We start from the raw sequence: 103684 nt of genomic DNA on the forward strand, positions 1-103684 counted from the left end.
CGCGAGTACTCCGCGAGACGACCACTCACTGAAAACAGGGGGGCATGGCTCATACACCTGGTGAAGCGGCGTAAACTTCTTCACGAGTGGTCTTGTGAGGCCATACAACCGGACCCGCGACGGAAGTCGCATGAGGTCCGGGAGACCGGGGCCCAGCCGCTCACCCCCCTGGAGGACCATCGTGTCCACTCATCCGTCCGTGCTTGTCACGGATATCTCTTTCGCGCCCGAACTGCTTCTCGATCTCGCGCGCCCCGCCAGCACTGAACGTCTGCCACTGCTCGTATGGCTGCACGGCGGAGCCTGGCGGATGCAGGACCGGACAGCGCGACCGGATCTGCACCGCTTTGCTTCGGCCGGTTACGTGTGCGTCAGCATCGACTACCGACTGAGCTCAGCTGCTCCGCACCCGGCGCAGCTGCTCGACGTGCGGGCGGCGCTGCGCTTTCTCCGTGAGCGCGCCGACGAGTACGGCATCGACCCTGCTCGGATCGGTCTGTGGGGATCTTCGGCCGGCGGTCACCTCGCGGCCCTCGCCGGTCTGACCGGCGACATCGACCAGTACGCGGCGGGAGAACCATCGGGTGACACCTCGGTGCAAGCCGTAATCGACGGGTACGGCCCGGCCGATCTGGCAGGGCTCAGCGCGGACGCACCGGCAGACGCACCCGAGTTGCAGCTGCTGGGAGGTCCAGTGGGGGAGCACCTCGAGGCCGCGTTGGATGCGAGCCCGGCCCGTCGAGCCCATCAGGGGGCTCCTCCGATCCTGATCCTGCACGGCGACGCCGACCTGCTGGTCCCTGCCGAGCACAGCGAACGCCTCTACGACGCCCTGGCAGAAGCTGGCTCGGACGCCGCTCTCTATCTGATCGACGGCTTCGGTCACGGCTTCCTCAACCCCGGAGACGTCGCTGAACTCGGTCCCGACCATGTCCTCGACGTCGGACGCCTCGACTCGCAACCCGACGCGAAAACGGTGCGCCGTTCCACACCCGCTCTCGCAGACTTCACGACGGCCCACCCCCATGCATCATTCGACACAGCGATGACGTTCTTCGACCACGTCCTCACCAACAGCGAGGAGGCACTTCGATGACCGAGACCAATGTCGAGCGCAACTCGAGCCTCGCGGTACTGTTCGATGATCTCCCCGGCGAGGCAGTGCCCTACGCGATCGCAGCGGGCGAGGGACGGCGAACCCTCGTCGGCGGGATGCTCGTCACCGAGATCGCACGGCCCATCGACACCGGAGCCGCTTTCGCCGCCGCCTGGGTCAGCGGTCCTCTCGGCGCGCGCGTCCCCGCCGCTCGCGCCGAGGAGGAACTATTCCTCTTCGTCGTCGACGGAGTCGTGGAGCTCGATCTCGACGGTGCCCTTCATCGCCTGACCCCGGGAGATTCAGCGCATATCGCCGCCGGTGACCTCGTCGGATGGACGATGCGCGCACACACAAACCGGATTCTCCACTACTCCTCGGAAGGTCGGCGTCAAGAGCAGCTCGTCCGAATGGGCGCAGCGTTCTCCGGTCATTCGCATCAGTCCGAGGCGCAACTTCTCGACCCGGCCTCGTGGGCGGACCTCGGCGCAGAGTACGGAGTCACACTCGCCGGCACAGGTGAGGATCCTGCCGCATCGGGACGATCGCGGATCGTGCGAGCGGCGGACGGGGAGCGCTGGGCGAGTCACGCACAGCTCAACTCCTACCTCGCTCGCGCACGCGATACCGACGGAAGCTACTTCGCGATGCACACTCGCGGCGCGCGGTCGCCGTGGATTCCGCGGCACCGCCATCACTTGCACACAGAGAACTTTCTCTGCCTGGACGGACGAGCCCGGATCGAAGCGAACGGCACCGATATCCTGCTTACCCGCGGTGACTTCTTGCACGCGCCCGCCGGTACCATCCACTCATTCCGCTTCGAGCGCAGCGACACCCAAATGCTCGGCCTGCTCACGACCGGGATCTTTGAGCCGTTCTTCGAGTTCATGAACGAGCCAACGCGGGAGCGAACACCCGACGAGTCTGGCGAACCGTGGTTCCCGGTAGCGGCATTCGAACAAGCGCGTGCGGAGCTCGACGTTGAAGTAGTTGGGCCCCCACCGGAGAGCTGAGCCGGCCGCGGCGACGTCCCAACGCAGGGGGACGTGCAACCCGATGCTGATCGCAGATAGGCCGGCTCTCGCGCCTCGAGCTCCTCAAGCGACAGGCGCGAGAGCATGGCACTCCACCAGTCATAGGGGGTCTCGTGGCCTCGGTCCAGAGGGCCAGGGTCCGAAGGCGCGGAGAGCGCAGAGCCATCCCGAGCGCGAAGGGCGGCAACACTGGAACTGACATAACGAACATTATCGGAGAAGCGCGTAAGGCGGGGGAGGAGCTGTCGGAGCATCGGAAACGGGACGCAGTGAGCCATCGTCAATTCGCCAACAGGCTGCTGGCCAATTGCGTAGACCAGTGCGCCTGCGCACCCTCCAGCCGCCCCCTCTCTGCAACCGCAGGACTTCAGCGGCAGCAGTCAGTCGACTCGACGCGACTATGCGAGCTCTGACTTCGACTATCCACTCTGCGGCCGGCGAGCCTCGTCGTCCCTACCGTCAGCAGCGATGGCATCGATCAGGTGCTGAGCATCCGGGAGCGCACGCTGTTCCTCGGGTGGCAGGGACTCGTAGGTGTAGGTGGCTACGGCCATAGGAGAGTCGACTCGTCCCAGGGCGTAGCGGACGATTCGGTCGCTCTTGTCGCCGCAGATGAGGATCCCGACCGTCGGCCGGTGCAGCGCGGCGTCGCGAAGTTGGTCGTCGACGAGCGCGATGTAGAACCCGAGCTGCCCGGTGAAGGACGGCTCGAACGCGCCCTTTTTCAGCTCGATCACGACGTAGCGGAGCTGACGGACGTGGAAGAAGAGCAGATCGATGTAGAAGTCCGACCTGTCGACCTCGAAGTGCACCTGTCGACCGACGAAGGCGAAGCCGGCGCCGAGTTCTGCGAGGGTCTGCGTGATCCGGTCCGTAAGTGCCTGCTCGAAGTCCCGCTCAGCGGCACCTTCAGTCAGGTCGAGGAAGTCGAAGACGTACGGGTCTCTCGCGATCTGCTGCGCCAACTCGGAATCCCCGGCGGGGAGCCGGTCGAGGAAATTCGACGGAGCCGCCCCGGTGCGTTCCAGGGTTCGGTTCTTGATCTGGTTCAGCAGCACGTCTCGGGACCACCCGAACTCGACCGCGGATGCCGCGTACCAGTCCCGCCTCTCCTGCTCATCGAGCTTGTCGATGAGGACCCGGATGTGACCCCACGGCAAATGTGCCACGGGCTGTGGCACATTTCGGAGGTCAGCCCACCCGGCCGCGAAGGACCGCATGTACAGCAGGTTCCGGCGCGACAACCCCGTCATCGTCGGGAACTCAGCACGCAGGTCATCGGCGAGACGACCGACCACACCGCTCCCCCATGCGTGCGCGTCCTGCTGACGAAGGATCTCGTGCCCGATGCTCCAGTACAGCTCGATCAGTTGCGTGTTGACCGTTCGCTGCGCCGTGTACTGCGCCGTGCGGACTTGGTCCTTGAGCCGAATCAGCACGACCGCGTAGTCGGCGGGGAGGCTAACGGCGTCAGAAGGCATGAGATCGATTCTCCCGCAAGTCTCGAAGCGTGCTGACGAGCTACCTGCCCTGCTCAGGCCGTTCGCGCGGCTCCACGCGAGCGCGCTCAGAGCTGTCGTAGACGACCTCGCCCTCAGCCCGAGCAGCCATCACCCCTAGGCCGTGAAGTGACATATTCTCCATTATCGGAGGCTCACTGGAAAACGAGCGAAGAATGTCGACGCGCTTTGGCCCCAACGGTGTTCGCTTGAATACCTATGTAGGTATCTAGGTGCCGGCGGGGACGCGCGTCTATGTGTCGGTCGTGTCGGCGTGCATCCTCATGAGCACATTGGAGATGGGCGCAATCCCCACCTGGCAGGGATGCCGGTGGCTGATGGACTGAGGCATCTCCAGCCAATCCCCATTTCGTAGTTCCACACTGATGGCCCTGAACGCAAAGGAGCATTCTCATGGGACAGCAGCAGAATCCGCCGCCGAAGCCGCCGTCGACGCCCGGGCCGAACCAGCCCAACCCGTTGGGTAATCCGCACTGATCGACGTAAACGAGGAAGGGCCCGCGACACCTGATGGTGTCGCGGGCCCTTCCTGTTTCGGCGTCAGCGGCCGGGTTCGGATCGTTCGATCTGGCGGCCCTGCCCACGTCCGCCGCGCGTCGACGGGACTCGTGTGCGCGCGGCGGGGTCCGCTCCACGAGCGGGAGTCGCGAAGGAGGCGTCCATGGTCATTCGCGCGTTGATTTGCTCCTGCGGGACGTCCTGGGCCTGCATCGCGTTCGCGGTGTGCGCCCGGCGCTCGGCGCTGTCATATGCGAGTTCCCCTTCGGAACGGGCCGCGGCTGCACGTCCCTCGTCCGCCGCCGCAGGAACGCCGTCAGGGGCGCTTTGGATGCCGCGATCGTCGCGGTAGAGGGCGACCTGGGATCGAGCGTCCTCGGCCAGGGTGCGCAGCTCCTCGGGGCTCTGCGTGGGCGTACCGCCGACCTCCGCGTCGCGGTCGTACTGGGCGGCCTGCTGCTCGAGCTCGTCGGCGCGCCGCGCGGCGTCGATCGGGATCTCGGTCGGTGTGACCTGGGCGGATGCGTCGTTGGCGCGGTCGAGCCGGTCGGCTTCCGCGATCAGCAGTTGCGCCTCCGTGACCTCCGCTCCCGCTCGAACATGCTCGGGAGCTACCGTGTCCTTCCACTCCTCGACCAGCGCGGCTCGTGCAGCTGCGACGGCCGCGGGGTCCGCGGTGCGGAACTCTCCGTCGTTCCAGTCGATCGACGTCTGCACGCGGTAGCTCTGGAACCCGGCCGGGTCGGTGTCGCGCTTCCATTCCTCGGCCGCGGAGAGTTCGAGGGTGCCGGCGTCGCCTGCAAGCGCCGCGCGGTAGTCGGTGATCAGAGCGCGCTCCGCGTTCACGTCCGGCTCTGCGCGGCCGCGTATGTCCATGGTGAGGCGGTCGTCGTCGTGGCGGTGGTAGTGCTCCGGCGCGGAGTTGGTGGCCCATTCCTTCGCCCGGTCCAGCTCTGACTTCGCCTGACCGGCGGCGTCGCGCAGCACGGCGGTATCGATGCCGTAGCGCTCGAACACTTCGTGCTGCACGAGGACCGACGCGCGCTCCGCGATCGGGTCGTGGTTCTTCCACGCCTGCGCCGTCTCCGCGACCTTCGAGATGTCTTGGATGCTCGCCTTCTCCCACCAGTCGGGCCGGTCCGCAACCTGCAACGTCGCGCGTGCAGCGCCGCGCTCGGCGTCGAAACGGGCCGACAGCTCGCGCGCCTGCGCGGCGGAGCGTGCCTGCGCGTCGCGGGCCAGCTCCTCGCGCAGCCGGGCGAACTTCTCGCCCATCTGCATCGCGATCGTCAACGCGATCCGGACGTTCTGACCGACCTCCTGGCCTACCTCGTCGTCGTCACTCATGACTTCCTCCCCTTGCCTTGGTGAATCGTCTATCGGCCACGGTCGCCGCGGTCCTGGTCAGGTCCCTGCCGAGACTGTCGGGCGCGGTCCGCGAGCATCGCTTCCTCGCGCTCCCGGTCAGCCTTGGTGAGCTTCGTGGGCACGGGACTGCCCGACCCGAAGTTGGTCTGGGACAGCCGTCGAACGTCTTTGAGCCCCTCCGGGAGCGCCTGCCAGGCCCGCTCGTTCTCCGCGACCTTCTCGGCCTTCACGACGACCTGGTAGCCATCGCGTACAGCGGACAACTGACCCCGCAACGTCTGCGACAGCTCGCGCATCCGTCGCGCATCACCGGCTGCCTTGTGAGCCGACGCGACCGCGTGCGTCAAGCGCGCGAACTGGTTCAGCAGCAGCAGCTCCGCGGCTGCATTCTTCTTGTTCCCCGCCGCGGCCATGATCAGTGCGGAGTACGCCGCCGTCGAGGGCATCATCGCGGGCCGCGGGCGCGTCTCGTGCGCCCGAAGGTGCGCCGAGCGGGCGAGCGATCGCGCAGCATCAGCGAGCGGTCCCGGGGTGGGCTCCATTCGACGGGACCACGCCGCGTAGGCGCCGGCCGTCTCGCGAGCGACGTGCGCCCACGTGGCCTTGTCGGAGGGGTCCACGGACCTGATGTAGTCGTGCAGACGGTCCATGTCCGCGGCGTACGCCTCGAACAGCTCGGGGGCCGGCTCCGCCGTCTCCCGGCCAGGGTTGACCGGCGTGTACTGCCAGGGATTCTTTGCTGTCGCGCGCCATTCGGACGCCGCATCCGACGCCGACTCCGGCTGGTCCGGCCAGCCCTTCCGTAGCTCCGGCAACGTCAGGTCGCGCGCGAGCCGGCCGCCGCCGTGCCAGATCGCCTTCTCGCCGTTCGTCGGCCGCAGCGCGACCGAGTAGCCGGCGATCACATCATCACGGCCCGTCGCGAAACGAGGCCGCACCAGCACCCCGCCCTGGCGCAGACGGCGAACGAACTCGCTCTCATCTTGCGACGCGGACGAGGCCGCGCGCACCGCGCGCTCGAGGCGCTGCATGTCCGGCTCGACGTGCCCGCGACGCGCAGCGGACTCACGCGCTCCCGGCCGCACACCGCGTTCCGGGAACTCGCGCTCCGGCGCCTGGTAGACCTGCAACCCGTACTCGCGCTCCAGCTCACGGCTGATCGTCTGCGACCGCTCGTAGTCCTTGTGCACCGACGCTTTCGTGCCGTCCTCGCGCACCAGCGACACGGCGATGTGCACGTGATCGTTGCCGTTCTTCGACAGCCCGTGACGCACCGCGACCCACCGGCAATCGGCCTTGCCGATGTCCTCGCCGGCGAACCCCATCCGCTGCACGAAGTCGGTCGAGATTCGGCCCCACTGCTCGTCTGTGAGCTGACCTTCCTCCGCCGCCAGCGACAGCGAACAATGCCACACATCCGCCGCGACGCGATCCTTCACGATCGCACCGGCTGAATCCCGAACCGCCTCGCCGCTCTCGTCGGTGCGCACCTTGTTGCGCGTCACCTCGACGCCGAACAGCTCCCGCGGTCGGTCCAGATCCGCAGCGATCGCCGCAGCCGCAGCACCATCCAGAACCTCATGCCCGTACTCAGCCATGATCGCGGAATCCCCCGCGATCAGGTGCTGCTCCTCGTGCTCGTTCGTCTTGCCGGGACCGACGAGGTAGCCCATCAGTCCACGCATGCGCGTGCCGCGCGTGATGTTCGTTCTCAACGTCCACCGAGCCGGTCTGCCGTCGCCTCGATCAGGCGTCGCACCCGCCGGTACTCTTCCGCAGCCTCAACAGCCTCGGCCGGGAACTGGCCCGTGCTGTTCGCGAACCGCGCGAGCTGGTTCATGTTGTCCGACGTCTTCTGCAACAGCTTCGACGCCCGGAACAGCTCGGCAACCACCAACCGCCACTCCGTGTCCGTGCGCACCTGGGCGTTCATCGCGGACTCGAACAGCAGTCGCGGCACCGTCACTTCCAGCACCTCGGCACGGGCGCGCAGATGCGCGTCCTCCTCGGGCGTGACCGACACTTCGTACCGCTTCGACCGCGCAGCGACACCCGGCACGTTCGCGCGACGGCGCCGGCCGAACAACCGACCCTCTCGTGACGACTCCGACACGACCCTCACCGTCCTTCCGGCCCAGCGCAGCGAACCCGCCCCCCGGCGGGGACCATACGACCAGTATGCGCCGACCCGGCCGCGCAGCGGAAGGGGCGCAAGCGGTTTACCACGGGTAAACCTATAGCTTGCTCCTTAGACCGGGGTCGAAAGCACTTCGCCGCCGAAGGTGGCTGGTGTCCGATCCGCGCAGCAGGATCGAGCAGTGGTGGTCGCAGCGCGACTCGATTAACCTGGCGGCATGGCAGACAAGAGAATCGACCCCGACACCGCAGCCGCCTCCGCACGAGAACTGCTCGAGCGATCAGTCGAAGAACGGGTCGCAGCAGTGCGCTCCCTCGTGGCGGCGACCAACGACGTCGACACCGCGGACCAGGCAGCGAAGGACGCACGCGACGCCCACAGCAAAGCGTGGGACGCAGCGCTCGCCTCCGGGTGGAGCGACAAGGAATTGCGCGCCACCGGAGCCCGCGCTCCCGGCACCATCGGCGCAGCTCCTCGCGCTCGACGGTCCACTCGACGTGCGACGGAGGAGACGTCGGCTCCCGCACCAGAACATAACGGATGATGCACGACGAGACGCGCTTGCCTGTAGTGCATCCGTCGCGTCCGGCCGTCCATCCGACGCGGCACTCTGGCCTCCGGATCGAGACCGTCAAGAGCGCTCCGCGTCCCCTTCGGGGATGACCCTCCGGGTCACACTTGACGGCCTCGCCCCTCCGGCCGACGCTCTGCTTATCGGAGGGATGGCCTCAGAGAATGGGCACCGACAGCAGTGCACCTGAAACGATCGGACGTAGCATGACCAGCGCACACCCGGACGACGAGCTACGTGCGTGGGCAGCGGGTGATAACGGCCGCGAGGCAGCGACCGAACTGCTCATCCGTACCGGCCTCGCGAACGCCGACGAGCCGTGGATCCTGCACGACACCGCTTGGGACGTTTACGCCGTCGATTACGACCGCGCACTCCACGGACGCACCGACCTCAGCAGCGATCAGCTCGCGATCCTCGGACTCGCGAACTCCCTCGCGGAAGGCACCCACGTCTCCCTCCGCCACATCACCGAACACCTCGACTACGAACACGCGCTGCACGCACTCACCGCCATCGCGCATGCCGCCGGCTACCACCGCATCACCCGCACGATCGACAACAGAGGACCCATGCCCCGCATCGTTCAACGACCAGCGCTGATCACCTGGGACGACGAACCGGAGTGAACAGCGAACGTCGACGCGGAGGGGTGGACCGCGCGCCAGGTCGTCAGTAGGTTGACGGCGTGACGTCCCCCTCGTCGCGATGGAAGCCCCCGCTGAGCATCATGCTCGCGGGGGTCTTCTCGTTCAGGCGATCAGCTCGTCCCGCGTCTCGGTGAGCGACAGAGCGAGCGATCCGTCACCCTTCGCCTTCGCCCGGTCGAGGGCGCGGTAGACGGCCGCGCGGCCCACGTCGTACTGCTCCGCCAGCTCCGCGACCGTGTGCTCACCGGTGCGATACTCGGCCACCATGAGCTGTTCGAACTTGGTCGACAGCTTCGGCTTGCGGCCCTTTAACTGACCCTTGACCTTCGCGACCGCCATGCCCTCGCGGGTGCGCGATCGGATCATCTCGGCCTCGAACTCAGCGACCATCGCGAGCATGTTGAACAGCAGCCGGCCCACCGGATCGGTCGGGTCATGCACCGCTCCCCCGATGCTCAGACTCACGCCGCGCGTCGTGCTCCGCCACCAGGTCGCGCGCATCTGGCAGCGATCGCGCGAGCCGGTCGAGCTTGGTGACCAGCAGCGTCGACCCGCCCCACCAGGCTGACTGGAACTGATTCGGGGGCCACACATTCAGCCGCGAATGCTGTTGTGCGGTGTTCATCCGTCCTTCACCGCTCGGCATGTGACAGCCGTTCTACGCTGACACTGCGCAGCCGTTGAGGAAGCGCAGATCTTGGGGGGACACCATGCTGAAGAACCGAATGACGGCTCTGCTAGCCGCCGCAACGATGACGGTCGCGCTGGGCGCCGCCACGGCCCCAGCAGCCACAGCAGCAGAGAGCAGCACGAGCTACGTCGTCACAACGGCTGCGATGCCGCAGAACGTGATCGATTCGGCTGTCGCGGGCGGCGGGATGACCACCATGGCGAGCCCGGTCGGATCGACCTGGAACGATCACCGCGGCCGCAAGGTCGTGCTGCGGATCGACGCGCAGAACAAGCTGTGGACGAAGCACAACGTGAATCGCAACGTCCCGCGTGTCGCCACCCAATACCCGGACAGCTCGCGCGCCGAGGCCGGCACCTCTTGGGAGTACTTCACGACCTTCCAGCAGCGCAACGGCACGACCATCACCCGCACGCAGCAGGTGCGCACGGTCGTTGACTTCCGCAACGTCGACGGCAACCCGCAGGGAGTCATTACCTCCTACTGCGTCGGCATCACCCGCTGCCCCGACTGGATCAACCAGGTTGTCGGCTAACCCGCCTCTTCCGCGCGGCGCTACGTTCCGCGGCAATCTCCTCGCGGAACTTACTCGACTCGAGGACTCCCAGACGCCCAGTCACTTCATCGTTGACGGCATCGACTTCACCGACACTGCGACACGCCTCACCCTCACCACCGGCGACACCATCGAGGTGTCAGCATTCGTGACCGCTGAGCAGCTGCATGACACGCTTCGCCCGCACCTCGACGTGCAACCCGTGTCCGAGGCGAGTTGGGCGAGCTATCCGAGTGCCTCCGTCTGGGCGAACTGGCTGATCCTGCACTACGACCTGGCCCTCCTCGAACGGAACATGGCCGAGGAAGTCCCGAACCTCCACTACAGGAGCATCATCCGCGACGGCGAGAGCGCAACGATCACCGTCGAAGTGGGATCGCATCGTCACCAGCAGATGGTTCCTCTCACCACTCAACCGCTCGGCATCCCTATCGAGCTCGCACAACAGACACGCGACTCCATCGCCGACACGGACGTGCTTCCGTAGAGCTAGCCCAACTCATCACCCGCAAACGACAAGAGGTGGGCACTCGACTGAGCGCCCACCCCACCCCTCACGACGTCTCTACGGAGCGAGGATGTAGGACATGCCGACGACGTCCTGCACGGTGCGGGTGTTGTAGACGCCAGGGCCGGCGGCGCCGTTCATCTCGGTGATGTTGATGTAGAGGCCGTCAGCGCGCTGCTCGACGGAGTCGACCCAGGCGACGTGACCGTAGGTCGGGTCCGCGCCCTGCACGCCGGGCTCGAAGACGACGATGCTGCGAGCCTGAGCATCGAGGACGGTGGTCCAGCCGTTCGCGGCCGCGCTGGTGTCCCAGTCGAGGGCGTTGCCGTAGATCGCGGGACGCAGTCCGGTCGCCTCGAAGAACTTCTCTTTCGCGCCCCACGTGCACTGACCGGCAGCGCCACTGTTCGCGCCCTCGGTGACGCCAGTGGCACGGCCGGAGTCCGCGATGGCGGTAGTTGTCTGAGTGGTGGTGTCCGCGAATGCCGGCGCGGCGCCTACGACCGGGACCGCGATGGTGAGTGATGCTGCGAGCAGGCCCGCAGCGAGGTGGGAGCGGCGGAAGCCGTGTCCCGAGTGGTTCTGACGGTTGGCCGAGCTGGTGTCGAATTCGTTGCTCGTGCTGGTGCGCATGATGTACTCCTTCGTCTCTTCTTGCTTCCCTTGAACACCCTCCACGCTGCCACTCATACGACTCCCATCACCGAAATGGAGGAAGCGGCCACGAAGCGCCCACTTCCCACCCAGGCGCAAAGCAGCACCTACCCCCGCCGCTGGCGAGCGCTTCTGTCGTTTCTCACGCTCCCTACAAACTCTCTGCGGCGTGGCGGCGCTCGTGCAGACGACCGTGAACATTCAGCGGCTCTCGGTCGACTGCACTACGGTCCCGTCCCGAGCAGCAGGAGCGTCTGCATCTCAGGTGGTTCTAAACTCGAGGTCGCTCGGAGTTGTTCGTTCGCTCGAGCGCAGCGGATGCAAGTGGCAGGTGTGTGCTTGGCCGTCCCAATCGGGATCGGTGCTCGGACGCTGTTACGGAAGAATTGCGGCGTGGAGCGAAACGCGATCTGGCAGAGCATCGACGTCGAGCGCGAAGCTCTTGCAGACGAGTTGGCGCAGGTGATCGAGTTGCTGTGGTCGACTCCTTCGCTCTGTGCGGGTCTGACGGTGAGGGAGGTGCTCGCGCACCTGACGGTCAGCGGAGTCGTGTCCGGGCCGCGCTGGTTCGTGGGCGTCGTGCGTGCACGGTTCGACTTCGACAAGCAGGTGGATGACCGTCTCCGCGAGCAGCTCGGCGCATCACCTCGGGAGACGCTGAGCCGGTTCCGGGCAACGATTGGAAGCCGCACGTCACCGCCCCTTCCACGCCTCGCCCTGCTGGGCGAGATGGTCGTTCATGGAGAGGACATCCGCCGGCCACTCGGCCTTGTCAGGGACTACCCGGCCGCGACCCTCACCGCGCTGCTGCGCTACTACGCGGGCACCGATCAGGTGGTCATCGCCAAGAAGCGGGTGCGCGGCCTGCGCTTAGAAGCCGTCGACACCGGCATCACCCTCGGAGAGGGTGACGCTGTGCGCGGCAGCACGCTCGCCCTCATCATGGCCATGACCGGACGCGCCTCGTACTGCGCCGAGCTCTCCGGCGCCGGCGTCTCCACGCTGGCCGCCCGCTCCAGCTGACATCGGCAAAGCGGGAGCAGCCCACGTCATACTCCTGGCGTCTCACCTGGTCTCAAATCGACATCGTTCGTGAAGGTTGGCGGGCGTATCGTGAAGGGCGCCGGCCGCGTCGCGGAGGCGCACGAACCTTCTCGTCTGAGAACGGATGTCATTGCTGGGCTGAGAGGGCTTCCCCCCTTTACCGAGTCGAGCCGTCATGTCCTTCCGGGACGAGAGTCAGCAAGACACCATCCGAGTCCTCGAAGATTTGATCGCGGCGTTCTCAGGGCCGCACTGGGTGCACCCCGCTCACGCTGAACAGGTCCTCACGCACGCCACTGACCTCCTCGGCGTCGCGCAGAACTTCGGCAGTCCGCGCCGTCTGCGCATGCCGACGCTGATGTGGCCGCGCTCGGCTGTCTTCGAGATCCCCGACCCGCCGCCAGTACCGCCGAGCGCCCTCTGAATCACAGTCGCGAAAGGGGATGGGCCACGCACGCGTGAGTCTCGTGAGAACAACCGGCGATTGGCTGATGTGACCGCTGGTTCGAGGACTCCATGCCTCAGTCGCGCTTTCCCTCGGCCTGCCGACCTGGGGTACACCCGATTCACCACCCTGACACCATCGGACGCAGCACCTATTCACCACGACCGCCGCTTCCCGGACGTACCGCCGTTCCGCAGACGGAGATGTCGAGCGCCTAGCCGCGCGAAAAGGAGCGGTCAGGTCAGCGGGCGGCGGTACGGGACCGCGACGCGGAACATCAGCACTCCCCCGACCGCGAGAAAGCCCGCACCGATCAGACCGAACCCCGGCGGCTCATCCGCCGAGGAGTAGCCGCCATTGACCATCGGCGTGAAGACCAAGTCGATGAGAACACTCGACATCAGCACCGCAACGAGCGCAAGACCAGCCGTCCCCAGACGCCGCCCCGCCACAACACAGCCGGCGATCACGACAAGGGCGAGCAGCACCTCCACGAACCAGACCCAGAACGGCAGAACCCACGCAGGCGTCGGCGCCTGATACTGCAAGAAGTTACACGCCACGCTGTCGTAGCCCTCGGACCAGCACGGTCCCCAGAACATCGCCGCGCCGATCCCCTGCACGGCCGCATGCCCCAGCAGGAGAACCCCGACCGCTACCGCCAGCACGCTCAGGACGATCGACTTCCCGTCCGGTCGAACAGGGACAAGCTTCGCGATCGCCATGACGCCGACAGTAGAAGCGTCCGGTGAACGGTGCGAGACCCTCACCGCCGTTGCCGGGTCACCATCTGCGCCGCGACGATCAGAGCGGCTGCGACAGCGAACAAGACCAGCGCAGCGCACACGACGAGAGCCGCGAGGAGAACAGCGAACCCGCCGGGCCGCTCGACATAGACGTTGGTCGAGTGCACCGGATCCCACTCCAACCAGGACGAGCCGTACGCCATCCCCGCCCAGTACACGACCGGAGTGAGCACCACTGCGGCAGCGGCAGCGACCAGCACCGCCGGGGCGCTCCAACGGCGCTCCCCCGACGATCGAGCAGCGAGCCCTCGGCTCCCGAGAAGACGCAAGACGAGCCCCGCCAGGAGCAGACCGCCTGCTCCGACGAACACCAGTCCCAGCGGCGGTGTGCCAGCGGCAGTGGCCAAACCCGCGCCGATTGCGATCACGGCGGCGACCGCCATGGCCACGTTCCCCACAGGAACAGCCGATGACTCGATGCGTCCAGGAACAGCTATACGGTCAGTCTCCGCGCGCCCGGGCCGGCGCGCGAGGACCAGACAGTGAACTCTCTCGACCACCGCTTCTTCATCGCGTGATCGCTCCGATAGAGGCGACGCCCGTGAGCAGGCGAAGATGGAGGCATGTCCAAGAAGATCGAATCAGCTCACCGCAAGCTCGTCGACGCGCTCGAGAAGCACGCCGAACTCGCCTCCGGCAAGAAGAGCCACCGCGGCCGCATCGAGAGCGCCGCCGCCGACGTTAAGCGCGCCGCCACGAAGTACGCCGCCGTCGTCGCCGCACGCACCGACACGCAGAGCCCGTTCAGCGACATCGCCGACCCCCGCCTGGACCGACCCACCATCGCCTCCCTCACGGCGGAACGTGATGCGCTCACCCGCCGGCTGACCGAAACACCCCTCACGGCCACCGATCTGCAGGTGCCGCTACCTACTCCGGAGTCGGACCCGTCCTAGCCGGATCGAAGGGCCGCTCGGCCATCCACGCGAGTGTCGCTCCTTGACGTCACTTGTCCCAGGTGGAGGCGATGTCGAAGCTTTCGGGTGCCCGACGAGTCGTTCCGCACACAGACCCGCGCAACGAGTGCATTCTCGTCCAGCTTTGACCCTCCTCGATCGGCCGCGCGACCTGTCGGCTCGCATTCTTCGGTTGGGAGAGGTCACGTGGACGGCTTGGTAGGTCGCTCATCGTTGGACAAGCGACGCGGCGACGCCCCGGGCTGTCGGTGTTGCGGTCTCTCCGAAGGTCGTTTCGAATGCTCGTGAGTCGAAGAGGTAGGGGCGGGTGTATTGGTAGTCCATCTCGAGTGTTTCGCGGGCTGCAAGGTTGAACAGCGCCCCGAGACGCATCGTGGTTGGTCGCATCACGGCGGTGCGGGCGCCGGGTCCAGCAGCAACTTCTAGGTACTGGCGCCCCGTCATCGCGGGCGCAGTGGGCAGGTGCCACGTTCCGTTTCGGGCGGCGGGGTTGGTTCCGAGGGTCACGAGAGCCTTGCCGATGTCGGGTGTGTAGGTGAGGGAATGCGGCTGGTCTGCGTCGAAGAGCCAGGTTCCCGTCTTGTTGACGGCAATCTTGTCGAGGGCGAAGGTGTTGAAGACGCTGGTTGTCGCACCGGGGCCGTAGAAGTCGGCGCTTCGTCCGATCGTCACTGTCAGCCCCTGCGACTGGGCCGCTCGGAGAGAGCGCAGCGCAGCAGCACGCACTTCGCCCTTCTTACTTCGTGGCGCGAGGGGGGTCTGTTCGGTCATGACGCCGTCGACGGGGCCGTAGGCGTAGACGTTGTCGAGGTAGACGAGGTGGACGCCGTTCTCGAGCGCGGCGGCGATCGCGTTGTCGAGGATGACAGGCCAGTGATCCGCCCACACGCGGGCCGAGTACGGGAGGCCTGCCGTGAGGTAGGCGACTTCGGCGCCTCGTAGGGAGTGTGTGACGTCGCGGGCGCTGAGGAGGTCGGCGGTCAGGGACTGCGCTTCGGCGATGGTCGATGGACGCCTGCCAACAGAAGTCGGTCGTTCGCCGGCCGCGATCAGAGCGCGCAGCGTTTCACGGCCGATGACACCGTTGCCGCCAAGGACAACGTGGCGAGGGTTCGTGGTCATGAGTCGTTTCCGTTCGGGTCGGTGATGGGAAAGAAGGTCGACGTGGCGTGTTGTTGAGCGAGACGGCGCAGCCCGGCGAAGAGCGGATCACCGAGGGCTGTGCCAACGACCATCAGTTCGGCCACTTCGTCCGGTCCGGAGAGTGACGTGAGCGCGTTCACGTCCGCGTCCGCCGCGGATGTGGCGGCAGTCGCATAGGCACCCAGGTAGTCATCGGGCGCGTCGAACCCGATGGCGAGCAGCCCATCAAGGGCGCGAGCTACCGCATCGATCCCAGGGTTGTCCTCGGTGAAGCACCAGCCCTGCTGCTGCGCGACGGCGACGACACGAGCACGGCTGGCAGCAGTCGGCGTGGACTCGATGACCCGCGGAGTGCTCATCGCATGTTGCGCGACGCGGAACGTTTCAGCCATCGGCATATCCGGGGCATCGAGGACCCCGATGACCTCCCCTGCGGCAGAGATCGACAACCCTCCTGTCTCGATCAGAGCGCGAATCAGCCGCACTCGCTGCACGTGCTTGTCGCTGTAATCGACCTGATTCGCTGAGGACCGGACCCCCTCCGGGACGAGGCCTTCGCGCTGGTAGTACTTCACGGCAGACAGAGGAACGTCCGCCAACCGAGCCAAATCAGATATTTTCACTATCTGATAGTAACGGTATCCTCCTGCGGTAGGCCAGGCGCCTGGTTCAACTTCTCGGCTAGGACGTCCGTGTCGCAAACGAATACCACCGAGGCTCGGTCGCGGGTCAGCTCGCTGCACAAAGAGCCACGCTCCACAGCCCTGGTCGCACTACTCCTTGGCTCGCCAAGCTGGGGTACACCCCAACCGGACGTCAGGCACCCTGGCCGAAGCGCGTCCGAATAGGGCCGTGTCGGGCCTTGTCTGACACTTGCCCCTGCGGCTCTTAGACTTCAACTGGGCAAGTAGCGGTCGGAGGCGGCATGTCGGGTCAGAGGGTCGGGTACGTGCGGGTGAGCACGTTGGATCAGAGCACGGTGCGCCAGCTCGACGGCGTGACGCTGGATCGAATCTTCGAGGACAAGGCCTCCGGCAAGGACGTCAACCGTCCGCAGCTCGAACAGATGATCGGATTCGTCCGCGACGGAGACACGGTGCTCGTGCACTCGATGGATCGGCTCGCAAGAAACCTCGAGGATCTTCGCCGGCTCGTGCGCAGACTGACGGACAAGAAGGTGCGCGTCGAGTTCGTGAAGGAGCAGCTCACCTTCACCGGTGAGGACAGCGCGATGGCGAACCTGCTTCTGAACATGATGGGCGCGTTCGCAGAGTTCGAACGCGAACTCATCCGAGAACGCCAACGCGAAGGCATTGCCCTCGCCAAGCAGCGCGGCGTGTACCGCGGTCGCGCCCGGTCACTCTCCTCGACCCAGATCGCCGAGCTGCGCGAGCGGGCTGGTGCCGGCATGGCGAAGACCGCGCTGGCTAAGGAGTACGGCATCAGTCGAGAGACCGTGTACGCCTACCTCCGCATCCCGACGACCGCCACGGGCTAGCGCAGGGGCGCCGAGGACGCACCCTTTGAACAATCACGTTGATCGCTGGTCATAGCCTCATCCCATGCGGAAGGTCGAACGGCTCTTGCTCGCGGCACTCATCGCAGCGACTCTCGCCCTGGTGGTCGTCGTCGTCCTCGTCGGCCTCGCTGTGAACGACCTCACAAGAAATGCGGTTCCGCCCTTTGTTCAGCCTGGGCCCAGCGACCGGCCGACAGCTCGACCGATACCGCCATCGCTGATACCCCCGACGCTGCTGCCCGCTGAATGAGCGACCGAAAGTGAAGTCGATCGTTCATGTTGACCGGTGACGATCTCCTCGTGTCTGCTCGATGGTCCCCGAGGCTGCCCGCGCTGATCGTAGGCGCCGCGTTGATCGCAGTCGTGGTACTGGCGTTCGTTCTTGATGGGGTTGCGCTGGCGTGCAACGAGCCGATTCCTCCACAGTGCACCGGCTTTGCCGTCCCTTGGCCAAGCCTGTCCGTTGCGGTGCTGACGACACTCGCCCTGGCGGCTGTCACCTCCGCGATCCCCGAGCGCACCTACCAGAGGAGGAAGTACGCCCTCCTCATCAGCATGAGTGTGGGGATCGTCGTGTCTTGCGTCCTCGTGGGGCAGACCGGATCGGTTCCCGCTGACCGCTACTACGAGATGACCGACGGGGCTTGAGCTCCCTTTCGTCTCGTTCACCTTCGCGGTGCATGATGCGGTTATGACGACCGACTTTGATCCCGAGCAGGTTGTGCGCGACGTCACGGCGAACGTCCGCAAGAAGTTTCCCGACCGCACCGATGAGCAGCTTGAGCCCCTCGTGCGGGAAGAGCTCGCCGATCTGCAGGACCGGCCCGTGCAGGACTACCTCTCCGTCCTCACCGAACGCGCCGTGAAACGCCGCCTGAAGCGCGACACTCCGACCGCGTGACCCTGGCGAGTCGCGTCCGAATTCTACTGCGTCTGCTGGGGTTGATCACGCTCAGCGACCCCGGGGCAATGGCGCTCTCAGCGCGAACATCCGTTGTAGACAGTTGGAACGGTCGGCCGCGAATCGCGCACCATCGAGCTGCTGAGGGGCTGGCTACCCTGGCTAGGTGGACTTCATTGGCTTGGCGCCCCGCCACTTTGACACCGCGCTCGGCGCGGTACTGACCACAGCCATGCAGGCGCAGGGCTGGAGCGCACAGAAGGTAGCCGTATTCGCACGGCTCCGACCACGCACCGTCCGACGCATCCTGACCGGTAAACCCTCGGCCGGCACCGTACAACTGCACCGCCTCCTGCAAGTCCTGCAACTCGACCACGACGCCACGACGCGCACCGTCTACATCGAAGCGCGAGTCGCGCAGCTCGCCGCGGACACCGAAGCGGCCGAACACCGCGACCGCACCCGAGACGCGCTCGGATGATGACCGGCAACGACCTCACCGTTCTCCTCAACCCGTCCGTCATCCTCGGCGCCCTCGTCATCGTTGCGGCGATCCTTGGCGGGCCGTGGCTGCGCGACCGGTACATCTTCCGAGAACTCAACCGCGACACCGGCGTCAGCCGACAACAACCCACTGCCCTTTTCACATCAGGCCGGGCCGGCAACCCGCCGCTGGTGTACTTCCTGGAACTGCACTACGCCGAACGCCTCGACACAGTGCTGATGCTGCACCGCATCGGCGCCATCGCCAGCCTCCACGACGGCTCCATGACCATGCACGACCGCGCCGGACGCCTCCTCACCCACCTCAGCGCACTCGACGTCGCCTACTACCGCCGCCTCAACGACACAGCCCCGCAACCACCCAACCCGGAATAGACAACCCTGCCCAGCGCCCGGCCTCCCCTGCCCCGTTTCACGCCCCCTCAACGGAATCACCACCGGACAGGTTTAACGAGACAACCCCGCCCGCGCCACGCCGCGGCGGCGCACGCAACTCGTGGGCGACCGGTTGACGACCCCCTAACGGGACGGGATCAGAGGGCGCCTGGCGGTACTGGAGGCGGGTTGGGGTCCTCGAAAACGGCGGAGCGCGGCCACATCAGCGTCGGCATGCGCACGCGGCCTGCACTGCCGGTGTTCTGCGCGACGTCGAGGAGCTCGGTGGCGTGCGCGAGGACGTGCTCCGCATAGGCAGGGTGCACCCAGTGCGGGGCGGAGAACGCCGCGATCAGGTCCTGGAGGGCACGGATGGTGTCTTGCTGATTCTCATCCCGGAGGGACATGACGGCTCGACTCGATAAGGGGAAAGCCCTCTCGGCCGAGTGGCGCCGTCCGACTCGTGCGAGAGAGTTCGTGCGCCTCCGCGACGCGACCGGCACGCACCACCGTACGCCCCTGACTCACGGAAAGGGGCATACGGGAAATATCCCGGTGAGGTCGCAGAAACGGTTCTGAGACCTTGGGGTTAGGCAGGCGCGGAACCGAGTACCTCGAATCGGTCTGAACCGTGCTGAGCAGGGGTTAGTCTCAGAGCCCATCCGAGACCTCGCGTGGCGAATCGCGCCCTTCTCGGGCGCACGCACCGGCGGGACGCCCCATGGGCAAGCTGCACTACAACTCCAGCTCCGAGTCCGACTTCGATGACCGGCTCCTCGCCCACCTGCAGCTCGTGATCGGAACGAAGCTCGGGAAGGGCGAGAGCTTCTACCTGTCCTGGAAGAACAGCGTCGACGTCGGCAGCGGACGACGCTCGGTGTGGCTGCATCCTGCGATCCCGCTCGAATTCGCCTTCGCCGGCAACCGCTCCCCCAGCATCAACCCCGCGTGGATTCGTCAGCTCGTCCAGGACTCCTACACCGTCAACGGACTCCGCGTCAGCCCGGAACCTGACCCCGGCGGAGCCAACCCTCACGCCCCAGACGCCTCGACCACACCACGACGAACGACACCCCGCACAACCCTTCGATCGGAACAGTGACCCCATGAGGAAGCTCTACTACTCCAGCGGCTCGATGCTCGTCGGCGACGTCACCTGCAAGGCCGTGCTCCGCTACGCCCGGGCCCTCGCGGACGTCGGGAAATCGGACATCGTGACCGTTCCCGTCGTCACCGACGCGGGAAGCAACGCCTACGCCCACCTGCTTATCGGACCCGCCAGCCAACTGTTCTCCATCCCGGTGGAGAACAGCCACGGCGACGAACCCCTCGATGAGGCAGCCATCGCGCACATCGAGCTCGAGACACGGCGGATGCAGCCAGCCCGCCCCTCCTGGGATGAAGAGATGACCGACATCACCGACGTCGACTTCCTCGACCTCCCCGGACCCTCCTGACCCCTCACTCGAACCCGGAATCTAAGGACGGCCGCCCGCCTCGTTCCCCGCCGAAACGTCCGCTCAACGATCCCCTTACGGGACGGCCTCTAGCTTCCGGCGCCGCGGATCCCTCCCCACGTCTCTCCGAGCGTGGTCGAGTCCGGGCCGATGGTGTTGTCGTGCGCGTTGAGGAGCGCTGTTCGTTCTGCGTCCGTCGCGTTCACCTCATCTAGGAAGGCGAGAAGAGAGAACGGCAGCAGCTTCCACAGCTCCGCACGCAGCTTCAGTGCCGCCGGAGCGTGCTCGTGCAGTTGCGCGATCGGCTCGAGCTGCGGGTACCGATCACTGATCAACGCGACTTGCTCCCGGGTCAACATGTACCGGCTGAGGAGAGAGCCGGCGAGTACCTCGTCGCCGGAATCCACGAGAGCGTTGATGCTCTCGTTCATCAGCTCGAGCGAGTCGTCGCCAGCGACGTGCCACCGCTGGTTGTGAGTTCCGTTGACCGCGATCCAATCAGCCGAGCGCCCCTCCGGCAGAGGAGGAACGTCCCCCGACCAGGCATGTCCATCAGTCATGTGCTCATTGTGGTGGAGCAGCAGGTGCCGACAAGAGCAGGCGCGTGGCGCCGACCCGATGCGCCGCTGAACGATCCCCTTACGGGACGGCCGCGCTCCGCTTCCGGGGCTCAACTACCGGCGCCGAAACGCTCCATACAGCGCGACGACGCTGCCGTCCTCGAAGCGATCCGCAGGACTCAGCGGAGAACCGTCAGGCCACTGTGAGAGCCGCACGAAGTGCAGCCGAAGCGACGAGCGTTCGTCCTCGTGCAGCATCTCCTCGAACACGGGAACGAGCGCCAGTCGCAGCTCCTCGATCGTCGTCACCGCACACCAGGGCTGTCGACGTAGACGTTCTCACTGAGCGGAGTCCACGTCTCTTCGACTCCCCCGCCGTCCGGGATGACGTGGAACGTGTCGCGGCCGATCGTGGCATCGAACCCGCCGGCCCCGCAGCTCTGGTCCCACGTGTCCTCGTCAGCGAAGCTCGTCAAGCACGTCGTCTCCAGATCGCTCGTTCGCGCCAGGAACAGTGATCGGTCTCCGACTCGGCCGACGAGCCGGGAGCTGGTCTCGTCCATCTCCGACCACGAGGCCCGCGGGGGCAACGTCGGGAACGTATCGGCGTCGGTCGCTGCCCGGTCGAGGTCCGCGAAAGTGAGCAGAGGACGCTCAGCGGTGGTGAAGCACCCGCTGAGCGAGGCCACGACTGCGGCAAAGATGACCGTGACGGCGAGGGTTCGAGTGGTCACCCTTGCGATGCTGCGCGGTCGACTTGTCCAGGTCACGAGGTCAGCCTAGGAAGCGCAGGACCAGGACACGCCCTTTCCGGAAACTAGGGTGAGGGCATGTTCCCCGAGCTCGGCACCGCGTTCCTCGCGGGCGCGCTCGCTCTGCTCTCCCCCTGCGCTGCGCCAATCCTCCCTGGCATTGTCGGCGCCCTCACCTCGACAGGAGACGGACGGGCTCGACCGTCTCGGCAGGTGTGGTCGATCCTTGCTTTCGCGGTCGGCGCCGCGCTCGTGCTGATCGGATCAGTAGCGCTGCTTCTCGCGTTCGGCGCGAATGTGAACCTCGCCCGTCCGCCGTACACGCTAATCGCCGGCGGACTGCTCATCGCCGCCGGCCTCTACTCCCTCGGCGTCCTCCGGATCCCCTGGATCACGAAGACCTCCACCCCAGGCGGCTCGGCCGCGAAAGCACTGCTGCTCGGAGTCAGCTGCGCCGCAGTCTGGTACCCCTGCCTCGGCCCATCCCTCGCCATCGCCTACGGCCTCGCCTCCAACATCGACACCGCGGGACTCGGCGTCGCGCTGGGGTTCGTCTACTTCCTCGGCATGCTCACCCCGCTGTTCCTGCTCGGACTCGTCCTCGCCCGCGCAGCACGCTCACGCCGATGGCTGCGCCGCATCGGCGCCTACGCCAACAAGGCCGTCGCCGTCCTCCTCATCGCGATCGGCGTCCTCGTCATCACGGGACTCTGGAACTCCGTGTCGCTGTGGATCGTGGACAACTCGAGCTGGTTCCCCACCCTCTGATCCTCGAACAGGATCGCTGTGCAGCCAGTCGACCCGATCAGGGGACGAGGAGATGCCGTGTCTGTCCGAGTGTCAGAACTGCACCGGTAGACGACTCTCCGGTTAGCGTGGCCCCATGCGGCAAATCATCCATCGTCACCGGAGGGCCGCTCTCTGTGCTGTACCAGTTGGCGTGGTGCTGGGTGCGCTGCTCGGTCTGGGATTGGTCCTCACGGGTAACCCCGATTATCGCGATCAGGGTGGGTGGAGTTCCTTCGCGTACTTGATGATCGTGGGCGCCGTTATCGGTGGGGTCAGTGCCCTGACGGCCGTCGCCGGAGGGTTTGGGGCGATCCTGATCACCCATCGGTCGGGACGAGCGACGGAGACGTCCCCGATGATCAGCCCTGTGGGACCGGCCATAGGATCGGGCGCCCCGTGGGGTGGTGCGGCCTGCGTAGCTGCCGTCGCCGGTGACCCAATGACCGCGGCCATCGCTGCTGGGCTCGGTGTAGTTGCGGCTGTGGTCGGCGGGGTAAGCGCTGCGCTGCTCCTTCGACCGTCGAAGGGCTCGCGCGCCACTGCTGAGGCTGACGATTCGGGCACGCTCACGTCGATTGTGCAGACGACCTCGAAGATCTGAACGTTCACGGTCATCTGCACGAGTATTGAGAGGTCGCGACGAGCTGTGCAGGCAATCGTGAGAAACGACAGCGCTCGATGTCGCGTCTACGTGTATCGGTGAGCGACCCCTCATTGGACGCCCACGGTCGACCTCCTGAAGACATCTGAGGGAAATCCGAGAGCGACCGACCGGCCGGTCGGTTTGTCTATACGGTGTGCTCATGGATCGCAGAGCCCTCATCCTCGACGCCGCCCGACGACTGACGCTTGAACGCGGAGTCGTCCCGTCGTTGAACGAGACGGCGGCCACGGCCGGCGTCTCCAAGGGCGGCCTCGTGCATCACTTCCCGTCGCGCGCCGCGCTCGTGCGAGGCCTGGCTTTGGCAGCTCTCGAGGAGGTCGACGCGGCGATGGTCGCTGCGGCGGCCGAGCGGCGGGCAGCGGAGACGTGGCTGCGCATCTCGGTGCCCACCGGGGATGACATCGCGTTGTTCCGGGCGCTGGCGATCGCGCACCGCGCGGTCGAGACGCCCGGCGATGACGTGGCCGCAGCGTCGCGGGAGGCGACGTCCCGGTGGGAGGCGCTGATCCAGGACGAGACGGGCGACGCCACCCGTGCGAGGGTGATCCGTCTCGTCGGAGACGGGCTCGCTGCGAACGTCCTCGCCGGCATCGAGCCGGCCCCCACCCAGGCGGAGCTCGATCGCTTCATCGATGTCATCGTGCACTTCCCCCGGCGGACTCCCCGATGAGCGGGCCGCTTCTGCTCGCGATCGCCGGGCTCGCAGCGCTGGATGCGTTCAACCCCGCCACGATCGTCGCCGTGACGCTCATCCTCCTTGCTGCACCCCGGCGCCCCGTTCTGACGGCACTGGTGACCGTCCTCGGTGCAGCGCTCACCGTGTTCGGCGCCGGCGCCGCCTTGTTCCTCGGCGCGGGAGCTGCCGCGGGCGCCGTCGACGGCATCGTGCAAGGCATCCGCTACGCCGCCTTCGCCGCCGCCGGTCTCGTCCTGGTCATCTCCGGCATCCGCCGATTCCGGACCCGCGCACGCAAACCAATCACTCTCCCCTCCTGGTTCACACCCTGGACGGCGCTGCCGTTCGGCGCACTGCTCACGGGCGCCGACCTGCCCAACGCCTTCCCGTACTTCATCGCCATCGAACGACTCCTCGACGCCCGCCTCACCCCCGGCGAAGGGCTGCTCGTTCTCGCCGGCTACGCGGTGATCTACTGCCTGCCCTGCCTCGCACTCCTCGTCGTCGGGATCCTCGCCCGCAAACGCACCCACGCCGTGCTCTCACGCATCACCGCACGACTCGGAACGGGCGACGTGAAAGCATCACCCACAACGGCCATCGTCCTGATCCTGCTCGGCGGAGTCGTCGCGTCACTGCCCTTCTGGGCACTGCGCTGACCGGGTAGGGGATCGCCCGGTGAACGACCCGGCTACGCCGTCTACTGTTCGGGCATGACTTCCTCAAGTGCAAATGAGCCTCTCTCCGAACTTCCCACCGTCAGCACTGAGACCAAAGACGGCGTGGCCATCGTGACCATCGCGACCGAAGCATCGATGCGTCTTCGGGTGATCCTGAACAACCGCACCCTGTTCGAAGACACCGTCGCGGAAACATCGGGTGATGTGGCAAGGGACCTACGCGACTGACCCGGTGCCATTGCGCACTTCCACGTCCCCGCCGGATGCCAAGCATCCCTACCGGAAGCTTGATTGCAGGAGAAGGATGCCTGCATGACGCTGCGAACAGAGCTTGCGACTGATCGCGAGTGGGCCGATGTGCGAACCGCGTTCGGACCTCGCGCAGGCAAGCCCGACTCCTGCTGGTGCCAACGCTTTCGTCACCACGACCACGCGACGAACGAGGACGCGCTCCGTGCAGAGTTGCGCGATTCAGCCGTCCCGATCGGTGTGCTCGCTTACGTGGACGATCGGCCCGTCGGCTGGACCCGAGTCGTCCCGCGCCACACGCTCCCCGGAATCACCGGGAACACAGCACTGAAGCGCATCCTCGAAGACGACCCTGCCGCCTGGTGGGTGACCTGCATCAACCTCCGCCGAGAGGCCCGAGGCCAGGGCGTAGGCACCGCCCTCCTCTTCGCCGCCGTGGACCACGCACGCGCCAACGGCGCATCAGTCCTCGACGGGCACCCCGTCGACGTCACCATGTCCACCACACGGCCCTCGCCCTCCGCGCTCTTCACCGGAACGGTCTCCATCTTCACGGCCGCCGGCTTCCACGAGATCGGACGCACCTACCCCAGCCGACCAGTCATGCGAGCCGACCTCGGCTGACCAGCGCCGCTGACCCACCCCTCAACGGACGCCAAGCCGACCCGGTGAACGATCCCCATACGGGACGCCTTCAAATGCGCTGGGGTCAGCGGTCTGCAACTTCCGCGCGCCTCGCGATTCGGCTCTGACCAACGACGGCCACGGCGATGACGGCGGGGACGAGCAGATAGAACCCGGCGGGGACGAGCAGGACGGCGACGGCTGCGGTGGAGAACACGGACAGCCACCACAGACGCGAGTAGGCGGGGAAGATCTTGATGCCTGCGGCGAGCCCGAGGATGTAGACGGGAACCTGGGATCCGGCGCAGAGCGACACCAACTCGTCCGTGCTGATCGGCGTGAGTGCCGCGGCGGCGAGCCCGGCGATGATGATCGCGATGGGGACGGCGAGGGCGCGGAGTCGGGCTGATCGCTGCGCTCGCGCTCCTTCGGGAGCGCCGGCTGCGCGGGAGTCGAGCTCAGCGAGGCTTCCGACGTAGGCGAGGCTGTTGCCGGTCGCGATGATGACGGCGATGATCGCGGCGACGACGGCGCCGATGGGTCCGACGGCGATGCGCAGCAGCGCGGCGACCGGTGCGGCGCTGCCGCCGGCGGTGGGACCGAGGACGAGGATCTCGGGCGCGGCAACGGCGGCGTAGAGCAGGGCGACGATGACAAGCGTCGCGGCAGTCGCCTTCGGGAGGGTGCGGCGCGGGTCGCGCAGCACGCCGGTGAAGTTGGTGACCGCTTCCCAGCCGGTGAGGACCCAGGTGAGCACGAGCGCTGATGCGGCGACCGCGACGACGCCGTTGGGCGCGAACGGGGTGAGGTTCGCCGTGTCTCCGTGCGGGAGCGCGAGCACGGCGGTGGTCGCGATCAGCAGGATGAGGGCGATGGAGAGCAGGAGGGTGAGGATCCCGCTCCCGGCCCGATAGAGGATGCTCGCGATGACGGCCACGGCGCAGATCGCGGCGGCGACGGTGACGACGGTGGCCTTGTCGCCTCCGGTGGCTTCGGCCACGTACTCGCCTCCGATGAGGCCGAGGGCGGGGACTCCGATGGGGACGCCGTAGCGGAACCAGGCGGTGACGAGTCGGCCGGCGAGGGAGCCGAAGGCGGCGGAGGCGTAGCCGGCGATGCCGTGCGCGGTCGGAGTAGCCGCATGCAGCGCGGCGAAGGTGAACGCGATGGGCGCCGAGACGACCAGCAGCACCCCGAGCGTGATCAGGGACGCCGGCCCTGCCTGCGCCGCCGCGAGGGCGGGCAGGGTCAGGATGCCAGGTCCGACGATGGCGGCCACGAACAGGGCCGTGCCGCGCACGGCGCCGACGCGATGGTCTTTCTCGAGGATCGTCACGGGCGCCTCCTACGGCGGACAAGGTGCATGTCGGTTCATCGCGATTTAGCGATGAGCAAAGGTTTAGCACATAATCGCGATTTACCGATACGTTCGTTGTGTGGACGTTGCAGCCGAAAGCCTCGACCTGGTGCCGGTCTTCAAGGCGCTCGGGCACCCGACCCGTTTGGCGATCCTGGGCTGGCTGAAGGACCCGGAGTCCTTCGCGCCGGAGGACTCGGCAACGAAGGAGCACGGGGTGTGCCTGAAGTACATTCAGGCGCGGGCGGAGGTGTCGCAGTCCACGGCGTCGCAGTTCATGTCCAGCTTGCAGCGGGCGGATCTGGTGACGGTCACCCGGGCGGGTCAGTGGTCGTACTACCGGCGCAACGAAGACACGATCGCGAAGCTCGGACAGATCCTCAACGACGTCATCTGACGCCGCACCTGCGGCCGGTCTACAGGTGGACGCTGCCGATATCCCCGGCCCGCTCAGTGGTCGCTTCGAGTTCCGTGATCGCACGACGCCGCTGGCCGGTGAGCGTGAACAGCGCCATCGAGGCAAGGAGCCCCGGCCCGGGCGGGAACACCCCGAGCTGAGTGAGCATCGTGAGGTCGTCCCGGACGGCCTTGTGGCCGGTCACGCCGGCGTCGGTGATGGTGAGGACGTGCATCTGCTCGGCGTCGATGCGACGTCCGGTCGGCCGGCTTGCCGTCCTGGTACTGCACGAACGGCCGCGAGTGGAGTCCCTGCATCTTCAGGTGCAGCCAGGCTCCGGAGTCGGTGTAGCCCTCATCGAGGATCTCGAAGTGGAGATCATCGAACGCTGAGCGCATCCACGCGCTCGATGCGAGCAGCCCGGCGGGTCCCGGGCGCTGGCAGGCGGCCGGACCGGAGGTCGCCTCCCTGTTGCCGAAAGTCGGGGCCGCGATCGCGCGGGCGAGGTCCGCGTCGCCGGACTCGAGCACCTGGAAGATGCCGTGGGCGTACTCCTGGAAGGGGGTGGGGGGCATGTCGTTCACCTCTGCGCGAGCGAGTGTCGGCCGACCGCGAACCAGAGGATCGGTCCGAGGACGGGAAGGATGATCGCGGCCGCGATCCAGCCGCCGCGCGCGGCAGGAGTGAGGGGCGTCGCTGCGGAGGCGATGCTCCGGACGGCGGCGATCCACGCTCCGAGCCACGCGAGCACGAGCACGAGCAGGACGACGCTGTGCGTCGCGCTCACCAGCGAGTGCCCTTCGGGCGCGATGAGCGGAGCTGTGCGGCCGCGGGTGTCATTCGGACCAGGCGTTGCTCTGGATGACGTCGACGAAGTTCCCGCGGCGGAAGCTCGGATCGAAGTGCGCGAGCACGTCGTCGTTCATGGTCCCGAACGTCGAATCCGGGCGGTGCTTCATCCCGTCGTTGAACGCGGCGAGGATGTCGCGCTTGAAGTTCGGTCGTGGGTGGGCGTCCGTGACGGCCGCCCGGTCGGAGAGGCTGATTTCCTCGAGCTGGAGCCCGAGGACGTCAGTCTCGACGCCGGCCGTCACGAGGGCGATCTCCGGCGCCAGCCGGGTTGGGATCTCCGGGGTGGTGTGCAGCGCGATCGCGAGCCACGCGGTCTGCGCGACGTCGTGGGAGCGGTCGTGAGCGAGGAGGAAGTCGCGGGCCGCGTCCGCACCGTCGAGCTCGAAGCGTTGCATGCTGCTGCGGTACCGGGAGGTGAGGCCGAGGTCGTGGAACAGGGCAGCGACGTACAGCTGCTCGAGGTCCACGGTGAGGCCCCGCGCGCGTCCCTTCAGTGCACCGAAGAGGAACACTCGGGAGGAGTGGTCGAAGAGGGTGTCGCCGGCCTCGTCGCGGACGAGTTCGGCGGCTTCGCGGGTGAGGGCGGTGTCCGGGATGGTGATGCCGGCGATGGTCTGAGCCATGATTCTCCTTGTCGATGTCTGACCCCTTCAGCCTTGATCCACGGCCGGAGCGGCGCGTCGAGAATCCGGACCGGCAGGCGGAGAAACCAGACAGGAGCGGCCAGTGAGCGCTACGCGCAGCCCGCACCTCGTCGGGGTCGTCATCTTCGACGGCTTCAAGTCCCTCGACGCCACAGGTCCGATGGAAGTGTTCGCGGAGGCCAACAACGAGGGCGGCAACTACGAGCTGCTCGTCCTCTCCCCGGGCGGACGCCCGGTCCGCGCGTCGAACGGCCTCCACGTGCAGGCGGACGCCGCCGTGGAGGGCGAGCTGCCCCACCTGGACACCCTGATCGTCACCGGTGGCGATCTACTCCCCACCACCCCTGCTGCGCCGGGCCTCATCGACGCGCTACGCGCTTTGGCGCCACGCTCGGACCGCCTCACCGCTATCTGCACCGGCGCGTTCCTTCTCGGTGCCGCCGGCCTGCTCGATGGGCGACGGGCGACCACGCATTGGAAGTACATCGCGACGCTCGCCGCCGCGTTCCCCGCCGCTGCCGTCGAGACTGACGCGCTGTTCGTCCACGACGGCAACGTGCACACCTCCGCTGGCGTCACCGCAGGCATCGACCTCTCCCTCGCTCTCCTTGAACTCGACCACGGCGGCGACCTCGCCCGCCGAGTCGCCCAAGCGCTCGTCGTCTTCCTGCAACGACCAGGCGGGCAGTCCCAGTTCTCCCCCTCCCTGCTGATCCCCCGGCCGAACACACCGTCATTGCGCGCGGTCACCGATTCGATCGCCGCCGACCCGGCCGCGGATCACTCCGCCGACGCTCTCGCCCGCCGCGCAGCGATGAGCCCGCGCCACCTCACGCGCCTGTTCAACACCGAGATAGGAACTACGCCCCGCGCCTACGTCGACTCCGTGCGCCTGCACGCCGCCTGCACCGCGCTCGAACAAGGAGCGACCGTCACCGAAGCAGTCACCCGCGCCGGATTCGCCGGCGCAGACGCACTCCGCCGCGCCTTCCGAGCACAACTCGGCGTGACCCCGCACGAGTACCAACGCCGGTTCGCGACCACCGGCACGAGCACCCGGTCAACGGTTTGCTAGAGGATCCCGTACCGGACGTGACGGCGACGCGGCGGGCGCGTGCCTTGCGGTAGCGCTCCGCGGTGTGGGCGAACTGGCCGGGGTTGGTGGTGGCGACGGCGATCAGGTCGGCGCGCGCCTCCTCGTCATCCTCGAAGTCGAGGATGACCGCGGCCTGGTCTAGGGTCAGCTCGTGCTCGTGCAGCGCGGTCCGCGCGACCGCGGACTCCTCGACCGCGAGTTCGGCTTTCACGGTCGCGGCCTTGGTGCCGGTGCGCTTGGCGATGCTCGCGGCCGACAGGCCCTCGAACGACAGCTGCGCCCACGCGGCGGTGCGGTCGGCGGTGGTGAGTTCGGCGCGCTGGTCGTTCTCGATGATCTGCTGCACGATCCGCTCGGCGGTCTTGTCGTCGCCCTCCACGACGTAGACGGGAATCGTCGCGAGGCCGATTTCACGGCTCGCGAGGGTGCGGCGCTGTCCGGCGCGGACGATGACGTTGCCGTGCTCGTCGCGGCGTCCGAGGACGGGCGAGAGGATGCCGCTCTGTCGGATGGAGTCGAGGAAGTCCTTGGTCAGCGGGGCGCTGGTGCGGACGTTCTGCTCGATGACGAGGGCGGTCGGGTCGAGGTGCTCGATGGTCCCGGTGGTGGTGGTGTTCACGATGGTTTCTCCTTGATCAATGTGCGATCATTGAGGCGACAAGTCCCGTGGTTCTAGTCCAACTACGGGGCTTTCGTCTTGTCTGATCGTTTTTTTGTGCCTCTCCGGCGGGAAGAACCGTTTGAGTGGAGACGGCGGAGTGACGCCTATTCCGGGCGAAATAAGGGAGCTTGCGACCGCGTCCGGAATAGGCGGCACGTAGCCGACGGAGCGAGATAGATTGAAACCGCGGAGAGGTGAAGAATCTCAATCAGGTTGTCAACAGCGCCGCAGGCTCCTCCGGCCGGCTCCGTCCGGCCGCGCCAGCAGTAGCCTCAATGCATGCGCGAAGAGGTCTCCACGAGTCGATCTCTCGTCCGCCGAGGCCTCCTCGTCAGGGGACTGACACTCGCGCCGGTTGCGGCGATGCTGATTGCTCTCTCGGCCTGCTCGGGCGGGCTCACCACATCAGCCACGGATGCGTGTAGCAACCACTCCTCCTGGGTAAGCGAAGGCAGCGCAGGACAGCAAGAGGGTCGCCGTGAGCAGCTGCTGCGGACGATGTCTGAGTCGCTGAGCGCGGAGGACCCCGACGAGTTGACGGAAGCGGTGACCGCCATGGAGACGGCCCTTGAGGGTGGCGACGACGAGGCGTTCCAGACGGCCAGCGCGGCGTTCGCTAGCTCCTGTCGAGCGAATGGTTGGGAGCTGCCCGAAGGCTGACAGGCCAAGGGCCTTTGGCTCACCTCGTATCAGTCAGGCAGCAGCGAACTCGGTCCTAGCCGAGTCCACCGTTTGAGGTTCCTTTGGGGTCGCACGCGTAGTTGCAGTTCCCTCAAACTCACACCCAAAGGGTGCTGGAGGCGTGTAGCTGCGGTCGTCTCGAAACATGGCCCAGATGACGTCGAGACGACGGCGAGCGAGCGCGAGGATGGCTTGCTTGTGCGACTTCCCCTCAGCCCGCTTCCGGTCGTAGAACACTTTCGATTCGGTCTTCTGCTGGACGCTGACCATCGCTGCGAGATAGCAGGCGCGCAACAGGCGCCGGTCGTAGCGGCGAGGTCGATGATGATTGCTGCTGATCCGTCCCGAGTCGCGTGGTGCTGGCGCGAGGCCCGCGACACCGGCGAGCCGATCAGCGCTGACGTAGGCGCTGAGGTCGGGGCCGGTTGACGCGAGGAACTCGGCCGCGAGCAGGGGTCCGAAGCCGGGCATGGACTGCAGGAGCTCGGCGGCACGACTCGTCTCGACACGGGCGGCGATGAGCTGATCGATTTCCGCGATGCGCGCCTCGAGCGCGATGACGTCGTGCGCGAGGCGACGCGCGAGCTCGGATGCGATCGCCTGGCCCGGGAGAACGGTCTGCTGGCTCTTCGCCGCAGCGACCGCGGCGGAGGCTGTCGCAACCGCAGTTCGGCAGCCCTGCGAGCGAAGCCATCGGGCAAGGCGGGACTCCCCCATCCGCCGGATAGCATCCGGTGTCGCGTAGCCGGTGAGGAAAACGGGTGATCGGGCCGCATCGCGGCTTCCTTTTGGCGGTGCTCCGTCGCCGCTGCGCGGGCGGAGCTCGCGCCCCCGGAACGGGGATGCCGGGGACCCTTCTATGGATCAACGTCAAGCGGTGGGTCGCGCTCAGTCGGCAGCAGTAGGCGCTTCGGAGGAGTTTGGAGCGGAGTCTTGCCATCCCGGCGGGCGCCGGAAGTAGAGTGAACGACATGCATCTGACGCTGCGATTTCTCAGCCCTCGACCGGTCACCGGTCGTTCGGGGCTGGGCGTGCGCGCGTAGATCAGTCCGTGCGTCGGGTCGGTCGAGGGGTCTCCCCTTCACTCCGACTCGAAATGGACTGTCATGCCTTCCTATCTCTCCGCCGATGACCTCGGCACCTCGCTCGCTCTCCGAGACCTAAGCGATCCCGCACAAGGCGAGCACGCCCTGCAACTCCTCCTTGATGCCGTCACCGTTTCGCTCACGGAGACCTGGGGTGTGCCCGCCACGACGGTGCGCTCGAATCCCCTGGTCGCAGTCGAGGACAACTACGACCGCCTCGGCTTCGACGCCTCCGCGGTCACTCGCGACCAGCGGTACTCGCGGTACGTCAGCGACACCGTGATGCTCCGCACCCACACGTCCGCGATGATCCCGCCCCTCCTCCGGGCTCTCGCCGGCGGAGACTCCGGCGGTGATCACGATCGCCTCTACGTCCTCCCCGGCCTCGTCTACCGCCGGGACTCCATCGACCGCACACACGTCGGCGAGCCGCACCAGGTCGACCTGTGGCGCGTGTCGAACGGTGCACGGATGGGCAAGGACGACCTCGATGGCATGCTCAGCGCTCTGGTCGACGCGGTACTTCCGGGCGCACGATGGCGGGCAGTTCCTGCGGTGCACCCGTACACGACCGGCGGCTACCAACTCGACGTCCAGGTTGAAGGCGATTGGCTCGAACTGGCCGAGTGCGGACTGATCGAACCCGGGCTCCTCCTGCGATCGGGTCTCGACCCGTCCGTCTGGTCAGGGCTTGCTCTCGGGATGGGGCTGGATCGCGCGCTCATGCTGCGAAAGCGGATCGATGACATCCGTCTCCTGCGTTCAACCGATCCGCGCATCGAAGAGCAGATGGTCGATCTTCGGTCCTGGCGTCCGGTCTCGTCCATGCCCGCTGTGAGCCGAGACATCTCGGTCGTCGTGAACCGCGACGACGACAAGGAGACCATCGGTGACCGGATCCGCGCCGCTCTCGGGATCGATGCCACCTCGATCGAGAGCGTGCAAGTCCTCGCCACGACAGCCAGTGAGCTCCTACCCGAAGGCGCTCAGAAGCGACTCGGGATCCGGCCAGGGCAGCTCAATGCGCTCATCCGCATCACGCTCCGCCCGCTCGACCGGACGCTCACGGATGAAGAGGCCAACGCGCTCCGCAACCGCGCCTACCTCGCCGTCCACCGCGGGCCGCACCTCGAGCTGATCTGATTCAAGCCATGCGAGCGGGTGTCGTCCCTCCTGGCGGCACCCGCTCGACCTGCCGCCAAGTCACACCACGGCCAGCGCCGTGCCCATCCGCAGCTCCAGTGCCTTGAAGATCTCGCGGGCGATATAGCGCTTCACGCATCGTCGAATCTCACGACTGGTCCGTCCTTCAGATATGCGTCGGTCAACGTAGGCGCGGGTGCGCGCTTCCGACACCATGCGCACTCGGGCGATCACATCGAGCGCACGATTCAGTTGCCGGTCGCCACCTCGATTCAGCCGATGCCGAGTCGTGTTCCCGGACGACGCCGGGATGGGGTTCACTCCCGCAAGGGATGCGAAGGCGGCCTCACTCCGCACCCGACCAGGGTGCGAGTACGCCGCAACCGCGGCAGCAGCGGTGACTGGGCCGACACCATAGATCTGTTGCAATCCGGGTGCGAGCAGCTCGACGAGCTCGGCCAGCGCCTCGCGGTTCTCACGCATCTGTCGACCGAGTTCGATCACCGTCGACGCGAGCCGGACCGCTTCTGCTCGGATGATGCGCTCCGCAACGTCAGAACACTGAGCGTCGAGATCCACGAGTCGCTGCACACCACGATCAGCGAGCGCTCGCCTCGTGTCGAGCCCGAAGTCTGTGGTGCGGACCAGCGCGTTGAGCTGGTTTCGTGCACTCGTGCGGCGGATCTCCATGTCGCGGCGGACGTCGAGCGTCACCCGGAGAGCGTTGCGCAGCCCGTCGGCTTTCGGTCGAGTCAGCGAGTCGAGCTCGATTCCCATCGCCGAGGTCGCGGCAGCGATCGCGTCGATCTCATCAGTCTTGCCGCGGACGCGGCTCGACTTCTTAGGCGGACGGACCTCGCAGAACACGATCCCGTCGCGCTGAAGCGCCCGACCCAACGATGCACCGTAGGAGCCCGTGCCCTCCATCGCGAACAGAACCGACCCGCGAGCAACGCCTCGCACCCAGGCGATCGCTCGGTCGATCGCCGCCGTCGTAACTGGAAACGCCTTCGTTCCGAGGATCTCGCCGGTTTTGGTCGCGACTACTGCGTAGGTATGCGTGCGGGCGTGGGTGTCGACTCCGACGACGTGGTCGTAGTGGTGGGCGACGATCATGCGGCCTCTTCTCCTCAAGGGTCATCCAGGTGGGATGCGCCGCGGAGGCATCTCTCTAACGAGTCACGCGACCGAAGTCGCGGACAACCTTCTATCAAGCCATCGCAGCGTCACACCGGTTCAGGCTCGCTCGGACGGACAGGTCCCCAGCAAGACACTGCGGTCAAGAGTGTGATGAGTCACGCCCGAGCGAGCCAGAACCAGCCTGACAGCCGGCACCGGGCCGGCCGAGACCATTGAAGAGTGTGAGGGGGTCGCCCCTCACGGGCCGGCCCGCAGGCCGGCCCGCACCGCGCGGCTACCGATCGGCGGGCTCGTAGCAGTTGGCGCAGTCGCACGGCCCGCCGGGGTTCTCCACCCGCTCGACGGCCGCGATCTGCGCGGCCTGCTCCGCCGGGGAGAGCGCCTGCCACCCCTCATCCGCCCGCCGGTTCGACTCGATGCGCGCCGCACGCTCGTCCACCGTCTCCGAGGTCGGGGTGAGGAAAGCGGCCAAGGCAGCGCCGGTGTCCTGCTTCTCGGCGGGAGTGAGGAACGCGATCAGCGCGGCGGCGAAGGCGGTGCCGTCGTCGGTGACGGGGAATCCGCCCGGGGCCCCTTCGCCGGGAAGGGTGAGCGTATTACGGATGTGCGCGAGGATCTCGGCGTCCGTGGCGGTCGCGTCGTCGTCGGACTCCGCGCGGCGGGTGTCGAGGATGAGCGCGAGCTGTTCGGCCGTGGCGCGGCCGGTATCGGTGGCGGTCTGCATGGTGTGGGTGCTCCCTCTGGCTGATCGTTTTTCTTTGCCTCTCCGGCGGGAAGAACCGTTTGAGTGGAGGCGGCGTAGTGACGCCCATTCCGGGCGAAATAAGGGAGCGCAGCGACCGCGTCCGGAATGGGTGGCACGGAGCCGGTGGAGCGAAATAGGTTGAGACCGCGGAGAGGTGAAGAAAACCAGAAAACGAGCCGCGTAGCGGCTTCCTCCTGGCGGTGCTCCGTCGCCGCTGCGCGGGCGGAGCTCGCGCCCCCGGCACGGGGAAGACCGGGGACCCTTCTATGGGTCGGAGTCAACCCAGGCGCGGCAGCGCCTGTCCTCTGGCACGACCAGCTCAGGAAGTTTCGATGCACTGGCGCTACCCGTCGAGTGGCATCGGCCGGGGTGTGCATGAGTTGGCGATGGCCATGCTAAGCGCCGCGTCGGTGTGGACGTCTTGCCACGCCTGCACCGCTTCAGATGGCCCTCCCCTGCGCCCGGCAGGGCGAAATGCGAAGCCGGGCGACCACCACTGTGACGCGGGAGAGTGCTCTGACGTTCACGCAGAACATCACCGTTGTTACAACCGGTCTTAGTGGTTAGGGTGTCTCCATGGTCCGATCACGCCATCCGCTCCCCGACGACATCGCTGCGCTCCTCGACGAGCACGGAGTGAGGGCGGCGTACGACCAGAGACCCGCGTACCAGCGCAACGACTACCTGGGCTGGATTTCCCGAGCGAAAGCGGTCGCGACGCGGGAGCGGCGCATCGCGGTCATGCTCGATGAGCTCGCCGAGGGCGGCCGCTACATGGGAATGATCCATGCACCCTCGCGTAAGGACGCGGATGCGTAGTGCCGCTGCCCCTGTGGGGACGTGGATGACCGGATCGGACGGTCGCCGCTGGTTCTTCGACTCCGGATCCCTCGCGCTGGACTTCGCCTACACGGGCGACTTCGGCTACGGGAACCCGCAGTGGGAATCGCTGCGCTCGCCAGCCGACCTCGGGACCTGGTTGACGTCTCGATTCGAGGAGCCCGGCGCTCCCGTGAGCGATCCGGTGTACCAGCGTGCCCGGGAGCTCCGCGCCGCGGTCACCTTCGCGGCCCGCGCGATCGCCGGTGGTTCTCGGCCGGAGCCGGCGCAGGTCGACACGATCAACGCCCACGCGTCGGCGCATGCTGTCGGTCCGCTCCTCGACGGCGGCACCGAGCAGCCTCCCGCTCCGACCGCCGATCAGATGCTCGCCACCCTCGCCCAGGAAGCGGTCATCGCTTTCTCCGCCGACTCCGATCGCCTGCGGCACTGCCAGGCGGACGACTGCGGTCTGATCTTCCTGGACGTCTCCCGACCGGGATCCCGCCGCTGGTGCTCCATGCAGCGCTGCGGCGGTCGCGCCAAGGCCCGCGCCCACTACGACCGACACCGACACGAAGGAGAATGACATGACGGAACTCACCACCCTCGTCAACCCAGAGGGCCTGCCGGCGAACCCGGCGTTCGCCCACGGAGTCCTCGTCCCGTCCGGCGCCACCGTGTACGTCGGCGGCCAGAACGGCATCGACTCCACCGGGGCCCTAATGACGGGTCTCGCCGAGCAGACCGCTCAGGCGATGCGCAACGTGCTCGCGGTACTCGACGCCGCGGGGACCAGCCCCGAGAACGTGGCCCGCCTCACCATCCATCTCCTCGAGGGCAGCGACGTCCGGGCCGCCTTCGCGGCCACCGGCCCCGTCTGGGGTGCGCACCCCACGGCGATCACCGTCCTCATGGTCGCCGGTTTCGCCAGGCCAGGGGTCCTCGTCGAGATCGACGCGATCGCAGCGGTCCCCGCGGGCCGCATCCCCGCCGAGTGAGCACCGGACGCCACGCCCGGACGCGAGTGGCGAGTGCGCTCACCCCGGAGCGTCCATAGAGAAGACGTAGTACGCGTGTCCGGGACCTGCGATCTCGGCCACGCGACCTCCGGGTATCTCTGTGATCGCGCCCGCCGGTGATGCCGGGTGCGCAGCGAGCCAGGCGGAGAGGTTCTCGACGAGGTACATGGGGCCGGCGCCGCCCCAGTCCTCGGCGTCATCGAGCATGAGCTGGACCTCGACGTCGGGCATCTGGACGGCGACGGTGTGCTCGCCCTCGCGCCACGCCTCCGTCCACCCCAGACCCAGGTAGTGCTCGACGGCCGCGCCGAGGTCCTCGACGGGCTGGAAGTAGAAGGTCAGTCGCATCTCGTCCCCACAAAAAAGGTCTGTCCTGCTCGCCTCTCCTGAGCGGAGAGAGTGCTGCCACTCACGTTCGCCACCGATACGCGAACGCCGCGTAAAAGTACTTTGCCGGAGAACGTGATCCCTCGTCGAGACCTCATCAGACACTTCGCGTTCCGCCGATCGGACTCCGTACCTGATCGACGATGAAGAGCGCCGTCATCGTCACGAGTTGTGTTCATCTCGCAAGCCTCGCGATGCACAATGGCCATGCGGACGAGCGCTTACGCGCTGCCGGCGTCAAGCGGGAGTGTCGGCGCGCGCATTGGGTAAAGGCCTGCAACGAAGCCGTAGCCACGATCTCCTTCGCGCGGGACCTGACCGAACTACCTTGCTAGAGCTGAACTTTCTCCCACGAATGGAGCGCAACGTCATGGTCGACATCCTTCTGTTCCATCACATTCAGGGCCTGACTCCTGGAGTCACTGCTCTCGCGGACGCGCTCTCGGAGGACGGTCACGTCCTGCACACCCCGGACTTGTTCCATGGGAAGGTCTTCGAACGCATGGAGGACGGCTTCGCGTACATGAAGTCTCTCGACCCGCGCCGGGTCCGCGAGCAGGTTGACGCCGTGATGGAAGCTCTCCCGGAGCATCTCGTCCTGGCGGGCATGTCCTGGGGCGTCTCGCATGCACAGCGACTCGCTCAGAGCCGACCCGGGGCGCGGGGCGCTATCTTTTTCGACGCGTGCTTCCCGGTGACTGGCGAGGGCTCCTTCGGACCGTGGCCCGACGGCCTTCCCGTGCAGATCCACGGCATGGATCAGGACGAGTTCTTCGCCTTCGAGGGAGACCTCGACGCGGCTCGCGAGCTGGTGGCCACAGGAGGCACCGACCAGGCTGACGTCTTCACCTACAGCGGCGACAGTCACCTCTTCGCGGACAACTCGCTGCCCTCGTACGACCCTGCCGCGACGGAGCTCGCCCTCGACCGCATCCGCACGTTCCTCTCTCGGATCTAGAGATCCTCTGACAGCGACGGCTGATACTCCTCGTTCCCGGCCGGCGCGGCGGTGTAAAAGGTCCTACTGGCGGCGACCCTGCCACTTCCACTCTCGGCGGGAACCAAACTCGACGCCGTGCTGGCTACGAATCGAGAGTGGTCGCCTGGGGCTAGTCGGGGCTGGGCTTCACCCGAAGAGGCCCCGCCCCGCACGCCTACGGCTGATCAGCTCCGTCGATCCGCATGAGCAGGCCGCACTGCGCAAAGGTGACGATGTGCCCCACCGAAGGTGAGCTCATCATGAGGACTGCGATCTTCCGCCCCACCCGCGGAGACCATCTCCGTCGCTTGACACCATTGCCGATCGCTCATCATCATGCTGGGACGACCGGCGGCGGCGGGCCGCCGGCACCCCGGATGAGAGGGCGCACCGATGCCCACCACGATCTTCGTCAACCTGGCCGTCAGCGATCTCGCACGGTCCCGGGCCTTCTTCGAGTCGCTCGGCTACTCCATCAACGAGGGCTTCAGCGACGACAACGCTGTCAGCGTGGTGATCAGCGACACGATCACCGCGATGCTGCTCAGGCGGGAGTTCTTCGCCGAGTTCACCAGCAAGCCGATCATCGACGCCACCACCTCGACCGAGGTGCAGCTCGCCCTCAGCGCCGAGAGCAAGGACGAGGTCGACGCCGTTCACGAGAAGGCCCTCGCCGCGGGCGCGACGGACGCCGGCACCCAGGACCACGGCTTCATGTACTCGAAGAGCTTCGACGACCCGGACGGCCACCACTGGGACTACGTCTGGATGGACCCCGAGGCCGCCGCCGGCGGCGCGCCCGAGATCAGCCTCGAGGAGATCCGAGAGAACACGACGCACAGCTGAGCCCCCTCTGGCCGCCTTTCCGCCCGCGGATCCGGCGGGCGAACCTCAGGTGAGGTGACGTGCCAGCGAATGCGCCACTGCCGTCGCGGCACGCATGTTCTGCTGGTCGTTGCGAACGTCTTCGCACCGCTCGGCGAAGGCCTTGAAGTCCTCCATGTGCTGCTGAGACTGCTCGACTGCTCCGTGGGCGAGAGGATGACGGTCAGGCGCGGCCCGCGAGACCGACGACATTGCCCTGCGGATCCGCGAACTGCGCGATGACCACCGCCCCATCGGGACGAACGGACGGCTGGACCACGATCGTCGCGCCGAGCTCGACCGCGCGGGCCAGGCGTTCTGCGACGTCCTCCACGCCGACGTAGAACACCACGGCGGAGACGAATTCCTCTCCGCCGCCGAGGCCGACGGGTACGGCGCCAGCAGCCGAACCGGGCGAGTTGAAGGCGTACGCATCGGACTGTGACACGGCCGGAGAGACCGGGGCACCCGGCTCCGCGGACCAGCCGAACATCGCTGAGTAGAACGCGCGCAGCAGGTCGGGCCTGCGCCCCGTGATCTCGACGTGCACGACCGGGTCCGGCACCGCAACTCCTTCGTTCGAGCGTCACCTGACGATGTCGCCAGTCTCGTCGCTGTCGGCCCGGACCGGAAGGACGTCGGTCGGCTCGGATCTCTGCGCGGACGACGCAGCTGCGCGACCGCGAGCACGAGTGGTGACGGCCAAGGAGCGCCATAGATCACCTCTTGGCGCGTGCCTCGTCCGGTGCCACCCTGAAGAAGTGACTGAGAACACTGCGGCAGCGGAACTCCGGACTCTCATCGACGAGCGGGTGCAGGCGATCGCGTCGCGCGATGCGCAGTACCTTGCCGACGCGCAGGACCCCGAGATCCTCGCCTTCAACGTCCTGCCTCCCTTGCGGCTCCGCGGATCGGATCAGGTGGCGGAGCAGACGCGGGCCTGGTTCGATGGCTACGCCGACGGGCCCGGCTACGAGGTGCATGACCTCCGGATCGACGTGGACGGGAGCGTCGGCGCGACGGCGTTCCTCTACCACGTCACCGGAACCCTGCTATCGGGCGACGAAGTCTCCATGTGGGTGCGTGCCACGCTGGTCTGGAAGAAGATCGACGGTCGATGGCGGATCGTCCACGACCACGAGTCCATCCCCTGGGATCCGAGTACCGGGCAGGGCCTGGCCTCTCTCGAACCCTGACCGGCCGAGTCGGCTTCGCGGGACTCCGTCGATCCGCGCCGGAATCTCCCGCCCGGTTCAGCTCTCGGAGGAACCGGTGACGGCGGAGGGGGCGGATTCCGTGTACTCGTCGTGGCGGCGCATCCAGAACGCGCGCGGCGCCTGCGGCCACCCGTCGGGAACGTCCTCGCCCTCCATCTGGCTGCCGTACGGCGTGAGCGAGAGGAGGCTGTTGACGCTGCCGATGCCGCCGACGACGGTTCCGTTCTGGAGGAAGTACGTGCGGTACACCTTGTCGCCGTCGCGGAGGAAGACGTTGAGCGCGAACCACTCCGTCGCCCCGAAGTCGCTCGTGAAGGAGGGTGTCCTGATCGTGTACCAGGGCATGTCGTCCCAGCCCATGCGCGTCTTGTACGCCGCGAGCTGCGGCTGCTCGGCGGGGGACGCCATGGCGAAGGTGACGTCGTGCGCGTGGACGAGCCCGAGGTCGCCGACGCCGTCGGCCCAGGACGAGCAGCCCGCGCACCCCGCGTCGGGCCAGCCCGCGACTCCCTCCTCGAAGAAGAAGCGGTAGAGGATCAGCTGACTGCGCCCCTCGAACAGATCAATCAGCCGCACGACGCCCTCCGGGCCCTCGAACAGGTACTCGTCCTCGACGAGGACCATCGGCATCCGCTTGCGCGCCGCCGCGGTCTCCTCGAGCACGGCAGCCAGACGCTCCTCCTGCTCCCGGAGGACGGCCACGGAGGCGTCCCACTCGGACGCGGAGACGACGTCAGGCTTCGCGATGCTCATGCACGCATCGTAGGAACTCGTCACGTCCGCGATCCAGCAGACATCGACGTCAGGACTACGCGTTCGAGGCGGTCAGCGGCTTCCGCAGCTCGACCTCGACGTAGTGGCGGCCGTGGATCTCGCCTTTCCGCCGCGCTCCGGTCGGCGCGTACCTGGCGGCGGCGTACACGTGCTGAGCGCGGGTGTCGGCGTCGTGGGTCCACAGGAACACCTCGTCCCGGCCCCGAGCGCGCAGCTCGTCCTCCGCGGCCTCGAGCAGGAGCCGCCCGATTCCGCGCCTGCCGGCGGCAGGATGGACGAAGAGGACGTACAGCTCGCCGTCGTCACCGTGGGTGCCGGAGTATCCGACGACGAGGCCGTCGAGCTCGGCCACGAGCAGCACGTCCGACGAACCCGTCTCGGCCACGGCCTCGACCCAGAACTCCGGAGGGAACATCGGCACGATCTCCTCGATGCGCTCGAGGTGCGTCCACCCGTCGAGCACCGCCGCATCGAAGACCTCACCCAGCCGCGGCGCATCGCTCGCGACCGCGTTCCTCACCACGATCCCGCCGTCGATCGCCATGGACCGACGCTACGACGTACTCCGGATCGGGCGCCACCTGTCCGAGGGGCATCGCGGGGTCCATCGCCGACGTTGCCGACGACGATGACGCTGGGCATCCTGGGTCGATGAGCGAACTGCACAGGCTTCTGGACCGGTTCACCGGCACGTGGCGATCCGAGGGCCGGATCGTCGACGGCGGCGAGCACAACGGCGAGCGGTGGCACGGCTGGGACGTCTACGAGTGGTTCCCGGGCGAGCGGCACCTCGTCCACCGCGTCGACGTCGAGATCCTCGGCGCCCGCAGGGAAGCACTCGAGATCTTCACCCCTCGCCCCGGCGCGCCGCGCACCTTCGACCAGACCTCGTTCGACGCGGACGGGAGCATCGAACACGCGTCGGGTCGGTTCGAGGAGGACGGAACGTACCGCAGCGGGAACGAGAGCGCTCGAGCGACCCTGACCTTCGCCGCTCCGGACGCGATGACGGCGCGATGGGAGATCCGCCGCGAGGACGGCACCTGGGGCGAATGGATGACGGTCGCCTTCACCAGGATCGGCGAACCGCGCATCCAGGTACGCTCCGCACGCGAGTACGGAGGCTGATCCGGGCACTGGAACCGGACGGGGCGGACTCGGTAGCGTCGGGTCATGAGCAGACTCGTCGTCTCCGTCCTCACCTCCCTCGACGGCTACTACGAGGGTGCCGGGCACGACCTCTCGGCTCTCCCGTTCGAGGACGCGTTCAACGACCACAACCTCGAGCTGCTGAGACGGGCGGGCACCCTCGTCTACGGGAGCCGCTGGTTCCGGAACAACTGGGACAGCTGGAGCGCCGTCGCCGCCGACAACTCCGCGAACGACCGCGACCGCGAGGTCGCCCACCTCGTCATGACCCTCGACTCGCTCGTCATCAGCGACTCCCTCACGCCCGATCCCGACGCCCCCTGGGCCGCCACGACCCGGACCGTGCCGCGCGAGGACGCGGTCGCCGAGATCCGCGCGCTCAAGTCGGGCGGCGACCGCGACCTCCTGATGTTCGGAAGCGGAACGACCTGGAACCCGCTCCTCGAGGAGGGCCTCGTCGACGAACTGATCGTCCTCGTCGGAGCCGGACTCGCCGGCGGCGGATCCCCCCTCTACTCCGGAGAACCGCACCCCGGCCTCACCCTCCTCGACGCCGCCGTGCTCCCCGGATCCGAGCTCGTCCGGCTCCGCTACGACGCGAGCAGCCGATGACCGCCCTCTACACCTGGGACGTCTTCGCCACCCTCGACGGATACGGGTCCTACGACACGGGCCCGGAGGGCGTGGACTGGGGAGGCTACTGGTCGCGGCAGGGCCCCGAGCTGCTCGAGTGGCGGGTAGGCCTCTTCGCCCAGCCGCTGCGCATGGTCTACGGAGCGACGACCTTCCGCGAGGTCGCGGAGATCTTCGCCGCCGGCACCGACCCGAACGCCCTCGACGAATGGAACCGCCGGCTGCACGCGATGCCCGCCACCGTCGTGTCCTCGACGCTGCACGACACGCTGGGCTGGCCTGACGCGACCATCGAGTCGGGTGACGCGGTGGAGGTCATCGGACGCCTCAAGGAGACGTCGGACCTGCCGCTGCGCTCCCAAGCCAGCCTGACCCTGAACCGGTCGCTCCTCGCCGCCGGGCTCGTGGACCGCATCGCGGTGACCGTGTTCCCCGTCATCACCGGCCGCACAGGGGTCAGCTCGATCTACGCAGGACTGGCCGACTACGACCTCGAGCTGCTCGACACCCGCGCACTCGACGGGAGAACTGTCGAGCTGACTTACCGGCCGTCACCGCACCCTTAGCACACGAGATCCGGGTGGAGGCGTCGCATCGCCAGTGATACCGGAGGATCGAAGCCCAGGGCGCGGTAGATCCGTTCGGAGTCCGGCGTCGCATGAAGGTCGGTGACCTCGCAGCCGGCGACGTCGAGCCAGCGCAGGGCGGCGCGGACGAGTTCTCTGCCGTGCCCGACTCCGCGGTGAGGGACTTCGACATAGACGTTCGAGAGCTCACCCGAGAGGCCCGTCGGGAAGCCGGGTCCGGGTAAGCGCCTAGTCAGGTGGGCGATAGCGCAGCCGATCAGTCGAGGCGAACCAGAGTGGGGATCGTCGAGAACGAACGCGGCGAGGGAGCCGTCCTCCAGTCGGGCCGAGATCTCGTGCTCCGCGGCGGCGTACCACTCGGTGGCCTCGACCGTCCGCGGTCGTGCTGCGGAACCCGTGCTCGCCATGTCTTGAAACATCGCATGGCGCAACCGCACGAGCTCGCCGGCGTCGTGGGTTGTCGCAGCGCGAGGGGGAACGAGCGGAAACCGCGCAGCGCGCATGGCGCCTCCTTCACTGGTCGACGTGCTCCTGCGACTACTCCGGTGTCGCGATCTGAAGCGTCTGCGAGGAGAACGTGATGCGGTCGTGCGGCGCAACACCGAATCGCTGCCCGGGATATCGCAAGCCTGCGAACTGCGCATTCGCGTGAGCGATGATCTGCTGCGCGGTGATGGCGACACCGTCGTGCTCCGCGGCGACCGTCGTGTGCGCGTCACTGACGAGCACCACGTCGAACCCTCGCACCGCGGCGGAGAACGTGGTCGTCTGGACGCAGAAATCGGTCTGCGCCCCGCACACCACCAGCTGCTCCACTCCCAGGCGTCGGAGGATCCCCTCCAGGTCGGTCCCGACGAAGGAGTCGCGCCGGGTCTTCCGCACACGAACCTCCTTCGCAGCGGGCAGCAGCACGTCAACCAGCTCCCACGGCGAAGACTCGGGCGGGAAATCGTCGTGGTCCTGAATCCAGATCACCACAGCCCCACCGGATCGAGCACGATCAACCAGTGCCGCGCACCGCGCTGTCACCCCCTGCGCGTCATGGCAGTCGCCGAGCACACCGACCTGCATGTCGATGACGAGAACAGCAGCGATTCCACCCACTCGAACAGCCTCACGCCCTCCGTCGACAGGCGCAACCGACGAAATCCCTGATCGGTGTCGAGCGACCCGGTCTGTTCGGCACAAGCTTTGTCACAGCGTTCGGTGCGCTCAACGTCGCCGCCCGCCTCGGCGCCACGGGCAAGTTTGCTGGGCTGACGCTGCTGTACATCGGGACGGTCGGTTGACGAATCCGGATCGGAACCCTGGTGTCAGCGCAGGTCTCGGAAGAATTCGCGGACGTCCTGGAGCCAGACGTCGGGGGCTTCCAGCGCGAGGAAGTGCCCTCCGCGTTCGGTTTCCGTCCAGCGCACGATCCGGTTCTCCTGCTCGGCGTAGCGGCGGATTGCGACGTCCTGGGTGAGGGAGACGAGGACGGCGGTGGCACGCCCGAGACGGGTTTTGTCCAGGCTCCGGGGTCGTGCATTGTTTTCCAGTAAAGATTCGCCGAGGAGCCGGCGGTGCCGGTGAACCAGTAGATGCTCGCGTCGGCGAGCAGCGTGGGAAGGAAAGCCGGAACCTCGGTGAGGACGTGGGCCGGATCCGACCATTCCGTGAACTTTTCCGCGATCCAGGCCAGTTGACCGGCCGGCGAGTCGGTCAGCGCGAAGGCGAGGGTCTGCGGGCGGGTCTGCTGCTGCTCCCGGTAACCGCTCATCTCGGTGAGGAACTGCTGCTGCCGGCGCAGCCGCTCCTTCTCCGCGTCGGTCAGCTCGTCCGGGTCGTCGTCAGGACGGGGGAAGGTGACGAGGGCGTTCACGTGGATCCCGAGAACGGCATCGGGGTGGGCTCGCCCGCATTGTGGGCCGATGAACGCGCCCGCGTCACCGCCCTGGACCGCGAAGCGCTTGTAGCCGAGCTGCAGCATCAGCTCGCCCAGGGCCGCGCCCATCCTCAGGTCCGTCCAACCCCCTCCCGCCAGCGGAGTGGAGAAGCCGTGCCCGGGTAGGGACGGGATGACGATGTGGAAGGCGTCCTCCGCCTCGCCGCCGTGCGCGGTCGGATTGACGAGCGGACCGATGAGGTCGACGAACTCGAGGAAGGAGCCGGGCCAGCCGTGCAGAAGCAGCAGGGGCATTGCGTCTCCTGCGTCGACCGGATGTGAAACGCGTGGATCCGCTGACCGTCGATCGTCGTGACGATCTGCGGATGCGCGTTGAGTCGGTCCTGGACCGCGACCCAGTCCTGTTCCTGCCATGCCGCGACAGCTGATCGCAGCCACTCCACGGGGACGCCCTTCGCTCCCACCTCCCCCGGCAACTGATCAGGGAACCGCGTCCGCCGCAAGCGGTCGAGGAGGTCGTCGACCTCGGCCGGGGGAACATTGATCTGGAAGGGTTCCACCTCGGGCACTGCGCTCTCCTCACGGTCGGGGCCTGCACGATTACGATTGCTCGTGCGGACCAGGACCGCAAGAGGTTCTCACCGACTGGCCGGATCATGTCGGCTACGGCGCCGCCGTCACGGCCCTTCCCGCGACCTTCTACCACTGGTCGCTCGAATCGGAACTCTGCGTGACTACGCCTCTCCTGTCGAGCCGAATCGTGCTCCCGTTGACGTTGTCGCGGTCGAGCCCGAGCTGTCGCGTCGGGTAGCACTAGCTCGAAGCGCAATCCCCACAAGGAATGCTGTCGGACGCTGACCGCCTCATGATCCCCATACGGGACTCGTGTTCGGGCGGGCCGCTGGCGATCGGTTCTCTCGCGCCGCTAGAGCGGTGCCCAATTCCTCAGGCAGCGATGCGTCTGACGTGGTTGAGGGTGCGGTCGATCTCGTCCTCGGTGGTGAAGTAGTGCGGCGAGAAGCGAAGGAGCGGATGGATGCCGCGCAGGACGGTGTCGAACTGGTTGTGCTCGGGGACGGTCGTGCTCACCGCGATGCGCTCCTCGGCTAGGCGGTCCTTTGCCTCCTGCGCGGAGACTCCGGCGATGGATGCGGTGACGATCGCGCAGCGCTGCGCACCGAGGTCGTGCGTCGTAACGCCAGGGAGAGCGTCGAGTCCGTCGCGAAGTAGCGCTCCGAGGCCTGTCGCTCGTTCGGCTATGGCGTCGAGACCGAGCTCGAGGGCTTGATCGACGGCTGATCCGAGGCCGACGACGTTGACGTAGCTTTTCTCCCAGGTCTCGAAACGGCCGGCACCCGGTCGCCAGCGGAAGTCCGTCCCGCCGTCCCAGGCGGCGGAGCCGATCTCGACCACGTTCGGATCCAGTCGCTCCACGGCCCGCGGGCCGGCCCACAGGAACCCGGTCCCTCGGGGTCCGCGGAGGAACTTGCGGCCGGTCCCGGTCAGCAGGTCGCAGCCCAGTGCCTCGACATCGATGGGGAGCTGGCCGACGGCCTGCGTGGCGTCGAGGAGGAAGAGGACGTCGTGCGCGCGGGCGATAGCGCCGACCGCGGCCGCCGGGTTGACAAGACCGCCGCTGGTCGGGATCCAGGTGACGCCGATGAGCTTCGTTCGCTCATCAATCAGGTCAGCGAGAGCTTCGAGGTCTATCTGGCCGTTCTCGTCGTTCGGCACTACGACCAATTCCGCTCCGGTTCGCTGCGCAACCTGCCAGTAGGCCAGGACGGCGCTGCCGTACTCGTCGGCGGCCGTCAGTATCCGGTCGCCGGGACCGAGAGGTACCGAGTAGAAGGCGGCGTTCCAGGCATGGGTGGAGTTGTCGAACAGGGCGATCTCCTCGGCTGTCCCGCCCACGAGCTGCGCCAGGCTGTCGTAGGTGCCTGCGATCGCCTCGCGGGCCGCGTCCTCCGCCTCGTAGCCGCCCAGCTCTGACTCCAGCCGGAGCATGCCCTGCATGGCCTCCAGCGTCGTCTCGGACAGCAGCGCGGCGCCTGCATTGTTCAGGTGCGTTCGATTCGCGCATCCCGGCGTCTGTCTCCGGAGCGCCCCCACATCCATGCGCCCAGTGTCCCAGCACGCACCACGAGATGCCACCGCTAGCGTGCCGCGAACGACGCTCGTCAGTACCGCGGCCGGCGCTCCTCGCAGATCCGAATCGGCTGGAATTCGAGAGCCGGCACGGTGACGGATCGCCGGTGAGGGAGTCGTCTGAAGGGACGATTCTGAGGACGAGCGGGGAGCTTGATGTCTATTGTGATCAGCGGAAACGGACATGTCGGATCGGCCACCGCGGCCGCACTCCTCGATCGCGGCGAAGAGGTGACGGTCCTCGTCCGTGTCCATCGCAGAATAGTCCAGAAACGTCGCGTTGAACGTCTCCTCTAGGGACGGCTTCTGCGCCTCCTCGGCGTGCGTTCTGCCACGCTGAGAGTGTGATCACGCTGCTCTCCGCGCCGAGCAATCTCGGGCTCCGCCCTTCTACCCCAGGCAGTGTCCCGGGCGCGGGGAAGGCGCCGGAAGCGTTCCGCGACGCCGGTCTCCACGAGTATTTTCTCAGCAGAGGAGCGCGGGACGCGGGAGTTGTCCTCGCTGGACGCTACCTGGACGACGACGCAATCCGGCCGACCGGGATCGTCCATAACGAAGCGGTGATGACGGCGCACGCTCGCCTTCTTGCGGATCGGCTTGCGCTGATTCTCGACAGCGGCGGCACTCCGCTCGTCCTCGGCGGCGATTGCAGCATCCTCATCGGCCTCGGCCTTGCCCTCGCGAAACGTGGACGAGCGGGTCTCGTGCACGTCGACGGACACACCGACTTCCGCCGGCCCGGAACAAGCGAGGACTGCGCGAGTGTCGCCGGTGAGGATCTCGCGGCCGCCATCGGGCTTCATAATCCGTCGATCGCGGACATCGACGGCGCCGGACCCTACTTTCGCGCATCCCGCGCCGTCCACATCGGGCACCGGAACGACGACGAGCATGCGGCAGACGCGCGTCAGCACCTCGGCCTCGTGATCCCGGCGAGCCAGGCGATCAGCGAAGGAGCGGCAGCGACAGCGGAGCGGGCGCGCTCGGTCGCGGAAGCCGGATACTGGCTCCAGCTCGACGTCGACGTCCTCGACCCGACGGTCATGCCCGCGGTCGACAGCCCGGACCCGGGCGGCCTGGACGCAAGCCAGCTCATCGACCTACTCCGCCGCCTCGCTCCCGCAGCGCTCGGCGCCTCCGTGACCGTCTTCGACCCCGACCTCGACCCCACCGGTGACCACGCACGCCTTCTCACCGGCATCCTCTCGACCGGCCTCGCTGACCTCGGCGCCGGCGTCTGACGCGATCACGGAACGGCTCAGCCTGGACCGGTGAACCGTAGTCGGCCGACCACCTCACAAGCTGCTGCAGCCTCGAGGGTTCCGCGGATACAAGTGGTGTTCCGCCAGGCTCTTGCCTACCCTTCTCTGAACGCGATTCCCGGGTACTCGATGATGAGCCCCGCGCTGTCGAAACGCAGATCACATGCGAACTCGAAAGTCGACGACTCGTAGTGGAACAGGCTTTGCTCCGGGCCCGTCTCGAGCAGGGTGTAGCGCTGTTCAAGACGTTCTACGCGAAGGTCTTCAGCTCGAACGAACGCCGCCGGTACGTCGACACCGACTCCCCTCACGAAGTGAAGACGGTGGAGAGGAAGTGTGTTGGTCACCGCGGACGACTCGAAATCCACGTCGACGCACCCGTCAAGATCGGGTCGCGGCTCGCCGTTCGCCGTCCATCCTCCGCTGGAGCCGCGGGTCAGAGTCAGATCGCTCTTTCCACTGTGAGTCACAGTGGTTGCGTACACCGTGGCCGTCCTCCATGAGCTGTCCACCGCTACGTCGTAGCCGACGGACCACAACGCGGAGGACTCTTGTGCAGTGGTGTGGCCGGTCAATCGATGGCCGCCGGCGCTCACGTCCTTGAAGAAGGTCACCTCGAAAGCAGCTCTCGCTCCCGTGTGGTGCCAGCTCGCCTGAGCCGGTGGTATCGACAGTCGCATGCGCGGAACCTACCGTTTCCTGTCACCCGCAGGTTCTCTCCAGGTTCACTTCGGTCGGGCGTCTGGTCAGCATTGCCGCAATACCCGGCCCCACGTCGGCGGTGCCAGGCATGGCTCACCGGGATGCCCGTCCGTCCCTCGCCGAATGGATCGCCGAGGAGCGCGGCCGACTCTCGTCGGCGCCGCTCACTCAGACGGGGCGGCGCGGCGCAGTCGCTCAGGAGCGCGTGCCTCCCACGCGTCGCGCAGAAGCTCGCCGAGGCGAGCGGGAGAGACACGCTCGAGGCGCACGAGCACACTCGGATGCCCGTCGTAATGGACGGTGGTGAAGTAGGTGTCAGGGTCCTCCTGCAGCAGCGCCTCCCGCTCGCCGAGATCTACTCGCCAGCAGACGAGCACACTGGTCTGCTCGTGCAGTCGGGCGAACATCTTCGGCCCGGCGTAGAACGCGGGAGTGCCGTAGGCGGAACGCTCCTCAACTCCGGGCAGATCGAGCGCCAGCCGGCGCACGTCGTTTTCGCTGCTCATGCCGCCAGTGTGCAAGCGAATGCCGAACAAGTACAAACCTCCGCCGAGTGGGCCGCTCGAGCACGTCTTGCCGCGCCCTTGCACGTCAGGGAGGATGTCGGGCATGGCGAACGAGCATGAGGCATTAGCGGTCTTTCTCGGCGACTGGAGCGCTTCCGGAACGGCGTACGGGGCGGACCGGCAGGGCACCGAATGGCGCAGCGTCCATTCGTCGAGGTGGCACACCGGAGACTTCTTCGTCGTCCAGGACGAGCGGGCCAACGGTCCGTTCGACACGATGAGCTTCCTGGGCTGGGACCCCGAGCGGGAGACCTATTTCTCCTGGAGCATCGAGAATCACGGCTTCGCCCGCGAGTACCTCGTCCGTCGCGACGGACAGGTCTGGACGTTCTCAGGCGAGACGGAACGAGCGACGATCACCTTCAGTGCCGACGGCCGAACACAGACCCACCACTGGGAATTCAGGCCCGACGATGCGTGGGTCACCCTCTGCGACCGTGTCGCCACCCGGGTCGACTGAACGGTGACGGCGACCCTGATGCGGCCTCGTCAGTTGTAGTCGACGTCGCGCGGGGTCCCCGCGCGCGCATTGCTCGGGCGGTAGGACAAAGCGACTGTGCTCGAGTCCTTCCACGTGCGCACTCCGAGCAGCGTCAGATCGATCTGCGGGAGGCCGGTGAACGCGCGGGCGTCGCCTCCGACGATCTTCGGGCCGACGAGCAGATGCAGCTCGTCCACCAGGCCGTGAGCGAGCAGATCGGTCCAGAGGGTGCGGCTGCCGAACACGAGGATGTCACCAGTCTCGGTCTCCCGCAGCCTCCTCAGATGATCGTGCGCGACCGAGCGCGCGACGATCTCGGTGCGGTCGCCCCAGACGGCGATATCAGCGCGCGAGAGGCTGTCGGACACCACGGTGATACCGAGATCTGTCGCGTAACGGGACGCGACGTAGCGGTCCTCCGGGATCACCTCCGGATCGTCCACCTGCTTCGGCCAGTACTGCATCATCCCGGTGTAGCTCACCGCTCCGAAGAGCAGACGGCCGGCCGCGCGGACCCGATCCGCGTTGTGCTCAGCGAAAGCGAGATCCATCGGCATCTGCGACACATCACCGCCGGCGCCTTCCGTATAGCCATCGACGCTCACCATGCTGCTGACGACGATCTTCCCCATCCGACCCTCCTCGCGCGTCAGGAACGACGAGTTCACCGATCGCCGCCCCAGCGTCCCGCCTTCGGGCGGCTGGATCAAGATCCGACCACTGCATCCCCGCGAGGCCCTCTGGACGTCGCCGCGATCCTCGTTCAAGCTGACGTCATGACCACTGACCTCGACGCCGACCAGGTCGTCCGCGACGCGACCGCCGCAGTGCGCGCAAAGTTCCCCGATCACTCCGGCGCCGAAGTCGAGGCGCTCGTGCGCGAGGAGCTGACCAAGCTCGTCGACCGACCGGTGCAGGACTACCTCTCCGTGCTCACCGAGCGCGCGGTCAAGCAGCGCCTCCGAGGCGACACCACGGACTAACCGCGCCCGCGCCCGGTCGGGCGGCGCGGTTAACATCCTCGAGAGGAGCATCCGATGAAGGTCACCGTCCTGGGAGTGCCGAACAGCGCCGGCGCGTACTGCGTGGGCGTCGAGCGGGCGCCCGCCGCGCTGCGGGAGGCAGGACTCATCGCGGCACTGCGGGCTGCGGGCGCCGAGGTCGTCGACACGGGCGATCTGACGATGCGCCGATGGTCGCCCGATCGCGAGAGTCCGTTCGCGCAGAACGTGGGCGAGGAGGCGAAGGCGATGCTCGAGCTCTCCGCGGCCGCTGCGGGGCTGTTAGCGGAGGGTGAGCGGATCCTGGTGCTCGGTGGCAGTTGCATGGTCGCCGTCGGCCTGTGCGCCGCGATGGCGGAACGCGGGGAGCGCCCACGCCTCGTCTACATCGACCGGCATCTGGACCTGAACACGCCGCACTCGACCACGGAGGGCTCCCTCAGCTGGATGGGCATGGCGCACGCTCTGGCCCTCGACGGCGCCGCCGCCGAGCTGGTCGTGGCGGCCGGCCGGCGGCCGTTGCTGCAGCCTCCGGATCTCGTGTATCTCGGAGCAGACCCCACGCGGGAGACGACCCAGTGGGAACGCGAGCAGGCCGGCGCCCTCGGTCTCGCGATCGTCGATCAAGCGGCACTCTGCGACGACCCTCGAGGCGCGGCGCGACAAGCGCTCGGGATCCTCTCCCCCGGCCCGTTCGTCGTGCATCTGGACGTCGACGTCCTCGACTTCCTCGACGCGCCGATCGCTGAGAACGTGAACGGGCGCAACAGCGGACCCACCATCGCCCTCCTCGAGCCCGCACTCGTCGAACTCCTCAGCCGTCCCGATTGCCGCGGGTTGTCGATCGGGCAGCTCGACCCCGCCCACGCGTCCGCCGAACCCAACGCGCTACCGCGGCTCGTCTCAGCCCTGGTCTCTGCGCTGACCTCCACACCGCGAGACGACTGACAGCCAGGCAGTCACCGACGGCGCAAGGAACGTATCGGTGGAGTGCAGGCCGATTCGCCAGCGCGATCCCATCGCACCTCGGCGGCGCGGCCAGCAACTGCGGACAAACGATCACGCAGTGGCCGAGGATGCTCCCATCCGGGCCTCCAGCGCCTTGAAGATCTCGCGAGCGATGTACCGCTTCACGCACCGCCGGATCTCGCGAGCCGTGCGGCCCTCAGAGGTGCGGCGATCGACATAGGCACGGGTGCGCTCCTCTGACACCATGCGCACACGGGCGACGACGTCGAGCGCGCGATTCAGTTGCCGGTCACCGCCTCGATTGAGGCGGTGTCGAGTCGTGTTACCTGACGACGCCGGGATTGGGCTCACTCCTGCGAGGGCAGCGAAAGCCGCCTCGTTTCGCACCCGACCCGGGTGGGAGTAGGCCGCGATCGCAACAGCCGCGGTCACCGGACCGACGCCGTAGATCTGCTGCACGCCAGGTGCGAGCAGCTCGACGAGCTCGGCCAGAGCTTCGCGGTTCTCGCGCATCTGTCGCCCCAATTCGATCACCGTCGACGCCAGTCGAACGGCCTCGCCTCGGATGATGCGCTGCGCAACATCGTCATGGTGTACGTCCAAGTCGGCGAGCTTCTGCACCCCGCGATCAGTGAGCGCTCGCCTGGTGTCGAGGCCGAAGTCTGCGGTGCGGACCAGCGCATTTAGCTGCTTGCGTGCGCTTGTGCGACGGATCTCCATGTCGCGGCGAGCGTCGAGCCTCACGCGAAGTGCGTTGCGTAGCCCGTCGGCTTTCGGGCGGATCAGTGCGTCGAGCTCGATGCCCATCGCCGAGGTCGCGGCAGCGATCGCGTCGATCTCATCAGTCTTGCCGCGGACGCGGCTCGACTTTTTCGGCGGACGTACCTCGCAAAATGCGACCTCGGCACGCTTCAATGCCCGGCCCAACGATGCACCGTAGGAGCCTGTGCCCTCCATCGCGAACAGCACCAACCCACCCGCAAGATCTCGTGCCCAAGCGATCGCTCTATCGATCGCCGCCGTCGTGACCGGAAACGCTTTCGTTCCGAGGATCTCGCCGGTTTTGGTGGCGACTATCGCGTAGGTGTGCGTTCGGGCGTGGGTGTCGACTCCGACGACGTGGTCGTAGTGGTGGGCGACGATCATGCGGCCTCTTCTCCTCAGGGGTCATCCGGGTGGGATGCGCCGCGGAGGCATCTCTCTAACGAGTCACGCGACCGAAGTCGCGGACAACCTTCTATCAAGCCATCGCAGCGTCACGCCGGTATTGGCTGCTCGAACGGACGGGTCCCCGCCAAGACACTGCGGTCACGAGTGTGATGAGTCACGCCCGAGCGAGCCAGAACCAGCCTGACAGCCAGCACCAGGCCAGCCGAAACCATTAGAGAGTGTGAGGGGGTCGCCCCTCACGGGCCGGCCCGAAGGCCGGCCCGCCGCCTCTCAGCTCTCGCCGTCCTCGCTCTCGTGGTCGTCGGCGTCGAGGATCGCGGCGATGCGGTGCGCGGTGGTGAGCACGCGCGCGGCGGTGCCGCGGATCACGTCGGCGTCGCAGTTGCTCCACGACGCGACGTAGCCGACGCTGTACGCGCTCGCGTCGAACCCGGCCAGCCCGGCGGTGACGAACGCGACGGACTCGGCCTCGACCTCCATCACTCCGCGGTGCTGCGCGTACTCCTCCAGGTCGTCAACGTGACCCATCAGCACGTGCGCCGTCTCGTGGATCAGGGTCTTCGCGGCCTGCTCCGGCGCGAGGGTGTCGCAGACGACGACCGTCCTCGGGGCGGGCGTAGCCGTGCGTTCCCTCGGGGAGGGTGCGACTCTCGACCGTCCATCCTTCGGCCTCGAGAGCGGCCGTCAGGGCCTCGATGACGCCGTGATCCTCGGCGCCGGTGAGCTTCTGCGCGATGTCGCGAGGATCCTCGGCGCCCTCGATGAGGTCGGTCTGCTCGATCACGAACACGGACACGAGCGGGTAGTAGGTCTGGACCTTCTGCCCCTTCTCGTCCGTGCTGGTCGTGGTGCCCTCCTCGGCCTCCTCGTCGGCGGCGACCTTCCGCTGAGCGAAGCCGAAAATCTTGATCGCCTTCTCGCCCTTGCGCACCTGGCGGCCCTTCGCCTGCCACGCCCGGAATCCGGCGACGGCGGAGGCGTCGGGGCGCTGAGCGAGGATCAGCAGGAGGTTGCCCAGGCTGTAGCGGTGGAACGAGGACGCGAACGAGAGGAACCGGCGCCACTGGTCGGAGTCGCGCAGCGCCTCGACCTGCTCGGTGATGCTCTCGTGCAGCGCGGCGGCCTGCTCGCGGCGCTCCTCCGGCGTGGTCCGGAGTGCGCGCTTCTTGGCGGTGGTCTTGCGGGCGGTGGTCGTGCTGGTCATGGCGATTCTCCCTGTGCGAGGATCGACGCGACGGGTCCCGTGGTTCTAGTCCAACTACGGGGCTTTCGTCTTGTCTGATCGTTTTTTTGTGCCTCTCCGGCGGGAAGAACCGTTTGAGTGGAGGCGGCGGAGTGACGCCTATTCCGAACGAAATAAGGGAGCTTGCAACCGCGTTCGGAATAGGTGGCACGTAGCCGCTGGAGCGAAATAGGTTTGCACCGCGGAGAGGAACAAAAAACCTCGGAGCAGCGCCGCGCAGCGGCTCCCCGTCGCCGCAGGCGACGTGCGCGAAGCGCACCCCGCCCCGGGCGGAACACCGGGGAGGGTGAGGGGCCGGCCCCTCACGGGACGGCACCGCCGGCCCTCCCCCACCGAGAGCTGAGAGCCGCTGTCGGCGCCGGATGGGACGATGGCGGCATGTGGGAGCTGGCACACCGGACGCGCGCGGAATCGGCATCGACGGTGGTGCACAGCAGCGCGGCGACGAGCGCCGATGCGATCGCGGAAGTGCGCGCGGAGATCCCAGAGGATCACGTCATCGTGTACGTGCTCCGGGTCGACGGCGGCTCGGCGTAGGGGCTATTCGACGTTCGCGCGCGCTTCGGCGTCGTTCTCGTCCGCGATGCGGACGAGCCGCTTCATCCTCGGGATGACGAAGAACAACAGGCCGATGTAGAGGGCGGTCGCGAACGCTTTGCCCAGGGCGGCGTCGGTTCCGTCGACCCATCCGGCGGCAATCCAGACACCCATCCCGGCCTCCATCAGGACGTAGGCGCGGAAGAGCTTGCGAGCGGTGCGTCCGCTCTGCCTCGGAAGGTTCCGGCCGGGCGTGCGGTACAGCGTCACGACACCGGCGAACAGGAGGACGAGGGCGATCCCGGTGAGGACGTTGGCGAGGAGGGAGTCGTACATGAGTGCTCTCGATCTACTCGGCGGCCGGGGCGGCGCTGCGGCGCTGGGTGCGGCGCTCGGCCGTCGTGACGACGGCGGTCGCGCGGGTGAGGTTGGGGCCGATCGCGTCGGCCTCGACCACTCGGCCGGTGCGGCGGTTCTCTCCCTCACCCCAGGCGACAGTGTGCTCGTAACCCACGACAATCACGCCGTCGCCCTTGTGAAGGGAGGCGAGCACGTGCTCGCCCAGCTCGAACTTCGCTTCCACGAAGTGCGTCGTCGGAGCCTCGTGCGCGGTCCACTCCCCTCCGCGGAACTCTCCCGTGTTCTCGATCACGCGCAGCTTCACGATCTGCACGCGGCCCGCCTGCACGGCCTCGGGGTCGGTGGCGAGGTTCCCGGTGATCGTCCTGGTGCTCATCTGTCGTCTCCGTAAGTTTGGTGGTGGCCCGAGGGGGCCGGATGTGGCTTATCTGTCGTCGCCGTTCGTGTGGCTCAGCAGGAGTGGCCGTCCGGTCCCCTGGGGTGCCCCTGGCCGCTAATTGAGATGTGCGTTTCGGTCGCTGTTTACGGAGATGACGGTTGGGTGCTCCTCGGGCCTACATGAGGCAGGTCACGACTGAGGAGGACGGGTTGAGTGATCAACGAGCTCACGTCTGGGTGGGCATCGATGCAGGCAAGGCGCATCACTGGGTGACAGCGATCGACGACCAGGGCGCGATGCTCTGGACGAAGAAGGTGAGCAACGACGAGGGCGCGATCCTCGATTCGCTCGCCGAAGTGCTCGCCCTCGGCGAGAACTTCACCTGGGCAGTCGACATCGTCGGCACGACATCTGCGCTGCTCCTCGCCCTACTCGCAAGCCACGGCCAGTCCGCGCTGTACGTCCCTGGACGGATCGTGAACCGGATGGCCGGCGCGTACCGAGGCGAAGCGAAGACGGACGCTCGTGACGCCTACGTGATCGCCGAAACGGCGCGGCATCGTCACGACCTGACTCCGATCAGGCTGCCGGTCGAGATCATCGCCGACCTCAAGCTCCTGATCGCACACCGCAGCGATCTCGTCGCCGATCGCGTCCGCATGCTCAACCGGCTTCGTGACGTGCTGACCGGCATCTTTCCCCGCCTCGATCGAGCGTTCGACTATGCCAAACACAAGGGTGCGCTCACCCTCCTCACCGGCTATCAGACTCCGACCGCGCTTCGCCGGATGGGGCAGGCGCGCCTGACGAAGTGGCTGAGCCGCCGAGGAGTACAAGGCGCTCCGGCGGTTGCGGAAGCCGCTCTCGAGGCCGCGAGCGGCCAGCAGACGCAGATCGGGAACGAGACGATCGCGGCGCAGATCATCGCCGACCTCGCAACGCAGATACTCGCCCTCGACACCCGTCTGCGAACGCTGGAAAGCCAGATCACCACGATCTTCCGCGCTCATCCGCAGGCGGAGATCATCGAATCCATGCCAGGGATGGGCCCGATCCTCGGAGCCGAATTCCTCGCCGCAGCCGGACAGCTCGACAACTACGCCGATGACGGTCACCTCGCCGCAGCGGCTGGGTTGATCCCGGTGCCTCGCGACTCCGGACGTCGGACTGGGAACATGCATCGGCCAAAGCGATACAACCGACATCTGCGCCGCTCGCTCTACCTCTCAGCACAGACCTCAATCATCCGCGAAGGACCGAACCGCGACTTCTACCTCAAAAAACGTGGCGAAGGGTACAAGCACACGCAGGCACTACTCGCTCTCTCCCGACGGCGCGTGAGTGTGCTCTGGGCCCTACTGCGCGACAACCGCACGTTCACCCAAGCACCTCCGATTCGCGCTGCGTAGATCATCTGTGCGGCCGCCCGGAGACCGGCTCGTAACCCCCCGCGTAGTCCGATCGACGGGCGCGAGACAGGACTAGGTGCACTGCCGGCCAGCCCCTTCACGTAGCGAATGCAGGTCAGCTGGCCTGCGAAGCCGCCGACCGAATGACCTCGGCGAGGTCGCGGTGTCGGCTCCACATCGGCCAGTGCCCGGTGGGGAGATCGATGATCTCGACGTGTTCGAGATTCGCGACCTCCGCGAACATGGGGTGGCCTGCCTGGACCAGCTCCATGACCTGCTCGCCCGAGATGGAGCAGCACACCAAGGTCGTCGGGACGCCGTGGCGAGCATCGTTCACGAGCTCGACGGGCTGGCGGAGCACTGAGGCGGGCTCCGGGACGGCCCTCGCCCGGAATCGCTCAAGGACCTCAACGCTCAGGCCTTCAAGGCTCGCCTGCTGCCCGAGGGCATCGAACGAGGGCAGAGGCAGCTCTACGAGCTCATCGGGAAAGTCCGGGGCGAACACGCTGCCGTTCGCCACAGGGCCGGAGTCGACCCACACCACCCGGGAGACGAGCTCGGGGTGCCGGTCGAGGATGAGGCTCACGGGGGCGTTGGCCCCGCTGTGCGCGACGAGAATCACGGGCTGATCGCCGTGCTGAGCGATCAAGTCTCGGATGGCTGCTGCTTGGTCGTCGAGAGTCTTCGACGCGCGATTAGTGTCGTCGACGTCGAGCCCAGGCAGAGTCATCGCGATTGCGTGAGTGTGGTCAATTTCGAGGTGTTCGAGGACTTCGTCCCATGCCCAAGCTCCCAGCCAGTGGCCTGCGATGAGAAGGATGGACGGACTGCTCGTAGTAGTTGTCATGCCACAACCCTCTCGGCCCTGGGAGACAAGAGTGTGTCACTATTTCTGTCATGAATGCGCCTGGGCCTGATCAGTGAGGCGAGCCGAACGCCTCCATGCCCTGTCCGAGATGTTGCGTCGCAGCGGCTCGCGGGGCGTCTCCGCTGAACGCCTGGCACGGGAATTCGAGGTGTCGGTGCGCACCATCAAGCGAGACCTCGATGCGCTGGTGAACAGCGGCGCGCCGATCTGGTCCCGCCCGGGTCCGGGCGGTGGATATGGACTGGCGAAGGGCGCGTCTCTGCCTCCCGTCACCCTGTCCCCTGCCCAGGCCGTGGCGCTCATGGCGGCCGTATCCGCCACACGTGATGCTCCCTACGCGGATCTCGCTGCCGCAGGCATCAGGAAGATCATGGACGTCCTCGATCCCAGAACCCGAGCACAAGCTGACGAACTGGCCCAACGCGTCTGGGTGAATGCGCCTGCTTTCCCCTCTCGCGCAGTCAGGTCAGCACTCGAGGAGGCAATGGTCGAGCAGCGGGTGACACGCATCCGCTACACGTCACGAGACGGCACCACGACCACCCGTGACGTCGAACCGGTGCTGTTCGCTTCCACGAGCGGCCGGTGGTATCTGGTCGGGTGGTGCCGTTTGCGCGACGCGATGCGATGGTTCGCGGTGCCACGCATCGAGCGAGCCAGCGTTACCAAGGCCGCCTGCAGCGGCCACACCATCCACGAGGTCGGGGAGCCCCCTGAGAACGCCAGACCGGTCCACGGCTGAGTGATTGCCTCGATCAGCCTCACCGGTCAGTGCAACTAGGCCGCCTTGACGTACTCATTGAGACTCCTGCTCGTTCGGTTCGTGGGTCGTCCCGTCGACGTCGGCGGGATCTCGTTCGCAGCATCGGCCGCGGGGGTGTCGGTGGGGGGCGTCTCGATGCCCCAGGACGCGAGAGCGTCGCGCCGGGTGACCTCGACGGGCGGCTCGGACAGCGCCCTGCGCTGCTCGAGCTCGGCGCGCGTCACGGCGACGCTCGGGAGACGCCGCTCGTCGCCGTAGGCGAGGCGGTAGTACCGATCCGCCTCGTTCTCCAACCAGTCGACCTCGCCCTGACGGTCCGCGCGACCGGCGAGGTACCCGGCCCGGTACTCGTCGCTCGAGGCGTCCGGGCCGGTCACGCTGCGTGCTTCTCGATGAGGTCGGGGCGGAAGCCCGACCAGTGGTCCTCGTCGCTCGCAACGACCACCGGGGCCGCGGAGTAGCCCAACTCCTCCGTGACGTAGGCGAGCGCGGCGGGGTTGGTCGTGATGTCGACGGTGGTGTACTCGATGCCCTTCTTCTCGAGCACCCGGTAGGTCATGGTGCACTGCACGCACGACGGCTTCGAGTAGACGGTCAGAGCCACGGGTCCGCCTCCTTCCAGTAGTCGGCGTGGTCGTCGAACTCGTCGATGTTGCCCTGTGTGGAGTGCATGAAGAGCCACCAGTCGGCCGCCTCGTGGTGACCGGCCTTCTCGAGCATCTGCGCGATTACGGTCACCTTCGCGCAGGAGAGTGTCGGCGCGATCGCCCTCGCAACGTCCACGCTCGCGAGAGCTGCGGCGTAAGCGTCAGCGGCGGCGAGGAACGTGGCGACCGCTTCGCTGTAGTCAGCATCGGCGGCAAGGTACGTCGTGACGGCTTCGGTGTTTTCCGGCTTGGTCATCGCTGGGTTCCTTCCGGGGTGTGGTAGGCGTCGCCCTCGTCGTCGTCGGTGGCGTGCTCCGCGATCCACAAGTTTGCGGCCTCTCCCCTGCCTGCGGCTCGCAGGAGTCCGGCGAGGGCGTCGACCTCACTACAGTTCAGCCGCGCAGCGACGTCCCCGGCAAGGTCCCAACTCGCGAACATGTCTAGGAACGCCGCCAGGGCTTCCTCCACGCTCGGCGCCGGTGCGTCGGGTGTCACTCCCCTGGAGTCGATAGCAGGCGCGAGAAAGGCGATCAAAGCCTCCGCGAACGGGGATCCGTCCTGCTCGATCGCCAGCGCTCCGGGGGCGGCCGTCCCGGGCGGGCAGAGCGTGTTGCGGGCGTCCTCGAGGATCTCCGCGTCGGTGGCGGTGTCGTAGTCCGCGCTGGCCGCGCGCTGCGTGGTGCAGATGAGCGCGAGCTGCTCGGGGGTGGCCTGGCCCGTGTTGATGGTCATGTTGTTCTCTCTCTCCCCCCGTTTCTTTGCCGGGATTCTCAATCAGGTTTGTCAAGCCAGCGAGGGCTGTCTGTCTCGGTCGTTCTTCCTTCTCTCCCAGCGTTTTTTGCCTGGAAGGCACGTCGTGCCGAGCAGGGTCGGAGGCGGGAGCGCAACCCGGAGGGCGGAGGGGGAGAGGTTGTCGGCGCGATGGGAGGGAGCGCAGCGACCGCGTGCCGAGAACCTCGGAGGAGCCGGCCGCGCAGCGGCTTGCACGGACACCGGAGGCCCGTACGCTGCCGAAGGCTTCCAGGCAAAAAGGCGCGAAGCGCACAGCACCGCGCCGACCAGAGGTCGGCGTCCGCCTTGCAGCTAGGGTCGCGATATGGATCAGTTGCCACGTTTGGATGACGTCTGGACTACCCGGGACTACCCCGTTCTGGTCGCTGTCGCCCGGCTACTCGAGGAGCACGATCTCCTGCAGTCCAGCGACATCGCTACCTTCTGTGGCCGATCGCGACGGGATGTGGTTCTCGCGTTGACGAATCTCGGCCATCGACACCTCGTCGTCAAGGACGCGAGCACGTACGACGGTCGCGACAACTACGTCGCCGGGATCCGCCCGGAAGGACTGGAGGCGGTCGGCCAGTGGCCGAGTCCGGACGTCGCCGCAGAACGACTCATCACTGCTCTTGATGCCCTGGTGGACAACGCACCGATGGACTCGCCCAAACGGAACCGATTGATCGCGATCCGAGACGGGCTCCTCACTGCCGGTCGCGACGTGATGGTCGACGTCGCGGCAGCGGTCATCTCCGGTCGCATCCCGACCTAGGGCTTGTCTCCCATATGGCGTAGCCAGGTGAGGATGGCGCTGAGTGTGAAGGCGGCCCGGTAGGTGATCGCGAGCTTGTCGTATCGGGTGGCGAGGCCACGCCATTGCTTGGCAAGTGCGAAGGAGCGCTCCACGACGTTCCGACCGCAGTAGGCGGTGGCGTCGAAACCGGGTGGTCGGCCACCGCGCTGTCCGCGACGTTTGCGGGCGCCGATCTGGTCGCTCTTTTCTGGGATGACCGCACGGATCCCGCGGCGGCGCAACTCAGTTCGGATTACGCCGGAAGTGTAGGCGCGATCGGCGATGACCGCGTCGGGCCGCGTCCGTGGACGCCCGGGCCCGAGCCGGGGGACGTAGATCTCGGCGAGCACGTGAGCGAGCATGGCTCCGTCGTTACGCTGCCCGCCGGTGATGACCAACGCCAGCGGTCGGCCGCGCCCGTCGACGGCCTGGTGAATCTTCGTGGTCAATCCGCCGCGGGAACGGCCGATGCCATGCCCGGCCGGTTCAACCTCGTGCCAAGGAAGATTCTTGTGATTCGATCCTGCCCCCTGTGTCCTGCTCCGGGCGGGTCGTGTTCGTCGCGTGCTGATGCGCCCGCGCGATCGTCGCATCCACCGACACGGCCCAGTCGATCTTGCCGGCTGCATCAGCGTCGGCGAGGACCCGTGCGAGTACCCGGTCCCAGGTGCCGTCGCCGGCGTAGCGGCGGTGACGCTTCCATACCGTTTGCCACGGCCCGAACGCGTCACGCGGGAGATCACGCCACGGGATTCCTGTTCGATACCGGTACGCGATGCCCTCGACCACGCCGCGATTGTCAGCGAACGGGTGCCCACGCCCCCCCACGTTCGACAGCAGGAGCGGCTCGATCCGCTCCCACTGCTGATCAGTGAACACCCTCAACCGCGAAACAGAACTCACCCGACCAGACTGCCGCGAGCCGCACGATCCAGATGGGAAACACGCCCTAATCAAGCAGTGCGGAGGGTTCCATGTGTCGGATCTGGTAATTCCGCGGCTTGCGAGCGGTCGCCCATACGCTGAGTAGCATGAGCGAGTTCGAGGTCGAGATCCGTCCCGCACGCCCTGGGGACGCCCAGCCGATCGGTGGCGTCTTCGACGCGGCCGTGCTCGATGGGTGGACGTACTTTCCCGACATCGAGCGGATGGTGCCGATGTTCGAGCCCGCGTTCTGGGACTCGTTCGTCGAGGAATCCAAGGCGCCTGATGTCCTCTTGGTCGCCGTCGACGCAAAGGACGATCGGGTGGTCGGGTACGTCGGGACGAAAGCCGAGTCGGGTGAGCTATGGGTGCTGTTCGTGCACCCGGAGGTCGGCGGTCACGGGATCGGACGGCTCCTCCTCGAGCGGGCCGAGAACGCGATTCGCGCCTCCGGATGCTTCCGAGTGATCCTCTGGACGCATGAGCAGAACGAGCACGCGCAGCGGGTGTATGGCGCGGCCGGCTATGTCGTGGACGGCGCGACCCGCACCGACGAGATCCAGGGACACGAGTTCACCGAGATCCGTATGACGAAGCGGCTTGCGGCCTGATCCATGGCGGCGCTGCTTGCTCTGCTCTCCGGCGCGGGTCTCGGAGCCACCGACTATTTCGGTGGTCGCCAGACCGCCCGATGGGGCGCGTACCCAGTGCTCGCCCTGTCCCAGGCGGCGGGCTTGCTCATCCTGGCCACGTTGGCGCTCATTCTCCGTGAGCCGGTGCCGCACGGGCCGACGCTTCTGTTCGGGGCACTGGCGGGAATGTCGGAGATCATCGGGACCGCAGCGCTCTACTTCGGGCTCGCGCGGGGGCGTGCCTCGACGGTCGCGCCGGCGGCAGCGCTCGCGCCGCTCGTGCCCGCGACGGTCGCCGTCGTGACCGGCGGCAGCGTGTCCGTGCTTCTTCTGATCGGCGCAGCTGGCGCCGTGGCGGGTGTGGTCGTGGTGGGCATCCTCACGCCACAGGAGGAGGGGGATGCCCGTAGCGGGGGGCTGGGATGGGGATTGCTCGCGGCCGCGGGATTCGGCGGGTACCTCCTGTTCATCGCCCTAGCCACAGAAAGCGGCACCCCAGTCGGAGCGCTGACCGTCGATCGCACGATCGCCTTCACGCTCGTCGTGATCCTGCTCGCCGTGCCGCGGGTCAGGGGTGGGCAAAAGGTCGGAATGCGAGTCCGCGACGCCGCGTGGGTCGGGGCGATCGGGGTCGGCATCGCCGCATCCGATCTGGCCTATGCGACCGCCACCCTGCTGGGGAATCTCACGCTCGCTGCCGTCCTGAGCAGCACACACCCCGTTTTCACCGTAATTTACGCACGGATCTTCGGGCGGGAGCGGATCGGTGTCGGCCGATGGATCGGCATCGGCCTCACCGCTGCCGGAGCGGCCGCGGTCGCGATCTCCTCATAACTCACCTCTGTCAACACACTGGTGCGCAAGCCGATCGGCCAGCGAGTATTGGTGTACTCGAATCGGAAGGAATTGCTGTGTCATCGTCGAATCGTCCACGTGTCGTGGTGCAGGAGTGGATTTCGCTGGACGGGTACGCGTCGGGACCAACCGACGAGATGGACATCATGAGCGCCATCAGCGAGGACACCGACCAACGCAGTCAGACCTACAACGCCGAGTTCCTCTCCACCGCCGCTGCGGTCTTACTGGGGAGTCGGACGTACCGCAAGTTCGTCGAGTACTGGCCCAGTGCGGAAGAGCCGATCGCGGACCAGGTGAACCAGCTCCCCAAGCTGGTGGCCTCGACGACACTGCAGTCCGCTCCCTGGGGTGAGCACACCCCGGCCACCGTGATCACAGACGTATACGCTCACGTGCGTCAGTTCCGACGCGAGGGCGAGGGAACACTGGTTGTGTGGGGATCACTCGCCCTGACTCACTCGCTGATGAACACAGGGCTCGTCGACGAACTCGACCTTTTCGTCGCGCCGATCTGGTTGGGCGAGGGCACGCCGCTCCTGCCAGCCGGACGAGTGCGCGTTGAGCAGCTGAGCAGCGACAACTGGGATGAGCTCACCCACCTCACGTACCGCGTCGAGAACCACGACGCATTCGATGCATGATGGCTGTACCTGAAGTTCGTTCTGGGACGCCTGAAGCAGGGCAGGACCGCGATACGCCGATCCTCCCGGAGCGGAAGCCACGCCAGCCGCGTTGGAAGGCAGCAGCCGCTCCAAACGAGCTGACTACTCATCGGTTCAGGACACGAGAACGAGAACTCGACTTCGACGACATCAGCCCGCTTGCCCTCAGAGCCCACCACATATAGGAGACACGCCCTAGTCACCCGATGCGGTGTCGGGGGTCTGAGGCACGATCAGCTCGTGCGGCTCCCGCCGCAGGAGTGGAGTGGTCATGAACGCCAGCGAGGACCGCTACGACGGCAAGCGTGTTGTCGACGTGCGTACAGGGCAGCTTCGGTTTCGAGTCCGCGACGCCCGGATCGTGGACGTGCAGACCGGGCAGCTGGCTTTCCGGATTCGTAACGATGATCGGGTGGTCTCGACCAACGGACAGCTGGCCTTCCGGATCCGCGATGGGGAGCGACTTGTCGACACGTCCGGGGTGCTGCACTTTCGACTCCGGTGACCTGCAGGCTCAGCGTCGACGTTCGATGAGGATCGTGTCGCGCCAGGTACCGGCGGCTGGTCCGTAAGTCATCCGCGCGATCCGTTCGCGGGTACCGACGCGGCGAAAGCCGGCACTGTCGTGGAGGGCGAGGCTGGCAGTGTTCTCGGGGAAGATGCTCGACTGAATCGTCCAGAGTCCAGCAGCGTCTGCGGCGTCGATGAGAGCCTGCAGGAGTGCCGCGCCGGTGCCGCGGCCGCGGGCGGGAGAGGCGACGTAGACGGAGTGCTCGACCACTCCGCGGTAGACGGGCCTGCTGGAGATGGGTGAGAGAGCGGCCCACCCGAGGATCTGGTCGCCGTCGACGGCGACCAGGCGCCCGACGTCGAGCTTCCCCGCATTGAACGCCTCCCACGTCGGCGGTTCGGCCTCGAAGGTGGCGTGCCCGGTCGCGATGCCCTCGCGGTAGATCGCCTCGACCGCCGTCCAGTCCTCGGGGAGCATCGCCCGGAGACCGCGATCATGAGCAGCAGCTCCCTCCGGCGGATCCGATGTCGGTCGAGCAGACGCCGGTCTTGGGGAGCACGAGCTGCACCCGCCGGGCCGCGGCGTGATCACCTACGAGCTCATCCGCGATCGAGCGGACCTGCTCGTAACCGGTGACGAGCAGGAACGTCGCCGCCCTGCCGTACGACTTCATCCCGCCAATGAAGAACTTCGGCTCGGGATGGGCGAGTTCCGCGACCCCGTGCGGGTCGACGGTGCCGCAGGAGTGCAGGTTTGGATCGAACGGCCTCTCTTCGAGCGGCGATCGCGCCACGTCGCGCTTCCCGTGTCCGGTCAAAAGGGCTCCTCCTGGAGGGCGCGCACGTGAGGCGGAGGCATCGGCCATCGCCTGATCGGACGGTCGCGAACTCGTTCTGTGTGACCCGGCTGCACGCCTCGCGGGCGCCAGCCAGGCACTACACGCGGAGAGTCAGCGTCGTGCCAGCGCTCACGTTTCACCGGTCGATTAGCCGAGGGCGGTCTGCTGGTAGAGCGAGAGGCGAACAGTATCGCCGGTCCGGCAGTACACACTCGTCATCAGTGCCTCGAACGCCGGCTGGCCTCGCCTGATGGCGCGCGCTCGATACACTAGGGCTGCCGCGTCGGATCCGGCGGGAACCACTCGTTCATCCGAAAGGTTCACGTCGTCCCATGCGGGCGCGTCGTTGAGGTTGGCGATGATCGCGTCCCGGTCGAGGATCGATCCGTCGGCGAGGATCATGACCGCTTCGGGAGTCATCAGGGCACCGTAGAAATCGCCTCCGCGCGATTCCATGAGGGATGCCCATCCCGCCTTCTCTGCCGCCAGAAGCGCGTCCATCGTCAGCTCAGTCATGGATCGAATCTAACAATACTGCTTGTGCTTCAAGACCCCCCCCAGGAGCCGGCGCCGAAAGACCTCCTCGACGTCCAAGCGCTCGCGGAGTGCTTCGGATTCGAGATTCCGCTCTCGCACCAGGGTAGGGAGCGCGATCCGAGAACGATCGGGTAATCGTGCGGTCCAGTCGCTCTGCGTGGAGGGTCAGCTGCACCTCTCCCGGAATCCTCCGGCCCGACTTCGACGGGTGCTCACGGCTGCTGGGAGATGGTTCGGGCGGTCGACGGTGGCGTGCCGATCGTCTCGACAGGGATCGACTCGGCGGCTTCGCTGAGAACGCCCGCCGAGACGATTCGTGAGACGGGCCACCAGCGGATGGTCTGCTCGGCCCGGTCGCGTCCGACGAGGTACCACTCGCCGCGGGTGCGGGCGAGGACGATCGGGTCGAGACGCGTCTCGCGCGCTCCTGCGCTGTGGACGCTGCTGATGCGCAGTACCCGCCCTTCGGCGAGCGATCGCTCGACGGCGCGCCATACTCCGGGGGAGATCTCGAGGCCCTCAGCGCGATCGACCCACACCCGCTGCGCCAACGCCGTCGCTCGGCTTCGCGCGCCGGGCTCCATCACGGAGAGGACCTTGACGAGCGCTGCCTCGGCAGCCGCATGGAACGGTCCGCGCTCGGAGGCGGCGAGGGCTGCGGCGAGGCCGGACACCTCCGTCGCGGTGAGGTTGATCGGCGGCAGGGTGGCGGCCTCGTCGACGACGTATCCGCCGAGGCGACCCGGTCGTGCCCAGACCGGGAACCCTCCGGCCTGCAGCGTGGAGACGTCGCGTTTGATGGTCCGAGCGCTCACCTCGAAGAGGGCGGCGAGCTGGTCGGCGGTGCGCCCGCGCGCGCCGGCCCGACGGAGCTCCTCACGGAGCGCGTAGAGACGATCGGTTCGATTCATTGCCGAATAGTGACATAGGGGTGACATCTCGAGCCATCAGGCTGAGGTCATGACCGACGACGACACCACCTACCTCTTCCTCAGCGGCGCGGGCCTTCCCGGCTGGATCTGGGACGACGTGCGCGCGATGCTCCCTGATCGGAGCTGTTCCCTCGTGGGTCCTCGCCCGGTGCAGTCCCGAGCCCGGATCCGTGACCACGCCGACGCCGCGGTGGGAGGACTCGCCGGCACCGGTCCGGTCGTCGTGATAGCGCACTCGATCGGTGGCGGCGTGGCCGGACACGTCGCCGCTCGCCTCGGGGATCGCGTGCGCGGAATCGTGGCCGTGAGCGCGGTGATGCCGAAACCCGGGCGCTCCTTCCTCTCGGCACTCCCTCTGCCTCAGCGGGTCATCACCGACCTGGTGATGCGTCTCGCCGGCACGCGTCCGCCCGCATCGGCGGTGCGTGCAGGTGTGGCGGCCGGGCTCCATCCCGATCTCACCGAGCGGCTGATCGCCGACATGGTCGCAGAGTCGCCCCGTCTCTTCCGAGACCCGGCCGCCGCCCTCGGTGCACGGTCCGCGCGTTACGTGATCACGGCTCGCGACAGGGAGCTCCCGGTCGCACTGCAGCGCAGGTCCGCACGCGAGCTCGGAGCTCCCTCCCTCTCGCTGCCCACCGGGCACCTCCCGATGCTCGAAGCGCCCGAGGCGATAGCGGCAGTGATCTCCGAGGTCGAAGCGGAGTGGCGCGACCACTCCCCTCGATGTCCGACATGAGTGGTTCATGCGGTTGCGAGTCGGCACCTCGCCGTCGAAGACTGACGAGATGACGATCTCGAACCACGACGACTACATCGCCGCCGCGCCGGAGCGGTTCCGTCCGCTGCTCACCTCTCTGCGTGCACAGCTGGCGCGGACTCTGCCGGACGCGCAGGAGGTCATCCAGCACGACATGCCGGGGTTCCGGATAGGCGACTCGATCGTCGCCGGCTACGCCGCCTTCACGAGGCAGTGCGGTCTCTATCTCTCCCCGGGCGCCATCACCGCCCACGCTGACGACATCGACGCACTCGGGCTGAAGGCCACCAAGACCGGCATCACGTTCCCGGAGACCAAGCCCCTCCCCGAGGATCTCGTCGAACGCCTCGCTCTCGCCTCACGCCGGGACGTCGGGCAGTAGCGGACTGATCCAGCCGACGGCGCCGCGGCGGCGACCGAGGCGACCGCCTCGACCCACCCTGCGCACGCGAACGCGCTCGGGCGATGGAAAGGAAGACATCTCGTGAAGTACACGAACTCGATCGAGATCGCACTGCCCGTGGCGAGAGTCGCGCAGTTGCTCGCTGATCCCGCCCACATCCCGAAGTGGCTGCGAGGCGTCGTGCTGCACGAACCGATACGCGGATCGCACGGCCGGCTCGGCACGACGTCGAGGGTCCTGATGCGGTCGGGAAAACGGACCATCGAGGTGACCGAGACGATCACACGGCAGGAGCCGGCAGACCTGCACACTCTCCCCGAGGGGACCGTCGTGCACTTCGACCGAGAGCTCGTCGGCGCGGGCACGTGGAACGCAGTCCGAGACCGTCTCACCGGAGCGACCCCGGAGACCACGCTCTGGGAGTCCGAGAGCGAGTTCCGGTTCGACGGCCTCCTGATGCGCGTGACGGGGCTCCTGCTCCCCGGCGTCTTTCGCAAGCAGTCGCAGCAGCACATGGAGGACTTCAAAGCCTTCGCCGAGCGGGGCGAAGACGTCCGCGATGTGTGAGCCCGCGGGATGAGGACACGCAGTCGCAGCTCGACGCGATCGCCGGCGGCCGGCGTCCAGAAGCGGGACATCGTCACAGATGTCCCCTCGGGGAGTGGGACCGCGATTCAGTGAGCCGGGATGAGGAAGCTCTCCGATTACGCCGACGAGGGCGACACGGTCGTCGTGTGCGCGTCGACTGCCTCTGCCGGTCCGTGACAACGTGCTCAACACGGTGAAGCTCCCGCGCGAGCGTAGCGCGCAGGGTCCGGTCACAGACCCAGCCGCGACTCTCTTCGACTGCGAGCGCGTGCCCATCGTTGAACGAGTCAGCGCCGACACCTCAGCCTGCTGTGAGCTACCGACGCGCTCGAGTTGACTCGAACCCATAGAAGGGTCCCCGCGACACCGATCGGCCGGTTTCTGGATTGGAAGTTCCCCGACCCGACTGACTGGAGCGCTGAGAACGTCCGCCCGCTCCGAGAGGCGGTCGCCGCCCGGATCCAGGCCGAGCTCCTTACCTAGGCGCGTCAGGCGGCCCCGAGGGCGATGGCGGGTCTGCTCCTTGATGGCGACTCTGGGCCGTGCTGCAGAAGCGGGGTGACGGGATCGTCCGGGCGGGGCGGGGTGGGGTTGTAGGTCGTCTGGTCGCGGAAGATCGCCCAGATGACGTTGATGCGGCGGCGGGCGAGAGCGATCAGCGCCTGCTTGTGCGACTTTCCTTCTCCACGTTTCCGCTCGTAGAACGAGCGCGAGACCGGGCAGTTCCTCGACGCGATGAACGCTGCCTGGAAGCAGGCGTTCAAGAGCCGCCGGTCGTAGCGCCGTGGCCGGTGGTGGTTGCCGGAGATTTTCCCTGAGTCGCGCGGCACGGGGGCGAGGCCCGCGAAGCTTGCGAGCCGGTCGGGCGTCTCGAACGCGGCGAGGTCAGTGCCGGTTGCGGCGAGGAAGTCCGCTGCGAGCCTGCGCCCGAACCCCGGAATCGACACCAGCAGATCCGCGGAGCTGCTGTCCTGCAGAACGGCTTCGATCTCAGCGTCGAGCTCGGCGACCTCGTCACGGATGCGGAGCAGATCACGCGCGGATCGGCTGACCAGCCGAGCCGCTGCCTCTTCCCCCACAACGACCGAGGTCTGCTCGCGCGCGGCCTCCACCGCCGTCTTCGCGACCGCAGCGGACTTCCAGCAGCCCTGCCCCTTCAACCATGACGCCAGCCGCGCTTCACCCATCCGCCCGATCGCTCCGGGGGTCGCGTACCGGGTGAGCAGCACCAACGGTCCCCTGGTCGTCGCGTAGTTGAACGCCCTCTCGAGCGACGGGAAGTAGTGGACCAGGATTGCGCGCAGCCGGTTCACGGCGCGAGTGCGATCGTGCACCAGGTCCTCCCGCCTCGCCGACAGCAGGCGCAGCTCCACGGTGACCTCATCGGCCTGCCGCATCAGCGTCACGTCTCGCCGGGTCCGCGCCTGGTCGGCGATGATGACCGCGTCCTTCGCGTCGGTCTTCGCCTCACCCCGGTAGGCGCCCGAGGCGTGGTGCACGACGCGGCCCGAGATGTAGAACAGCGGCTGCGCGTGCGAGCTGAGCAGCGTCTGCAGCAGTCCTGTCCCGCCATAGTTGAGGTCCGTCGCCCAGGCGACGTCGGTGCCGCCCGGCAGGGATGCGACGTCGCCCATCAAGGTCAGGATCGCCGCCTCTCGGTTCCTGAAGCGTCGCGAGAGCAGCTTGGTTCCGTTGCCGTCGATGACGACGCAGTGGTGTTCGGTCTTGCCGGCGTCGATACCGGCCCAGAGTTGGGGCACGCAGGGTCCTTCCGTTGAGGGGTGCGGTGCGCCGTGAACGACTGTGCCGGCATGTCCTTACGGGGCGATCTGGTCGCGTTTCTCAATGAGCGGTCCTGCCGTTACGGGGTCCCGGGCGGCTAATCACGGCGTGCCATCAGTCGGCTGAAGGCGGTCAGCCATACCCGGGACCCCTGGCGCGTTCCGGAGCCTACAACTGCCCCGGATCCACGGAAATAACGGTAAGGAAGGCGGTTTTCCGCCTTAGCGACCGGAGTGCGTAGTGCAACCGGAGGGCGGTGGGGGAGAGAGTTTCGGCGCGAAATAAGGGAGCGCAGCGACCGCGTGCCGGAAGTCTCGGAGGAGCCGGTGGCGCAGCCACTTGAACGGAGCCCGGAGGTAGCTACGAGGGAGCGAAGCGGACGAGCCGCCGAAGGCTTCCCGGCAAAAAAGCGTGAGCCCAACGGGCGAACATCAGCGGCCGGCACCGCCGGCCGGACCTCTGGGCGGCGCTCCGTCGCCGCTGCGCGAGTGCAGCTCGCGCTCCAGGAACGGGATCGCGGGGATCGTGAGGGGGTCGCCCCTCACCGACCAGCCAGAGGGACGGCCCTCCCCCGGCTCAGCTCGCCACCGCCTCCACGCTGGCAGCGACGTCGGTGGCGGTGCGGTGGCCCTGCACCTCAGCGTCGGCGACGGCGTAGAGGCGGGTCCCGACGTTCCAGTCGATGGCGACGGTCACGGTCTTGGGATTCACGCGGGTGACGATGCTCCATCTGACGTCGTGCTTGCTTATCAGGGGGCGGCCGCCGCCTGAGGTCGACACCAAAGATTCGGAACGGGGCCAGGCCGCGGACGCGAGGCCATCAATCTGGGTCGCGCCGGTTTTCCAGCAGGCTGCTGGGAAACCGGTGCTCCTCAGGCTTGCTCGTCTGTGTGCGGTTCGGCGTCGGGCCAGTCGAGAGCAGCTGAGATCTGCTCCGCGCTGGGCAGACCTTCCTGTTCCGCTGGCGGCAGCGTGTCATAGGAGTACGTCGACACCGCCATCGGCGACGCGCTTTGGCTCAGCGCGTACCGGACGGTGCGATCGTTATGGCTTCCGCAGATCAGGATCCCCACAGTCGGCCTGTGGAACTCGCGTCGCATCGTGTCATCGACTACGGCGATGTAGAAACCGAGCTGGCCGGCGTAGGCCGGCTCGAACTTGCCCGTCTTCAACTCGACCACGACATACCGCAGCTGCTCGGTGTGGAAGAAGAGGAGATCGAGGAAGAAGTCGTCTCCCGCGACGTCGAAGTGCACCTGTCGGCCGACGAACGCGAAGCCCGCACCGAGCTCGCGCAACGTGTTCACGATCCTGTCCATCAGCGCCTGCTCGAGGTCCCGCTCCGCCGCCTCCTTCGACAGGTCCAAAAAGTCGAACACGTACGGGTCCTTGGAGATCTGCCGCGCGAGATCCGATTCCGCCTTCGGCAGCGACGCTTCGAAGTTCGTCGACGCTGCGCCGATGCGCTCCCGGGTCCGGTTCTTGATCTGATTCAGGAGCATGTTCCGCGACCAGCCGCGTTCCACCGCGGCCGCGGCGTACCAGTTCCGGTCCTCCTCGGTCGAGAACCGATCGAGGAGGAGCATGACGTGACCCCACGGCAATTTCCCAACAGGCTGCTGGTGAATTGAGTCGCCCTCAGGCCAGGCGGCGGCGAACGCTCGCATGTACTGCAGATTGCTCGGCGAGAAGCCCTTCATCGTCGGGAACGACGCGCGCAGGTCCTCCGCGAGACGCGCGATGACTCGGCTCCCCCAGCCCTGCTCACGCTGCAGCGCGCGGATGCGCGAACCGATCCGCCAGTACAGCTCCAGCAGATGCGTGTTCACGACCCGCTGTGCGCGATACTGCGCGCCTCGAACATCCGCGCGAAGTGCTGCGAGGAGCGCCTCGTAGCCGTCGGGAAGATCGAGCTCAGAACCGGTCATGCCTCATTCTCTCGGCCACACCACGACCCCGAGATCATTCTCATCGATGCGCGGCCGCTAGACACCGGGATCGGGTGTTGCCCCGCCATGGCATGGCGACGACTGTGGTGTGAGGTGCGGCTGCACCCAGCATCGTGACCCGAACACAACGCTGTGATGCAGCCGCACCCCGGCGGGAGCTCCACAAGCACGACCGAGCGTCACCGCCATATCACTACGGAGGTCTTACCTGCGGGGTCTGGGCCGGCGTCTCAGCCTTGCGCTACTCCGAGCGCCCTGTCTACCGGTCGGCTCGACGTGGACAGCGGCGGACTCAACCCCATCGTGTCGTCATCGATGCGGGTTCGTGGGGAGGGACAGTGCACGGCGGAGCTCGGGAGGTTCCTCCTGCGGCCGCGGTTCAGTCACGAGGCGCAGCCCACCGGGTGCGTAGGAGGCCGCGATCCATTTCCTCATCCAGTCCTGGTTGAGAACCATGCGGTCGGCGCTGACGTACCGGAAGAGCAGTGGACTTGTGGGGTGCAGCCAGATCGAGGTGCGACCGTTGCCCACGGCTGGTGCGTCTTTCCAGGAGAAGTAAAAGGACTCGCCCCGACCGAGCTTGGTGCCGATGACGACCTGAAGATGGGCGAGGAGGCGGTCCTCGAAAGCCACTTCGAGCCGCGAGTCGTAGACGAGCCGTCCCATGGAGCTCCTGACTCGAGTGCATCCGAAAGTGGATGCCCTGGCCACGTAATAGGAGTCCGAACGGGGTCGAGACGGAGGCTACGCCAGGACAGGCCACAACCGTCATGCTTCGGTGATATCGACGCGGATCCACAACTGGCGGGCTCGACGGGAGGATCGTCCGAATCGCGGCAATCATGTGATCTGCGGACTTCGAGTCGTCGAGCGGAAGCAGTATCGGCTGTTCTCGTTCGCGCTCCTCGGGGAGGCGTATGGTCCGAGCATGACCGTCCTCATCAGCACCGCGACGGGTGTCCACACCCCGCCCATCAGCCCCTCCGCATCGCTGACCGCCTCCGACTCCAAGGCGCACCACCCCATCACGGACGACGCGAATGATCTCCTCGAGGAAGCCGCTCGTCATGCACGCTTCTGGGCCTCCTATGACGCCGATCCCCGCTCGGCCACGGCCTGGGCCGATGCCGGGACCTCGACCTGGCGGCGCCCCGCCCGGGTCGCGCTGGTCCCCGTTCGTGAGGGTCTGGACCAGTGGGACGAGGAGGGCGGCTACGACCCCGCATGAGCCCAAACCCGTCTCCATGACTCACGCGGCGTCTCCGTTGCGCAGTGATCGGTGGCCGCAACGACCGTCGGTGCTGAGGCACGATCCCCCGGCAAGCTCCGGCGCGTTCGCTGGCGGGACATCCGAGTTGCCTGCGACTAGCCGATGCGATCGTCGTCGTTCGACCGGCGGGGGCGTCCGGGTTCGTCGATGACGACCATGTCCCGGCCGAGCGCCGGGCTGAGAAGCTCCCGCAGCCACAGCCGGTTGAGGACGACGAGTTGCGGGTCGTCGAACCGGTACTCGAGCGGAGTGTTGGGGTGGACGAGGATCGCGTAGGAGCGGTACTCCGCCTCCTGACGAGTCCTCCACGCCAATCGGAACGGCGCGCCTAGCGTCATCCGGGTGCGGATCGCGGTCTGCACGTGCGACAGCGTCCGGTCATCGAACTCGATCCGACGCCGCCAGGCACCGAAGATCAGTACGCCCATGAGCCTTGTCCCTTTTCTCTCTCGAGCGGTGCGCGAACGCATCTGGCGCGGAAAGCTCCGCGGGACCAGGTCCGCCCTGAAGGCAGACCGATCATGAGATCCGAAGTCGGGATGCCACTGACGCTAGACCTTCACCGGGTAGAAAGGCCCGCCAACCCACAGCGGCAGATCCGCGCGGTGACTCGCCGCTTCATAGATCAAGCCGATGTGCCGATCGGGCTCCTTCGCGCTCTTCCCTCCGCGTATCGGAAGGTCTAGTTTGCAGACACGTGGAGTTCTGAACCCGAATCGGAACTCACGAGAGGCCGCCGCACCGTCCTGGTGCGCTGGCATCGGTGCGGGTTCCCGTCGGCGACGTGCATGCCGGCGTGACCGACGGGCGCCGCAGTGCTGACCAGGCGACACCGGAGTGGACGGACGCCCTCCCTGACGAGCGCCCGACCGCGCTCACAGGTACCTTCTGTTCGCGCAGCGTCGCAAGCCCCGTGCGGGCACCCGCCCGCCGTGGTGACACTGAAGAAGTGCAGCAGCTGACCTACGCCTCGAAGAGCATCCTGACCACCGACGCCGTAGGCGACGCGCTCCTCGATCTCGTCACCGCAATCGACCGCCAGCAGCACTCCGAGGTCGTGACGGTGCCCGCCTTCACCGACGAAGGGCACCTGGTCGAGGCGAAGATGACGCTCGACGCGAGCAGCGAGCTCGTCGCCGTGCCGGTTCAGCTCGACGTCGAGGACGAGCACGCGACGACGGAGGCCGTCATCCGTGCCGTCGACGACATCCGCTCCCGGATCCGCAGCAACCGCCGCACCGTCTCGCAGCCCGTCCTCGACGACGAGCAGCACGCGTTCCACTACGACGAGTTCTGATGACCGCACAAGACCACGACGACGACCGTCCTGTCCCCACGGCGGAACCCGCGATCACCTCCGCGCGCTTGACAGAGCACAACGCCCTGCTGCATCAGGCCGCCGGGTTCGTCGGCGCGGGGCTGCACATCTCTCCCGACGACGCCCTGGTTGTCCTTGACCGTGAAGCGCGGGAGCAGGGCCTCGATGTCGCTCAGCTCGCGCGTGACATTCTCGATCGCCGACGCAGCTTGCCTTCCCTGGACTGACGAGCAGGAAAGTGTGACAACCCAACGCGGCTATTCGTAGCCCCACGTCATCGAGTCGTCGTTCCAGTCAAGAAGTTCAACAGGAGCAAAATCGATGAGCGGGTCCTCGTTCTCCTCGAGGACGACCGGCGTCGAGGGAGCGATCAGCACTGATACCTCCGCTCCCCCCGCGGTGCGGAAAGCCACGAAGGCCGGAGCGTCCCGCAGCGCTGCAAGGAAGACCCGCTTGAGCCAGTCCAGATCCGTGCCCGCCGCCAGCTCAAAGAGGTCCTCGTTCACCTTCACTCTCGCATTCACCAGGTCTCTCCCTCACGCGAGCACGAGACTAGAAGCGGCAGGCCAGCGGGGCCATGTGGTTGACCCTTACCACCAGCATGAGCCACGAAGCTGATGTGAGGGTAAACCCTGCGCTCAACGGATAGAGGTGCGGTCTGCGGAAGCTCGACGTCGATGCCGGGCTGGATCACCTCTCTACTGGGAGGTGGCTTGCTCCTCCGAAGCTGCACGCCGAGCCGCGTCCGCCTGGTGGCGATAGAGCGACGCACGACTCCACCCGACGAGACGGGCGGCATCTTCCGCAGTACGGCCGCGCGCTCGCGCGTCCGCGGCGATCGCGAGCTTGTCCGCGACCACCGCTGGGTCCGACAGCGGTCGGCCGAAGCGGGTACCGCTTGCACGAGCGGCCGCGATTCCGGCGTTGACGCGTTCGATGATGAGCTCCCGCTCGTACTCCGCGAGCGTGGCGAGCATGTTCAACATCAACCGGCCCGTCGACGTCGACGGGTCGATGCCGTCCGAGATCGACCGGACCTGCACCCCTCTCTCACGCAACAGGTTCACCGTGTTGAGAACGTCGATCAGTGATCGGCCGAGACGGTCGACTCGCCAGACGACGACGGTGTCCCCGTCCTCGGCGTACTCGAGGAGCTTCTTCATCCCGCGCCGCTCTATCGCGGTCTTGCTCCCGGACGTGACGTCCGCGAACACGTCGCGCTTCTGCACGCCGGCCGCGACGAGCGCGTCGACCTGCAACTGCGCATCCTGACTCGACGTACTCACACGCGTATAACCGAGAACCCTCACGAGCACATTCTGCCTCGGAAACCCCCTCCGGGCACCCTGATGCGACAAAGTACTGCGAGACAAGTTCTTGAGACGGCGAGACCTCCGCAGTTCCAGCCGACGCCGACCTCGGAACGGGCGCTTAGGGACTGTCTCAGAAAGCTAATGGATATCGAGACAGTCGAAGACAGAGCTCTCCCCTCCGCGAAGGAGGTGCGCTTTTTCGAGTCCGCTACGCCTGGGGCGGGCGGCGGAGGGCCTTGGCGATCTTCCTAATGCGCTCTGCGGGCTTGCCGTTCTTGCCGAGCACGACGATGTAGACGAGCGGGGCGAAGACGGCGATCGCGAACAGCTCGGGGAGCTGCTCCGCGAGAGCGGACAGGAAGGTCACCTCCTCCGGGAACTCTGGAAGCAGGATCGCCATAACGAACCTCTCCGCGGGGGACGCGCGAGCGCGTCAATTTGACGCCGAGCCGGTCGGCTCGGTCCACTGACTACTAGCAACCAAGCGCGTAGTCAGATGAGGAGGGGGCCAGGAGAGCTGGTGCTGCTCAGATCCGGGCCGGGCATGAAAAAAGCCGGCTCGAGGCCGGCGGGTTTCGGTGAAGCGTCGGAGCCGCTCCGTGCGTTGTCCGTTAACACAGAAGACCAGCCGTTCGGCTGGTCGTGGCGCACGTGTAGCAGGCGGTTCTAGTTTGCAGGGTCGATCGGCCGGAGCACAAGAACCGATGCCTTCGGGGGTCTTGAGCCAGTTCGCGGCCTAGCGCGAGCTTACAAAATTTGCGTCTGAGCAAAGTCAAGGATCCGGTGCGGCGAACGAAAAGAGGACGAGTTGCCGGAGCGCATGCCGCAATCCCCACTTTAGATTTTGGGGTGGACGGTATGGAGTTGGTCAAATCCAGGGCGTGAATCGGCCGTCGTCGTCGCGCGGTCGACTCCGGAGCGCGGTGAGGCGATTCCGGTAGACGGCCTGGAGTTCGCCGAGCTTCACGTACTTCGTGTGGTCGCCCTCGCGCTGGTAGTAGTCGAGGAGACCCTGCTGAATCCATGAGCGGATGGTTGCGCGGCGCTTCCGAATCCGTTTTGCTGCGGCACTCAGAGTGTAGAGATCGTGCGCGTCACGGTCCGGCGAACGAGGGACCATCGTCCAATCGTCGGCGGTTGTCCAGATGCGGGGTTCCGAGTCTTGGGCCACTAGCGGCAAGCGTAGCTCGGCGATGTGGCGGGTTTGGCCGTGTTCGGAAGAAGACACCCAGCACTCCCCGGTACCGATCGATGGCGAGCGGGAGGGACACGAGGCGCGGTGGGCGATTGCGCTTAAATCCGGGCCACGAAGCGACCGGCGTCATCGCGCGGGCGCAGACGTCGTGCTGTCAACGTCTGGCGATAGACGGCGAGGAGGTCGGCCTCCTTGACATACTTCGCGTGGTCGCCTTCGATCACCTCGAACGGCAGGAGGCCCTGTTGAATCCAGGCCCGGACGGTGGCGCGGCGGCGCTGAACGCGGCGGGCTGCGGCGCTGATCGTGTAGAGCGTCTCGACGCGGTTGCGTGTGTCCAACTGGTCCAGCCTGATAGTCATGACCTCTACCGACTAATCATGCTCCACTGGCAGCAAGCCTACAGAAGTCATTTCCAATGGGTCGGAAGCACGCCGAGCTGAAGAGACTGGTTGAACGGGTCGAAGGGCACCTGGACGACGCTGGCGACCTTGGCGTCCCGCGAACGATTGTTCGCGAGATGTCGTCGGGGTGGACGCTAGGCACCCCGAGCATCGGTCGGCCGTGTGGCTCGCTCTCGGCGTCGGAGCGAGACGGGGACCATCGGAGAGGGCCGGGGGTGTCCGACCGCGGATGGTGGCGGAGGTCGCTGACATGATGACCGGATGCTGATCGCTTACGTGGACGAGTCCTACACCCAGGACTTCTACTTATCGGCGCTGCCGTGACGACGCAGGAGAAGTGGGAGCAGCTCGAGCACGGCTATGCCGCTCTCCGGGAGCAGATCGCCGCGGAGCACGGGCTGCCGGCGAATGTCGAGTTCCACGGGCACGAGCTGATGGGCGGCGCCGGCGAGTGGGCTCCCCTACGCGGGAAGCATCGTGAGGCGGCGGGCATCTACGCGGCCGCTCTGCGGGTCGCACAGGAGGCCGAGGTCCGCTACCTGTTTCGCGGGGTGGATGTGAAGCGTCTGAACGCTCGGTACCGCTACCCGGAGCAGCCGCACAAGATCGTGCTGCAGCACCTGCTCGAGCGGGTGAACGAGTACCGCCGTGACGTCTTCTCCTCCGATACCGAGGAGGTGATCGTCGTCGCCGACGAGATCGCGACGCAGGAGGAACACCGACGGCAGTTCGAGAGCTACCGGTCCTTGGGCACGCCGGGCTACCTGACGAGCCGCCTTGACCTGATTTCATCCCCGATCCAGTTTGCATCCTCGAGGAACGCCGCCGGGGTGCAGGCGGCCGACCTCGCGGTCTACCTGCATCGGCGCCGACAAACGGTGACGGAGACGCACCCAAAGTCCGCGGCGACGATGGCGCGGTTGAGCCGACTGGTCACCGCGTCAACATGGCACGACTGGATCTGGACGCCTTAAAAAACTAAGACCCCACCGAGGCGGGGTCTTAGGCTGGCAACGTTCCGGGAACCGGCCCGTTGTGACGACCACAATACACGCGGATCCTGGACGAGTCACGGCATCAGGGGCGCCGCCGTTCGATGAGGATTGTGTCGCGCCAGCGGCCAGCCGCAGGCCCGTATGTCATCTGCGCAATGCGCTCGTGAGTGTCCAGGCAGCGGAATCCCGCGCGGTTGTGGAGGGTGAGGCTGGCGGTGTTCTCGGGGAAGATGCTCGCCTGGATCGTCGACAGGTCCACGTCGTCCGCCGCGGCGATGAGCTCGGCGAGCAGCGTCGAATCGATACCGCGGCCGCGGGCGGCCGTGGCAATGACATCGTCGTCGCCATGAAGCCGGGCCTCGCCCTCCCCGCGACTCCGACGGGCCGGTTCTTCAAGTGGAAGTTCCCCGACCCGATCGACTGGAGCGCCGAGAACGTCCGCCCCCTCCGCGAGGCCGTCGCCGCTCGGATCCGAACCGAACTCCTCGACTAGGCGCGACACGTAGTGGCATCAAAACGCGGCCAGAGAGAAGCCAAAAACTACAACGCCGCCGCCGCCGCCTGCGCGCACGCTCCATGACTGCCTGGATTCCCTGAACGGATCGATGCTGTCGCGAGCGCGCAGGTGCTGAAGGTCGTCAGCTTGCTTCGGCCCCGCGGTCCCACTCGGTCTTGTAGGCGTCAGCTTCGGAGCGAAGGTAGTCGCGCCGATCTGCGACGGTGGCAGTGCCAGTGTCGATCCTGCGCAGTTCACCGGTACGAGCAAGCAGAAGTGCTGGGATCGCCCCGCTGTCCACCTGCCGCGTGGCGAGGGCGATCGAGGTCTCCATGACTGCGATCTCCGAAGGGGTGAGTGCCTGCTCCGAGAAGTAGACGTGGGTGGCCAGACGATCCCCGTTGTTGAGCTCGAGAATGAGGTGGAGGCGCAGGCTCACCATCTGAGTGCCGTCCACATCGATGACAATGACGTTGCGCTGTTGACGGCGGGCGGAGCGCACGCTCACGCCGCCAAGGAAGGTGAGCAGGCCGCGGCCATTCGCTTCGTAGCTGGCGCGCTTGTTCGTAGGAGCAGCCTCGATGACGTCGTGAAGTGCAGAGCCGCGGCAGCCGTCGTTGATGTAGTTGATCGCGCCGGTGAGGAAACGCTCGTAGAAGAAGGCGAAGAAGTTGCCATCTCGAGCTGCGAGGACCTGCTCGCGGTCGTGCGCGACGTGAGTGCGTCGGCCCTTCGCTCGCGCGCGGACAAAGTCACGCAGGTGCACAAGGGAAGGCGTGTGCTCGGTGGTGGGTTCAGGGGTCGTCGATGCGTTCACGGTGAACTGGTCCTGTCTCGCACGGCCCCCAGGGAGTGCCGGTGGAGAGGTGGTCCCCACCGGCGTCCTGAGTTAAGATCGACACGAATCCTTTGCCGGGAAATTCCGTATCGACCCCTGTGGCCGCTGACCTTGATCTGTCAGCAGGTGCCAACAGGGGTCTTTGCGTGTACGGCTCAAATTATCCCACGTCAGTACGACATCCGCGGCTCTCTGCGGCGATCTAAAGCCCTCAATCGACGGGGTCGACCGAAAATGTGTCCTCAGCCGTAGGTATCGCGTGGGCTGCGCCCTGGAATCGACCTGGAGCCATTTGCGCGGAAGAGCGACACCCTTCCGAACCTCGTCCTCTATGGGACGCGTCGGTCAGCCTCGCGTCGGTCGCGTAGGCCGCGTAGCCCGCCTGGATATTCACGCTCGTCTGCACGAACCCCGCGCCGTCCTGACCGATTGAGCGGGAGCCAGTCGCTCTCACCGACGACGACAACCGGCGCGGTTTCCGCCCCGTTAGGATCCCCGAGCCGCAGACCCGCGGTGCTCGCTGAGCAGCACCTGAGTCGCAGGCCCTCTCCTCTTCTGCTGGCGGGACGCTCTCCGCGCCTCGTCGCTCTCGAAGCAGTTTCGCGCGAGCACTAATCGGCGGAGTGACGCGGATCCGGCCGCCTGGTCAGAGTTTCGCGCCCGGATCAGAATCGCGTCACACCGTCACTCTGAGAAGACACGCGTCCAAGTCAGGTGGTGGACCCATGACGTCGAGGGTGCCAGCAGCACCGTTCGGCGCGGACAGGAACGAACACAATGAGCACCTCAACTCCTCGCGGGAAGCATCGCGGACATAGCAGGCGGCTACGCCGACCACGAGTACCGATTCCGTGGGGATTTCTCCACGGGATTATTCGAGGTTACGTTTGGCCCTACGTCCAGGAGCACGTCGCGCCATTCATCGAGGAGCGGATCGTACCGCCCTTCTTGTGGCTGATCGACGTCCTGTCCGGAGGGTGACGCGACTACGAATACGGGGAGATCAGGGCATGCGGGGCCCCGTGAATGGTTTTACGCGGTGACCGGTTCGAGCTGGAGCGACCAGCCGGCCGGTTTGTCGACGGCGTGGCCGTCGTGGTCGGTGAAGACGTAGAAGTAGAACGTGGAGAGCCGCTTGTCGTTGCTGCCCGACAGGGCGCCGGCTGCGTAAAGGCGAATTGCCCACTGCTCCCCCACAACGGCCTGCGCCCAGGCGGCGTACTCGTCGGGTTCGAGGATCTCCGAGTTGCCGACGAGGAGGTTGAGCCCCTTCACGGACACGCTCACCAGGGAGAGCGTCGGGTCGGCGCCGGAGTCCGGTTCGAGTTCTGCGGCGGCCCCGCGGTCCATGAGGACGGACACCTCGGCGTGGTCAGGGATCGTCCCCTTAGGCGTGGGAGTTGCCGTGCGCGAGCGTGTGCGAGCTCGTGCAGCTGGGCATCGGTGAGGCCGGGCTGTGAGGTGATCCGCTCTCCGGCGTCGGTGAAGAGGGTGCGTTGCATCAGGCGGATCTCGCGCTCGTGCTTGTTGACGATCTTGCGGACGAGTGGCGAGACCATGCCCGGAGTTTAGAGGGAGGGAAGACAGCCCTCCGTCGGTCGTGGGACGCTGACGGTATGACCGCTCCCCGCACTCCTCTGGCGCGAACCGCTCTGGTCGCGAACGGCATGGTGTGGTTCGGGGCGTCGGTGATGTTCTTCGCGATCGCCGGCGAGCAGACGTACGCGGCGTTCATCGGTGAGTGGTTCAACGTCCTCGGCTGGGTCCTGATCGTGGCCGTGGCCGTAGGCCTGGCGGTCGTGGGTGTGATCGAGAACCGGAACATTCGCGCGGGGAAGAAGTACCGGCCGCGACCGCGGCGTCGATGACTCGTACGGCCCATGCGGCCCTGGTGGTCTGGCTTCTTCTGCTGACTGGCCTGTTCGCCGTGCCCGTCGCCGGTGCGCTCTATCAGGCGCGGGATCCGGAGTACACGTGCTTGGTCGACTGGCAGGCGCCGCCGTCGAACGGCGTCGATTATGAGTGGAGCGTGCGGGCACGGATCACGCCGTTCCCTCTGGGCCTGGAGTGCACGTTCATCCGGCAATCCGGGGAAGAAGTCGTCGTCGGTCCGGGCTGGCTGTTGACGCTGTTCGCCGGCACCGCCGGCGCTTTCGGTGTGGCATCAATCGCTGCGCTGGTGTGGCGGGCACCTCGACCGGCCTCCTCGCATGGGACCGCCACGTAGACCGAGCACACCGACCGCAGCTCGGCGCGGGTGACGGGGGGGTCGAGGGGGGTCTCCCCCTCGTGCGAGCCGGCCCGTTTCGGGTCGGCCCGCACGCGCGCTCAGAGCGCGAGCGTATGGAGCATCAGGAGGGTGGAGCCGATGGGGGTACCGAAGTCGGTGTACTCCTGGGTCGCTCGGCGGTTGCTGATGAGGTCGAGGGCAACCAACTCCTCCTCGGACTCGTCGGTCATCGGGTCGGGGTCGCCGTCCCACGCTCGGAGCACGGTCCGGTCGGCGTCGAGGAGTCGCCAGAGTCCCCAGACTCCGGCGACGGGGCCAGTCGTCTCGTACTTGAACACGAGGGCGGTCGCGGTGGGCCAGCCGTGCGCGGCCGCAGCAACGATCAGCGCACGCGCGGCCGCAGCGACCGCGGCCTGGTCGCCGGTGGCGGTCGCTGCGTCGACGGCCGCTTGCGCGTCACGCAGCGCCGGGGTGTGCCCCCACACGTCGACGTCGACGGTGGGAGTCGTGGTGGTCGTCATGGTGAGCCTTTCTCCAGCGTCGTACCGGAAGGCGGGGACAGGCATGCCGCCGGTCCCCGCGGAGTGGACTAGCCGAGGCCGTCCGCGGCGGCCTGCACCTGCGGCTTCCGCAGGAGGGCCGCGGATTCGCGCAGCTGCCGCAGAACCGGGTTGAGGTCCGTGGCGCTCATCGCGCGAACATCGCGGTCGGGGCGCTGAGGAACGCGATCAGCGCGGCCGCGTAGTCGGTCCCGTCGTCGGCGACGGGGAACCCGCCCGGGGTGCCCTCCCCCGGCAGGGTGAGCGTGTTGCGGACGTGCGCGAGGATCTCGGCGTCGGTGGCGGCGGCGTCCTCGTCGGACTCGGCGCGGCGGGTGGTGAGGATGAGGGCGAGCTGGGCGGCGGTGGCGCGGCCTGTGTCGGTGGGGGTCATCGTCTGGTCCTTTCAGCGGGTGACGGTCTGGGCGTGACGGCGGATCGCGACTCGGCGGGCGTACATGACGCACAGGCGGAACGAGCCGCTGGTGAAGCCGTGCAGCTCGTCGGAGTGCCACGCCTCCCACGTCCCCGAAGGGCGGCGGGTGACGAGCACGGACGGCGTGGTCTTCGGGTCGGTGCCCTCGACGCGGACGCTGACCGCGCGGGTGTTCGCGAGGGTGAGGTAGGTCTTCGCTGTGGTCTGCGGAACGGTGGTGGTCTGCATGGTGTGGGTGCTCCCTCTGGCTGATCGTTTTTCTTTGCCTCTCCGGCGGGGAAAACCGTTTGAGTGGAGGCGGCGCAGTGACGCCGATCACGGGCGAAATAAGCCCGCAGGGCGCGTCCGGGATCGGTGGCACGTAGCCGCTGGAGCGAAATAGGTTGAGACCGCGGAGAGGTGAAGAAAACGCGGGGAATGGGCCGCATCGCGGCCTCCTATTCGCGGCGCTCTGTCGCCGCTGCGCGAGTGCAGCTCGCGCCCCCGGAACGGGATGTCGGGGACCCTTCTATGGGTCCACGTCAAGCGGGAGGTTCGCGTCCCCTCGGGCATCGAGTCGCCCGTCGAAGCCGCCGACAGCACGACCAGCGGAGCGGTTCTCCTTGGAACCATCAAGCCTGGGGGCCGCTATGACGCTGGTGCGATCCTCTGCCACGTCGCTGTTATCGGCTAGCGCCTTGGCCGTACCGGTCGGCTAGCTCAAGGGCCAGTCGATGGAGCGTTGCGCGGAGCGGGGTGGGGGTCAGTGCCTCCGCGTCAGTGCCGAGCTGCCAGAGGGCCCACTCCGCGTGTCGGAGGTCCTGGAAGGTCACTTCCATGCGCAGGCGCCCGTCCGGTTCGACCGTCTCGCGGGTGATGGTCACTGCCGTGGTGGCGAGGTCCTCTCGTCGGCGCGGATCGATGAGGACGAGCGAGGTGAGCTGCGAGTCGCCGGCACGGAACTTCGCGCCGCGTTGTCGCCAGAGTTCTTCGAGATCGACGGCGCCAGACCGTTGGGCGGGCTCATCCAGTTCTTCGGCGGTGACGATCCGGGAGAGCCGGTAGGTGCGGTCGTTGCCGTCGACGGTGGCGAGGAGGTAGCCCTTGTCTCGTACGGTGACCAGTCCGATCGGGTCGGTCGTGCGCCATGCCGCCGCGCGATTCTCTGCGGCGTACTCGATGCGCAGTCGATGGCCGTTCAGCACAGCGCGTCTCACCTCGGTCATCACGGCCTCAGGAATCCTCTCCACGCTGCGGGGTCGCGCCAGGAGGTCGGCTTCGGGCTCGAGGAGGACTCGCTGAGCGGAGCCGACGGCGGCGAGCTGCTGCCCGTCAGGGAGGGCGTCGATCACTTTCCGCAGGGCGGACGACAGGGCGGGACCGAGCCCGAGCACGTCCTTCCCGGTACCTCCTCCCGCCGCGAGGAGAGCAAGGGTCTCGTCCGGGTTCAATCCAGTCAGCTCTGTCCTGAACCCAGGAAGCAACGAGAATCCGCCGTGACGGCCGCGGTCAGCGTAGACAGGAACGCCTGCCGTGGACAGGGCCTCGATGTCGCGGAGGACCGTTCGCGTAGAGACTTCGAGTTCGCCAGCGAGTTCATTCGCCGTGAGCCGGCCTCGCTGGCGCAGGAGCAGCACGAGAGATACCAGCCGATCTGCACGCATACGAAATTCTCCCAGAGATACATGACGGAGGGTGTCGTGATTTGTCGAGAAGCTCGTAGGACACCGTGATGAGCGGTGCACGAGGCGGCCGAGACCCGGTCGCCTCGATATGCGAATGGAGAAAAGATGACGCTCGAACGAACGGCTGTGAACCCGGTCACCTGGTCGCTGGAGATGGGATTCAATCAGGGCGAGGTCGTCTCAGGACAGACCCGCACGCTCTACGTGTCGGGCCAGACGGCGATGAGCGCGGACGGCCGACCGGAGCATCACGGCGACGTCGCCGCGCAGCTCGCCCGGAGCGTCGACAACCTCGAAGCAGTGCTCGCCGGCGCCGGAATGACACTCTCGAACCTCGTCCGGCTCAACGTCTACACGACCGACATCGACGCACTGTTCGCCCACTACGGCGAACTGGCAGGGCGCCTGAAAGCGGCAGGCGTCGCGCCGACCACAACCATGCTCGAGGTCACGCGCCTAGCGATTCCGGGCCAAGTGGTGGAGCTCGAAGGCACCGCTGTCGCCTGACCGCATCGGCTGCCGCTCGCGTCGCCCGATGGCGCGAGCGGCGCCGCACCGGCAGCGGACGCATCACGCCGGGAGTACGACGGTCCTCATCCGCGCTTCGAGCGCCTTGAACAGCTCACGGGCGATGTACCGCTTCACACTTCGCCGGATTTCTCGCCCCGTCCGGCCCTCCGCCGTGCGGCGATCGACGTAAGCACGAGTTCGCACCTCGGACACCATACGCACGCGAGCGATCACATCAAGCGCACGGTTCAGCTGACGGTCACCGCCCCGATTCAGCCGGTGGCGAGTGGTGTTGCCAGACGACGCCGGTATCGGATTCACCCCCGCGAGGGCCGCGAAGGCTGCCTCGCTACGCACTCTCCCTGGATGCGAATACGCCGCGACAGCAACAGCGGCGGTGACCGGGCCGACGCCATAGATCTGCTGCACGCCAGGTGCGAGAAGCTCGACGAGCTCGGCCAACGCGTCGCGGTTCTCGCGCATCTGTCGCCCCAGCTCGATCACCGTCGAGGCCAGCCGGATGGCCTCGCCTCGAATGACGCGCTGCGCAACATCGTCATGATGAGCATCCAGTTCGGCGAGCTTCTGCACCCCACGATCAGTGAGCGCGCGCCTGGTGTCGAGGCCGAAGTCCGCGGTGCGGACAAGCGCGTTGAGCTGATTTCGGGCGCTCGTGCGACGGATCTCCATGTCGCGGCGCGCGTCGAGCGTCACGCGGAGCGCGTTGCGCAGCCCGTCGACTTTCGGCCGAATCAGCGCGTCGAGCTCGATACCCATCGCCGAGGTCGCGGCAGCGATCGCGTCGATCTCATCGGACTTGCCGCGGACGCGGCTCGACTTCCTCGGCGGCCGAACCTCGCAGAACACGATCCCGCCGCGCTGCAACACCCGGCCCAACGACGCCCCATACGAGCCGGTGCCCTCCATTGCGAACAACACCGATCCGCTCGTGACGCTTTCGACCCAGGCGATCGCTCTGTCGATCGCCGCCGCCGTCACCGGAAACGCTCTTGTCCCGAGGATCTCGCCCGTCTTGGTGGCGACGATCGCGTAGGTGTGGGTGCGGGCGTGGGTGTCGACTCCGACGACGTGGTCGTAGTGGTGGGCGACGATCATGCGGCCTCTTCTCCTCAGGGGGTCGTCCGGGTGGGATGCGCCGCGGAGGCATCTCTCTAACGAGTCACGCGACCCAAGTCGCGGACAACCTTCTATCAAGCCATCGCAGCGTCACGCCGGTCTTGGCCGCTCGGACGGACAGGTCCCCAGCAAGACACAGCGGTCAAGAGTGTGATGAGTCACGTCCGAGCGAGCCAGAACCAGCCTGACAGCCGGCACCTGGCCAGCCGAGATCATTAGAGAGTGTGAGGGGGACGCCCCCTCAAGGGCTACCTACCTATCTAGGTAGGTAGCCCGCTCCCGTTCAGCTCGCCGCGGCCGTGTCCTGGGCTGCCTTCTCGGCCGCGGCCTGGCGGGCGACGTCGACTTCGGCGGCGGTGCGGTGTCCCTGGATGTCGGAGTAGGCGACTTTGTAGGGGCGGGTTCCGTCGTTCCAGTCGAGCGCGACGGTCACGCTCTTGGGGTTCACGCGGGTCACGACGTGCCAGCCGAACCGGTGCTTGATCATGTCGCCCTTGGCGATCGTGTCGCGGCTGTGGATCGTCACCTGTCCCGCGGCGGCCTGCGCCTCGCGGACGTCCGACCAGTAGTCGCGCTGGTCCTCGAGCTGCGCGCGCTGGGTGAGCAGTCGCTCCCGGTAAGCGCCGGTCGCGGGGGCGGTCGTCCCGATGTAGCCGCCGCCGAAGTTGTGCGAGCTGCCCTCGATCTTCCGCGTGCAGGCGCGAATGTCGGTGTCGAGGCGGTCGATGCGGCGGGCGACCATTCCGGGGGCGTAGCGGTGTTCGGTGGTGTGGGCGGCGACGTCCGCGCGGACGCGGGCGCGGGTAGCCTCGCGGTCGGCCTCGACGCTGCGGCCCATCGCGTTGTGCGCCTTCTCAATCGCGTTACGGTGCCGCGTCTCGGAGTGGTGGCCGATCTTGATCGGCTCGCCACCCTCCGGGAGCCGATCGAACGCGCGGCGCGCGGCCGCGTCGGCGGTGTCGGCGTCCGCGCTGCGGCGGTCGGCCTTCGCGTCGAGCGCGTCGACCCGGGCAGCCTGGCGCTCGAGGGTCGCCGCCTCCGCCTCGATGGCCGGGCGGAACGTCTCTTCGGCCTCGATGATGACCTCGTGTCCCGCGTCGCGCAGGGCGGTCGCGGCACGGTTGATGGTCCACCACTTCGGCAGGCGGTCCCGGGACTGCGGGACGTACCAGGCGCCAATGGAGAGGCCCCAGCGCCAGCCGGACGCCTTCAGGATCTCGGCGTTGCCGTCGCCGCGGCTGGTGCCCTCGATGAGGGTTCCGGCTTCGGGGGTGTGGGTGATGGTGAGCATGTCGGTTCTCCTTCTCGTCTCGGGGGTCAGTCGTTGTCGCGGTAGTCGGCGGGCGTCTCGCTGCGGTCGTGCAGCGCGTACGCGGCCGGGTACAGGTCGAGCGCTCGCGCGACGTCGACCGGAACGACGACGTAGGCGCCGGAGGCCATGTAGCCGACGCGATCCGCGGGCACCGGGTCGACGGGCTCGAAGTGCTGCAACGTCACCCCGGGAAGTCCCGCGCGGCCCTCGCGGGTGACCAGGTGCACGGCCGGGGTCTGCTCGGTCACCGGGTCACGGCCACCGGCGCCGACGATGACCACCTGACGGGCGGTCCGGCTGATCCCGTCCGCTCCGGGTCCGTGGTACTCGCTCGTGATGACCTCGGTACGGGTGCCGCGCTGCTGACTCATGGTGTGTCTCCCTCTGGCTGATCGTTTTTCTTTGCCTCTCCGGCGGGGAAAACCGTTTGAGTGGAGGCGGCGCAGTGACGCCGATCCCGGGCGATGTGAGGGAGCGCAGCGACCGCGTTCGGGATCGGTGGCACGTAGCTGATGGAGCGAAATAGGTTGAGACCGCGGAGAGGTGAAGAAAATTGCAGGAACGGGCCGCGAAGCGGCCTCCGATCGGCGGCGCTCTGTCGCCGCTGCGCGAGTGCAGCTCGCGCCCCGTAGAAGAACTCCCAGATGGCGCGGCTGAAATTGTGCGCGTCCGTCAACACATGACGGCACTCGCTCACCGCCCCGTGATCCAGCCCGACGCCGACCTGACGCCGTGCGTCGACTTCAAGCACAGCATCATCGGCTGACCCGCACCTCGAGCACGTTCACGCGATGAGTTCCGCAAACAGCGACAGCCATTTCGACGCCAACGCGGGAGGCGCCGCCGATGTCCGCGCGTGGGTGGCAGCGCGTGAGGGGCTGATCGTCGAGACGATCGCCGTCGGAGCCGTGGGGTTGATCGGGGCAACTCGTCGGATCAGGGCCGAGGTCGCCCTCGCACTCGTGACTGAAGAAGCGCACACGACGGAAGCGACCTGACCGAGCTCGCACGCGACATCCTCACCCGACGTCCCCACGCCCCGACAGGAGTACTCGCGGAATTGCTCGGTGCACGGGACTCCGCAGTCCTCGCCGGCCTCCTCGAGGAACTCGCAGAGCCATCGAACACCACAAGCTCGGTCAGCTCTGCACCGAGCGCCTCACAAACGCCGTGGACGTAGAAGGGACCCCGGTCACCTAGGAGGCTTCGGAAGCCCTCGCTCTCCGGCTTCGACGACGAGGATGAGCGCGCACGGCCCCGCCGCTAGAGAAAGGCGGTCGTCGCTGACAATCCCCTCGTCTCGTCGCCGCCGCTTCAGCAGTGTGAAGGTATGAGGAAGCTGTACTACTCCAGCGGTCACGTGCTGGTCGCTGACGTCACCTGCAAGGCCGTTCTCCGCCGCAGCATCTGATTCACGCCTTCGGTCATGACGCCGTCGGTCGCCGCACACCCTCGAGCATGGCGGTCAGGGCAGTCATCGCGGCTGCGAGGTCCCGCTTGCGATCCGCAGAATGCGCGATCCACAGCGCCGCTTCGTTCAACGCGCCGGAGAGCAAAAGCGTGACAGCCCGTGGATCAACATCCGTCAGGGCTCCGGCCATGTGAAGAGCGACCACCGCTTCCTCGAGATGCCGCGCGGAGTTGACCTCGTCCAGATCGCGCCACCGTGACCAGCCGACCACCGCCGGACCGTCAACGAGCAGGATCTGGCGCGTGCCCTCTTCAGTGGCCACGTCGAGGAACGCCTCGCACCCCGCGAGTAGCTCGAGCCACCCGCGCTCAGACAACCCCTCCGCGGGGACCACGACCGCCTCTGCGGCGGCCGCCACTCGCTCTCCCACCTCCCACTGCACCTGCTCGAGCACTGCCTCGAACAGCTCGCTCTTACTCGCAAAGTGGTGGTAGAGCGCACCTTTGGTCACCCCGGCGTCGGCCACGATCTGCGACAACGACACCGCAGCGAAACCTTGCCGCGCGAAACGAGTGCGCGCGTGCGCGATGAGGGACTGCCGTGTCGCGTCTCCACGCTCGCTGCGCTGCATTCACACATCTTGACATACCGGCGGTATGCCTCGTACCGTCAGAACATACCGATGGTATGTGCATGGAGGAGCGTTATGGAACTGCAGAGCCTGTACCCCGTCGTCGCGACCGACCGTGTGGCTGACGCCGCAGCCTTCTACGTTGAGCACCTCGGCTTCGTGCGGACGTTCTCGACCGATTGGTATGTGAGCCTTCGCCGGCCTGGCCCCCCGGACGTCGAACTCGCCTTCGTCGATGCCACCCATCTCACGATCCCGGACGGCTTCCGCCACCCGGTGCGCGGGCTGCTCATCAACATGGAGGTCGACGACGTCGACGCCGAGTGGCAACGCCTCGTCATCGAGGGCGGACTCGAGCCCCGGCTCGCGATTCGGTCCGAGCCTTTCGGTCAGCGGCACTTCATCCTCGCCGACCCTGCAGGCGTTCTCATCGACCTCATTACTGAGATCCCGCCTGCCGACGACTACGCCGAAGCCTTCGCAATTGAAGCAGGCACCATCCAGAGACCCTCAGCTCTGTTAGGGCCTCAGAGACGAGCGCATTGAGCTACAGCAAATGCGTAAGGTTCACGCTGGGGGATGAACGACCTCGCCATCGGGCAGCAAGGCGAGACCGTTGCCCCCGATCGTGTGGTGCAGCCGCGTCGGTCGGGATTCCTCGCGGAGTACGCAGCTCGTCCGCCAGTATCACCTACCCGTCGACGCCGCTGGATCACCGACCGCGAAGTCGAGGTGCAACCGCTCGCGGACGGGCCTTTGGGAGCGAGTCACTCGAGGATGGTCGCCGACTCGTTCAAGAGTGATCTTCACACCTGCGGGTCCCTGGATTGCGACTCACGCCGGTTGTCGCCCACAGGTTTGACGCGTCCGCAGGCCTACGACTGCAGTTAGATCACCCGGGCCTGACCGACGAAGGCTCCGTCACCGGGACCCCGCGAGCTCCTCCTTGGAGGCGTTCTCCTGAATGATCACGGGCGAGGCGTGGATGCAGACGATACGGAGGGTGCCGGGGCCGGTGTTCGTGAAGGCATGCCAGACGTCGGCGCGGACGACTGCGCTGTCGCCGGCGAGTGCGATGAACGTCTCGGCGCCGACGCGAATGGTCGCCTCGCCTTCGAGGACGGTCCAAGTCTCGGTGTACGGGTGACGGTGCAGTCCTGGTCCCTGTCCGGGGTCATTGGTGACGAGAAAGAAGGAGACGGCGGATCCGAACGCGATTCCCTCGAAGCGCAGCGTCCGGGAATCGCTGACGCGAATGTCCTCGGCGTTGATGATGACGGTCATGACGTCTCCCTTCGATTCGTTCGAGCATGGAGCGGGCGTCGGCTACGCCGTTAGCCTTTCGGTGTGCGTCGAAAGCGGGTGGAGTTCCGGTTGGCGTCGGACGACGTCTCGGCAATCCGGTTCGGGGTCTCCCCGGGGTACGAGTTGTGCCATGCGGTTCGCGTCCTCGCCTCCCCGCAGGCGCACCCTCTTCAGTGGGGGTGGTTGCGCGGCGCACGCAGACGCGTGCCGAGTGCTGCGTTCGATTTTCTGCGGCTCGTGATCGGTGACGACGGGTACCTGCCGGATTTCCTCACGTCGACGCCGAGATGGGATCTCACCCCGGAGCAGGAGCATCAGCGATTGACCGAAGCGGATCTTCGCCCGATGGTTGTGGATCTCGGCAAGCGGGCCGATCGGGCTACGGGGTCCCAGCGTGACGCGCTCCTCACGCTTCGAGACGACCCGGAGCGCACCCGCGTCCTCGTGAGCGACGCGTGGCGGGAGCTGTGGGAGGCGGTGCTGGCACCGCACTGGCCCGTGATCCAGCAGATCCTGAGCGCTGACATCGCTGCCCGATCACGCCGGACGAGCAGCGACGGCATCGGTGCGATGGTGAACGCCATCGATGACGCGATCAACTGGAAGCCGGACGCGGTCGTCGTCGAACTCGCCCGGCACGACGAGGTGCTCGACTGCCGAGGAAGCGGTCTGGTGCTCGTACCCTCGGTCATGTCCCGCCGCTGCGCGGCGCTGACCGAGCTCCCAGCCCACCCGACCCTGTTCTACCCGGCTCTCGGTGTGACGGAGTCGTGGACGAGCTCCGCCGCGGACACCGCGAGCTCGGTGATCGCCCTTCTCGGCGAGGGACGCGCGCGCATCCTTCTCAGCCTTCACACGCCGCTGTCCACCTCGGAAGCCGCGGCGGCCGCGGGCCTCGCGATCTCCACCGCGTCGCACCACCTGAGCGTCCTCCGCGCGGCACACCTCATCAGCTCTCGCCGAGAGGGCTCCTCCGTCGTCCACGACCGGACTCCGCTCGGAGAAGCGCTCGTGAACGGCGCCTCCTGAACGCGCTGCCCCGGCACCCATGCAGTAGCCGGGTTCCGCGGGATCCGCGTTTCGAGCGAGATCGAAAGGCTGTGCTCTTTGGTGCCGTGCCGGAAGTCTGGGCGCGTCGCTCGCCGCGACTCTCCTGAACACTCCGCACCATCAAACAAAGGGAATCGACATGACCGAGTACTTCCTGACCGTGCCGCACGACACCGCCGACGAGCCCACCATGGAGTCGATGCAGGACCTCGACCCTGCGTTCCTCGAGCAGATGATGACGGCCGTCGACGCCTTCAACTCCGCCCTCAAGGAGTCCGGTGCCTTCCGCTACGCCGGCGGCCTGCAGCCGCCGAGCACCGCGAAGACCGTCCACATCGAGGAGAAGACGACCCGAGTGCTCGAGGAGCCCTTCGTCGCAGCACCGTCGTACGTGGGCGGTTTCTGGATCATCGAAGCCGACGACGAGGCCACAGCGACCGCCTGGGCGGAGCAGGCCGCGCGAGCCCTCGGCAGCCGCATCGAAGTGCGCGCCCTCCAGGAGGAGCTGTCCGAGGACTGACCGGGCATGCGCCGGAAGCGCGACGTGGCGCGTCCTGCCCTCGACAGCCACTCGAGGGGAGGCCGCGTCACGCCGCGTTCACCCCGCACTCGTAGCCTCCACGCATGTCCGAGAGCATAGGCGGCAGAACGCATGCACACCGGCGAGCACGTCGAAGGGCTGCGCTCCTGGTCGGCCTGCTCATCGCGCTGATCGTCGCTGGCGCGGCGCTCTGGCAACGCGCCAACCCCTTCGTCATCGAGACCGCAATCGAGATCGAGGCCCCACCGGAAGTGGTTTGGGACGTCTTGACCGACTTCGAGGCGTACCCGGAGTGGAACCCCTCGCTTGTCGGCATGACCGGCGCCCTCGAGCCGGGCAGCACGCTCCGATTCGCCACCGATGCGACCGACGAGGCCCTCGTCTTCGAACCCGTGGTGCGCGAAGTCAGAAGGTATGAGCACCTGCGGTGGGAGGGCACCCTCCTGATCACCGGGCTCTTCGACGGTGAGCACAGTTTCACCCTTGAACCGACAGCGGCAGGTCACACCCTCCTCACCCAGGCAGAGTTTTTCCGAGGAGTTACCGTACCCTTCCTCACCCGGTGGCTCACCGACAACACAAAGCCCGACTTCATCGCGATGAACGAAGCACTCAAGACACGCAGTGAAGACTCGGCAGGCCACTAGCGTCCGTCGCTTCACATATGTCAGTCGTCCCGAATCGAGGAACTGCTCAAGAGCGCCCATCGCTCGATGAGCGCCGACATGCCTCCAGGATTCCGGAGGCGATTCCACAAGGCAACGGATACGGGCGTGCCGCGACTCTCGCCCGAGGCGTCCTTCTGGTGAGCGGTCGGCCATGCCTCACGAAACGCCGAGTGGACATCAGAACGCGCGGTCAAGTTGCGCCCGGTAGTCGCGTTCGTACTGAGATGCCGAGGAGGCGTCGGCAGCTGCCGCCGCGACCTTCGTCCAACTCGCACCGCTGCCTTCAGTCTCTTGACACTGTCGTCGACCCATCATCATCATCTCAATGACGCTCGGTGGCGGCGTGCCACCGACATCCGCAGAGAAAGGGCGCACCGATGCCCACCACGATCTTCGTCAACCTGGCCGTCACCGATCTCGCCCGGTCCCGGGCGTTCTTCGAATCGCTCGGGTACTCCATCAACGAGGGCTTCAGCGACGAGAACGCCGTCAGCGTGGTGATCAGCGACACGATCACCGCGATGCTGCTCACGCGGGAGTTCTTCGCCGAGTTCACCAGCAAGCCGATCATCGACGCCACCACCTCGACCGAGGTGCAGCTCGCCCTCAGCGCCGAGAGCAAGGACGAGGTCGACGCCGTTCACGAGAAGGCCCTCGCCGCGGGCGCGACGCCCGCCGGCGAGCAGGACCACGGCTTCATGTACTCGAAGAGCTTCGACGACCCGGACGGCCACCACTGGGACTTCGTCTGGATGGACCCGGCCGCCGCAGCCGGCGGTGCGCCGGAGCTCAGCATCGACGAGATCCGGGGGAACACGACGCACAGCTGAGTCGCTTCCCATGGCTGACTCGTCGTCGAGACCACCCCGAAAAGAACCGTGGGCCGTCGGCTAGGAGTCAATTCGGCCGTGGCTATTTGTCCCGATATTCAGCACAGCGTCCGCAGGAATGGAGGCGACGATGGCAGCCGATGAAAGTACTTCCCGGCTTGTGATTCTCGGACCGCGCGATTTCCATGCGGCGTCAGGAGTAGCGGATTGGCGGGTGCTGTTCTGGGGAGCTCACTGCTTCTACCGCACCACCTCTTTCGCGGAGGCCGCCGCCTTCGTCGTTGGCATCGCGGAGGTAGCGGAGCGCCTTGATCATGCTCCCGACATCGATATGCGCGCGGAAGGCGTCACTGTGCGTACCTGCAGCCGACCGGACGGAGCGTTGAGCGTCGCTGACGTCGATCTGGCCGCCGCGGTCAGTGTCGTCGCGCATCGACTCGGCCTCACGTCCGACCCGAGCATGCTGCAGGTCGTGGGGATCGCCGTGGCCCAAGACGCCGGCATCGATACGCGACCGTTCTGGGAGGCAGCCTTCGGCTATGAGCGCGTCGGGGAAGAAGACCTTCTCGACCCGTTGCGACGCGGACCACATCTCTGGTTCCACGAGCTGCGCACCCCGCGCCCGGGCCGAGGACGCACCCACATCGACGTCTCGGTGCCCGCCGACGAGGCCGAAAAGCGCGTGCAGGCTGCTGTTACCGCCGGCGGCCGCATCGTGGACGCCAGCGAAGCCCCCAAGTGGTGGACCCTCGCCTCACCCGACAACCACGGCATCGACATCGCCGGATGGGCCGATTGGGACGGCTAAAGCCCAGCTGAGTTCCGTCTGTTCGGGGCAAAAACGGTCAGGTCAGACCTGATCCGACTGCCAAGTCGGTCAGCGCAAGCTTCGGAAAAAGGCGCGCACGTCCTCCAGCCACACCTCGGGCGCTTCCAGAGCCATGAAGTGTCCGCCGCGCTCGGTCTCCGTCCAGCGCACGATCCGGTTCTCCCGCTCCGCGTACCGGCGAATGGCCACGTCCTGCGTCAGGGAGACGAGGACGGCCGTCGGCACACCCGAGACCGATTTCGTCCATGCTTCCGGATTGTGCATCGTCTCCCAGTACAGATTCGCGGAGGATCCGGCGGTTCCCGTGAACCAGTAGATGCTTGCGTCAGCGAGCAGCGTCGGCAGAAATGCCGGGTCCTTGGTGAGGACGTGGTGCGGGTCGGACCACTCTGCGAACTTCTCGGCGATCCACGCGAGTTGACCGGCTGGCGAATCGGTCAGCGCGTACGCGAGGGTCTGCGGGCGGGTCTGCTGTTGTTCCCGGTAGCCGCTCATCTCGGCGAGGAAGTGCTGCTGCCGCTGCACCCGCTCCTTCTCCGCCTCGGTCAGTTCGTCGGGGTTGTCGTCGGGGCCGGGGAAGTTGACGAGGGCGTTCACGTGCACGCCGATCACGGCGTCCGGGTGAGCTCGAGCGCATTGCGGCCCGATGAACGCGCCGGCGTCGCCTCCCTGCACTGCAAACCGTTCGTAGCCGAGCGTGAACATGAGGTCGCCGAGCGCGTCACCCATGCGCAGATCGGTCCAGCCCTCGCCCGCGAGAGGACTCGAGAATCCGTGTCCGGGGAGGGACGGGATGACGACGTGGAAGGCGTCCGCCGCGTCACCTCCGTGCGCGGTCGGGTTCACGAGGGGCCCGATCAGGTCCACGAACTCGAGGAAGGAGCCCGGCCAGCCGTGCAGCAGCAGCAACGGCGTCGCCTCGTCGTGCTTCGATGTCACGTGGATCGCGTGGACGCGCTGCCCATCGATCTCCGTGACGATCTGCGGGAACGCGTTGAGACGATCCTGCGTCATCGACCAGTCCTGCTCCTGCCATGCCTGGACAGCAGTCCTCAACCACGACGCAGGCACTCCCTTGGCCCACTCCTCGCCGGGGAGCTGCTCGGCGAAACGCCTTCGTCGAAGACGGTCGATCAGATCCTCGACCTCGACCGGCGTCACATCGATGCGGAACGGCTGCACTTCGGACATTGCGCTCTCCTCACGATCAAGCCTGCCCACCTACGATCTCCCCGCCCGGACTCGAACCGCAATCCATTCACCAAGACGTCATCGACTGGATTCGAGAATCGCGAACGTTCGGGCGGCGCTGCGTTTCCCGCGACTGATCAGAGAAGCACGTCAACGCCAGCGCCTCTTCTCTGCGCGGTGCTGATGGTGGGGAGATCGTCGGCTGCTGCTCACACCGCCGAAACGTGCACGCCGCACACTCGATTCAGACGCCGAACCACCTGGACGGAAGGGTCGACGAGACCGATGACTCTGCACCTGACCCGCACTCACCAGAACCGGTGGATCGCCCGACGACCGCGCAGCCGCTCCATCGCCGGAATCATCACTCTCCTCAATCCCGGCCAAGTTCCGCCCGTGTTCCGCGCCGAAGCGCGCACCCCCTTCACCGACGAACGACGACTCCTGCAGGACTCCAACACCCTCGAGATCGCGTTCGCGCGCACCATCGCCTCCCACATCCGCGCAACCGAACCGGCCTCGTTCATCGACGAGAGAGCGGACGTCGACGACACGGAGCAAGTCGCCTAACAGCAGCGCCCGAGCACCAGGTCCTCGACCGACGCCGTCGTCGACGGTGATCGAAGCGGCTACCACCTCAACTGCTCAGAACACAGGTCATCCCGCACGGATTACTCGTTCCAGGTGACGGAGAACTCGTCCCGGCCGCCCGGATCAAGGAACAGCTCGAGCGCACTCATCGCCTTCGGCGCGTCCTCCGCGGAGAACAGCGCGATCCGCAGGCTCAACCCAAAGCGATCTTCCGTCACCACGACCGGACCGAGACCGGGAATGACGACCACGAATCCGCCCTTCGGCCGTGGACGGCGTTCCCCTGCCAACAGACGACGCCGAAGGTTCCGCACACCCAACGCCGGCTTGCGCGACCGCACCCGCGCGATGAGAACAATCGGCTGAGACATCACCCCTCCCTACCCGTCGATGGCCTGGACACCGTCGTGACCGCACGGTTGCCGTCAGCACTACACACAACACCACCGGTTCCCCGACGACGAGAACGTGGTCACTTCCTCAAACGCCGTTAACCTTTCTGGCTCAGCCTGGACACATGACTACTGACCTCGATGCTGACCAGGTCGTCCGCGATGCGACCGCCGCCGTGCGTAAGAAATTCCCTGATCGCTCCGAGAGCGATATCGAGGCCATCGTGCGGGAGGAGCTGAGCAAGCTCCTGGACCGGCCCGTGCAGGACTACCTTTCCGTCCTCACAGAACGCGCGGCGAAGCAGCGACTCAAGCACGACACATCAACGACCTGACCATGCGAGCCGAGACGCTATGTCGCCTCGACGTTTTTGCCGCCGTCGTGGCAAGCGGCGCCGCATCCCTCATGCTGTCGTCCTGCGCGATGGGGTGCGACGAAGTCGGCTACCGCAACGAGCTGCGCGTGACCGTGACCGGCGAGAATCGCGACAACGTCACTGACGTGCGGCTCTGCGCTGACGGTATTTGCGCCTACCACTCGCAGGAGGCCGCCCCCTCGACAGGACGCTCCTACTGGGTCACTCACGCCGTCTCCGACCTGTGGACCTACGACTTTGGAGACCACCATCCCATTCCGTGCAACTGACCCTCCTCGACGACACCGGCCACACTCTTGACGAGCAGGAGCACGCGATCGACTGGACCCTCACCGACGAACCCAACGGTCCCGGATGCGGCTGGCGCGCAGACCCCTACGACCTCACGATCAGCATTTGAAGGGATCCGGAGGGCGACTTGCACGGCACCGGTGACAAGACAAGGGCGCCGGCACGTCATGGTCTTCAACAATTTAAGGCGTGGGCGCCGCCGCTCAACACTCAGCATGTCGACGGCCTCGCCCCTCGCCCAGTCATCACTAGATTCATTCTCAGGACGATGGGCGCGATGAGTTCACAGGCTGGCCCTTCCCGTGCTGGTGGGAGGACCTTGGCGCGGCGTAGCATCCGGTCAACTTGTCTCACCGAGAAGGAGGCCGTCAGTGTCGCGCCACACGCTCGAGCTGCCAGAAGTCGATCTCGTCTATGACGTCCACGGGCCATTACCCACATTGGACGGGCGTCCGCCTCTGGTCATGATCGGCCAGCCCATGGACGCCAGTGGCTTCAGCGCGCAGGTCGCTCTGTTCGATGACCGCACCGTCGTGACCTACGACCCGCGCGGCCTTGGACGAAGCGAACGCAAGGACGGCGGAGTCACTAACGAGCCGGACACCCAAGCTGAGGACGTTCATGCGCTCATTCAAGCTCTCGGCGCCGGCGCGGTGGATCTGTTCGCCAGCAGCGGTGGCGCGGTCGGCGCGCTCGCGCTGGTCACGGCGTACCCGCACGACGTGGCGACTCTCATCGCGCACGAACCTCCGATCGACTGCGTCCTGCCAGATGCAGAAACCGTCCAAGCCGCCCGGGAGGCTTACACCCGGGTGTACCAGGACAAAGGTTTCGGTGCTGGCATGGCCGCGTTCATCGCGATGACCTCCTGGGAAGGTGACATCACCGAGGAGTACCTCGCCCAGCCCGCACCGGACCCGGCCACGTTCGGTCTGCCGACCGAAGACGACGGCGCGCGGGAGGACCCCCTGCTCTCCAAGCGGTCCTGGGCTGTGCCCCACTATCAGCCAGACATTGATGCATTGAAGGCGGCCCCGACCAGGATCGTGATCGCAGTCGGAGAGGAATCCTTGAAGGTCTACACCGGCCGAACCGCCATCGCTCTGGCCGACCGACTCGGCCAGCAAGCCACCGTCTTCCCGAGCCACCACGGCGGATTCATGGGCGGCGAATTCGGCTATGCCGGCCAGCCTGAAGCGTTCGCCGCCAAACTCCGCGACGTACTCAACTAGCCCTAGCTCCTCCTCTGCGACGTATCCACGTTCAAGGCGCGTAGGCAAACTCCAGCGCACGTGCATTTGCAGAAGAGCCCACAGCGAGAGTTCGGCCGCGGCGTTCAACGCTTGAGCGAGTACTGGGCGATTTCGACTCCGGTGGTGGGGGTGACGCTTCGCTTCAGCACCAGACCGGTTCGATCGGAGTTGCCGAATAGGTGCTGCCCACAGAGCAGGTCGTCCGCGACGCGAGTTGATTGAGGGCGCGCGAGGGAGTGAACCTGCGGACGATTGGCTCGAGGATTATTCGACGCGGGTGGCGACTCGATCGCAGAGAGTCGTCCACTCGCCGTTGGGCTTGAATTCCCAATGGTGATTCTGAGTGCGGCCATCGTCACTGAAAGTGATCGTGGCGCGTTCGGTAGCTCCGGTGAAGGTCCAGCTCGCACCGTCGCAGGTCACAAGGTACTCCCGAGCAAATCCGTGGTTCTCGATGCTCCACGAGAAGTAGGTGCCTCGCTCCGCGTCCCAGCCGAGGAAGCTCAGAGTGTCAAACGGGCCGTTCGCCCGTTCGTCCTGCACGACGAACTGCTCGCCCGAGTGCCAGCGGGCCGAGTGCACACTTCGCCACTCGGCACCATCAAGGTCCGCACCATAGGCCGTTCCCGTGGCACTCCAGTCTCCGACGAAAATGGCCAGCGCCTCATGCCCATCAGTCATGCCCCTCATCCTGCTCCGCGTCGAAAGCGAGGACAAGATGTCGGTTTCGCACCTCCGGGCTCAGCGCCGATCGGCGTTGGTGCGCCCTCACAGCAACGCTGCAGGCGGACCCAACCGGCAAAGCCGCCGACTCGGCGATGCCACGGACCTCGCCGAACAGTGCCGGCGCTCGTGCTTGCCCTCGCCGTGCCGTCGCTCCGGTGGCTGCTGGTCCTTCGGAACCGTAGCCGTCGACGGTGGACTAGACGCCCCAGACGTAGTCGGCCGTCACGCGCCGCTGACGTCGTAGCGGAGCCGCACGAGCTCGGACCCGGCGAGTGCCGTGGCATCGAGGAGCTTGAGGCCGGGGTGCGGTAATCCGGAATAGAGGGAGGAGCCGCCGCCGACGAGTCCGGCTCCGACGAGGACGATCAGCTCGTCGACGAGACCCTGCTCGAGGAGCGGGTTCCAGGTCGTTCCGCTGCCGAACATCAGGAGGTCGCGGTCTCCGGATGCCTTGAGTGCACGGATCTCGATAGCCGCGTCCTCTCGCCGGACGATTCTGGTGGTGGCGGCCCAGGGAGCGTCGGGATCACGGGTGAGGGTGTCGCTGATGACGAGGGAGTCGAGTGTGGTGACGAGGTGGGCAGTTTCGCGGTCGCGGTCGTTCGCAGAATCGTCGGCTACAAGGGCGCTCCAGGTGTTCCAGTTGTTCCGGAACCAGCGGCTCCCATAGACGAGGGTGCCCGCCTGCCTCAGCATCTGGAGGTTGTGGTCGTTGAACGCGTCCTCGAACGGAAGGGTCGAGAGGTCGTGCTCGGGTCCCTCGTAGTAGCCGTCGAGGGAGGTGAGGACGGAGACGACGAGTCTGCTCATATCCCGACGCTAGCGAGTATGCCCTGTCTGGTTCCAGTACCCGAGGTCAGCATGAATGTGCCTGCTCGTGATCAGGAGCGGCGGAAGTCGTCGTTGTCGGCGAGAAGTGTGCTCATTCGGAGGACGAGCTCGGCCAGCCGGGCGTCGACGTCGTCGTACCCGTCCGCGAGGTCCTGCAAGGAGTACGCCGCGGAGGGTCGCCGGCGCATGGCTAGTTGGTTCTCGGTAGGGAGTTGCCCAGCTTGTTGACGGTGCGCGGTGATGGCGGACATTGCCCTCGTGCTGAGTGACTGGTGTGGGGCGAGCCATCCGTGCTGGTCGATGGCGGGGAGCAGAGTCGGTGCTGCTCTCCAGTCTTCAGACAGAGCAGTGGCGCAATCGTGCTCGTCATCGCGGTGAAGGGTGGGGTCGAGGATCTCGTGGACGGTGTAGCGGAATCCCAGCGCCGCCGGCCCCAGAACGCGCAGCCACCGGGTAGTCACGCATCGCCAGCATGCCGCCGACTCATCCGCCCGAGGAATCACGATGCCCGTGATGGTGAGCACGGGCGTCAGTGTGATGTCGGCCTCGGTGACGGTGCGGGCCGAGTGTCGGGTCCGGTGAAGTTGATCCAGGAGCAGAAGCAGGAACCCGTCGCGGCGGCCCACCAGCCCCGCCGGGTACCGCGTGACCGGAAGCGCTCGCAGCGCGTCGGTGGCGCTGACCCAGCCGGCGCCGACCCGGACGGGTCTGGCAGGTTCGGTCGGCGCGACCGGGAAAGGCGCGCCAAGGAGGGAGTGACCAGCGCGAAGGGCGCTCACCCGTGCGGTCGCGGTGGAGGGTGCTGCAGGAACCGCGGCGAAGAACCGACCCAACTGCGTCAAAGTTGCCGGAACTGCCGGCACGTCCACGGCGGCGCACCAGTCCGCAAAGAGCCGCCAGTGCGGTCGGTACGAGGCGGGAAGCTGCTCGAGAACGTCGTTCATGGTCGCGAGCTGGCGGTGGGTGGTCATAGGCCGAGGGTGGTGACGGCGTTGCCGGTGAGGGGGTCGCGTTCGCGTGCGTAGATCTCCACGGTCGCCGCTAAGCGGTGCCCGGTCTGACGCATCACCGCATGCGTCGTCGCCCCCTGACGCAAGGCCTCGGTGACGAACCCGGCGCGCAACGAGTGCGCGCTGTACCGGACCGGATCGAACCCGACCGCGGTGACGCGACGTTTGACGATCAAGTTCACCGACTGCGCGGCCAACGGGTTCTCGGTGGGCAGGCCGCTCTTGTGCATCCTTCGCAGCAACGGAGCCTGCCCTGGCAGGGTTGGGAGGGTACTGCGGCAGACGTGCGCCGCCGGGTCATCGGTGAACAGCACCCGCATGACGGCGCTGCGCCCCTCCCCCGCTGCTGCCAGGATTCGCAGCCACCGCATCCACGCGCAGGGCCCACAGGTGAGCGGTTCCCGCCCGTACGGGACCGCTTTGACCAGGCCCTTTCCGACCTGGTCGGTCTTCGAGCGCCGCACCCGCACATGCAGGCCGTCCTGCCGATGCCGCACGACATCCTCCAGGCGCAGCTCGGTGAGCTCACTGCGCCGGAACGCACCCGCCCAGCCAAGCAAGATCAGCAGCCGGTCCCGCACCCCCGTGACCCCATCGGGCCAAACGGTGACGTCGATGCGGTCCAGGACCGCTTGGATATCGCTGAGCAGCAGGGGGTCCGCTTGCCGGGTAGGGCGTTGGCGGTCGCGGCGGATGCCCTGCAGAGTCCGCGTAACGAGAGCGCTGTGTCCGGGGAGAGGCAGGTTCTGCTCCGCGTGGGCGGCATTGATCGCAGCCAGAGCGCGCGCAAGCGTCGACGGGGCATAGCGCCACTCCCCCGCCGTGTTCAGGATCCCGGCGCGATCGGCGAGGTACTCAGCCACCGTCTCCGGCGACGCCGGCAGATGCGGCCGCCCCGCCGCTGAACACCAGGCCACAAACGAACGCAGGTCCCCTTGGTAGGCGCGTCGGGTATTTCCGGCGATCGACGCCTCCCCCAGCTGCACGACCGCGGGCGACACCGGGACGAGAGTCGACACCGATGCGGCGATATCCCGTCCGGGACCGTCCTCGAACTCACGCATCAGGACGCCCGAGGTGCGCCGAGGATCTGGCAAGCCCGGCACACACTATCGCGGGCAGCCGCATCAGCGGCACCCTGCGG

At 66.9% G+C, this 103684-nt stretch carries 142 protein-coding genes and 5 pseudogenes (2 of these 147 only partly in view); 69 read left to right on the forward strand and 78 right to left on the reverse strand.

Translation table 11 applies throughout. The annotated features are described in order from the left end of the window. From GRS96_RS19095 to GRS96_RS19105, 3 genes are all read left to right on the forward strand, one after another. Positions 1-32, forward strand: the 3' end of a protein-coding gene (locus GRS96_RS19095) for a beta-galactosidase (protein ID WP_159989435.1). Its footprint begins 2107 nt before the window's first position; 32 of the gene's 2139 nt are visible here — the last part of the coding sequence; its start codon lies off the left edge, out of view; the stop codon is at positions 30-32. 149 nt (positions 33-181) lie between these two features. Next, positions 182-1096 carry an alpha/beta hydrolase gene (locus GRS96_RS19100; RefSeq protein WP_159989436.1) on the forward strand — a complete coding sequence of 305 codons (915 nt, stop codon included), beginning with the start codon at positions 182-184 and terminating at the stop codon, positions 1094-1096. Next, on the forward strand, positions 1093-2112 hold the full coding sequence (locus GRS96_RS19105; RefSeq protein WP_107576020.1) for a cupin domain-containing protein: 1020 nt from the start codon (positions 1093-1095) through the stop codon (positions 2110-2112). The genes GRS96_RS19100 and GRS96_RS19105 overlap by 4 nt, the downstream gene beginning before the upstream one ends. Before the next feature lie 440 nt (positions 2113-2552). Here GRS96_RS19105 and GRS96_RS19110 read toward each other — a convergent pair whose 3' ends face one another. From GRS96_RS19110 to GRS96_RS19125, 4 genes are all read right to left on the reverse strand, one after another. Continuing rightward, complete coding sequence (locus GRS96_RS19110; RefSeq protein WP_107576021.1) at positions 2553-3614, reverse strand: PDDEXK nuclease domain-containing protein; 1062 nt, start codon at positions 3612-3614, stop codon at positions 2553-2555. A 579-nt stretch (positions 3615-4193) separates the two neighbouring features. After that, positions 4194-5498, reverse strand: coding sequence for a hypothetical protein (locus tag GRS96_RS19115; RefSeq protein ID WP_159989437.1), 1305 nt, complete (start codon positions 5496-5498; stop codon positions 4194-4196). Between the two features lie 29 nt (positions 5499-5527). Beyond that, positions 5528-7192, reverse strand: coding sequence for a relaxase/mobilization nuclease domain-containing protein (locus tag GRS96_RS19120; protein ID WP_159989438.1), 1665 nt, complete (start codon positions 7190-7192; stop codon positions 5528-5530). Between the two features lie 38 nt (positions 7193-7230). Continuing rightward, entirely contained in the window at positions 7231-7542 is a 312-nt protein-coding gene (locus tag GRS96_RS19125; RefSeq protein WP_236553717.1) for a plasmid mobilization relaxosome protein MobC, read from the reverse strand. Between the two features lie 331 nt (positions 7543-7873). On the opposite strand from GRS96_RS19125, the gene GRS96_RS19130 reads away from it, so the two are divergent. Next, complete coding sequence (locus GRS96_RS19130) at positions 7874-8200, forward strand: hypothetical protein (protein ID WP_159989439.1); 327 nt, start codon at positions 7874-7876, stop codon at positions 8198-8200. Positions 8201-8391: 191 nt separating this feature from the next. After that, complete coding sequence (locus GRS96_RS19135; protein ID WP_159989440.1) at positions 8392-8856, forward strand: hypothetical protein; 465 nt, start codon at positions 8392-8394, stop codon at positions 8854-8856. A gap of 123 nt (positions 8857-8979) precedes the next feature. On the opposite strand, the pseudogene GRS96_RS19140 reads toward GRS96_RS19135, so the two are convergent. Continuing rightward, positions 8980-9430, reverse strand: a pseudogene (locus GRS96_RS19140) (recombinase family protein); the annotation flags it as partial. A 157-nt stretch (positions 9431-9587) separates the two neighbouring features. Between GRS96_RS19140 and GRS96_RS19145 the strand changes: the two are divergent. Further along, a complete protein-coding gene (locus GRS96_RS19145; protein ID WP_104224239.1) occupies positions 9588-10103 on the forward strand; it encodes a hypothetical protein in 516 nt (171 codons plus the stop codon). Further along, a complete protein-coding gene (locus GRS96_RS19150; protein ID WP_159989441.1) occupies positions 10093-10611 on the forward strand; it encodes a hypothetical protein in 519 nt (172 codons plus the stop codon). Before GRS96_RS19145 ends, GRS96_RS19150 begins: the two co-directional genes overlap by 11 nt. Positions 10612-10689: 78 nt before the next feature. On the opposite strand, the gene GRS96_RS19155 is transcribed toward GRS96_RS19150, so the two are convergent. Further along, complete coding sequence (locus tag GRS96_RS19155) at positions 10690-11265, reverse strand: CHAP domain-containing protein (protein WP_236553718.1); 576 nt, start codon at positions 11263-11265, stop codon at positions 10690-10692. Between the two features lie 414 nt (positions 11266-11679). Between GRS96_RS19155 and GRS96_RS19160 the strand changes: the two genes are divergently transcribed. Together GRS96_RS19160 and GRS96_RS19165 are read left to right on the forward strand one after the other, a co-directional pair. Further along, positions 11680-12309, forward strand: coding sequence for a maleylpyruvate isomerase family mycothiol-dependent enzyme (locus GRS96_RS19160; RefSeq protein WP_236553719.1), 630 nt, complete (start codon positions 11680-11682; stop codon positions 12307-12309). 196 nt (positions 12310-12505) lie between these two features. Further along, positions 12506-12754 carry a hypothetical protein gene (locus tag GRS96_RS19165; protein ID WP_107576027.1) on the forward strand — a complete coding sequence of 83 codons (249 nt, stop codon included), beginning with the start codon at positions 12506-12508 and terminating at the stop codon, positions 12752-12754. 257 nt (positions 12755-13011) lie between these two features. Here the strand turns inward: GRS96_RS19165 and GRS96_RS19170 are convergent, their stop codons facing one another. Then, the gene (locus GRS96_RS19170) at positions 13012-13500 is read right to left on the reverse strand and encodes a hypothetical protein (protein ID WP_107576028.1); all 489 of its coding nucleotides are present in this window, start codon (positions 13498-13500) and stop codon (positions 13012-13014) included. Positions 13501-13541: 41 nt separating this feature from the next. After that, positions 13542-13964: a hypothetical protein gene (locus GRS96_RS19175; protein WP_159989444.1), complete on the reverse strand. Its 423-nt coding sequence runs from the start codon at positions 13962-13964 to the stop codon at positions 13542-13544. A 180-nt stretch (positions 13965-14144) separates the two neighbouring features. Here GRS96_RS19175 and GRS96_RS19180 point away from each other — a divergent pair, with 180 nt between their 5' ends. Continuing rightward, on the forward strand, positions 14145-14477 hold the full coding sequence (locus tag GRS96_RS19180) for a hypothetical protein (RefSeq protein ID WP_107576030.1): 333 nt from the start codon (positions 14145-14147) through the stop codon (positions 14475-14477). A gap of 228 nt (positions 14478-14705) precedes the next feature. Here GRS96_RS19180 and GRS96_RS19185 read toward each other — a convergent pair whose 3' ends face one another. Beyond that, positions 14706-15620 carry an NAD-dependent epimerase/dehydratase family protein gene (locus tag GRS96_RS19185; RefSeq protein WP_107576031.1) on the reverse strand — a complete coding sequence of 305 codons (915 nt, stop codon included), beginning with the start codon at positions 15618-15620 and terminating at the stop codon, positions 14706-14708. Next, the gene (locus GRS96_RS19190; RefSeq protein WP_236553720.1) at positions 15617-16216 is read right to left on the reverse strand and encodes a MerR family transcriptional regulator; all 600 of its coding nucleotides are present in this window, start codon (positions 16214-16216) and stop codon (positions 15617-15619) included. The genes GRS96_RS19185 and GRS96_RS19190 overlap by 4 nt, the downstream gene beginning before the upstream one ends. Positions 16217-16566: 350 nt before the next feature. Here GRS96_RS19190 and GRS96_RS19195 point away from each other — a divergent pair, with 350 nt between their 5' ends. The 5 genes from GRS96_RS19195 to GRS96_RS19215 all read left to right on the forward strand — a co-directional run bounded on the left by GRS96_RS19195 (position 16567) and on the right by GRS96_RS19215 (position 18940). Next, complete coding sequence (locus GRS96_RS19195; protein ID WP_159989445.1) at positions 16567-17139, forward strand: recombinase family protein; 573 nt, start codon at positions 16567-16569, stop codon at positions 17137-17139. Between the two features lie 297 nt (positions 17140-17436). Beyond that, positions 17437-17808 carry a hypothetical protein gene (locus GRS96_RS19200; RefSeq protein WP_159989446.1) on the forward strand — a complete coding sequence of 124 codons (372 nt, stop codon included), beginning with the start codon at positions 17437-17439 and terminating at the stop codon, positions 17806-17808. A 43-nt stretch (positions 17809-17851) separates the two neighbouring features. After that, positions 17852-18061: a three-helix bundle dimerization domain-containing protein gene (locus GRS96_RS19205; protein WP_159989447.1), complete on the forward strand. Its 210-nt coding sequence runs from the start codon at positions 17852-17854 to the stop codon at positions 18059-18061. 166 nt (positions 18062-18227) lie between these two features. Further along, complete coding sequence (locus GRS96_RS19210; RefSeq protein ID WP_159989448.1) at positions 18228-18542, forward strand: helix-turn-helix domain-containing protein; 315 nt, start codon at positions 18228-18230, stop codon at positions 18540-18542. Further along, positions 18539-18940 (forward strand): hypothetical protein, encoded by a 402-nt coding sequence (locus tag GRS96_RS19215; protein ID WP_159989449.1) that lies wholly within the window; start codon positions 18539-18541, stop codon positions 18938-18940. The genes GRS96_RS19210 and GRS96_RS19215 overlap by 4 nt, the downstream gene beginning before the upstream one ends. Before the next feature lie 158 nt (positions 18941-19098). On the opposite strand, the gene GRS96_RS19220 is transcribed toward GRS96_RS19215, so the two are convergent. Next, a complete protein-coding gene (locus GRS96_RS19220; protein WP_159989450.1) occupies positions 19099-19347 on the reverse strand; it encodes a hypothetical protein in 249 nt (82 codons plus the stop codon). 314 nt (positions 19348-19661) lie between these two features. Between GRS96_RS19220 and GRS96_RS19225 the strand changes: the two genes are divergently transcribed. Both GRS96_RS19225 and GRS96_RS19230 read left to right on the forward strand, forming a co-directional pair. Continuing rightward, positions 19662-20042 (forward strand): DUF7882 family protein, encoded by a 381-nt coding sequence (locus tag GRS96_RS19225; RefSeq protein WP_204162186.1) that lies wholly within the window; start codon positions 19662-19664, stop codon positions 20040-20042. A 4-nt stretch (positions 20043-20046) separates the two neighbouring features. Further along, positions 20047-20397 carry a hypothetical protein gene (locus GRS96_RS19230; protein WP_159989451.1) on the forward strand — a complete coding sequence of 117 codons (351 nt, stop codon included), beginning with the start codon at positions 20047-20049 and terminating at the stop codon, positions 20395-20397. A gap of 89 nt (positions 20398-20486) precedes the next feature. Here the strand turns inward: GRS96_RS19230 and GRS96_RS19235 are convergent, their stop codons facing one another. The 3 genes from GRS96_RS19235 to GRS96_RS19245 form a co-directional block, all read right to left on the reverse strand. Beyond that, positions 20487-20957, reverse strand: a complete 471-nt coding sequence (locus GRS96_RS19235; RefSeq protein WP_159989452.1) for a hypothetical protein — start codon at positions 20955-20957, stop codon at positions 20487-20489. A gap of 114 nt (positions 20958-21071) precedes the next feature. Beyond that, a complete protein-coding gene (locus GRS96_RS19240) occupies positions 21072-21266 on the reverse strand; it encodes a hypothetical protein (RefSeq protein ID WP_107576051.1) in 195 nt (64 codons plus the stop codon). Beyond that, on the reverse strand, positions 21263-21691 hold the full coding sequence (locus tag GRS96_RS19245) for a hypothetical protein (RefSeq protein ID WP_107576052.1): 429 nt from the start codon (positions 21689-21691) through the stop codon (positions 21263-21265). The genes GRS96_RS19240 and GRS96_RS19245 overlap by 4 nt, the downstream gene beginning before the upstream one ends. A gap of 96 nt (positions 21692-21787) precedes the next feature. Here GRS96_RS19245 and GRS96_RS19250 point away from each other — a divergent pair, with 96 nt between their 5' ends. The 5 genes from GRS96_RS19250 (at position 21788) to GRS96_RS19270 (ending at position 25391) form a co-directional block, all read left to right on the forward strand. Beyond that, entirely contained in the window at positions 21788-22477 is a 690-nt protein-coding gene (locus tag GRS96_RS19250) for a cytochrome c biogenesis CcdA family protein (protein WP_107576053.1), read from the forward strand. An 824-nt stretch (positions 22478-23301) separates the two neighbouring features. Further along, entirely contained in the window at positions 23302-23832 is a 531-nt protein-coding gene (locus GRS96_RS19255; protein WP_146168498.1) for a TetR/AcrR family transcriptional regulator, read from the forward strand. After that, entirely contained in the window at positions 23829-24497 is a 669-nt protein-coding gene (locus tag GRS96_RS19260) for a GAP family protein (RefSeq protein WP_107576056.1), read from the forward strand. The genes GRS96_RS19255 and GRS96_RS19260 overlap by 4 nt, the downstream gene beginning before the upstream one ends. Positions 24498-24551: 54 nt before the next feature. Further along, positions 24552-24746: a hypothetical protein gene (locus GRS96_RS19265; RefSeq protein WP_146168499.1), complete on the forward strand. Its 195-nt coding sequence runs from the start codon at positions 24552-24554 to the stop codon at positions 24744-24746. 84 nt (positions 24747-24830) lie between these two features. Beyond that, positions 24831-25391 carry a GNAT family N-acetyltransferase gene (locus tag GRS96_RS19270; protein WP_107576057.1) on the forward strand — a complete coding sequence of 187 codons (561 nt, stop codon included), beginning with the start codon at positions 24831-24833 and terminating at the stop codon, positions 25389-25391. A gap of 85 nt (positions 25392-25476) precedes the next feature. Here the strand turns inward: GRS96_RS19270 and GRS96_RS19275 are convergent, their stop codons facing one another. Continuing rightward, positions 25477-26727, reverse strand: coding sequence for an amino acid permease (locus tag GRS96_RS19275; RefSeq protein ID WP_159989453.1), 1251 nt, complete (start codon positions 26725-26727; stop codon positions 25477-25479). A gap of 100 nt (positions 26728-26827) precedes the next feature. On the opposite strand from GRS96_RS19275, the gene GRS96_RS19280 reads away from it, so the two are divergent. Further along, a complete protein-coding gene (locus tag GRS96_RS19280) occupies positions 26828-27145 on the forward strand; it encodes an ArsR/SmtB family transcription factor (RefSeq protein WP_159989454.1) in 318 nt (105 codons plus the stop codon). 19 nt (positions 27146-27164) lie between these two features. On the opposite strand, the gene GRS96_RS19285 is transcribed toward GRS96_RS19280, so the two are convergent. From GRS96_RS19285 to GRS96_RS19295, 3 genes are all read right to left on the reverse strand, one after another. Then, positions 27165-27380, reverse strand: a complete 216-nt coding sequence (locus tag GRS96_RS19285; RefSeq protein WP_159989455.1) for a hypothetical protein — start codon at positions 27378-27380, stop codon at positions 27165-27167. A 345-nt stretch (positions 27381-27725) separates the two neighbouring features. Beyond that, complete coding sequence (locus GRS96_RS19290) at positions 27726-27932, reverse strand: PLDc N-terminal domain-containing protein (protein ID WP_159989456.1); 207 nt, start codon at positions 27930-27932, stop codon at positions 27726-27728. Between the two features lie 49 nt (positions 27933-27981). Continuing rightward, positions 27982-28620 (reverse strand): HD domain-containing protein, encoded by a 639-nt coding sequence (locus tag GRS96_RS19295; RefSeq protein ID WP_107576062.1) that lies wholly within the window; start codon positions 28618-28620, stop codon positions 27982-27984. 181 nt (positions 28621-28801) lie between these two features. Here GRS96_RS19295 and GRS96_RS19300 point away from each other — a divergent pair, with 181 nt between their 5' ends. Beyond that, positions 28802-29716 carry a GlxA family transcriptional regulator gene (locus GRS96_RS19300; protein ID WP_236553726.1) on the forward strand — a complete coding sequence of 305 codons (915 nt, stop codon included), beginning with the start codon at positions 28802-28804 and terminating at the stop codon, positions 29714-29716. A 157-nt stretch (positions 29717-29873) separates the two neighbouring features. Here GRS96_RS19300 and GRS96_RS20725 read toward each other — a convergent pair. Next, a pseudogene (locus GRS96_RS20725) lies at positions 29874-30356 on the reverse strand (ParB/RepB/Spo0J family partition protein); the annotation flags it as partial. Positions 30357-30677: 321 nt separating this feature from the next. On the opposite strand from GRS96_RS20725, the gene GRS96_RS19310 reads away from it, so the two are divergent. Continuing rightward, positions 30678-31058, forward strand: coding sequence for a hypothetical protein (locus tag GRS96_RS19310; protein WP_146168500.1), 381 nt, complete (start codon positions 30678-30680; stop codon positions 31056-31058). A gap of 33 nt (positions 31059-31091) precedes the next feature. On the opposite strand, the gene GRS96_RS19315 is transcribed toward GRS96_RS19310, so the two are convergent. Continuing rightward, complete coding sequence (locus GRS96_RS19315) at positions 31092-31796, reverse strand: transposase (RefSeq protein ID WP_107576064.1); 705 nt, start codon at positions 31794-31796, stop codon at positions 31092-31094. 389 nt (positions 31797-32185) lie between these two features. On the opposite strand from GRS96_RS19315, the gene srmL reads away from it, so the two are divergent. Further along, positions 32186-33307, forward strand: a complete 1122-nt coding sequence (gene srmL, locus GRS96_RS19320; RefSeq protein ID WP_107576065.1) for a PheS-related mystery ligase SrmL — start codon at positions 32186-32188, stop codon at positions 33305-33307. A 60-nt stretch (positions 33308-33367) separates the two neighbouring features. On the opposite strand, the gene GRS96_RS19325 is transcribed toward srmL, so the two are convergent. Then, a complete protein-coding gene (locus GRS96_RS19325) occupies positions 33368-34423 on the reverse strand; it encodes an IS110 family transposase (RefSeq protein WP_107576066.1) in 1056 nt (351 codons plus the stop codon). A gap of 298 nt (positions 34424-34721) precedes the next feature. After that, the gene (locus tag GRS96_RS19330; protein WP_107576067.1) at positions 34722-35171 is read right to left on the reverse strand and encodes a hypothetical protein; all 450 of its coding nucleotides are present in this window, start codon (positions 35169-35171) and stop codon (positions 34722-34724) included. 597 nt (positions 35172-35768) lie between these two features. Here GRS96_RS19330 and GRS96_RS19335 point away from each other — a divergent pair. Genes GRS96_RS19335 through GRS96_RS19345 form a run of 3 tightly spaced genes read left to right on the forward strand, consistent with a single transcriptional unit; the run spans position 35769 to position 37012 of the window. Continuing rightward, positions 35769-36011, forward strand: a complete 243-nt coding sequence (locus GRS96_RS19335) for a YdeI/OmpD-associated family protein (protein ID WP_107576068.1) — start codon at positions 35769-35771, stop codon at positions 36009-36011. Between the two features lie 25 nt (positions 36012-36036). Further along, the gene (locus GRS96_RS19340; protein WP_107576069.1) at positions 36037-36600 is read left to right on the forward strand and encodes a CGNR zinc finger domain-containing protein; all 564 of its coding nucleotides are present in this window, start codon (positions 36037-36039) and stop codon (positions 36598-36600) included. Position 36601: 1 nt separating this feature from the next. After that, the gene (locus GRS96_RS19345) at positions 36602-37012 is read left to right on the forward strand and encodes a RidA family protein (protein WP_107576070.1); all 411 of its coding nucleotides are present in this window, start codon (positions 36602-36604) and stop codon (positions 37010-37012) included. 39 nt (positions 37013-37051) lie between these two features. Here GRS96_RS19345 and GRS96_RS19350 read toward each other — a convergent pair whose 3' ends face one another. Further along, positions 37052-37381, reverse strand: a complete 330-nt coding sequence (locus tag GRS96_RS19350; protein ID WP_107576071.1) for a hypothetical protein — start codon at positions 37379-37381, stop codon at positions 37052-37054. Positions 37382-37790: 409 nt separating this feature from the next. Here GRS96_RS19350 and GRS96_RS19355 point away from each other — a divergent pair, with 409 nt between their 5' ends. Together GRS96_RS19355 and GRS96_RS19360 are read left to right on the forward strand one after the other, a co-directional pair. Continuing rightward, a complete protein-coding gene (locus GRS96_RS19355) occupies positions 37791-38378 on the forward strand; it encodes a dienelactone hydrolase family protein (RefSeq protein WP_107576189.1) in 588 nt (195 codons plus the stop codon). A 414-nt stretch (positions 38379-38792) separates the two neighbouring features. Then, complete coding sequence (locus GRS96_RS19360) at positions 38793-39245, forward strand: VOC family protein (protein ID WP_107576072.1); 453 nt, start codon at positions 38793-38795, stop codon at positions 39243-39245. Between the two features lie 202 nt (positions 39246-39447). Here the strand turns inward: GRS96_RS19360 and GRS96_RS19365 are convergent, their stop codons facing one another. Continuing rightward, positions 39448-39828 (reverse strand): VOC family protein, encoded by a 381-nt coding sequence (locus tag GRS96_RS19365; protein WP_107576074.1) that lies wholly within the window; start codon positions 39826-39828, stop codon positions 39448-39450. A gap of 130 nt (positions 39829-39958) precedes the next feature. Here GRS96_RS19365 and GRS96_RS19370 point away from each other — a divergent pair, with 130 nt between their 5' ends. Further along, positions 39959-40459, forward strand: a complete 501-nt coding sequence (locus GRS96_RS19370; protein WP_159989457.1) for a YybH family protein — start codon at positions 39959-39961, stop codon at positions 40457-40459. A 57-nt stretch (positions 40460-40516) separates the two neighbouring features. Here GRS96_RS19370 and GRS96_RS19375 read toward each other — a convergent pair whose 3' ends face one another. Next, positions 40517-41233: a DUF899 family protein gene (locus tag GRS96_RS19375; RefSeq protein ID WP_211315692.1), complete on the reverse strand. Its 717-nt coding sequence runs from the start codon at positions 41231-41233 to the stop codon at positions 40517-40519. A gap of 55 nt (positions 41234-41288) precedes the next feature. Then, positions 41289-41798, reverse strand: a complete 510-nt coding sequence (locus GRS96_RS19380; protein WP_107576076.1) for a GNAT family N-acetyltransferase — start codon at positions 41796-41798, stop codon at positions 41289-41291. Positions 41799-41905: 107 nt separating this feature from the next. Between GRS96_RS19380 and GRS96_RS19385 the strand changes: the two genes are divergently transcribed. Genes GRS96_RS19385 through GRS96_RS19395 form a run of 3 tightly spaced genes read left to right on the forward strand, consistent with a single transcriptional unit; the run spans position 41906 to position 43602 of the window. Continuing rightward, positions 41906-42382 carry a hypothetical protein gene (locus tag GRS96_RS19385; protein WP_107576077.1) on the forward strand — a complete coding sequence of 159 codons (477 nt, stop codon included), beginning with the start codon at positions 41906-41908 and terminating at the stop codon, positions 42380-42382. A 45-nt stretch (positions 42383-42427) separates the two neighbouring features. After that, the gene (locus tag GRS96_RS19390; RefSeq protein ID WP_107576078.1) at positions 42428-43015 is read left to right on the forward strand and encodes a dihydrofolate reductase family protein; all 588 of its coding nucleotides are present in this window, start codon (positions 42428-42430) and stop codon (positions 43013-43015) included. Beyond that, positions 43012-43602 (forward strand): dihydrofolate reductase family protein, encoded by a 591-nt coding sequence (locus GRS96_RS19395; protein ID WP_107576079.1) that lies wholly within the window; start codon positions 43012-43014, stop codon positions 43600-43602. Before GRS96_RS19390 ends, GRS96_RS19395 begins: the two co-directional genes overlap by 4 nt. Here the strand turns inward: GRS96_RS19395 and GRS96_RS19400 are convergent. The 5 genes and pseudogenes from GRS96_RS19400 to GRS96_RS19415 form a co-directional block, all read right to left on the reverse strand. Further along, positions 43599-44030 (reverse strand): GNAT family N-acetyltransferase, encoded by a 432-nt coding sequence (locus GRS96_RS19400; protein ID WP_159989458.1) that lies wholly within the window; start codon positions 44028-44030, stop codon positions 43599-43601. The genes GRS96_RS19395 and GRS96_RS19400 overlap by 4 nt on opposite strands. A gap of 130 nt (positions 44031-44160) precedes the next feature. Continuing rightward, on the reverse strand, positions 44161-44727 hold the full coding sequence (locus GRS96_RS19405; RefSeq protein WP_236553721.1) for a cysteine hydrolase family protein: 567 nt from the start codon (positions 44725-44727) through the stop codon (positions 44161-44163). Positions 44728-44737: 10 nt separating this feature from the next. Next, the gene (locus GRS96_RS19410) at positions 44738-45802 is read right to left on the reverse strand and encodes an alpha/beta fold hydrolase (RefSeq protein WP_328612398.1); all 1065 of its coding nucleotides are present in this window, start codon (positions 45800-45802) and stop codon (positions 44738-44740) included. Positions 45803-45814: 12 nt separating this feature from the next. Beyond that, positions 45815-46077 (reverse strand): annotated as a pseudogene (locus GRS96_RS20860) (epoxide hydrolase N-terminal domain-containing protein); the annotation flags it as partial. Between the two features lie 376 nt (positions 46078-46453). Further along, positions 46454-47911, reverse strand: a complete 1458-nt coding sequence (locus GRS96_RS19415; protein WP_244907278.1) for an aminotransferase class V-fold PLP-dependent enzyme — start codon at positions 47909-47911, stop codon at positions 46454-46456. 89 nt (positions 47912-48000) lie between these two features. Between GRS96_RS19415 and GRS96_RS19420 the strand changes: the two genes are divergently transcribed. Then, positions 48001-48897: an arginase family protein gene (locus tag GRS96_RS19420; protein ID WP_107576082.1), complete on the forward strand. Its 897-nt coding sequence runs from the start codon at positions 48001-48003 to the stop codon at positions 48895-48897. 116 nt (positions 48898-49013) lie between these two features. On the opposite strand, the gene GRS96_RS19425 is transcribed toward GRS96_RS19420, so the two are convergent. Continuing rightward, positions 49014-49532, reverse strand: a complete 519-nt coding sequence (locus GRS96_RS19425; RefSeq protein WP_159989459.1) for a putative glycolipid-binding domain-containing protein — start codon at positions 49530-49532, stop codon at positions 49014-49016. A gap of 252 nt (positions 49533-49784) precedes the next feature. Further along, positions 49785-50231, reverse strand: coding sequence for an MmcQ/YjbR family DNA-binding protein (locus tag GRS96_RS19430; protein ID WP_236553722.1), 447 nt, complete (start codon positions 50229-50231; stop codon positions 49785-49787). Between GRS96_RS19430 and GRS96_RS19435 the strand changes: the two genes are divergently transcribed. Beyond that, positions 50230-50646 carry a DUF1579 family protein gene (locus GRS96_RS19435; RefSeq protein ID WP_159989460.1) on the forward strand — a complete coding sequence of 139 codons (417 nt, stop codon included), beginning with the start codon at positions 50230-50232 and terminating at the stop codon, positions 50644-50646. The two genes, GRS96_RS19430 and GRS96_RS19435, sit on opposite strands and share 2 nt — an antisense overlap. A gap of 29 nt (positions 50647-50675) precedes the next feature. Here GRS96_RS19435 and GRS96_RS19440 read toward each other — a convergent pair whose 3' ends face one another. Beyond that, positions 50676-51299 (reverse strand): dihydrofolate reductase family protein, encoded by a 624-nt coding sequence (locus GRS96_RS19440; protein WP_159989461.1) that lies wholly within the window; start codon positions 51297-51299, stop codon positions 50676-50678. 144 nt (positions 51300-51443) lie between these two features. Here GRS96_RS19440 and GRS96_RS19445 point away from each other — a divergent pair, with 144 nt between their 5' ends. Together GRS96_RS19445 and GRS96_RS19450 are read left to right on the forward strand one after the other, a co-directional pair. Then, on the forward strand, positions 51444-51650 hold the full coding sequence (locus GRS96_RS19445) for a three-helix bundle dimerization domain-containing protein (protein WP_159989462.1): 207 nt from the start codon (positions 51444-51446) through the stop codon (positions 51648-51650). Positions 51651-51704: 54 nt separating this feature from the next. Beyond that, a complete protein-coding gene (locus tag GRS96_RS19450; RefSeq protein ID WP_107576088.1) occupies positions 51705-52616 on the forward strand; it encodes an arginase family protein in 912 nt (303 codons plus the stop codon). A 111-nt stretch (positions 52617-52727) separates the two neighbouring features. On the opposite strand, the gene GRS96_RS19455 is transcribed toward GRS96_RS19450, so the two are convergent. From GRS96_RS19455 to GRS96_RS19460, 3 genes and pseudogenes are all read right to left on the reverse strand, one after another. Beyond that, a complete protein-coding gene (locus tag GRS96_RS19455) occupies positions 52728-53783 on the reverse strand; it encodes an IS110 family transposase (protein WP_107576089.1) in 1056 nt (351 codons plus the stop codon). Between the two features lie 294 nt (positions 53784-54077). Then, positions 54078-54374 (reverse strand): annotated as a pseudogene (locus tag GRS96_RS20730) (ArdC-like ssDNA-binding domain-containing protein); the annotation flags it as partial. Beyond that, positions 54322-55011: an ArdC family protein gene (locus tag GRS96_RS19460; RefSeq protein WP_236553723.1), complete on the reverse strand. Its 690-nt coding sequence runs from the start codon at positions 55009-55011 to the stop codon at positions 54322-54324. The gene GRS96_RS19460 and the pseudogene GRS96_RS20730, both read right to left, overlap by 53 nt. Before the next feature lie 417 nt (positions 55012-55428). On the opposite strand from GRS96_RS19460, the gene GRS96_RS19465 reads away from it, so the two are divergent. After that, positions 55429-55587 (forward strand): hypothetical protein, encoded by a 159-nt coding sequence (locus GRS96_RS19465; protein ID WP_159989463.1) that lies wholly within the window; start codon positions 55429-55431, stop codon positions 55585-55587. A gap of 3 nt (positions 55588-55590) precedes the next feature. Here GRS96_RS19465 and GRS96_RS19470 read toward each other — a convergent pair whose 3' ends face one another. Next, a complete protein-coding gene (locus GRS96_RS19470; protein ID WP_107576090.1) occupies positions 55591-55923 on the reverse strand; it encodes a hypothetical protein in 333 nt (110 codons plus the stop codon). A gap of 13 nt (positions 55924-55936) precedes the next feature. Then, positions 55937-56323 carry a single-stranded DNA-binding protein gene (locus GRS96_RS19475; RefSeq protein ID WP_159989464.1) on the reverse strand — a complete coding sequence of 129 codons (387 nt, stop codon included), beginning with the start codon at positions 56321-56323 and terminating at the stop codon, positions 55937-55939. A gap of 182 nt (positions 56324-56505) precedes the next feature. On the opposite strand from GRS96_RS19475, the gene GRS96_RS19480 reads away from it, so the two are divergent. After that, positions 56506-57735, forward strand: a complete 1230-nt coding sequence (locus tag GRS96_RS19480) for an IS110 family transposase (RefSeq protein ID WP_204162187.1) — start codon at positions 56506-56508, stop codon at positions 57733-57735. Positions 57736-57850: 115 nt separating this feature from the next. On the opposite strand, the gene GRS96_RS19485 is transcribed toward GRS96_RS19480, so the two are convergent. Next, the gene (locus GRS96_RS19485) at positions 57851-58582 is read right to left on the reverse strand and encodes an alpha/beta fold hydrolase (RefSeq protein ID WP_159989465.1); all 732 of its coding nucleotides are present in this window, start codon (positions 58580-58582) and stop codon (positions 57851-57853) included. Between the two features lie 73 nt (positions 58583-58655). Here GRS96_RS19485 and GRS96_RS19490 point away from each other — a divergent pair, with 73 nt between their 5' ends. Next, positions 58656-59345, forward strand: a complete 690-nt coding sequence (locus GRS96_RS19490) for a helix-turn-helix transcriptional regulator (protein ID WP_159989466.1) — start codon at positions 58656-58658, stop codon at positions 59343-59345. 35 nt (positions 59346-59380) lie between these two features. On the opposite strand, the gene GRS96_RS19495 is transcribed toward GRS96_RS19490, so the two are convergent. From GRS96_RS19495 to GRS96_RS20735, 4 genes are read right to left on the reverse strand one after another with little or no spacing between them, the layout of a single operon-like run. Next, positions 59381-59743 carry a hypothetical protein gene (locus tag GRS96_RS19495; RefSeq protein ID WP_159989467.1) on the reverse strand — a complete coding sequence of 121 codons (363 nt, stop codon included), beginning with the start codon at positions 59741-59743 and terminating at the stop codon, positions 59381-59383. Then, entirely contained in the window at positions 59740-59970 is a 231-nt protein-coding gene (gene nrdH / locus GRS96_RS19500) for a glutaredoxin-like protein NrdH (protein ID WP_107576092.1), read from the reverse strand. The genes GRS96_RS19495 and nrdH overlap by 4 nt, the downstream gene beginning before the upstream one ends. Then, positions 59961-60269, reverse strand: coding sequence for a hypothetical protein (locus tag GRS96_RS19505; RefSeq protein WP_107576093.1), 309 nt, complete (start codon positions 60267-60269; stop codon positions 59961-59963). Before GRS96_RS19505 ends, nrdH begins: the two co-directional genes overlap by 10 nt. Next, entirely contained in the window at positions 60266-60745 is a 480-nt protein-coding gene (locus GRS96_RS20735; RefSeq protein WP_211315693.1) for a hypothetical protein, read from the reverse strand. The genes GRS96_RS19505 and GRS96_RS20735 overlap by 4 nt, the downstream gene beginning before the upstream one ends. A 364-nt stretch (positions 60746-61109) precedes the next feature. Here GRS96_RS20735 and GRS96_RS19515 point away from each other — a divergent pair, with 364 nt between their 5' ends. Beyond that, positions 61110-61559: a hypothetical protein gene (locus GRS96_RS19515; RefSeq protein WP_146168501.1), complete on the forward strand. Its 450-nt coding sequence runs from the start codon at positions 61110-61112 to the stop codon at positions 61557-61559. On the opposite strand, the gene GRS96_RS19520 is transcribed toward GRS96_RS19515, so the two are convergent. Continuing rightward, positions 61556-62483, reverse strand: a protein-coding gene (locus tag GRS96_RS19520; RefSeq protein WP_442966654.1) for an IS5 family transposase whose coding sequence is annotated in 2 segments (ribosomal slippage) — positions 61556-62110 and positions 62112-62483 — 927 coding nt in all. Because the reading frame shifts where the segments join, the coding sequence is not laid out codon by codon here. The two genes, GRS96_RS19515 and GRS96_RS19520, sit on opposite strands and share 4 nt — an antisense overlap. A 128-nt stretch (positions 62484-62611) precedes the next feature. On the opposite strand from GRS96_RS19520, the gene GRS96_RS19525 reads away from it, so the two are divergent. The 4 genes from GRS96_RS19525 to GRS96_RS19540 all read left to right on the forward strand — a co-directional run bounded on the left by GRS96_RS19525 (position 62612) and on the right by GRS96_RS19540 (position 65161). Then, positions 62612-63115 (forward strand): GNAT family N-acetyltransferase, encoded by a 504-nt coding sequence (locus GRS96_RS19525; protein WP_107576096.1) that lies wholly within the window; start codon positions 62612-62614, stop codon positions 63113-63115. A 3-nt stretch (positions 63116-63118) separates the two neighbouring features. Then, positions 63119-63970 (forward strand): DMT family transporter, encoded by an 852-nt coding sequence (locus GRS96_RS19530; RefSeq protein WP_107576097.1) that lies wholly within the window; start codon positions 63119-63121, stop codon positions 63968-63970. Between the two features lie 77 nt (positions 63971-64047). Then, positions 64048-64635: a dihydrofolate reductase family protein gene (locus GRS96_RS19535; RefSeq protein ID WP_159989468.1), complete on the forward strand. Its 588-nt coding sequence runs from the start codon at positions 64048-64050 to the stop codon at positions 64633-64635. A 292-nt stretch (positions 64636-64927) separates the two neighbouring features. Further along, the gene (locus tag GRS96_RS19540; protein ID WP_211315694.1) at positions 64928-65161 is read left to right on the forward strand and encodes a hypothetical protein; all 234 of its coding nucleotides are present in this window, start codon (positions 64928-64930) and stop codon (positions 65159-65161) included. Between the two features lie 9 nt (positions 65162-65170). Here the strand turns inward: GRS96_RS19540 and GRS96_RS19545 are convergent, their stop codons facing one another. The 4 genes and pseudogenes from GRS96_RS19545 to GRS96_RS19560 all read right to left on the reverse strand — a co-directional run bounded on the left by GRS96_RS19545 (position 65171) and on the right by GRS96_RS19560 (position 67453). Further along, the gene (locus GRS96_RS19545) at positions 65171-65644 is read right to left on the reverse strand and encodes a GNAT family N-acetyltransferase (protein WP_107576099.1); all 474 of its coding nucleotides are present in this window, start codon (positions 65642-65644) and stop codon (positions 65171-65173) included. Positions 65645-65660: 16 nt separating this feature from the next. Further along, a pseudogene (locus tag GRS96_RS19550) lies at positions 65661-65933 on the reverse strand (flavoprotein); the annotation flags it as partial. A 219-nt stretch (positions 65934-66152) separates the two neighbouring features. Continuing rightward, on the reverse strand, positions 66153-66521 hold the full coding sequence (locus tag GRS96_RS19555) for a DUF4440 domain-containing protein (RefSeq protein ID WP_107576100.1): 369 nt from the start codon (positions 66519-66521) through the stop codon (positions 66153-66155). 233 nt (positions 66522-66754) lie between these two features. Continuing rightward, positions 66755-67453, reverse strand: a complete 699-nt coding sequence (locus tag GRS96_RS19560; RefSeq protein ID WP_107576101.1) for a helix-turn-helix transcriptional regulator — start codon at positions 67451-67453, stop codon at positions 66755-66757. 49 nt (positions 67454-67502) lie between these two features. Between GRS96_RS19560 and GRS96_RS19565 the strand changes: the two genes are divergently transcribed. The 3 genes from GRS96_RS19565 (at position 67503) to GRS96_RS19575 (ending at position 69204) form a co-directional block, all read left to right on the forward strand. Next, a complete protein-coding gene (locus tag GRS96_RS19565) occupies positions 67503-68213 on the forward strand; it encodes an alpha/beta fold hydrolase (RefSeq protein ID WP_107576102.1) in 711 nt (236 codons plus the stop codon). Between the two features lie 49 nt (positions 68214-68262). Continuing rightward, complete coding sequence (locus tag GRS96_RS19570; protein ID WP_107576103.1) at positions 68263-68616, forward strand: iron chaperone; 354 nt, start codon at positions 68263-68265, stop codon at positions 68614-68616. 102 nt (positions 68617-68718) lie between these two features. Beyond that, on the forward strand, positions 68719-69204 hold the full coding sequence (locus tag GRS96_RS19575; protein ID WP_107576104.1) for an SRPBCC family protein: 486 nt from the start codon (positions 68719-68721) through the stop codon (positions 69202-69204). Positions 69205-69713: 509 nt separating this feature from the next. Here GRS96_RS19575 and GRS96_RS19580 read toward each other — a convergent pair. The 4 genes from GRS96_RS19580 to GRS96_RS19590 all read right to left on the reverse strand — a co-directional run bounded on the left by GRS96_RS19580 (position 69714) and on the right by GRS96_RS19590 (position 73622). After that, positions 69714-70985 (reverse strand): IS110 family transposase, encoded by a 1272-nt coding sequence (locus GRS96_RS19580; RefSeq protein WP_236553709.1) that lies wholly within the window; start codon positions 70983-70985, stop codon positions 69714-69716. A gap of 598 nt (positions 70986-71583) precedes the next feature. Then, positions 71584-71718 carry a hypothetical protein gene (locus tag GRS96_RS20815; protein WP_268893237.1) on the reverse strand — a complete coding sequence of 45 codons (135 nt, stop codon included), beginning with the start codon at positions 71716-71718 and terminating at the stop codon, positions 71584-71586. A 161-nt stretch (positions 71719-71879) separates the two neighbouring features. Further along, positions 71880-72935 (reverse strand): PDDEXK nuclease domain-containing protein, encoded by a 1056-nt coding sequence (locus GRS96_RS19585; protein WP_159989469.1) that lies wholly within the window; start codon positions 72933-72935, stop codon positions 71880-71882. A gap of 330 nt (positions 72936-73265) precedes the next feature. Then, positions 73266-73622: a DUF7882 family protein gene (locus tag GRS96_RS19590; protein WP_204162183.1), complete on the reverse strand. Its 357-nt coding sequence runs from the start codon at positions 73620-73622 to the stop codon at positions 73266-73268. Positions 73623-73884: 262 nt separating this feature from the next. Between GRS96_RS19590 and GRS96_RS19595 the strand changes: the two genes are divergently transcribed. After that, positions 73885-74184, forward strand: a complete 300-nt coding sequence (locus GRS96_RS19595) for a hypothetical protein (RefSeq protein WP_146168502.1) — start codon at positions 73885-73887, stop codon at positions 74182-74184. 137 nt (positions 74185-74321) lie between these two features. Here GRS96_RS19595 and GRS96_RS19600 read toward each other — a convergent pair whose 3' ends face one another. Beyond that, positions 74322-74654, reverse strand: coding sequence for a DUF7882 family protein (locus GRS96_RS19600; protein ID WP_107576107.1), 333 nt, complete (start codon positions 74652-74654; stop codon positions 74322-74324). Between the two features lie 521 nt (positions 74655-75175). On the opposite strand from GRS96_RS19600, the gene GRS96_RS19605 reads away from it, so the two are divergent. Both GRS96_RS19605 and GRS96_RS19610 read left to right on the forward strand, forming a co-directional pair. Further along, a complete protein-coding gene (locus tag GRS96_RS19605; protein WP_159989470.1) occupies positions 75176-75523 on the forward strand; it encodes a hypothetical protein in 348 nt (115 codons plus the stop codon). After that, positions 75523-75771, forward strand: a complete 249-nt coding sequence (locus GRS96_RS19610) for a hypothetical protein (RefSeq protein WP_107576109.1) — start codon at positions 75523-75525, stop codon at positions 75769-75771. The genes GRS96_RS19605 and GRS96_RS19610 overlap by 1 nt, the downstream gene beginning before the upstream one ends. A 30-nt stretch (positions 75772-75801) precedes the next feature. On the opposite strand, the gene GRS96_RS19615 is transcribed toward GRS96_RS19610, so the two are convergent. The 5 genes from GRS96_RS19615 to GRS96_RS19635 all read right to left on the reverse strand — a co-directional run bounded on the left by GRS96_RS19615 (position 75802) and on the right by GRS96_RS19635 (position 78414). Next, the gene (locus GRS96_RS19615; RefSeq protein ID WP_159989471.1) at positions 75802-76068 is read right to left on the reverse strand and encodes a hypothetical protein; all 267 of its coding nucleotides are present in this window, start codon (positions 76066-76068) and stop codon (positions 75802-75804) included. A gap of 174 nt (positions 76069-76242) precedes the next feature. Then, positions 76243-76854 carry a recombinase family protein gene (locus tag GRS96_RS19620; RefSeq protein ID WP_107576194.1) on the reverse strand — a complete coding sequence of 204 codons (612 nt, stop codon included), beginning with the start codon at positions 76852-76854 and terminating at the stop codon, positions 76243-76245. 211 nt (positions 76855-77065) lie between these two features. Then, on the reverse strand, positions 77066-77257 hold the full coding sequence (locus GRS96_RS19625) for a hypothetical protein (RefSeq protein WP_159989472.1): 192 nt from the start codon (positions 77255-77257) through the stop codon (positions 77066-77068). Between the two features lie 468 nt (positions 77258-77725). Then, a complete protein-coding gene (locus GRS96_RS19630; RefSeq protein ID WP_159989473.1) occupies positions 77726-78085 on the reverse strand; it encodes a hypothetical protein in 360 nt (119 codons plus the stop codon). A 65-nt stretch (positions 78086-78150) separates the two neighbouring features. After that, positions 78151-78414: a MerR family transcriptional regulator gene (locus GRS96_RS19635; protein ID WP_107576113.1), complete on the reverse strand. Its 264-nt coding sequence runs from the start codon at positions 78412-78414 to the stop codon at positions 78151-78153. A gap of 362 nt (positions 78415-78776) precedes the next feature. On the opposite strand from GRS96_RS19635, the gene GRS96_RS19640 reads away from it, so the two are divergent. Continuing rightward, positions 78777-79430: a DUF3800 domain-containing protein gene (locus tag GRS96_RS19640; protein WP_107576114.1), complete on the forward strand. Its 654-nt coding sequence runs from the start codon at positions 78777-78779 to the stop codon at positions 79428-79430. Between the two features lie 103 nt (positions 79431-79533). Here the strand turns inward: GRS96_RS19640 and GRS96_RS20740 are convergent, their stop codons facing one another. The 3 genes from GRS96_RS20740 to GRS96_RS19655 form a co-directional block, all read right to left on the reverse strand. Further along, complete coding sequence (locus tag GRS96_RS20740) at positions 79534-79953, reverse strand: GNAT family N-acetyltransferase (RefSeq protein ID WP_236553710.1); 420 nt, start codon at positions 79951-79953, stop codon at positions 79534-79536. 136 nt (positions 79954-80089) lie between these two features. Continuing rightward, positions 80090-80764, reverse strand: a complete 675-nt coding sequence (locus tag GRS96_RS19650; protein ID WP_146168504.1) for a hypothetical protein — start codon at positions 80762-80764, stop codon at positions 80090-80092. Between the two features lie 1053 nt (positions 80765-81817). Continuing rightward, a complete protein-coding gene (locus GRS96_RS19655; protein WP_107576116.1) occupies positions 81818-82147 on the reverse strand; it encodes a hypothetical protein in 330 nt (109 codons plus the stop codon). A 254-nt stretch (positions 82148-82401) separates the two neighbouring features. On the opposite strand from GRS96_RS19655, the gene GRS96_RS19660 reads away from it, so the two are divergent. Together GRS96_RS19660 and GRS96_RS19665 are read left to right on the forward strand one after the other, a co-directional pair. Further along, entirely contained in the window at positions 82402-82653 is a 252-nt protein-coding gene (locus GRS96_RS19660; RefSeq protein WP_107576117.1) for a hypothetical protein, read from the forward strand. Further along, entirely contained in the window at positions 82650-83012 is a 363-nt protein-coding gene (locus tag GRS96_RS19665) for a hypothetical protein (RefSeq protein ID WP_146168505.1), read from the forward strand. The genes GRS96_RS19660 and GRS96_RS19665 overlap by 4 nt, the downstream gene beginning before the upstream one ends. Positions 83013-83113: 101 nt before the next feature. Here the strand turns inward: GRS96_RS19665 and GRS96_RS19670 are convergent, their stop codons facing one another. The 4 genes from GRS96_RS19670 to GRS96_RS19685 form a co-directional block, all read right to left on the reverse strand. Further along, the gene (locus tag GRS96_RS19670; protein ID WP_107576119.1) at positions 83114-83536 is read right to left on the reverse strand and encodes a hypothetical protein; all 423 of its coding nucleotides are present in this window, start codon (positions 83534-83536) and stop codon (positions 83114-83116) included. A 166-nt stretch (positions 83537-83702) separates the two neighbouring features. Then, positions 83703-83948 carry a hypothetical protein gene (locus tag GRS96_RS19675; RefSeq protein WP_107576120.1) on the reverse strand — a complete coding sequence of 82 codons (246 nt, stop codon included), beginning with the start codon at positions 83946-83948 and terminating at the stop codon, positions 83703-83705. Between the two features lie 12 nt (positions 83949-83960). Further along, positions 83961-84218: a hypothetical protein gene (locus GRS96_RS19680; protein ID WP_159989474.1), complete on the reverse strand. Its 258-nt coding sequence runs from the start codon at positions 84216-84218 to the stop codon at positions 83961-83963. 434 nt (positions 84219-84652) lie between these two features. Beyond that, positions 84653-85633 (reverse strand): helix-turn-helix transcriptional regulator, encoded by a 981-nt coding sequence (locus GRS96_RS19685; protein ID WP_159989475.1) that lies wholly within the window; start codon positions 85631-85633, stop codon positions 84653-84655. A gap of 126 nt (positions 85634-85759) precedes the next feature. Between GRS96_RS19685 and GRS96_RS19690 the strand changes: the two genes are divergently transcribed. Continuing rightward, the gene (locus GRS96_RS19690) at positions 85760-86161 is read left to right on the forward strand and encodes a RidA family protein (RefSeq protein WP_159989476.1); all 402 of its coding nucleotides are present in this window, start codon (positions 85760-85762) and stop codon (positions 86159-86161) included. A 63-nt stretch (positions 86162-86224) separates the two neighbouring features. Here GRS96_RS19690 and GRS96_RS19695 read toward each other — a convergent pair whose 3' ends face one another. The 3 genes from GRS96_RS19695 to GRS96_RS19705 all read right to left on the reverse strand — a co-directional run bounded on the left by GRS96_RS19695 (position 86225) and on the right by GRS96_RS19705 (position 88984). Continuing rightward, a complete protein-coding gene (locus tag GRS96_RS19695) occupies positions 86225-87280 on the reverse strand; it encodes an IS110 family transposase (RefSeq protein WP_159989477.1) in 1056 nt (351 codons plus the stop codon). Positions 87281-87584: 304 nt separating this feature from the next. Further along, entirely contained in the window at positions 87585-88592 is a 1008-nt protein-coding gene (locus GRS96_RS19700; protein WP_107576125.1) for a DUF3560 domain-containing protein, read from the reverse strand. Between the two features lie 26 nt (positions 88593-88618). Further along, complete coding sequence (locus tag GRS96_RS19705) at positions 88619-88984, reverse strand: hypothetical protein (RefSeq protein WP_107576126.1); 366 nt, start codon at positions 88982-88984, stop codon at positions 88619-88621. A 420-nt stretch (positions 88985-89404) separates the two neighbouring features. Between GRS96_RS19705 and GRS96_RS19710 the strand changes: the two genes are divergently transcribed. Next, a complete protein-coding gene (locus GRS96_RS19710; protein WP_107576127.1) occupies positions 89405-89611 on the forward strand; it encodes a hypothetical protein in 207 nt (68 codons plus the stop codon). Between the two features lie 426 nt (positions 89612-90037). Here the strand turns inward: GRS96_RS19710 and GRS96_RS19715 are convergent, their stop codons facing one another. Next, positions 90038-90655: a TetR/AcrR family transcriptional regulator gene (locus tag GRS96_RS19715; RefSeq protein WP_107576128.1), complete on the reverse strand. Its 618-nt coding sequence runs from the start codon at positions 90653-90655 to the stop codon at positions 90038-90040. Positions 90656-90730: 75 nt separating this feature from the next. On the opposite strand from GRS96_RS19715, the gene GRS96_RS19720 reads away from it, so the two are divergent. Beyond that, a complete protein-coding gene (locus GRS96_RS19720) occupies positions 90731-91201 on the forward strand; it encodes a VOC family protein (RefSeq protein WP_211315696.1) in 471 nt (156 codons plus the stop codon). A 375-nt stretch (positions 91202-91576) separates the two neighbouring features. Here GRS96_RS19720 and GRS96_RS19725 read toward each other — a convergent pair whose 3' ends face one another. Continuing rightward, positions 91577-91939 carry a cupin domain-containing protein gene (locus GRS96_RS19725; protein ID WP_107576129.1) on the reverse strand — a complete coding sequence of 121 codons (363 nt, stop codon included), beginning with the start codon at positions 91937-91939 and terminating at the stop codon, positions 91577-91579. Positions 91940-92305: 366 nt separating this feature from the next. Between GRS96_RS19725 and GRS96_RS19730 the strand changes: the two genes are divergently transcribed. The 5 genes from GRS96_RS19730 to GRS96_RS19750 all read left to right on the forward strand — a co-directional run bounded on the left by GRS96_RS19730 (position 92306) and on the right by GRS96_RS19750 (position 95857). Then, positions 92306-92989 carry an ArsR/SmtB family transcription factor gene (locus GRS96_RS19730; RefSeq protein ID WP_244907280.1) on the forward strand — a complete coding sequence of 228 codons (684 nt, stop codon included), beginning with the start codon at positions 92306-92308 and terminating at the stop codon, positions 92987-92989. Positions 92990-93149: 160 nt separating this feature from the next. Continuing rightward, positions 93150-93530: a YciI family protein gene (locus tag GRS96_RS19735; RefSeq protein WP_107576131.1), complete on the forward strand. Its 381-nt coding sequence runs from the start codon at positions 93150-93152 to the stop codon at positions 93528-93530. 104 nt (positions 93531-93634) lie between these two features. Further along, the gene (locus GRS96_RS19740; protein WP_107576132.1) at positions 93635-94198 is read left to right on the forward strand and encodes an SRPBCC domain-containing protein; all 564 of its coding nucleotides are present in this window, start codon (positions 93635-93637) and stop codon (positions 94196-94198) included. A 398-nt stretch (positions 94199-94596) separates the two neighbouring features. Next, the gene (locus GRS96_RS19745; protein ID WP_107576133.1) at positions 94597-95049 is read left to right on the forward strand and encodes a VOC family protein; all 453 of its coding nucleotides are present in this window, start codon (positions 94597-94599) and stop codon (positions 95047-95049) included. Positions 95050-95179: 130 nt separating this feature from the next. Then, the gene (locus GRS96_RS19750; RefSeq protein WP_159989478.1) at positions 95180-95857 is read left to right on the forward strand and encodes a VOC family protein; all 678 of its coding nucleotides are present in this window, start codon (positions 95180-95182) and stop codon (positions 95855-95857) included. Between the two features lie 69 nt (positions 95858-95926). Here GRS96_RS19750 and GRS96_RS19755 read toward each other — a convergent pair whose 3' ends face one another. Continuing rightward, positions 95927-97039, reverse strand: a complete 1113-nt coding sequence (locus tag GRS96_RS19755) for an epoxide hydrolase family protein (protein ID WP_236553711.1) — start codon at positions 97037-97039, stop codon at positions 95927-95929. Between the two features lie 315 nt (positions 97040-97354). Here GRS96_RS19755 and GRS96_RS19760 point away from each other — a divergent pair, with 315 nt between their 5' ends. Further along, positions 97355-97639, forward strand: a complete 285-nt coding sequence (locus GRS96_RS19760) for a hypothetical protein (protein ID WP_107576136.1) — start codon at positions 97355-97357, stop codon at positions 97637-97639. Between the two features lie 101 nt (positions 97640-97740). On the opposite strand, the gene GRS96_RS19765 is transcribed toward GRS96_RS19760, so the two are convergent. Then, positions 97741-98031, reverse strand: a complete 291-nt coding sequence (locus GRS96_RS19765; RefSeq protein ID WP_146168507.1) for a hypothetical protein — start codon at positions 98029-98031, stop codon at positions 97741-97743. A 146-nt stretch (positions 98032-98177) separates the two neighbouring features. Here GRS96_RS19765 and GRS96_RS19770 point away from each other — a divergent pair, with 146 nt between their 5' ends. The 4 genes from GRS96_RS19770 to GRS96_RS19785 all read left to right on the forward strand — a co-directional run bounded on the left by GRS96_RS19770 (position 98178) and on the right by GRS96_RS19785 (position 99952). Next, positions 98178-98387: a three-helix bundle dimerization domain-containing protein gene (locus GRS96_RS19770; protein ID WP_107576137.1), complete on the forward strand. Its 210-nt coding sequence runs from the start codon at positions 98178-98180 to the stop codon at positions 98385-98387. A 2-nt stretch (positions 98388-98389) separates the two neighbouring features. Continuing rightward, positions 98390-98698, forward strand: coding sequence for a hypothetical protein (locus GRS96_RS19775; protein WP_107576138.1), 309 nt, complete (start codon positions 98390-98392; stop codon positions 98696-98698). Further along, positions 98689-98829, forward strand: coding sequence for a hypothetical protein (locus tag GRS96_RS19780; RefSeq protein WP_159989480.1), 141 nt, complete (start codon positions 98689-98691; stop codon positions 98827-98829). Before GRS96_RS19775 ends, GRS96_RS19780 begins: the two co-directional genes overlap by 10 nt. Before the next feature lie 262 nt (positions 98830-99091). Continuing rightward, on the forward strand, positions 99092-99952 hold the full coding sequence (locus GRS96_RS19785; protein ID WP_107576139.1) for an alpha/beta fold hydrolase: 861 nt from the start codon (positions 99092-99094) through the stop codon (positions 99950-99952). 285 nt (positions 99953-100237) lie between these two features. Here the strand turns inward: GRS96_RS19785 and GRS96_RS19790 are convergent, their stop codons facing one another. From GRS96_RS19790 to GRS96_RS19810, 5 genes are all read right to left on the reverse strand, one after another. After that, entirely contained in the window at positions 100238-100654 is a 417-nt protein-coding gene (locus GRS96_RS19790; protein ID WP_159989481.1) for a DUF1579 family protein, read from the reverse strand. 267 nt (positions 100655-100921) lie between these two features. After that, on the reverse strand, positions 100922-101509 hold the full coding sequence (locus GRS96_RS19795) for a dihydrofolate reductase family protein (protein WP_107576141.1): 588 nt from the start codon (positions 101507-101509) through the stop codon (positions 100922-100924). A 71-nt stretch (positions 101510-101580) separates the two neighbouring features. Next, positions 101581-102501 (reverse strand): hypothetical protein, encoded by a 921-nt coding sequence (locus GRS96_RS19800; RefSeq protein ID WP_107576142.1) that lies wholly within the window; start codon positions 102499-102501, stop codon positions 101581-101583. Beyond that, the gene (locus GRS96_RS19805) at positions 102498-103604 is read right to left on the reverse strand and encodes a site-specific integrase (RefSeq protein ID WP_159989482.1); all 1107 of its coding nucleotides are present in this window, start codon (positions 103602-103604) and stop codon (positions 102498-102500) included. The genes GRS96_RS19800 and GRS96_RS19805 overlap by 4 nt, the downstream gene beginning before the upstream one ends. Continuing rightward, positions 103604-103684: the final stretch of a hypothetical protein gene (locus tag GRS96_RS19810; RefSeq protein ID WP_159989483.1), read on the reverse strand. The gene runs 255 nt beyond the window's last position; only the last 81 of its 336 coding nucleotides appear in the window; the start codon falls outside the window, past its right edge; it ends in the stop codon at positions 103604-103606. The genes GRS96_RS19805 and GRS96_RS19810 overlap by 1 nt, the downstream gene beginning before the upstream one ends.

Origin of the sequence: Rathayibacter sp. VKM Ac-2803 (assembly GCF_009807175.1) — a bacterium.
GTDB lineage: Bacteria > Actinomycetota > Actinomycetes > Actinomycetales > Microbacteriaceae > Rathayibacter.

Bases quoted from the DNA above. Each gene is read 5' to 3' on its own strand.
- GRS96_RS19105 (WP_107576020.1), top strand. From the start codon at position 1,093: ATGACCGAGACCAATGTCGAGCGCAACTCGAGCCTCGCGGTACTGTTC.
- GRS96_RS19110 (WP_107576021.1), bottom strand. From the start codon at position 3,614: ATGCCTTCTGACGCCGTTAGCCTCCCCGCCGACTACGCGGTCGTGCTG.
- GRS96_RS19115 (WP_159989437.1), bottom strand. From the start codon at position 5,498: ATGAGTGACGACGACGAGGTAGGCCAGGAGGTCGGTCAGAACGTCCGG.
- GRS96_RS19120 (WP_159989438.1), bottom strand. From the start codon at position 7,192: ATGGGCTACCTCGTCGGTCCCGGCAAGACGAACGAGCACGAGGAGCAG.
- GRS96_RS19130 (WP_159989439.1), top strand. From the start codon at position 7,874: ATGGCAGACAAGAGAATCGACCCCGACACCGCAGCCGCCTCCGCACGA.
- GRS96_RS19135 (WP_159989440.1), top strand. From the start codon at position 8,392: ATGGGCACCGACAGCAGTGCACCTGAAACGATCGGACGTAGCATGACC.
- GRS96_RS19145 (WP_104224239.1), top strand. From the start codon at position 9,588: ATGCTGAAGAACCGAATGACGGCTCTGCTAGCCGCCGCAACGATGACG.
- GRS96_RS19155 (WP_236553718.1), bottom strand. From the start codon at position 11,265: ATGCGCACCAGCACGAGCAACGAATTCGACACCAGCTCGGCCAACCGT.
- GRS96_RS19165 (WP_107576027.1), top strand. From the start codon at position 12,506: ATGTCCTTCCGGGACGAGAGTCAGCAAGACACCATCCGAGTCCTCGAA.
- GRS96_RS19170 (WP_107576028.1), bottom strand. From the start codon at position 13,500: ATGGCGATCGCGAAGCTTGTCCCTGTTCGACCGGACGGGAAGTCGATC.
- GRS96_RS19175 (WP_159989444.1), bottom strand. From the start codon at position 13,964: ATGGCGGTCGCCGCCGTGATCGCAATCGGCGCGGGTTTGGCCACTGCC.
- GRS96_RS19180 (WP_107576030.1), top strand. From the start codon at position 14,145: ATGTCCAAGAAGATCGAATCAGCTCACCGCAAGCTCGTCGACGCGCTC.
- GRS96_RS19185 (WP_107576031.1), bottom strand. From the start codon at position 15,620: ATGACCACGAACCCTCGCCACGTTGTCCTTGGCGGCAACGGTGTCATC.
- GRS96_RS19195 (WP_159989445.1), top strand. From the start codon at position 16,567: ATGTCGGGTCAGAGGGTCGGGTACGTGCGGGTGAGCACGTTGGATCAG.
- GRS96_RS19200 (WP_159989446.1), top strand. From the start codon at position 17,437: ATGTTGACCGGTGACGATCTCCTCGTGTCTGCTCGATGGTCCCCGAGG.
- GRS96_RS19205 (WP_159989447.1), top strand. From the start codon at position 17,852: ATGACGACCGACTTTGATCCCGAGCAGGTTGTGCGCGACGTCACGGCG.
- GRS96_RS19215 (WP_159989449.1), top strand. From the start codon at position 18,539: ATGATGACCGGCAACGACCTCACCGTTCTCCTCAACCCGTCCGTCATC.
- GRS96_RS19220 (WP_159989450.1), bottom strand. From the start codon at position 19,347: ATGTCCCTCCGGGATGAGAATCAGCAAGACACCATCCGTGCCCTCCAG.
- GRS96_RS19225 (WP_204162186.1), top strand. From the start codon at position 19,662: ATGGGCAAGCTGCACTACAACTCCAGCTCCGAGTCCGACTTCGATGAC.
- GRS96_RS19230 (WP_159989451.1), top strand. From the start codon at position 20,047: ATGAGGAAGCTCTACTACTCCAGCGGCTCGATGCTCGTCGGCGACGTC.
- GRS96_RS19235 (WP_159989452.1), bottom strand. From the start codon at position 20,957: ATGACTGATGGACATGCCTGGTCGGGGGACGTTCCTCCTCTGCCGGAG.
- GRS96_RS19250 (WP_107576053.1), top strand. From the start codon at position 21,788: ATGTTCCCCGAGCTCGGCACCGCGTTCCTCGCGGGCGCGCTCGCTCTG.
- GRS96_RS19255 (WP_146168498.1), top strand. From the start codon at position 23,302: ATGGATCGCAGAGCCCTCATCCTCGACGCCGCCCGACGACTGACGCTT.
- GRS96_RS19260 (WP_107576056.1), top strand. From the start codon at position 23,829: ATGAGCGGGCCGCTTCTGCTCGCGATCGCCGGGCTCGCAGCGCTGGAT.
- GRS96_RS19265 (WP_146168499.1), top strand. From the start codon at position 24,552: ATGACTTCCTCAAGTGCAAATGAGCCTCTCTCCGAACTTCCCACCGTC.
- GRS96_RS19270 (WP_107576057.1), top strand. From the start codon at position 24,831: ATGACGCTGCGAACAGAGCTTGCGACTGATCGCGAGTGGGCCGATGTG.
- GRS96_RS19285 (WP_159989455.1), bottom strand. From the start codon at position 27,380: ATGCACGTCCTCACCATCACCGACGCCGGCGTGACCGGCCACAAGGCC.
- GRS96_RS19295 (WP_107576062.1), bottom strand. From the start codon at position 28,620: ATGGCTCAGACCATCGCCGGCATCACCATCCCGGACACCGCCCTCACC.
- GRS96_RS19300 (WP_236553726.1), top strand. From the start codon at position 28,802: ATGGAAGTGTTCGCGGAGGCCAACAACGAGGGCGGCAACTACGAGCTG.
- GRS96_RS19310 (WP_146168500.1), top strand. From the start codon at position 30,678: ATGCGCGAAGAGGTCTCCACGAGTCGATCTCTCGTCCGCCGAGGCCTC.
- GRS96_RS19315 (WP_107576064.1), bottom strand. From the start codon at position 31,796: ATGGGGGAGTCCCGCCTTGCCCGATGGCTTCGCTCGCAGGGCTGCCGA.
- srmL (WP_107576065.1), top strand. From the start codon at position 32,186: ATGCCTTCCTATCTCTCCGCCGATGACCTCGGCACCTCGCTCGCTCTC.
- GRS96_RS19325 (WP_107576066.1), bottom strand. From the start codon at position 34,423: ATGATCGTCGCCCACCACTACGACCACGTCGTCGGAGTCGACACCCAC.
- GRS96_RS19330 (WP_107576067.1), bottom strand. From the start codon at position 35,171: ATGCAGACCGCCACCGATACCGGCCGCGCCACGGCCGAACAGCTCGCG.
- GRS96_RS19335 (WP_107576068.1), top strand. From the start codon at position 35,769: ATGGTCCGATCACGCCATCCGCTCCCCGACGACATCGCTGCGCTCCTC.
- GRS96_RS19340 (WP_107576069.1), top strand. From the start codon at position 36,037: ATGACCGGATCGGACGGTCGCCGCTGGTTCTTCGACTCCGGATCCCTC.
- GRS96_RS19345 (WP_107576070.1), top strand. From the start codon at position 36,602: ATGACGGAACTCACCACCCTCGTCAACCCAGAGGGCCTGCCGGCGAAC.
- GRS96_RS19350 (WP_107576071.1), bottom strand. From the start codon at position 37,381: ATGCGACTGACCTTCTACTTCCAGCCCGTCGAGGACCTCGGCGCGGCC.
- GRS96_RS19355 (WP_107576189.1), top strand. From the start codon at position 37,791: ATGGTCGACATCCTTCTGTTCCATCACATTCAGGGCCTGACTCCTGGA.
- GRS96_RS19360 (WP_107576072.1), top strand. From the start codon at position 38,793: ATGCCCACCACGATCTTCGTCAACCTGGCCGTCAGCGATCTCGCACGG.
- GRS96_RS19375 (WP_211315692.1), bottom strand. From the start codon at position 41,233: ATGAGCATCGCGAAGCCTGACGTCGTCTCCGCGTCCGAGTGGGACGCC.
- GRS96_RS19380 (WP_107576076.1), bottom strand. From the start codon at position 41,798: ATGGCGATCGACGGCGGGATCGTGGTGAGGAACGCGGTCGCGAGCGAT.
- GRS96_RS19385 (WP_107576077.1), top strand. From the start codon at position 41,906: ATGAGCGAACTGCACAGGCTTCTGGACCGGTTCACCGGCACGTGGCGA.
- GRS96_RS19390 (WP_107576078.1), top strand. From the start codon at position 42,428: ATGAGCAGACTCGTCGTCTCCGTCCTCACCTCCCTCGACGGCTACTAC.
- GRS96_RS19395 (WP_107576079.1), top strand. From the start codon at position 43,012: ATGACCGCCCTCTACACCTGGGACGTCTTCGCCACCCTCGACGGATAC.
- GRS96_RS19400 (WP_159989458.1), bottom strand. From the start codon at position 44,030: ATGGCGAGCACGGGTTCCGCAGCACGACCGCGGACGGTCGAGGCCACC.
- GRS96_RS19410 (WP_328612398.1), bottom strand. From the start codon at position 45,802: ATGCCCCTGCTGCTTCTGCACGGCTGGCCCGGCTCCTTCCTCGAGTTC.
- GRS96_RS19415 (WP_244907278.1), bottom strand. From the start codon at position 47,911: ATGGACACGGACGAGGACCGTCACCTCTTCGCCGCGATCGAGGAGTGC.
- GRS96_RS19435 (WP_159989460.1), top strand. From the start codon at position 50,230: ATGGCGAACGAGCATGAGGCATTAGCGGTCTTTCTCGGCGACTGGAGC.
- GRS96_RS19430 (WP_236553722.1), bottom strand. From the start codon at position 50,231: ATGCCCGACATCCTCCCTGACGTGCAAGGGCGCGGCAAGACGTGCTCG.
- GRS96_RS19440 (WP_159989461.1), bottom strand. From the start codon at position 51,299: ATGGGGAAGATCGTCGTCAGCAGCATGGTGAGCGTCGATGGCTATACG.
- GRS96_RS19445 (WP_159989462.1), top strand. From the start codon at position 51,444: ATGACCACTGACCTCGACGCCGACCAGGTCGTCCGCGACGCGACCGCC.
- GRS96_RS19450 (WP_107576088.1), top strand. From the start codon at position 51,705: ATGAAGGTCACCGTCCTGGGAGTGCCGAACAGCGCCGGCGCGTACTGC.
- GRS96_RS19455 (WP_107576089.1), bottom strand. From the start codon at position 53,783: ATGATCGTCGCCCACCACTACGACCACGTCGTCGGAGTCGACACCCAC.
- GRS96_RS19460 (WP_236553723.1), bottom strand. From the start codon at position 55,011: ATGACCAGCACGACCACCGCCCGCAAGACCACCGCCAAGAAGCGCGCA.
- GRS96_RS19465 (WP_159989463.1), top strand. From the start codon at position 55,429: ATGTGGGAGCTGGCACACCGGACGCGCGCGGAATCGGCATCGACGGTG.
- GRS96_RS19470 (WP_107576090.1), bottom strand. From the start codon at position 55,923: ATGTACGACTCCCTCCTCGCCAACGTCCTCACCGGGATCGCCCTCGTC.
- GRS96_RS19475 (WP_159989464.1), bottom strand. From the start codon at position 56,323: ATGAGCACCAGGACGATCACCGGGAACCTCGCCACCGACCCCGAGGCC.
- GRS96_RS19480 (WP_204162187.1), top strand. From the start codon at position 56,506: ATGAGGCAGGTCACGACTGAGGAGGACGGGTTGAGTGATCAACGAGCT.
- GRS96_RS19485 (WP_159989465.1), bottom strand. From the start codon at position 58,582: ATGACAACTACTACGAGCAGTCCGTCCATCCTTCTCATCGCAGGCCAC.
- GRS96_RS19505 (WP_107576093.1), bottom strand. From the start codon at position 60,269: ATGACCAAGCCGGAAAACACCGAAGCCGTCACGACGTACCTTGCCGCC.
- GRS96_RS20735 (WP_211315693.1), bottom strand. From the start codon at position 60,745: ATGACCATCAACACGGGCCAGGCCACCCCCGAGCAGCTCGCGCTCATC.
- GRS96_RS19515 (WP_146168501.1), top strand. From the start codon at position 61,110: ATGGATCAGTTGCCACGTTTGGATGACGTCTGGACTACCCGGGACTAC.
- GRS96_RS19525 (WP_107576096.1), top strand. From the start codon at position 62,612: ATGAGCGAGTTCGAGGTCGAGATCCGTCCCGCACGCCCTGGGGACGCC.
- GRS96_RS19530 (WP_107576097.1), top strand. From the start codon at position 63,119: ATGGCGGCGCTGCTTGCTCTGCTCTCCGGCGCGGGTCTCGGAGCCACC.
- GRS96_RS19540 (WP_211315694.1), top strand. From the start codon at position 64,928: ATGAACGCCAGCGAGGACCGCTACGACGGCAAGCGTGTTGTCGACGTG.
- GRS96_RS19545 (WP_107576099.1), bottom strand. From the start codon at position 65,644: ATGCTCCCCGAGGACTGGACGGCGGTCGAGGCGATCTACCGCGAGGGC.
- GRS96_RS19555 (WP_107576100.1), bottom strand. From the start codon at position 66,521: ATGACTGAGCTGACGATGGACGCGCTTCTGGCGGCAGAGAAGGCGGGA.
- GRS96_RS19560 (WP_107576101.1), bottom strand. From the start codon at position 67,453: ATGAATCGAACCGATCGTCTCTACGCGCTCCGTGAGGAGCTCCGTCGG.
- GRS96_RS19565 (WP_107576102.1), top strand. From the start codon at position 67,503: ATGACCGACGACGACACCACCTACCTCTTCCTCAGCGGCGCGGGCCTT.
- GRS96_RS19570 (WP_107576103.1), top strand. From the start codon at position 68,263: ATGACGATCTCGAACCACGACGACTACATCGCCGCCGCGCCGGAGCGG.
- GRS96_RS19585 (WP_159989469.1), bottom strand. From the start codon at position 72,935: ATGACCGGTTCTGAGCTCGATCTTCCCGACGGCTACGAGGCGCTCCTC.
- GRS96_RS19590 (WP_204162183.1), bottom strand. From the start codon at position 73,622: ATGGGACGGCTCGTCTACGACTCGCGGCTCGAAGTGGCTTTCGAGGAC.
- GRS96_RS19595 (WP_146168502.1), top strand. From the start codon at position 73,885: ATGACCGTCCTCATCAGCACCGCGACGGGTGTCCACACCCCGCCCATC.
- GRS96_RS19600 (WP_107576107.1), bottom strand. From the start codon at position 74,654: ATGGGCGTACTGATCTTCGGTGCCTGGCGGCGTCGGATCGAGTTCGAT.
- GRS96_RS19610 (WP_107576109.1), top strand. From the start codon at position 75,523: ATGACCGCACAAGACCACGACGACGACCGTCCTGTCCCCACGGCGGAA.
- GRS96_RS19625 (WP_159989472.1), bottom strand. From the start codon at position 77,257: ATGGCGATCCTGCTTCCAGAGTTCCCGGAGGAGGTGACCTTCCTGTCC.
- GRS96_RS19635 (WP_107576113.1), bottom strand. From the start codon at position 78,414: ATGACTATCAGGCTGGACCAGTTGGACACACGCAACCGCGTCGAGACG.
- GRS96_RS19660 (WP_107576117.1), top strand. From the start codon at position 82,402: ATGACCGCTCCCCGCACTCCTCTGGCGCGAACCGCTCTGGTCGCGAAC.
- GRS96_RS19665 (WP_146168505.1), top strand. From the start codon at position 82,650: ATGACTCGTACGGCCCATGCGGCCCTGGTGGTCTGGCTTCTTCTGCTG.
- GRS96_RS19670 (WP_107576119.1), bottom strand. From the start codon at position 83,536: ATGACGACCACCACGACTCCCACCGTCGACGTCGACGTGTGGGGGCAC.
- GRS96_RS19675 (WP_107576120.1), bottom strand. From the start codon at position 83,948: ATGACCCCCACCGACACAGGCCGCGCCACCGCCGCCCAGCTCGCCCTC.
- GRS96_RS19680 (WP_159989474.1), bottom strand. From the start codon at position 84,218: ATGCAGACCACCACCGTTCCGCAGACCACAGCGAAGACCTACCTCACC.
- GRS96_RS19685 (WP_159989475.1), bottom strand. From the start codon at position 85,633: ATGCGTGCAGATCGGCTGGTATCTCTCGTGCTGCTCCTGCGCCAGCGA.
- GRS96_RS19690 (WP_159989476.1), top strand. From the start codon at position 85,760: ATGACGCTCGAACGAACGGCTGTGAACCCGGTCACCTGGTCGCTGGAG.
- GRS96_RS19695 (WP_159989477.1), bottom strand. From the start codon at position 87,280: ATGATCGTCGCCCACCACTACGACCACGTCGTCGGAGTCGACACCCAC.
- GRS96_RS19700 (WP_107576125.1), bottom strand. From the start codon at position 88,592: ATGCTCACCATCACCCACACCCCCGAAGCCGGAACCCTCATCGAGGGC.
- GRS96_RS19705 (WP_107576126.1), bottom strand. From the start codon at position 88,984: ATGAGTCAGCAGCGCGGCACCCGTACCGAGGTCATCACGAGCGAGTAC.
- GRS96_RS19710 (WP_107576127.1), top strand. From the start codon at position 89,405: ATGAGTTCCGCAAACAGCGACAGCCATTTCGACGCCAACGCGGGAGGC.
- GRS96_RS19715 (WP_107576128.1), bottom strand. From the start codon at position 90,655: ATGCAGCGCAGCGAGCGTGGAGACGCGACACGGCAGTCCCTCATCGCG.
- GRS96_RS19720 (WP_211315696.1), top strand. From the start codon at position 90,731: ATGGAACTGCAGAGCCTGTACCCCGTCGTCGCGACCGACCGTGTGGCT.
- GRS96_RS19725 (WP_107576129.1), bottom strand. From the start codon at position 91,939: ATGACCGTCATCATCAACGCCGAGGACATTCGCGTCAGCGATTCCCGG.
- GRS96_RS19730 (WP_244907280.1), top strand. From the start codon at position 92,306: ATGGTTGTGGATCTCGGCAAGCGGGCCGATCGGGCTACGGGGTCCCAG.
- GRS96_RS19735 (WP_107576131.1), top strand. From the start codon at position 93,150: ATGACCGAGTACTTCCTGACCGTGCCGCACGACACCGCCGACGAGCCC.
- GRS96_RS19740 (WP_107576132.1), top strand. From the start codon at position 93,635: ATGTCCGAGAGCATAGGCGGCAGAACGCATGCACACCGGCGAGCACGT.
- GRS96_RS19745 (WP_107576133.1), top strand. From the start codon at position 94,597: ATGCCCACCACGATCTTCGTCAACCTGGCCGTCACCGATCTCGCCCGG.
- GRS96_RS19750 (WP_159989478.1), top strand. From the start codon at position 95,180: ATGGCAGCCGATGAAAGTACTTCCCGGCTTGTGATTCTCGGACCGCGC.
- GRS96_RS19760 (WP_107576136.1), top strand. From the start codon at position 97,355: ATGACTCTGCACCTGACCCGCACTCACCAGAACCGGTGGATCGCCCGA.
- GRS96_RS19765 (WP_146168507.1), bottom strand. From the start codon at position 98,031: ATGTCTCAGCCGATTGTTCTCATCGCGCGGGTGCGGTCGCGCAAGCCG.
- GRS96_RS19770 (WP_107576137.1), top strand. From the start codon at position 98,178: ATGACTACTGACCTCGATGCTGACCAGGTCGTCCGCGATGCGACCGCC.
- GRS96_RS19775 (WP_107576138.1), top strand. From the start codon at position 98,390: ATGCGAGCCGAGACGCTATGTCGCCTCGACGTTTTTGCCGCCGTCGTG.
- GRS96_RS19790 (WP_159989481.1), bottom strand. From the start codon at position 100,654: ATGACTGATGGGCATGAGGCGCTGGCCATTTTCGTCGGAGACTGGAGT.
- GRS96_RS19795 (WP_107576141.1), bottom strand. From the start codon at position 101,509: ATGAGCAGACTCGTCGTCTCCGTCCTCACCTCCCTCGACGGCTACTAC.
- GRS96_RS19800 (WP_107576142.1), bottom strand. From the start codon at position 102,501: ATGACCACCCACCGCCAGCTCGCGACCATGAACGACGTTCTCGAGCAG.
- GRS96_RS19805 (WP_159989482.1), bottom strand. From the start codon at position 103,604: ATGCGTGAGTTCGAGGACGGTCCCGGACGGGATATCGCCGCATCGGTG.